112 protein-coding genes, 1 pseudogene and 1 riboswitch (1 of these 114 only partly in view) are annotated in these 110700 nt (G+C 68.0%); of the genes and pseudogenes, 69 read left to right on the forward strand and 44 right to left on the reverse strand.

Annotated elements, in window-relative coordinates; genetic code table 11:
• The 5 genes from AC5LXK_RS23070 to AC5LXK_RS23090 form a co-directional block, all read left to right on the forward strand.
• Positions 1-40, forward strand: the 3' portion of a protein-coding gene (locus AC5LXK_RS23070) for a periplasmic heavy metal sensor (RefSeq protein ID WP_175839765.1). 464 nt of this gene lie to the left of the window's left edge; only the last 40 of its 504 coding nucleotides appear in the window; the start codon falls outside the window, past its left edge; the stop codon is at positions 38-40.
• A 240-nt stretch (positions 41-280) separates the two neighbouring features.
• Complete coding sequence (locus AC5LXK_RS23075) at positions 281-1675, forward strand: DUF1800 domain-containing protein (RefSeq protein ID WP_493393792.1); 1395 nt, start codon at positions 281-283, stop codon at positions 1673-1675.
• 2 nt (positions 1676-1677) lie between these two features.
• Positions 1678-2835: a DUF1501 domain-containing protein gene (locus AC5LXK_RS23080; protein WP_493393793.1), complete on the forward strand. Its 1158-nt coding sequence runs from the start codon at positions 1678-1680 to the stop codon at positions 2833-2835.
• A 56-nt stretch (positions 2836-2891) separates the two neighbouring features.
• Entirely contained in the window at positions 2892-3110 is a 219-nt protein-coding gene (locus AC5LXK_RS23085; protein WP_493393794.1) for a YXWGXW repeat-containing protein, read from the forward strand.
• A gap of 127 nt (positions 3111-3237) precedes the next feature.
• The gene (locus tag AC5LXK_RS23090; RefSeq protein WP_493393795.1) at positions 3238-3636 is read left to right on the forward strand and encodes a lysozyme inhibitor LprI family protein; all 399 of its coding nucleotides are present in this window, start codon (positions 3238-3240) and stop codon (positions 3634-3636) included.
• Between the two features lie 15 nt (positions 3637-3651).
• Here the strand turns inward: AC5LXK_RS23090 and AC5LXK_RS23095 are convergent, their stop codons facing one another.
• The 4 genes from AC5LXK_RS23095 to AC5LXK_RS23110 all read right to left on the reverse strand — a co-directional run bounded on the left by AC5LXK_RS23095 (position 3652) and on the right by AC5LXK_RS23110 (position 7602).
• A complete protein-coding gene (locus AC5LXK_RS23095; RefSeq protein ID WP_493393796.1) occupies positions 3652-4848 on the reverse strand; it encodes a tyrosine-type recombinase/integrase in 1197 nt (398 codons plus the stop codon).
• A 94-nt stretch (positions 4849-4942) separates the two neighbouring features.
• On the reverse strand, positions 4943-5698 hold the full coding sequence (locus AC5LXK_RS23100) for an SDR family NAD(P)-dependent oxidoreductase (RefSeq protein ID WP_493393797.1): 756 nt from the start codon (positions 5696-5698) through the stop codon (positions 4943-4945).
• A gap of 101 nt (positions 5699-5799) precedes the next feature.
• A complete protein-coding gene (locus AC5LXK_RS23105) occupies positions 5800-6324 on the reverse strand; it encodes a hypothetical protein (protein WP_493393798.1) in 525 nt (174 codons plus the stop codon).
• A 102-nt stretch (positions 6325-6426) separates the two neighbouring features.
• Positions 6427-7602: a helix-turn-helix transcriptional regulator gene (locus AC5LXK_RS23110; protein ID WP_493393799.1), complete on the reverse strand. Its 1176-nt coding sequence runs from the start codon at positions 7600-7602 to the stop codon at positions 6427-6429.
• 224 nt (positions 7603-7826) lie between these two features.
• On the opposite strand from AC5LXK_RS23110, the gene AC5LXK_RS23115 reads away from it, so the two are divergent.
• Positions 7827-8207 carry a DUF4377 domain-containing protein gene (locus AC5LXK_RS23115; protein WP_493393800.1) on the forward strand — a complete coding sequence of 127 codons (381 nt, stop codon included), beginning with the start codon at positions 7827-7829 and terminating at the stop codon, positions 8205-8207.
• A gap of 9 nt (positions 8208-8216) precedes the next feature.
• Here AC5LXK_RS23115 and AC5LXK_RS23120 read toward each other — a convergent pair whose 3' ends face one another.
• Positions 8217-9605 (reverse strand): DHA2 family efflux MFS transporter permease subunit, encoded by a 1389-nt coding sequence (locus tag AC5LXK_RS23120; RefSeq protein ID WP_493393801.1) that lies wholly within the window; start codon positions 9603-9605, stop codon positions 8217-8219.
• A gap of 159 nt (positions 9606-9764) precedes the next feature.
• Here AC5LXK_RS23120 and AC5LXK_RS23125 point away from each other — a divergent pair, with 159 nt between their 5' ends.
• Positions 9765-10625: a LysR family transcriptional regulator gene (locus tag AC5LXK_RS23125; protein ID WP_493393802.1), complete on the forward strand. Its 861-nt coding sequence runs from the start codon at positions 9765-9767 to the stop codon at positions 10623-10625.
• 47 nt (positions 10626-10672) lie between these two features.
• Here AC5LXK_RS23125 and AC5LXK_RS23130 read toward each other — a convergent pair whose 3' ends face one another.
• A complete protein-coding gene (locus AC5LXK_RS23130) occupies positions 10673-11023 on the reverse strand; it encodes a VOC family protein (protein ID WP_493393803.1) in 351 nt (116 codons plus the stop codon).
• A gap of 259 nt (positions 11024-11282) precedes the next feature.
• On the opposite strand from AC5LXK_RS23130, the gene AC5LXK_RS23135 reads away from it, so the two are divergent.
• From AC5LXK_RS23135 to AC5LXK_RS23180, 10 genes are all read left to right on the forward strand, one after another.
• Positions 11283-12422, forward strand: a complete 1140-nt coding sequence (locus AC5LXK_RS23135; RefSeq protein ID WP_493393804.1) for an LLM class flavin-dependent oxidoreductase — start codon at positions 11283-11285, stop codon at positions 12420-12422.
• A 168-nt stretch (positions 12423-12590) separates the two neighbouring features.
• Positions 12591-13784: an acyl-CoA dehydrogenase family protein gene (locus tag AC5LXK_RS23140; protein WP_493393805.1), complete on the forward strand. Its 1194-nt coding sequence runs from the start codon at positions 12591-12593 to the stop codon at positions 13782-13784.
• A 10-nt stretch (positions 13785-13794) separates the two neighbouring features.
• Positions 13795-15555, forward strand: coding sequence for an FAD-dependent oxidoreductase (locus AC5LXK_RS23145; protein WP_493393806.1), 1761 nt, complete (start codon positions 13795-13797; stop codon positions 15553-15555).
• Positions 15552-16070 (forward strand): flavin reductase family protein, encoded by a 519-nt coding sequence (locus AC5LXK_RS23150; RefSeq protein WP_493393807.1) that lies wholly within the window; start codon positions 15552-15554, stop codon positions 16068-16070. Before AC5LXK_RS23145 ends, AC5LXK_RS23150 begins: the two co-directional genes overlap by 4 nt.
• A 15-nt stretch (positions 16071-16085) precedes the next feature.
• Complete coding sequence (locus AC5LXK_RS23155) at positions 16086-17135, forward strand: 2Fe-2S iron-sulfur cluster-binding protein (RefSeq protein WP_493393808.1); 1050 nt, start codon at positions 16086-16088, stop codon at positions 17133-17135.
• Positions 17136-17174: 39 nt separating this feature from the next.
• Complete coding sequence (locus AC5LXK_RS23160; RefSeq protein WP_493393809.1) at positions 17175-18761, forward strand: FadD3 family acyl-CoA ligase; 1587 nt, start codon at positions 17175-17177, stop codon at positions 18759-18761.
• Between the two features lie 32 nt (positions 18762-18793).
• Positions 18794-19567 carry an SDR family NAD(P)-dependent oxidoreductase gene (locus tag AC5LXK_RS23165; protein ID WP_205816610.1) on the forward strand — a complete coding sequence of 258 codons (774 nt, stop codon included), beginning with the start codon at positions 18794-18796 and terminating at the stop codon, positions 19565-19567.
• Positions 19568-19621: 54 nt separating this feature from the next.
• Positions 19622-20365 carry a GntR family transcriptional regulator gene (locus AC5LXK_RS23170; protein ID WP_493393810.1) on the forward strand — a complete coding sequence of 248 codons (744 nt, stop codon included), beginning with the start codon at positions 19622-19624 and terminating at the stop codon, positions 20363-20365.
• A 14-nt stretch (positions 20366-20379) separates the two neighbouring features.
• On the forward strand, positions 20380-21231 hold the full coding sequence (locus tag AC5LXK_RS23175) for a sulfite exporter TauE/SafE family protein (protein WP_493393811.1): 852 nt from the start codon (positions 20380-20382) through the stop codon (positions 21229-21231).
• The gene (locus AC5LXK_RS23180) at positions 21228-21536 is read left to right on the forward strand and encodes a DUF1634 domain-containing protein (RefSeq protein WP_493393812.1); all 309 of its coding nucleotides are present in this window, start codon (positions 21228-21230) and stop codon (positions 21534-21536) included. The genes AC5LXK_RS23175 and AC5LXK_RS23180 overlap by 4 nt, the downstream gene beginning before the upstream one ends.
• 203 nt (positions 21537-21739) lie before the next feature.
• On the opposite strand, the gene AC5LXK_RS23185 is transcribed toward AC5LXK_RS23180, so the two are convergent.
• From AC5LXK_RS23185 to AC5LXK_RS23195, 3 genes are all read right to left on the reverse strand, one after another.
• Positions 21740-22936: an acyltransferase family protein gene (locus tag AC5LXK_RS23185; protein WP_493393813.1), complete on the reverse strand. Its 1197-nt coding sequence runs from the start codon at positions 22934-22936 to the stop codon at positions 21740-21742.
• 11 nt (positions 22937-22947) lie between these two features.
• The gene (locus AC5LXK_RS23190; protein ID WP_493393814.1) at positions 22948-23613 is read right to left on the reverse strand and encodes a class I SAM-dependent methyltransferase; all 666 of its coding nucleotides are present in this window, start codon (positions 23611-23613) and stop codon (positions 22948-22950) included.
• A 228-nt stretch (positions 23614-23841) separates the two neighbouring features.
• Positions 23842-24255, reverse strand: a complete 414-nt coding sequence (locus AC5LXK_RS23195; protein WP_493393815.1) for a hypothetical protein — start codon at positions 24253-24255, stop codon at positions 23842-23844.
• A gap of 121 nt (positions 24256-24376) precedes the next feature.
• Here AC5LXK_RS23195 and AC5LXK_RS23200 point away from each other — a divergent pair, with 121 nt between their 5' ends.
• Positions 24377-25054, forward strand: a complete 678-nt coding sequence (locus tag AC5LXK_RS23200) for a hypothetical protein (protein ID WP_493393816.1) — start codon at positions 24377-24379, stop codon at positions 25052-25054.
• 12 nt (positions 25055-25066) lie between these two features.
• Here AC5LXK_RS23200 and AC5LXK_RS23205 read toward each other — a convergent pair whose 3' ends face one another.
• The gene (locus tag AC5LXK_RS23205; protein WP_493393817.1) at positions 25067-26293 is read right to left on the reverse strand and encodes an acyltransferase family protein; all 1227 of its coding nucleotides are present in this window, start codon (positions 26291-26293) and stop codon (positions 25067-25069) included.
• Positions 26294-26784: 491 nt separating this feature from the next.
• On the opposite strand from AC5LXK_RS23205, the gene AC5LXK_RS23210 reads away from it, so the two are divergent.
• From AC5LXK_RS23210 to infA, 22 genes are all read left to right on the forward strand, one after another.
• The gene (locus tag AC5LXK_RS23210) at positions 26785-27021 is read left to right on the forward strand and encodes a FitA-like ribbon-helix-helix domain-containing protein (RefSeq protein ID WP_493393818.1); all 237 of its coding nucleotides are present in this window, start codon (positions 26785-26787) and stop codon (positions 27019-27021) included.
• Entirely contained in the window at positions 27008-27424 is a 417-nt protein-coding gene (locus AC5LXK_RS23215; protein ID WP_493394037.1) for a type II toxin-antitoxin system VapC family toxin, read from the forward strand. Before AC5LXK_RS23210 ends, AC5LXK_RS23215 begins: the two co-directional genes overlap by 14 nt.
• A 280-nt stretch (positions 27425-27704) precedes the next feature.
• Positions 27705-28601 carry a VOC family protein gene (locus AC5LXK_RS23220; protein ID WP_493393819.1) on the forward strand — a complete coding sequence of 299 codons (897 nt, stop codon included), beginning with the start codon at positions 27705-27707 and terminating at the stop codon, positions 28599-28601.
• Between the two features lie 9 nt (positions 28602-28610).
• A complete protein-coding gene (locus AC5LXK_RS23225; RefSeq protein ID WP_493393820.1) occupies positions 28611-29504 on the forward strand; it encodes a CoA transferase subunit A in 894 nt (297 codons plus the stop codon).
• 10 nt (positions 29505-29514) lie between these two features.
• A complete protein-coding gene (locus tag AC5LXK_RS23230) occupies positions 29515-30312 on the forward strand; it encodes a CoA-transferase subunit beta (RefSeq protein WP_493393821.1) in 798 nt (265 codons plus the stop codon).
• Between the two features lie 8 nt (positions 30313-30320).
• Positions 30321-31241 (forward strand): enoyl-CoA hydratase, encoded by a 921-nt coding sequence (locus tag AC5LXK_RS23235; RefSeq protein ID WP_493393822.1) that lies wholly within the window; start codon positions 30321-30323, stop codon positions 31239-31241.
• Positions 31238-32338 carry an NAD(P)H-dependent flavin oxidoreductase gene (locus tag AC5LXK_RS23240; RefSeq protein WP_493393823.1) on the forward strand — a complete coding sequence of 367 codons (1101 nt, stop codon included), beginning with the start codon at positions 31238-31240 and terminating at the stop codon, positions 32336-32338. The genes AC5LXK_RS23235 and AC5LXK_RS23240 overlap by 4 nt, the downstream gene beginning before the upstream one ends.
• A 19-nt stretch (positions 32339-32357) precedes the next feature.
• Complete coding sequence (locus AC5LXK_RS23245) at positions 32358-33173, forward strand: enoyl-CoA hydratase family protein (RefSeq protein WP_493393824.1); 816 nt, start codon at positions 32358-32360, stop codon at positions 33171-33173.
• On the forward strand, positions 33170-34339 hold the full coding sequence (locus AC5LXK_RS23250) for an acyl-CoA dehydrogenase family protein (RefSeq protein ID WP_493393825.1): 1170 nt from the start codon (positions 33170-33172) through the stop codon (positions 34337-34339). Before AC5LXK_RS23245 ends, AC5LXK_RS23250 begins: the two co-directional genes overlap by 4 nt.
• 35 nt (positions 34340-34374) lie before the next feature.
• Positions 34375-35442, forward strand: a complete 1068-nt coding sequence (locus AC5LXK_RS23255; RefSeq protein ID WP_493393826.1) for an acyl-CoA dehydrogenase family protein — start codon at positions 34375-34377, stop codon at positions 35440-35442.
• A complete protein-coding gene (locus tag AC5LXK_RS23260; RefSeq protein WP_493393827.1) occupies positions 35442-36593 on the forward strand; it encodes an acetyl-CoA C-acetyltransferase in 1152 nt (383 codons plus the stop codon). The genes AC5LXK_RS23255 and AC5LXK_RS23260 overlap by 1 nt, the downstream gene beginning before the upstream one ends.
• Positions 36594-36634: 41 nt before the next feature.
• On the forward strand, positions 36635-37513 hold the full coding sequence (locus AC5LXK_RS23265) for an SDR family oxidoreductase (RefSeq protein ID WP_493393828.1): 879 nt from the start codon (positions 36635-36637) through the stop codon (positions 37511-37513).
• Positions 37514-37516: 3 nt separating this feature from the next.
• Positions 37517-38749, forward strand: coding sequence for an acyl-CoA dehydrogenase family protein (locus AC5LXK_RS23270; RefSeq protein WP_493393829.1), 1233 nt, complete (start codon positions 37517-37519; stop codon positions 38747-38749).
• Positions 38746-39942 (forward strand): acyl-CoA dehydrogenase family protein, encoded by a 1197-nt coding sequence (locus AC5LXK_RS23275; protein ID WP_493393830.1) that lies wholly within the window; start codon positions 38746-38748, stop codon positions 39940-39942. Before AC5LXK_RS23270 ends, AC5LXK_RS23275 begins: the two co-directional genes overlap by 4 nt.
• The gene (locus AC5LXK_RS23280) at positions 39939-40739 is read left to right on the forward strand and encodes an SDR family oxidoreductase (RefSeq protein ID WP_493393831.1); all 801 of its coding nucleotides are present in this window, start codon (positions 39939-39941) and stop codon (positions 40737-40739) included. The genes AC5LXK_RS23275 and AC5LXK_RS23280 overlap by 4 nt, the downstream gene beginning before the upstream one ends.
• Positions 40739-41224, forward strand: a complete 486-nt coding sequence (locus tag AC5LXK_RS23285; protein ID WP_493394038.1) for a MaoC family dehydratase — start codon at positions 40739-40741, stop codon at positions 41222-41224. Before AC5LXK_RS23280 ends, AC5LXK_RS23285 begins: the two co-directional genes overlap by 1 nt.
• A 17-nt stretch (positions 41225-41241) precedes the next feature.
• A complete protein-coding gene (locus AC5LXK_RS23290; RefSeq protein ID WP_493393832.1) occupies positions 41242-42447 on the forward strand; it encodes an acetyl-CoA C-acyltransferase in 1206 nt (401 codons plus the stop codon).
• Between the two features lie 149 nt (positions 42448-42596).
• Entirely contained in the window at positions 42597-43559 is a 963-nt protein-coding gene (locus AC5LXK_RS23295) for a WD40/YVTN/BNR-like repeat-containing protein (RefSeq protein ID WP_493393833.1), read from the forward strand.
• A gap of 94 nt (positions 43560-43653) precedes the next feature.
• A complete protein-coding gene (locus AC5LXK_RS23300; protein WP_493393834.1) occupies positions 43654-46116 on the forward strand; it encodes an efflux RND transporter permease subunit in 2463 nt (820 codons plus the stop codon).
• A gap of 68 nt (positions 46117-46184) precedes the next feature.
• Positions 46185-47264, forward strand: a complete 1080-nt coding sequence (locus AC5LXK_RS23305) for a 3-ketosteroid-9-alpha-monooxygenase, oxygenase component (RefSeq protein ID WP_493393835.1) — start codon at positions 46185-46187, stop codon at positions 47262-47264.
• Positions 47265-47546: 282 nt separating this feature from the next.
• Positions 47547-47750: a cold-shock protein gene (locus tag AC5LXK_RS23310; protein WP_006483056.1), complete on the forward strand. Its 204-nt coding sequence runs from the start codon at positions 47547-47549 to the stop codon at positions 47748-47750.
• Positions 47751-48218: 468 nt separating this feature from the next.
• Entirely contained in the window at positions 48219-48482 is a 264-nt protein-coding gene (gene infA, locus AC5LXK_RS23315; protein WP_027780754.1) for a translation initiation factor IF-1, read from the forward strand.
• A gap of 167 nt (positions 48483-48649) precedes the next feature.
• Here infA and AC5LXK_RS23320 read toward each other — a convergent pair whose 3' ends face one another.
• Together AC5LXK_RS23320 and AC5LXK_RS23325 are read right to left on the reverse strand one after the other, a co-directional pair.
• Positions 48650-49456: an alpha/beta fold hydrolase gene (locus tag AC5LXK_RS23320; RefSeq protein WP_493393836.1), complete on the reverse strand. Its 807-nt coding sequence runs from the start codon at positions 49454-49456 to the stop codon at positions 48650-48652.
• A 116-nt stretch (positions 49457-49572) separates the two neighbouring features.
• Positions 49573-50010, reverse strand: a pseudogene (locus AC5LXK_RS23325) (SDR family oxidoreductase); the annotation flags it as partial.
• Positions 50011-50100: 90 nt separating this feature from the next.
• Here AC5LXK_RS23325 and AC5LXK_RS23330 point away from each other — a divergent pair.
• The 3 genes from AC5LXK_RS23330 to AC5LXK_RS23340 all read left to right on the forward strand — a co-directional run bounded on the left by AC5LXK_RS23330 (position 50101) and on the right by AC5LXK_RS23340 (position 52007).
• The gene (locus AC5LXK_RS23330; protein ID WP_493394039.1) at positions 50101-50349 is read left to right on the forward strand and encodes a helix-turn-helix domain-containing protein; all 249 of its coding nucleotides are present in this window, start codon (positions 50101-50103) and stop codon (positions 50347-50349) included.
• A gap of 171 nt (positions 50350-50520) precedes the next feature.
• Positions 50521-51768, forward strand: a complete 1248-nt coding sequence (locus tag AC5LXK_RS23335; RefSeq protein ID WP_493393837.1) for an alkaline phosphatase family protein — start codon at positions 50521-50523, stop codon at positions 51766-51768.
• Positions 51765-52007 carry a hypothetical protein gene (locus AC5LXK_RS23340; protein WP_493393838.1) on the forward strand — a complete coding sequence of 81 codons (243 nt, stop codon included), beginning with the start codon at positions 51765-51767 and terminating at the stop codon, positions 52005-52007. Before AC5LXK_RS23335 ends, AC5LXK_RS23340 begins: the two co-directional genes overlap by 4 nt.
• Positions 52008-52046: 39 nt before the next feature.
• Here AC5LXK_RS23340 and AC5LXK_RS23345 read toward each other — a convergent pair whose 3' ends face one another.
• The gene (locus tag AC5LXK_RS23345) at positions 52047-53426 is read right to left on the reverse strand and encodes an MFS transporter (RefSeq protein WP_493393839.1); all 1380 of its coding nucleotides are present in this window, start codon (positions 53424-53426) and stop codon (positions 52047-52049) included.
• A gap of 389 nt (positions 53427-53815) precedes the next feature.
• Positions 53816-54892, reverse strand: a complete 1077-nt coding sequence (locus tag AC5LXK_RS23350; protein WP_493393840.1) for a porin — start codon at positions 54890-54892, stop codon at positions 53816-53818.
• 646 nt (positions 54893-55538) lie between these two features.
• On the opposite strand from AC5LXK_RS23350, the gene AC5LXK_RS23355 reads away from it, so the two are divergent.
• On the forward strand, positions 55539-55823 hold the full coding sequence (locus tag AC5LXK_RS23355; RefSeq protein WP_493393841.1) for an HU family DNA-binding protein: 285 nt from the start codon (positions 55539-55541) through the stop codon (positions 55821-55823).
• A gap of 146 nt (positions 55824-55969) precedes the next feature.
• On the opposite strand, the gene dmpG is transcribed toward AC5LXK_RS23355, so the two are convergent.
• From dmpG to AC5LXK_RS23385, 6 genes are all read right to left on the reverse strand, one after another.
• The gene (gene dmpG / locus AC5LXK_RS23360) at positions 55970-57001 is read right to left on the reverse strand and encodes a 4-hydroxy-2-oxovalerate aldolase (protein ID WP_446901625.1); all 1032 of its coding nucleotides are present in this window, start codon (positions 56999-57001) and stop codon (positions 55970-55972) included.
• Between the two features lie 16 nt (positions 57002-57017).
• Positions 57018-57917 (reverse strand): acetaldehyde dehydrogenase (acetylating), encoded by a 900-nt coding sequence (locus AC5LXK_RS23365; RefSeq protein ID WP_493393842.1) that lies wholly within the window; start codon positions 57915-57917, stop codon positions 57018-57020.
• A 13-nt stretch (positions 57918-57930) separates the two neighbouring features.
• Positions 57931-58713: a 2-oxopent-4-enoate hydratase gene (dmpE, locus tag AC5LXK_RS23370; protein ID WP_493393843.1), complete on the reverse strand. Its 783-nt coding sequence runs from the start codon at positions 58711-58713 to the stop codon at positions 57931-57933.
• A gap of 103 nt (positions 58714-58816) precedes the next feature.
• The gene (locus AC5LXK_RS23375; RefSeq protein WP_493393844.1) at positions 58817-60199 is read right to left on the reverse strand and encodes a DUF1329 domain-containing protein; all 1383 of its coding nucleotides are present in this window, start codon (positions 60197-60199) and stop codon (positions 58817-58819) included.
• 38 nt (positions 60200-60237) lie between these two features.
• Positions 60238-61803: a DUF1302 domain-containing protein gene (locus AC5LXK_RS23380; protein ID WP_493393845.1), complete on the reverse strand. Its 1566-nt coding sequence runs from the start codon at positions 61801-61803 to the stop codon at positions 60238-60240.
• 155 nt (positions 61804-61958) lie between these two features.
• Positions 61959-62738 (reverse strand): SDR family oxidoreductase, encoded by a 780-nt coding sequence (locus AC5LXK_RS23385; RefSeq protein ID WP_493393846.1) that lies wholly within the window; start codon positions 62736-62738, stop codon positions 61959-61961.
• A gap of 137 nt (positions 62739-62875) precedes the next feature.
• Here AC5LXK_RS23385 and AC5LXK_RS23390 point away from each other — a divergent pair, with 137 nt between their 5' ends.
• The 5 genes from AC5LXK_RS23390 (at position 62876) to AC5LXK_RS23410 (ending at position 66840) form a co-directional block, all read left to right on the forward strand.
• A complete protein-coding gene (locus AC5LXK_RS23390) occupies positions 62876-63712 on the forward strand; it encodes an alpha/beta fold hydrolase (RefSeq protein ID WP_493393847.1) in 837 nt (278 codons plus the stop codon).
• Between the two features lie 61 nt (positions 63713-63773).
• Positions 63774-64562 (forward strand): SDR family NAD(P)-dependent oxidoreductase, encoded by a 789-nt coding sequence (locus AC5LXK_RS23395; protein ID WP_309289741.1) that lies wholly within the window; start codon positions 63774-63776, stop codon positions 64560-64562.
• Positions 64563-64599: 37 nt separating this feature from the next.
• Positions 64600-65349, forward strand: a complete 750-nt coding sequence (locus tag AC5LXK_RS23400; protein WP_493393848.1) for an electron transfer flavoprotein subunit beta/FixA family protein — start codon at positions 64600-64602, stop codon at positions 65347-65349.
• Positions 65350-65365: 16 nt separating this feature from the next.
• Complete coding sequence (locus AC5LXK_RS23405; RefSeq protein ID WP_493393849.1) at positions 65366-66310, forward strand: electron transfer flavoprotein subunit alpha/FixB family protein; 945 nt, start codon at positions 65366-65368, stop codon at positions 66308-66310.
• Between the two features lie 2 nt (positions 66311-66312).
• Positions 66313-66840, forward strand: coding sequence for an acyltransferase (locus AC5LXK_RS23410; RefSeq protein WP_493393850.1), 528 nt, complete (start codon positions 66313-66315; stop codon positions 66838-66840).
• Between the two features lie 28 nt (positions 66841-66868).
• Here the strand turns inward: AC5LXK_RS23410 and AC5LXK_RS23415 are convergent, their stop codons facing one another.
• Complete coding sequence (locus AC5LXK_RS23415) at positions 66869-67282, reverse strand: hypothetical protein (RefSeq protein ID WP_493393851.1); 414 nt, start codon at positions 67280-67282, stop codon at positions 66869-66871.
• Positions 67283-67411: 129 nt separating this feature from the next.
• Between AC5LXK_RS23415 and AC5LXK_RS23420 the strand changes: the two genes are divergently transcribed.
• Positions 67412-67660 carry a hypothetical protein gene (locus AC5LXK_RS23420; RefSeq protein WP_493393852.1) on the forward strand — a complete coding sequence of 83 codons (249 nt, stop codon included), beginning with the start codon at positions 67412-67414 and terminating at the stop codon, positions 67658-67660.
• A gap of 102 nt (positions 67661-67762) precedes the next feature.
• On the opposite strand, the gene AC5LXK_RS23425 is transcribed toward AC5LXK_RS23420, so the two are convergent.
• The 3 genes from AC5LXK_RS23425 to AC5LXK_RS23435 form a co-directional block, all read right to left on the reverse strand.
• Positions 67763-68845, reverse strand: coding sequence for a porin (locus AC5LXK_RS23425; RefSeq protein WP_493393853.1), 1083 nt, complete (start codon positions 68843-68845; stop codon positions 67763-67765).
• 151 nt (positions 68846-68996) lie between these two features.
• Complete coding sequence (locus AC5LXK_RS23430) at positions 68997-69707, reverse strand: YczE/YyaS/YitT family protein (protein WP_493393854.1); 711 nt, start codon at positions 69705-69707, stop codon at positions 68997-68999.
• Between the two features lie 182 nt (positions 69708-69889).
• Positions 69890-71659: an adenine deaminase C-terminal domain-containing protein gene (locus AC5LXK_RS23435; protein ID WP_493393855.1), complete on the reverse strand. Its 1770-nt coding sequence runs from the start codon at positions 71657-71659 to the stop codon at positions 69890-69892.
• Between the two features lie 216 nt (positions 71660-71875).
• On the opposite strand from AC5LXK_RS23435, the gene AC5LXK_RS23440 reads away from it, so the two are divergent.
• Positions 71876-72778 (forward strand): LysR family transcriptional regulator, encoded by a 903-nt coding sequence (locus AC5LXK_RS23440; protein ID WP_493393856.1) that lies wholly within the window; start codon positions 71876-71878, stop codon positions 72776-72778.
• Positions 72779-72885: 107 nt separating this feature from the next.
• Positions 72886-73185, forward strand: coding sequence for a hypothetical protein (locus AC5LXK_RS23445; protein ID WP_493393857.1), 300 nt, complete (start codon positions 72886-72888; stop codon positions 73183-73185).
• A gap of 73 nt (positions 73186-73258) precedes the next feature.
• On the opposite strand, the gene AC5LXK_RS23450 is transcribed toward AC5LXK_RS23445, so the two are convergent.
• Entirely contained in the window at positions 73259-73714 is a 456-nt protein-coding gene (locus AC5LXK_RS23450; protein ID WP_493393858.1) for a cupin domain-containing protein, read from the reverse strand.
• A gap of 332 nt (positions 73715-74046) precedes the next feature.
• Between AC5LXK_RS23450 and AC5LXK_RS23455 the strand changes: the two genes are divergently transcribed.
• Positions 74047-75399, forward strand: coding sequence for a collagen-like triple helix repeat-containing protein (locus AC5LXK_RS23455; RefSeq protein WP_493393859.1), 1353 nt, complete (start codon positions 74047-74049; stop codon positions 75397-75399).
• A 99-nt stretch (positions 75400-75498) separates the two neighbouring features.
• Here AC5LXK_RS23455 and AC5LXK_RS23460 read toward each other — a convergent pair whose 3' ends face one another.
• Positions 75499-75960 carry an Lrp/AsnC family transcriptional regulator gene (locus tag AC5LXK_RS23460; RefSeq protein WP_493393860.1) on the reverse strand — a complete coding sequence of 154 codons (462 nt, stop codon included), beginning with the start codon at positions 75958-75960 and terminating at the stop codon, positions 75499-75501.
• Between the two features lie 115 nt (positions 75961-76075).
• On the opposite strand from AC5LXK_RS23460, the gene AC5LXK_RS23465 reads away from it, so the two are divergent.
• Positions 76076-76708, forward strand: coding sequence for a LysE family translocator (locus AC5LXK_RS23465; protein WP_493393861.1), 633 nt, complete (start codon positions 76076-76078; stop codon positions 76706-76708).
• Here the strand turns inward: AC5LXK_RS23465 and AC5LXK_RS23470 are convergent.
• The 5 genes from AC5LXK_RS23470 to AC5LXK_RS23490 all read right to left on the reverse strand — a co-directional run bounded on the left by AC5LXK_RS23470 (position 76705) and on the right by AC5LXK_RS23490 (position 82452).
• Positions 76705-77124, reverse strand: coding sequence for a DUF6331 family protein (locus AC5LXK_RS23470; RefSeq protein WP_493393862.1), 420 nt, complete (start codon positions 77122-77124; stop codon positions 76705-76707). The two genes, AC5LXK_RS23465 and AC5LXK_RS23470, sit on opposite strands and share 4 nt — an antisense overlap.
• 7 nt (positions 77125-77131) lie before the next feature.
• Positions 77132-78127 (reverse strand): alpha/beta hydrolase, encoded by a 996-nt coding sequence (locus AC5LXK_RS23475; RefSeq protein WP_493393863.1) that lies wholly within the window; start codon positions 78125-78127, stop codon positions 77132-77134.
• A gap of 22 nt (positions 78128-78149) precedes the next feature.
• Positions 78150-78722: a TetR/AcrR family transcriptional regulator gene (locus AC5LXK_RS23480; protein WP_493393864.1), complete on the reverse strand. Its 573-nt coding sequence runs from the start codon at positions 78720-78722 to the stop codon at positions 78150-78152.
• Positions 78723-78851: 129 nt separating this feature from the next.
• A complete protein-coding gene (locus tag AC5LXK_RS23485) occupies positions 78852-80780 on the reverse strand; it encodes a TonB-dependent receptor domain-containing protein (protein ID WP_493393865.1) in 1929 nt (642 codons plus the stop codon).
• A 331-nt stretch (positions 80781-81111) separates the two neighbouring features.
• Positions 81112-81304: riboswitch (cobalamin riboswitch) on the reverse strand.
• An 89-nt stretch (positions 81305-81393) separates the two neighbouring features.
• Positions 81394-82452 carry an AraC family transcriptional regulator gene (locus AC5LXK_RS23490; RefSeq protein ID WP_493393866.1) on the reverse strand — a complete coding sequence of 353 codons (1059 nt, stop codon included), beginning with the start codon at positions 82450-82452 and terminating at the stop codon, positions 81394-81396.
• Between the two features lie 166 nt (positions 82453-82618).
• Between AC5LXK_RS23490 and AC5LXK_RS23495 the strand changes: the two genes are divergently transcribed.
• The 5 genes from AC5LXK_RS23495 to AC5LXK_RS23515 are packed head-to-tail and all read left to right on the forward strand — an operon-like array spanning position 82619 to position 86360.
• Positions 82619-82963 (forward strand): hypothetical protein, encoded by a 345-nt coding sequence (locus AC5LXK_RS23495; protein WP_493393867.1) that lies wholly within the window; start codon positions 82619-82621, stop codon positions 82961-82963.
• Positions 82953-83585, forward strand: coding sequence for a Dabb family protein (locus AC5LXK_RS23500; protein WP_493393868.1), 633 nt, complete (start codon positions 82953-82955; stop codon positions 83583-83585). Before AC5LXK_RS23495 ends, AC5LXK_RS23500 begins: the two co-directional genes overlap by 11 nt.
• A gap of 46 nt (positions 83586-83631) precedes the next feature.
• A complete protein-coding gene (locus AC5LXK_RS23505; RefSeq protein WP_493393869.1) occupies positions 83632-84624 on the forward strand; it encodes an NADP-dependent oxidoreductase in 993 nt (330 codons plus the stop codon).
• 30 nt (positions 84625-84654) lie between these two features.
• Positions 84655-85530 carry an SDR family NAD(P)-dependent oxidoreductase gene (locus AC5LXK_RS23510; RefSeq protein ID WP_493393870.1) on the forward strand — a complete coding sequence of 292 codons (876 nt, stop codon included), beginning with the start codon at positions 84655-84657 and terminating at the stop codon, positions 85528-85530.
• A 5-nt stretch (positions 85531-85535) separates the two neighbouring features.
• On the forward strand, positions 85536-86360 hold the full coding sequence (locus AC5LXK_RS23515) for an SDR family NAD(P)-dependent oxidoreductase (RefSeq protein WP_493393871.1): 825 nt from the start codon (positions 85536-85538) through the stop codon (positions 86358-86360).
• Positions 86361-86402: 42 nt separating this feature from the next.
• On the opposite strand, the gene AC5LXK_RS23520 is transcribed toward AC5LXK_RS23515, so the two are convergent.
• The 4 genes from AC5LXK_RS23520 to AC5LXK_RS23535 form a co-directional block, all read right to left on the reverse strand.
• Entirely contained in the window at positions 86403-86651 is a 249-nt protein-coding gene (locus tag AC5LXK_RS23520; RefSeq protein ID WP_493393872.1) for a hypothetical protein, read from the reverse strand.
• 117 nt (positions 86652-86768) lie between these two features.
• Positions 86769-87743, reverse strand: a complete 975-nt coding sequence (locus AC5LXK_RS23525) for a threo-3-hydroxy-L-aspartate ammonia-lyase (RefSeq protein ID WP_493393873.1) — start codon at positions 87741-87743, stop codon at positions 86769-86771.
• Between the two features lie 51 nt (positions 87744-87794).
• Positions 87795-88433 carry a helix-turn-helix transcriptional regulator gene (locus AC5LXK_RS23530; protein ID WP_493393874.1) on the reverse strand — a complete coding sequence of 213 codons (639 nt, stop codon included), beginning with the start codon at positions 88431-88433 and terminating at the stop codon, positions 87795-87797.
• Positions 88430-88939 carry a YbaK/prolyl-tRNA synthetase associated domain-containing protein gene (locus AC5LXK_RS23535; protein ID WP_493393875.1) on the reverse strand — a complete coding sequence of 170 codons (510 nt, stop codon included), beginning with the start codon at positions 88937-88939 and terminating at the stop codon, positions 88430-88432. Before AC5LXK_RS23535 ends, AC5LXK_RS23530 begins: the two co-directional genes overlap by 4 nt.
• A 400-nt stretch (positions 88940-89339) precedes the next feature.
• On the opposite strand from AC5LXK_RS23535, the gene AC5LXK_RS23540 reads away from it, so the two are divergent.
• The gene (locus AC5LXK_RS23540) at positions 89340-90923 is read left to right on the forward strand and encodes an isocitrate lyase (protein ID WP_493393876.1); all 1584 of its coding nucleotides are present in this window, start codon (positions 89340-89342) and stop codon (positions 90921-90923) included.
• A gap of 73 nt (positions 90924-90996) precedes the next feature.
• Here AC5LXK_RS23540 and AC5LXK_RS23545 read toward each other — a convergent pair whose 3' ends face one another.
• Together AC5LXK_RS23545 and AC5LXK_RS23550 are read right to left on the reverse strand one after the other, a co-directional pair.
• Positions 90997-91713, reverse strand: a complete 717-nt coding sequence (locus tag AC5LXK_RS23545; RefSeq protein WP_493393877.1) for an EthD domain-containing protein — start codon at positions 91711-91713, stop codon at positions 90997-90999.
• A 51-nt stretch (positions 91714-91764) separates the two neighbouring features.
• Entirely contained in the window at positions 91765-92277 is a 513-nt protein-coding gene (locus tag AC5LXK_RS23550; RefSeq protein WP_493393878.1) for a nuclear transport factor 2 family protein, read from the reverse strand.
• 200 nt (positions 92278-92477) lie between these two features.
• On the opposite strand from AC5LXK_RS23550, the gene AC5LXK_RS23555 reads away from it, so the two are divergent.
• From AC5LXK_RS23555 to AC5LXK_RS23575, 5 genes are all read left to right on the forward strand, one after another.
• A complete protein-coding gene (locus tag AC5LXK_RS23555; protein WP_493393879.1) occupies positions 92478-92978 on the forward strand; it encodes a nuclear transport factor 2 family protein in 501 nt (166 codons plus the stop codon).
• Between the two features lie 50 nt (positions 92979-93028).
• A complete protein-coding gene (locus AC5LXK_RS23560) occupies positions 93029-93895 on the forward strand; it encodes an SDR family NAD(P)-dependent oxidoreductase (RefSeq protein WP_493393880.1) in 867 nt (288 codons plus the stop codon).
• Positions 93896-93904: 9 nt separating this feature from the next.
• Positions 93905-94660, forward strand: coding sequence for an SDR family NAD(P)-dependent oxidoreductase (locus AC5LXK_RS23565; RefSeq protein WP_493393881.1), 756 nt, complete (start codon positions 93905-93907; stop codon positions 94658-94660).
• Between the two features lie 97 nt (positions 94661-94757).
• The gene (locus tag AC5LXK_RS23570; RefSeq protein WP_493393882.1) at positions 94758-95534 is read left to right on the forward strand and encodes a glucose 1-dehydrogenase; all 777 of its coding nucleotides are present in this window, start codon (positions 94758-94760) and stop codon (positions 95532-95534) included.
• Between the two features lie 523 nt (positions 95535-96057).
• A complete protein-coding gene (locus AC5LXK_RS23575) occupies positions 96058-97923 on the forward strand; it encodes a phosphoenolpyruvate carboxykinase (GTP) (RefSeq protein WP_493393883.1) in 1866 nt (621 codons plus the stop codon).
• 93 nt (positions 97924-98016) lie between these two features.
• Here AC5LXK_RS23575 and AC5LXK_RS23580 read toward each other — a convergent pair whose 3' ends face one another.
• The 5 genes from AC5LXK_RS23580 to AC5LXK_RS23600 form a co-directional block, all read right to left on the reverse strand.
• Complete coding sequence (locus AC5LXK_RS23580) at positions 98017-98925, reverse strand: NAD-dependent epimerase/dehydratase family protein (protein ID WP_493393884.1); 909 nt, start codon at positions 98923-98925, stop codon at positions 98017-98019.
• Between the two features lie 74 nt (positions 98926-98999).
• Entirely contained in the window at positions 99000-99836 is an 837-nt protein-coding gene (locus AC5LXK_RS23585; RefSeq protein ID WP_493393885.1) for an SDR family NAD(P)-dependent oxidoreductase, read from the reverse strand.
• Positions 99837-99873: 37 nt separating this feature from the next.
• Entirely contained in the window at positions 99874-100632 is a 759-nt protein-coding gene (locus AC5LXK_RS23590; protein WP_493393886.1) for an SDR family oxidoreductase, read from the reverse strand.
• Between the two features lie 40 nt (positions 100633-100672).
• Positions 100673-101530 carry an SDR family NAD(P)-dependent oxidoreductase gene (locus AC5LXK_RS23595; protein WP_493393887.1) on the reverse strand — a complete coding sequence of 286 codons (858 nt, stop codon included), beginning with the start codon at positions 101528-101530 and terminating at the stop codon, positions 100673-100675.
• A gap of 3 nt (positions 101531-101533) precedes the next feature.
• Positions 101534-101950, reverse strand: coding sequence for a nuclear transport factor 2 family protein (locus tag AC5LXK_RS23600; RefSeq protein ID WP_493393888.1), 417 nt, complete (start codon positions 101948-101950; stop codon positions 101534-101536).
• A gap of 460 nt (positions 101951-102410) precedes the next feature.
• Here AC5LXK_RS23600 and AC5LXK_RS23605 point away from each other — a divergent pair, with 460 nt between their 5' ends.
• Together AC5LXK_RS23605 and AC5LXK_RS23610 are read left to right on the forward strand one after the other, a co-directional pair.
• Positions 102411-102620, forward strand: coding sequence for a hypothetical protein (locus AC5LXK_RS23605; protein WP_006483048.1), 210 nt, complete (start codon positions 102411-102413; stop codon positions 102618-102620).
• 288 nt (positions 102621-102908) lie between these two features.
• A complete protein-coding gene (locus AC5LXK_RS23610) occupies positions 102909-104405 on the forward strand; it encodes an FAD-dependent oxidoreductase (RefSeq protein WP_493393889.1) in 1497 nt (498 codons plus the stop codon).
• Between the two features lie 91 nt (positions 104406-104496).
• Here AC5LXK_RS23610 and AC5LXK_RS23615 read toward each other — a convergent pair whose 3' ends face one another.
• A complete protein-coding gene (locus AC5LXK_RS23615) occupies positions 104497-106161 on the reverse strand; it encodes an acid phosphatase (RefSeq protein WP_493393890.1) in 1665 nt (554 codons plus the stop codon).
• A 456-nt stretch (positions 106162-106617) separates the two neighbouring features.
• Here AC5LXK_RS23615 and ftsH point away from each other — a divergent pair, with 456 nt between their 5' ends.
• Positions 106618-108594: an ATP-dependent zinc metalloprotease FtsH gene (gene ftsH, locus AC5LXK_RS23620; protein ID WP_493393891.1), complete on the forward strand. Its 1977-nt coding sequence runs from the start codon at positions 106618-106620 to the stop codon at positions 108592-108594.
• An 85-nt stretch (positions 108595-108679) separates the two neighbouring features.
• Entirely contained in the window at positions 108680-109147 is a 468-nt protein-coding gene (locus tag AC5LXK_RS23625; protein WP_493393892.1) for an OsmC family protein, read from the forward strand.
• A gap of 15 nt (positions 109148-109162) precedes the next feature.
• On the opposite strand, the gene otsA is transcribed toward AC5LXK_RS23625, so the two are convergent.
• Positions 109163-110566 carry an alpha,alpha-trehalose-phosphate synthase (UDP-forming) gene (gene otsA / locus AC5LXK_RS23630; RefSeq protein WP_493393893.1) on the reverse strand — a complete coding sequence of 468 codons (1404 nt, stop codon included), beginning with the start codon at positions 110564-110566 and terminating at the stop codon, positions 109163-109165.
• Between the last annotated feature and the right edge of the window lie 134 nt (positions 110567-110700).

Here is a 110700-nt window from a genome sequence, read left to right on the forward strand (position 1 = left end):
GAAGCTGCAGAAAAAGCAGGGCGCGCCGGCGAGCCAGTAACCCCTTCGCGCAACGGCGGCACGCGATCGGCGTGCCGCCGTCGTGCGCTTTCGGTCACGTGCAATGCGTGAGCCGGTTCCGGTCGATCGTGCTGCCGTCGTCCGGTGATGATGCGCACTGTCGCACCGCGGGATTTCTGCCCGTCAATTCCCCGGACCACCAAAAATATTTTTCATCCCCGCGACGGATTTCCCGGTGTGCCCGCGTTGAACGTGGGTACGCACCGCAAGAGAGCCCGTCATGGACCACCCGAACGACACCACGCCGGCCGCGATCGCGCTGAACCGCTTCGGTCTCGGCGCGCGGGCCGACGATACGCCGCCCGCCGATCCGAAGGCAGCGCTCGTCGCGCAATTCGACCGTTACGACGCACGGCCCGCCGCGTGGGCCGGCGAGCCCGACGCCGTCGCGCTCGCCACGCGTTTCGCGGATGCACGCAATGCGATGACGGGCGACGACGCGGCCGCGAAGCGCGCGACCGCGCAATCGATCCGGCGCGACGGCTACGACGCGTATCGCAGCGCCGTCGCCGCACGCATGACCAGCGCGCTGAACACGCCTGCGCCGTTCGTCGAGCGTCTCGTGCACTTCTGGGCGAACCATTTCGCGGTATCGGTCGACAAGGGGCAGGTCGCGGCATACGCGGGCGCGTTCGAACGCGACGCGATCCGCCCGCACGTGCTCGGCCGCTTTGAGGACATGCTCGTCGCCGTCGAACAGCATCCCGCGATGCAGGTGTTTCTCGACCAGGCGCGCTCGGTCGGCCCCGACAGCCCGGCCGCGCTACGTGCCGAGGCGCGCAATCCGTCGGCGAAGCGGGGGCTCAACGAAAATCTCGCACGCGAAATCATGGAACTGCACACGCTCGGCGTGCGCACCGGTTACACGCAAGCCGACGTGACGGAATTCGCCCGCGCGCTGACGGGATGGAGCATCGCCGGCGGGCGCGGTCCGCAGCCGGGCGATGCGGCGCCCGGCGCATTCGTGTTTCGCCCGAAGCTGCACGAACCGGGCACGCGCACGGTGATGGGGCGCACCTACGACCAGCCGGGCGAAGTGCAGGCACGTGCGATCCTGCACGACCTTGCCCGCTCGGACGCCACCGGCCGGCACATCGCATTCCAGCTCGCCCGCCATTTCGTCGCCGACAATCCGCCGCCCGCGCTGACCGACCGGCTCGCGCGCGCATTCGACGCGAGCGGCGGCGACCTGCCGACCGTCTATCGCGCGCTGGTCGAGGCGCCCGACGCGTGGTCGCCGGTCAACCGCAAGTTCAAGACGCCATGGGAGTGGGCCGTATCGTCGCTGCGCGGGCTCGGCTGGCGCGATACGGGCGACCTGAAGGCCGCGCCGCTGCTCACGCAACTCGGCCAGCCGGTGTGGCGGCCGGGCTCGCCGGCCGGCTACGACGACGTCGCCGCAAGCTGGGCGGCGCCCGATGCGCTCGTGCGCCGCGTCGAGATCGCGCAGCGCCTCGCCGCGCGCACGGGCGACCGGCTCGACCCGCGCACGCTCGGCAACACGCTGCTCGCCGGTTCGATGAGCGTACCGACCGCGACCGCGCTGTCGCGCGCAGAAAGCGCGACCACGTCGCTCGCGCTGCTGCTCGTGTCGCCCGATTTCCAACGGAGATGACCATGGCACTGTCCCGCCGACACTTCCTGAGCGTTGCCGCCGCCGGCGCGGGCGCGATCCTCGTTGCGCCGCGCATCGTGTTCGCGAACGTCGCGACCGACCGCCGTTTCGTGTTCGTGATCCAGCGCGGCGCGGCCGACGGCCTGAACATCGTCGTCCCGTATGCGGAACCCACGTATGCGTCGCTGCGCGGCCCGCTCGCGATCGACACAGCGGCCGCGACGCGGCTCGACGGCACGTTCGCGCTGCATCCGTCGCTCGCGCAGACCGCGCAGCTGTACCGCGACGGGCAGGCGCTGTTCGTCCATGCGATCGCGTCGCCGTATCGCGACCGCTCGCATTTCGACGGCCAGAACGTGCTCGAAACCGGCGGCCGCGCCCCGTACCAGGTGAAGGACGGCTGGCTGAACCGGCTCGCCGCGCTGCTGCCGGCGACGCGCGACAACGCGATCGCGTTCGCGCCGACCGTGCCGCTCGCGTTGCGCGGCACCGTGCAGGCCGCATCGTATGCGCCGTCCGGTTTGCCGGCCGCGCCGGACGACCTGCTCACGCGCGTGTCGGCCCTCTACGAGGCCGACGCGCAGCTCGGCCCGCTGTGGCAGTCGGCGATGGAGGCGCGCGGTCTCGCCGGCGATGCGCATGCGCGCCAGGATCCGGCCGGGCTCGGCAAGCTCGCCGCGACGTTTCTCGCGCGCGACGACGGCCCGCGGATCGCGATGATCGAGACGGGCGGCTGGGACACGCACAGTGCGCAGAACGCGCGGCTCGCGAACCAGCTGAAGGCGCTCGACACGATGCTCGCCGCGCTGCGCGATGGCCTCGGGCCCGCCTGGCAGCAAACCACGGTGCTGGTCGCGACGGAATTCGGCCGCACGGCCGCGGTGAACGGCACGGGCGGCACCGATCACGGGCAGGCGTCGGTCGCGATGCTTGCCGGCGGCGCGGTCGCCGGCGGCCGCGTGATCGCCGACTGGCCCGGGCTGCGGCCGGGCGACCTGTACGAAGGGCGCGACCTGAAACCGACCGCGTCGCTCGACGCGCTGATCTCGGGTGCAGCAGCCGAAAGCCTGCGGCTCGATCCACGTCGCACCGCATCCGCGCTGTTCGCGGAAAGCGGCGCGACGCGGCCGATGACCGGCCTGATTCGCGGGGCCGCGTGACGCGGTGCGTGCCCGCCCGGGCTGATCAACCGATGACACAACAGGGAGAATTGACGATGAAGATCCGATCCGTTTCGCTGGCCGTGCTGGTGAGCGCGAGTGCCGTGCTGATGTCCGCCTGCGTGGTGGAACCCGTGCGGCCGCCGCAGCCCGCGCCGATCGCCGAGGTGGCGCCGCCGCCGCCCGCGCCGGGCTATCGCTGGGCGAAGGGGCATTACCGGTGGGCCGGCAATCATTGGGCATGGGTGCCCGGGCACTGGGTGGCCGTGTACTGACCGGGGTAACGTACGGCGCGTGGCCGGAAAGCGCGGCCGCGTATTGAATCGCGATGCGCATTGGCCTAAGCTTCCGGATCCCGGCGAGCGGCTATCCGCCCGCCATTGCGTTCCGTACGGCACCCACATGAAGACATGGCTCGTTGCGCTGGCCGTCGCGATCGGCATGACCGACGTGCAGGCAGCGTCGTTCAACTGCGCGAAGGCGTCCACGTTCGTGGAGCACGAAATCTGCGGCAATCCGGCGCTGTCGCGTCTCGACGACGCGCTCAACGCGGATTACCAGCACATGATGTCCGACTTCGCCAACTATCCGGTCGAGGATCCGCCCGAGTATCGCCAGTTCCTGGCGAGCCAGAAAGCATGGCTGAAGGCGCGTAATCGCTGCACGACGACGCAGTGCCTGACCGACAGCTACCGCCAGCGCATCGACGCGCTGTGCGGCCAGATCGACGTACCGGCGGAAAGCGATCGTGCGAAGTGCCGCAGCAACGGCGGCCTCGGCGGGCTCGACCTCGATCACTGAGCGGCGGCGCGCCGGCTAGTCCCACCCGATCCGGTGTTTCTCCTCGGTCTCGCGATGCCGCCAGTCGTCGTCCGCGTGCAGGTACTGGCTCGTCGTCGTGAGCGACACATGGCCGAGGTTGTCCCGCACGAGCCGCAGGTCGACGCGGCCGTCGGCCATGTGCGAGCCGGCGCTGTGGCGCAGCCAGTGCGCGGAAGCCTGTTCGAGCACGCGCGCCGCTTGTTCGCCGGCTTCGCCGTTTGCGCGCAGCCGGTCGGCGGCATGCCGGAACACCTGCTTCACGACCCGGTGCAGCGCCGCGCGCGTGAGCGGCTTGTGCGCCTGGCCGACCGGCAGCACGAGCGGTGTCGGCTCGCCGTCGAACGGCAGCGTGGGCAGCCCGTGCGCACGCCGGTAGCGCGACAGCTCGGCCATCATTTCATCGGTGGCCGGCACGAGCCGCTGCCGGCCGCCTTTACCCGTCACGTCGAGCCACCAGCGGTCGTGCCCGCTCGCGTCGCGCCGGCAGAAGAACCGGCCCATCGTCGTATCGGCCGCTTCGGTGATGCGCAAGCCGCCGAGATACAGCAGCGTGAACAGCCAGCGCGCGCGATCGGCATGGAAGCAGGCGCGCGCATCGTCGCGCGGCATCGCGGCGATCGCGTCCTTGACCGACTGCCACAGCGGCTGCCCGAGATGGCGCGTGACGCGCGGCGCGGGCCGGCGCTGCCGCTGCCGCGACAACGCGAGCGGATTGCCGGCCAGATAGCCGGCCTGCACGAGCCACGAGAACATCACGTTCAGGATCACCAGCGCCTGCCGCTGGCTGGCCGCCGACAGCGGCCCGTAGAACGGCCGCCAGCGCGGATCGTCGCGCGGATGCTTGCGGCCGCCGTTCGCGCACCACAGATCGGCCGGCGCGGGAGCGAGCAGGAACTGCCGGTAGACGACGAGATCCTCGTGCGTGAGCGACGACAACGGCTTGCCGTATGCGATCACGGCCCACAGCAGCAGGCGCTCGGCTTCCTTGCGGTAGTTCTGGAACGTGGTCGGCGTATCGACGAAACGGGCGAGCCACGCGCGCACCGCGTCGAGATCGTTGGTCGCGGCGATCTGCGGATGCGCGCTGCCGGAACGGTTGGTACCCGTGCGTCCGTCGAGCGCGGCCGGTACGGTCAGCGTATCGATCGGCAGCGGGCGCAGCGCGGCGTCGGACGGAACGGGTGAGGGCATGCGAGGGGAGGTGCGCTGCGCACACCGGCCGGGCATGGCCGGGCGGACGAAGGCAGCGCGTCGAAGCGTATCGGGAAGCGCCGATGGTACACGATCACCACACGGTGAAGCCGCCATCGACGGCGATCGCCTGGCCGGTGACGAAGCGCGCGGCCGGCGAGCACAGCCACATCACCGTTTCCGCGATGTCGCGCGGCTCGCCGAGCCGTGCCATCGGCGTGGCCTGCGCCAGCCGCGCCATGTCGTCGCGGTTTTCCGGCCGGTCGGTGATCGCCGTGTTGCCGATGCCGCCCGGGCACACGGCGTTCACGCGGATGCCGCGCCCCGCATAGTCGATCGCCACCGCTTTCGTGAGGCCGACCACGCCGCTCTTCGACGCCGAATACGCGGCGAGCCCGGGGCCGCTGACGAGCCCCATGATCGACGACGTGTTGACGATCGCCCCGCCGCCGGATTGCAGCATGTGCCGGCATTCGTGCTTCAGGCACAGCCACACGCCTTTCAGGTTCACCGCGATCGTGCGGTCCCATTCGTCTTCGTCCAGGTCGGCGGCCGGCATACCGCGCAGTGCGATGCCTGCGTTGTTGAACGCGATGTCGAGGTGTCCGAAGGTTTCGACCGTCGTGTCGATCGCGTGGCGCACGTCGTCGTCGCGCGACACGTCGGTACGCAGCACGATCGCCTTCGCGCCGAGGCGCTCGATTTCGTGTGCGGTGTCTTCCGCGGCGGACACGACGGTGTCCAGCAGCGCGACCTGCGCGCCGGCCTCGGCGAAACACAGTGCGGCCTGGCGTCCGATGCCGGTCGCTGCACCGGTCACGACGGCGACTTTTCCTGCGAAGCTTTCCATTCCTGTCTCCTGAGGCGCTGGGTGGAGAGACAGGTTAGGCCGCATGCAGCGGCGCTTCGACGTTGAAACGGACTAGGCGGATCCGACGGCGGGCGCCGGTTTCAGCGGCTGGTCTGCTTGTCGAGCAACCGGAACCTGCCGTTCTCGAACAGGTAGCGATACTGGCCGCGCGGTTGCCCGTCGGGCTTGCCGTTCACGACGAGCAGCCGGCTGTCGGAGCGGAAATCGGTCGGCGTAGTGTCGTCCGCGATCGTCAGTTCGCGCACGATGGTCGGGAGCCAGTACACATTGCCGGTTTTCGCGTCGAGCGCGAACACGCGCATGCAATTGTCGTTGTGTCCGCAATCGAAGGTCCACAGGATGTAGTGGCTCGCGAAGGTCGTGACGTTGACTGCGGCGCCGTCCTGGATATTCTTCGCGAACGCGCGGTCTTGTGCCGTGCGCAGCTTCGGTTCGGCGATCGGCCCTTCATAGACGGGCCCGGTCAGGTATTTCAGGAACTCGCTGCGCTCGTCGGCCTGTGCACGCCAGCTTGCGGTCAATGCCAGGGCGCAGACGAGCAGGCTCGCCATCGAGGTGAAAAGGCGGCGCCGGTGTTTTGCAATCCCGGATGCGTGATCGGCCATGGTCGAGCGTCCTGTCGTTTCTGTCGTTGTACGTATCGAGATCGTAATGTAACCCGCCGTCGATCTCGCGCAAACCGCGGCCGCTTCACGCATTCGTGCTGCTCACCCCAGCGACAGCACGCTGTTCAGCAGCATCCGCACCAGCGTCGCCTGCCGCGTGACCCCCGTCTTCGAGAAGATCGCACGCAGGTGCGAACGCGCGGTGTTCTTGCTGATCGCGAGCTCGTCGGCCGCTTCCTCGAGCGTCTGCCCGTTGACGAGTGCGAGCGCCAGCGCGGTTTCGGCCGGCGTGAGATCGAACAGCTTGCGCACGATCTCGTGCGACGCCTGCGACTTGCGCTCGGCATCGCGGATGAAGATCGCGCACGCCGGCCGGCGCGGATTGTCCTCCGACCATTCGCTGAGCGGCACCGCGCGGATCAGCACGCCGAGCCGCGGCTTGCCGGACGGGCGCGGCACCGCGATCGCGTGCGCGACCGACGGGGTGTCGCCCGTGCGCTCCGCGAGCACCTGGCGGATCAGTTTCTGCAGCTTGCGGTCCTCCAGCGGATACGACGCTTCGACCGTGCCGGCGCGCACGCGCAGGCCGTCGCATTCGGCGAAGATCTCGTCGGCGACGGAGTTGGTCCGCATGATCGTGCCGCGCTCGTCGAGAATCGCGGTGCCGACGAGCATGCGGTCGATCGTGCTCGCATACAGCGTGCGCTCGGATTCGACCATCCCGAACTTCGCATGCAGTCGCACCGCGCGCTTCAGGTGCGGCAGCAATGCGTTGCAGACGGCCTTGTCGGTCGCCGAGAATGCATGGCCCTGGTGCGAACGGCACACGCGAAAGCGGCACTCGACGCCGTCGTGCGTGCGCAGGTCTGCGCCCATCAGGTAGCCGACGTCGAACGGCTTCAGGAATTCGGCATACATCGCGCTGTTGCGCCAGACGCCGACGCCGAGCAGTTCGTCGACGGTGACGACATGATCGGCCGGCAGGTTCACGAACGGATCGAGTGCGTAGTAGTAGTTGTTGTACGACGCGACGCCCGTCAGCGATGCGCTGTTTTCGGACGCGTTGATCATCAGCCCCGCATGGCCGCTCGCGGGCCAGCGCAGGATCATCGTCACGTAGTTCGCCTGCAGGTGCACGCGGATCTGTTCGAGTGCGCCGCCCCACGGCACGTCTTCGAGCGGGCCTTCGTAGATTTTCGTGAGCAGCGCGTCGAACTGCTCGAGCGTCAGCTTCGATTGGGCAAGGTGCGGCGGCAGGGCCGGGGGCGCCGTGGTCATTCGGGTTGTCTCCTGTTGCGGCCGCCGGGTCGCAGGGCGCCCGGCGTGCACGTTCGGACCGCCGGCGGCGGTGCGCGCGGCGGAACCGGCACACGGTAACGTATCGGTTCGCCCGGGACATCCCATAAATGAGGGTGGTCGAGCGGGTTCTGTAAGGTATTTGTGAACTTTCTCGCCGCACCGATCGTCTAATCGGCCCGCCAACGCTTCCAGAGGAACATCAGATGATTCACACAACCCGAACGCTGCTCGGCGCGGCCGTCATTGCCGGTAGCACGCTCCTCGCCGGATGCCAGACCGACGCGGCCGCCACGGCGCCGAATGCGGCCCGTCCGGCCGACGGCAAGCCCGTGACCAAGACCGTCTATGTCGCGCCGCAGTCCGCGCGCTGCACGGGCGTCGCACCGATGGAATGCCTGCAGGTGCGCAGCAGCCCGAGCGAGCCGTGGAGCCTGTGGTATGCGGGGATCGAAGGGTTTGCGTACCAGCCCGGTTACCTGTACACGCTCGAAGTCGACGAATACCACGTGGCGCAGCCGCCGGCCGACGGTTCGTCGATCCGCTGGGTGCTCAAGCGCGTGGTCGAGCGGCGGCAGGCGAACTGACGGGCGCGTTCATGCAGAGGGCCGCGCCGCCGCACGGGCCGGCGGCGCGACCGTATCGATCCGCCGGAACACGGCGGACGACAGCAGCGTCACGACACCCATGCACGTGAACGACAGCATGAACCCGTGCGCCATCGAGCCCCAATAGGCGGCGAACAGGTTCACGAGTCCGCCGCCGATCGAGACGCCCAGGCCCATCGCGAGCATCTGCATCATCGTGAACAGGCTGTTGCCGCTGCCGGCGTCGGCATGGGACAGCCCCTTGAGCGTCACGCCGTTCATCGCGGCGAACTGCATCGAGTTCGCCGCGCCGAACACGATCAGCAGCACCCCCTCCAGCACCGGTGCGGGCCGCGCCGACACCAGCGCGAACCCTGCGATCGCGCAGCCGACGATCGCCGTATTCACGACCAGGAACGTCGCGTAGCCGAAGCGCTTCACGAGCGGCGCGATCCAGCGTTTCGCGATGACGCCCGCGATCGCGGCCGGCAGCATCATCAGCCCCGACTGCAGCGGCGTATAGCCGAGCTGCACCTGCATCAGCAGCGGCAGCATGAACGGCACCGAACTCGTACCGATCCGGCACAGCAGGTTGCCGAGCAGCCCCGAACCGAAATTCGGCTCGCGGAACAGCCCGAGCCGGAATAGCGGCTGCGCGCGTCGCCGCGCATGCGGCAGGTAGGCGAGCGCGCTCGCCAGCCCGAGCACGGCGAGCCCGGCCGCCCATGCGGCCCGGTGAGAAGGCATCGGCGGGTCGATCGCGAGCGACAGCGCGATCATCGCGACCGACAGCAGCGCACAGCCGGTGAAGTCGAATGGCGGCGGCTGCGTCGCCTGGTCGTGCGGCAGGTAGCGCTGCACCGCGATGAAGCCGACCACGCCGACCGGCACGTTGACGATGAACACCCAGTGCCACGAGATCGCCTGCGTGAGCCAGCCGCCGAGCGTCGGCCCGACGATCGGGCCGAGCTGGCCGGCGATCGACACGAATGCGATCGCCGCCACGTACTGTTCGCCCGGCACGCGGCGCAGCACGGCGAGCCGCCCGATCGGCAGCAGCATCGAGCCGCCGATGCCCTGCACGGCGCGCGCGATGACCAGCTGGCCGAGCGTATGCGACGCCGCGCAGCCGATCGACGCGAGCACGAACACGAGGATCGCGACGGAGAACACGCGGCGTGTGCCGAACCGGTCGGCGAGCCAGCCGGATGCCGGCGTGAGCATCGCCATCGTCAGCGTGTAGACGACCACGACGGGCTGCATCGCGAGCGGCGACGCATGCAGGCTTTGTGCGATCGAGGGCAGCGCGGTGTTGACGATCGTCGTGTCGAGCGACTGCATGAAGAATGCAGCGGCGACGATCCAGAGCAGCGCGGAGTGTGTGGGTTCCCGGGACATGGCGAAATCGGTGGTGCGACAGTCCGGCGCGGGCGGCACCGTCGTGCGGTCGCGCGGCGCCTGCCGGACTTCAAGCGCTCGATGGTACCGATTCCGGTGGTTATCGGGAAGCTGCCTCAAGGCATTGACTGTCATCGGAAATGCCGATGACAATGCGGGATGCTCAATCCCGTCTGGCTCAAGACGTTCGCAACCGTCACGAACTGCCGCAGCTTCACCGAAGCGGGGCGACAGCTCGGGCTCAACCAGTCGAGCGTCAGCGAACACATCCGTCGTCTCGAAGAGAGCGTCGGCCGGCGGCTGTTCGTGCGCGACACGCATTCGATCGCGATGACGGCCGACGGCGAGGCGCTGCTCGTGCACGCGAACGTGATCCTGCAGGCGCTGAACCGCGCGGAGTCCCAGTTCCGCAAGCCGAGGCTGCAGGGGCGCGTGCGGCTCGGCACGTCCGACGACCTCGCGCTCGTCGCGCTGCCGGACGTGCTCGCCGGGTTCCGCGCCGCGCATCCCGACGTCGCGCTGGAAATCACCACCGGCATGACGAGCCGGCTCTACGAACTGATGGATGCGGGTGCGCTCGACCTGATGATCGGCAAGCGGCGGCTCGGCGAGCGGCGCGGCACGCCGCTGCTGCGCGCACGGCTCGAATGGGTCGCGCGGCCCGGCACCGTGGTCGATCTGGAGCGGCCGCTGCCGCTCGTGCTGGTGGCCGAGCCGAGCGTCACGCGTGCGGTGGTGCTGAACGCGCTCGCGGAAAAGGGGATCGGCTGGGAAGTCGTGTGTTCGAGCAGCAGCCAGCCGGGTTGCATCGCGGCCGCGCGTGCGGGCCTCGGGCTGACCGCGACGTCGCAATACCTGTCCGCGCGCGGCCTCGCGCCGCCCGTGAACGGCGACGGGTTGCCGGTGCTGCCGGACGTCGAATTCATCGCGCTGGCCGCGAAGCGGCTCAGCCAGCCGGCCGGCACGCTGCTCGAACTGCTGGAAACCAGCGATCTGCGTGCGTCGGGCGCGGACGTATAGCGCCGGTCAAGCATGTGCCGCATGCGGCGCGCCCGCGCCGCGCATCGTCAGGCTGAGCGCTTCTGCGAAATCACCAGCAGCGCGCCGTTCTTGTCCTCCAGCACCGCGCGGTATTCGTGCGGCCCCGCCTGCACGGGCACGCGCACCGATGCGCCGGCCTTCACGACCCGCGCCATCGCCGCATACAGGTCGTCGTCCTCGTCCACGCGCAGCGTGAGCGCCGCGCGCTCGACGATCTGCTCGTCGCCCGCGACCAGCGCGATCGTCAGCGGGCCGCCGTCGAGCGCGCAATAACGGTCGCCGTCGCGAAACTTCACGCTCAGGCCCAGCCCGTCGACGAACAGCGGCAGCGCCGTGTCGATGTCGTCGACCGGATACAGCAGCATCGATACCTTCATTCCGGTTCTCCCTTGTCTTGATGTGGCGGCGTGCAATGCGCCGCCGGTCGATGCTAGCGCGTCGCTCGCGCGCTCACGCAGTCCGATCGGATGACGGTGAAACCCCTCTGTCCCCGCACGCGTGCAGCTACTCCGAACAGATGATGCCCACGCCAGCCGGCGCGCCGACACTTCCATTCGTGGACCGTCGCTATCCGTCCGTATCGTACGGACGGGCTGCGCGACCCCGACTCGTCCAACAGACATGGAGACGCACGCAATGAAGTTTTCCCTCATCTACGAAGCCCAGACCACCGACGCATCGCGCGAGGGCGACCACCGGGTGTTCAAGGAGACGGTCGAGCAGGCGCTGCTCGCCGAGCAGGTCGGTTTCGACACGATCTGGTGCGTGGAGCACACGTCGCTGACCAACTACGCGCACATGAGCGCGCCGGAAACCTTCCTTGCGTACCTGGCCGGCCGCACGACGCGCATCGGCCTCGGTCACGGCGTGGTGTGCCTGCCGCCGGCGATGAATCACCCGATCAAGGTGGCCGAGCGGGTCGCGTTGCTCGACATCCTGTCGGGCGGCCGCGTGCATTTCGGCGTCGGCAAGGGCGGCAGCCAGCAGGAAGCCGGCGCGTTCGGGTACGACCTCAACGAACTGCAGCCGATGATCGACGAATCGATGTACCTCGTGCCGAAGATGTTCGTGCAGGACGAGATCGAGCACGACGGCAAGTACATCAAGATTCCGAAGCGTCCGATCCACCCGAAGCCGTTCCAGGATCCGCATCCGCCGATGTACCTCGCCTGTACGAACACCGATGCGCTGCTGCGCGCCGGCCAGCGCGGGATGGGCGCGCTGGTGCTCGGCTTCGGCGGCCCCGACGAAGTCGCGAAGAAGAACGCGGTGTATCGCGAGGCATGGGCGAACCGCAAGCCGGAAGACCAGGTCGGCTTCCGCCCGACCCAGCACCTCGCGGCGCTGTGCCCGACGGTCGTGATGGCCGACGGCCAGGCGGCCCGCAAGATCGGCATCCGCGGCCAGCGCTACTTCATGGAATCGCTCGCGTACTGGTACACGGGCGGCGAGCGTCCGGACCCGGCGAAGTGGGGCGACGACCTGGTGCAGGCCGACACCGGCGAGATGGTGATCCGCTCGCGCTTCGCGTCGGAGGAAGTCGTCGTGAACTTCGCCGACCCGGCGCTCGCGATGATGAACCCGAACCACGCGTACGGCACGGTGGACGACTGCATCGGCTATGTCGGCCGCCTGCAGGAAGCCGGCGTCGACGAGGTGCTGTTCCTGTGCCAGATGGGCACGGTGCCGCACGAAGCGCAGCTGGAGACCATCCGCAACATCGGCGAGCACGTGATCCCGTTCTTCAACCGCGAGAAGGAGCGCGCCTGCGCGTGATGCACCGGGCCGCGCCCGTCGTCCCGTCCGGTCGGACGATGCGGCGCGGTCGCGCGAAGCCGACCATCGGTGGTGGCGAGCATCGCCCGCGGCCAGGCCGCGCCGAACAACTTTGAACGAGAGCGGGGCACGCGCCACGGCGCAGCCCCCGTTCCACAGGAGACATTCGTGCATCGCGACAACGATTCGAACGCATTGGCTGCCACGCTGATCGCCCGGGCCGAGGCACTGGCGCCGACGCTGGCCGGCCGCGCCGCGCAGGCGGAAGCACAGGGCCGCCTTCCCGCCGAGACGATCGCCGACATGCAGGCCGCCGGCTTCTTCAAGGTGCTGCAGCCGAAGCGCTACGGCGGCTACGAGCTCGATCCGCAGGCGTTCTTCGACATCCAGATGGCGCTCGCGCGCGGCTGCATGTCGACCGCGTGGGTGTACGGCGTCGTCGGCGTGCACAACTGGCAGCTCGCGCTGTTCGACGAACGCGCGCAGCGGGACGTGTGGGGCGACGACCCGGCGACGCTGATCGCGTCGACCTACATGCCGGTCGGCCGCGTGACGCCGGTCGACGGCGGCTTCCGCCTGTCGGGACACTGGAAGTTCTCGAGCGGCAGCGAACTGTGCGAATGGGTGTTCCTCGGCGCGCTGGTGCCGCCGGCCGAAGCCGGCCAGCCGCCCGAATACCGCACCTTCCTGCTGCCGAAAGCCGACTACCGGATCCAGCAGGACTGGGACGTGCTCGGCCTGCGCGCAACGGGCAGCCACGACATCGTCGTCGACGACGTGTTCGTGCCCGCGTATCGCACGCACAAGGCGATCGACGGAATGATGGGCACGAGCCCGGGCCTCGCGCTCAACGATGCGCCGCTGTTCAGGCTGCCGTTCGCGCAGATCTTCGTGCGCGCGGTGTGCACGTCGTGCATCGGCGCGCTGCAGGGCGCGCTCGACGATTTCACCGGCTATGCGGCGACGCGCGTGTCCGCCAACAGCGGCGCGAAGACGACCGACGATCCGGGCGCGCAGAACGCGTGCGCGAACGCGGCCGTCGCGATCGATGAGATGCAGGTGCTGCTCAAGCGCAATTTCGCGGAACTGATGGCGTCGGTGACGGGCGGCCCGGCCGTGTCGATCGAGCGTCGCGTGCATTTTCGCTACCAGTCCGCGCAGGTCGCCGAGCGCTGCGCGCAGGCCGCGAATACGCTGCTGCGCTACGCGGGCGGCAACGGCATCTATCACCGTAATCCGCTGGTGCGCCGCTTCCTCGACCTGCACGCGGCCCGTGCGCACTACGCGAACAACGTGGACCGCTTCGGCCAGAACCTCGGCGCCGTGATGCTCGGCCGCGAGAACACGGACTTCTTCATCTGACGGGGCCGCGATGAACGACACGCAAGCACAGCAATACACGTTCGACGTGGTCGTCGTCGGTTCGGGGGCGGGCGCGCTGCTCGCCGCGTGCCGCGCGGCCGATCACGGGCTGTCCGTCGTCGTGATCGAGAAGACGGCGCTGTACGGCGGCACGTCGGCCGTATCGGGCGGCGGCATCTGGATCCCGTGCAACCACCATATCGCGGAACTCGGCGCGACCGATTCGCGCGACGCCGCGCGCCGGTATGTCGACGCGTGCGTGGCCGGCGCATCGACGCCCGAGCGGCTCGACGCGTACCTCGACCGCGCGCCGGAGATGCTGCGCTACCTGGAATCGAAGACGCCCGTGCGCTTCCAGGCACTGCCGAAATATGCGGACTATTTCCAGAAGGTGCCGGGCGCGATGCCGGGCTATCGCGCGCTCGATCCGCTGCCGTTCGACGGCGGATTGCTTGGCGACGAATTCGACCGGCTGCGGCCGTCGTCGCCCGGCACGCTGATCTTCGGGCGTCTCGCGGTGACGTCGAAGGAAGCGCATACGCTGTTCTCGCGCGGGCCCGGCTTCATGACGCTCACGATCAGGCAGTTCGGCCGTTACTGGCTCGATCTCGGCATGCGCCGCCGCACGCGGCGCGACCGGCGCCTGACGCTCGGCAACGCGCTGGTCGGCGGGTTGCGCCGCGCGCTGCTCGACCGCAACGTACCCGTGTGGCTCGACACGCCGATGCGCGACCTGCTCGAAGCGGACGGCCGCGTGACCGGCGTGCGCGCGGAGCGCTTCGGGCAGCCGGTGACGATCGCCGCGCGCCGTGGCGTGATCCTCGGTGCGGGCGGTTTCGAGCGCAACCAGCCGATGCGCGAGCGCTACCTGCCGCAGCCGACCCAGGCGCAGTGGAGCGCGACGCCGCCCTCCAACACCGGCGACGCGATCGCCGAAGGCCACCGGCTTGGCGGCGCGCTGGCGCTGATGGAGCACGTGTGGGGCGTGCCGACGGTGCGCGTCGCGGGCGAGGAGAAGCAGCGCGGGCTGTTCGTCGAACGCAACCTGCCGGGCTGCGTGATCGTCAACGGGCAGGGCCGGCGCTTCGTGAACGAAGCCGCGCCGTATTCGGAATTCGTGCCCGCGATGTATCGCGACCATGCGCGCACCGGGGCGAGCGTGCCCGCGTGGATGGTGTTCGACGCGCGCTTTCGCCGCAAGTATCCGTGCGGGCCGGTCATGCCGGCATCGATGATGCCCGACGCACGGATTCCCGACGCGTTTCGCGACGTGCTCGTGAAGGCCGACACGATCGACGCGTTGGCCGCGAAGATCGGCGTCGATGCGGCCGGGCTGCACGACACGCTGCGCGACATGGCGCGCTATGCGGCCACCGGCGTCGACGAAGCGTTCGGCAAGGGCGACAACGCGTTCGACACGTATTACGGCGACCCGCGCAATACGCCGAACCCGTGCCTTGGGCCCGTCGACGAAGCGCCGTTCTACGCGGCGCGGGTCGACGCGGGCGACATCGGCACGAAGGGCGGGCTCGTGACCGACGCGACGGCCCGCGTGCTGCGCGACGACGGTACGCCGATCGACGGTCTTTACGCAATCGGCAACACCAGCGCATCGGTGATGGGCACGAGCTACCCCGGCGCGGGCTCGACGCTCGGTCCGGCGATGACCTTCGGGTATCTCGCCGCGGACCACCTGGCTGCTTGCGCGGCCGACGCCGGCGGCCGGCCAGCCCGGCCATCCACGACAGAACTTGACGGAGTACGACCATGAGCGATCTCACCACCCATCCGCTGCGCACCGACATGCTGCTCGCGATGCGCCGCCTCGCGCGCTCCGTCACGGTCATCAGCAGTGCGCACGACGGCCGGCGCTACTCGATGTCCGCGACGGCGGTCGATTCGCTGTCGACCGATCCGCCTTCGCTGCTGATCTGCATCAACCGTTCCGCGTCGCTGTATCCACCGCTCGATGCGGGCGCGCCGTTCTGCGTGAACGTGCTGTCCGCGCGCCACGAAGGCATCGCGATCGACTGCAGCGGCCGCCTGAAGGGCGAGGCGCGTTTCACGACCGGCGACTGGGATACGTCGCCGCACGGCGTGCCGTATCTGCGTGACTCGCAGGCGAGCCTCGTGTGCGAGCAGGACGGCCGTTTCGAATACGGCACGCATACGGTGTTCATCGGGCGCATCCGTGAGGTACTGATGAGCGGTGACGTCGATCCGCTCGTCTATCTCGACGGCGCCTATACGACGCCCGGCGCGCCGATGGCCCATGCGGCCGCGTGACGCAAGGAACCGGCGATGAGCGATTCACGCTTCCAGCGGCTGACCGTGGCCGAAGTGATTGCCGAAAGCGACGACGCGTGCTCGTTCGTGTTCGACGTACCGGCCGCGTTGCACGATGCCTTCGCGTACCGGCCCGGGCAGTTCCTCACGCTGAACGTGCCGTGCGCGGAAGCGACCGTCGCGCGCTGCTACTCGCTGTCGAGCGCACCCGGCATCGATGCGGCGCCGAAGATCACCGTCAAGCGCGTGCGCGACGGCCGCGCGTCGAACTGGCTGTGCGACCGCGTGAAGGCGGGCGACACGCTCGACGTGCTGCCGCCGGCCGGCGTGTTCACGCCACGCACACTGGACGGCGACCTGCTGCTGTTCGCGGGCGGCAGCGGCATTACTCCCGTGCTGTCGATCCTGAAATCGGCGCTCGTGCACGGACGCGGGATGCTGACGCTGGTCTATGCGAACCGCGACGAGCGCTCGGTGATTTTTCGCGACGAACTGCAGCAGCTCGCGCAACGGCATCCGGGCCGCGTGCGCGTGATTCACTGGCTCGACAGCGTGCAGGGCATTCCGCAACAGCGGCATCTCGAGGAACTCGCGCGGCCGTTCAGCCAGCAGGAAACGTTCATCTGCGGGCCCGCGCTGTTCATGGAGAACGCGCTGGCCGCGATGCTCGGCCTCGGGCGGCCGCGCGCACGCGTGCACGTCGAGAGGTTCGCGTCGCTGCCCGATGCGCCGGCGCCGGCGCCGGCCGGCACGGCGGCATCCGCTGCGGGAACGGCGGCGACCGGCGACGGCGCGGCGATCGAGACGGTGCTCGACGGCGACGCGTTCGCGTTCGACAGCGCGCCCGGCGAGACGCTGCTCGACGCGATGCTGCGCGCAGGCGTCCCCGCACCGAATTCCTGCCGGATGGGGCAATGCGGCGCATGCATGTGCCGGATCGAGCGCGGCGAGGTCGCGCTTGACAGCAACCACGTGCTCGACGAAGACGAGATCGCGGCCGGCTGGACGCTCGCCTGTTGCGCGCGGCCCGCGAGCGACGCGTTGCGCGTGGTGTTTCCCGACTGAGCCGTGGCGCGCCGGCGGCGCGCACGGCAACCCTGACCAATGACGATGGACAATGAAATCCTGACCACGCCCGCGCTGATCGCGCGGGCTGCCGCGCGCCACGGCGCGCATCCGGCGATCGAGTCGGAACACGGCCGGCTGACCTACGCGGAACTCGACGCCGCACGCGTCGACGCGGCCCGTGCGCTGCTGGCGAGCGGCATCGAGGCCGGCGATCGCGTGGCGGTCTGGGCGCCGAACCTGCCGCAATGGATCGTCGCGGCGCTGGCGATCCACACCGTCGGCGCGATCCTCGTGCCGGTCAATACGCGGATGAAGGGGATGGAGGTCGGCGGCATCCTGCACGACGGCGGCGCGCGGCTGCTGTTCTGCTGCGGCACCTTCCTCGGCGAATCCTATCCGGCGATGCTGATGCCGCACCGGCCCGCGACGCTCGAGCGCGTCGTCGTGTTCGACGGCGAACCGCCGTCCGGCGCGCGCGACGAAACCTGGAATGCGTTTCTCGCGCGCGGCGCGGCCGTGCCGCTTGCCGCGGTGCGCGAACGCGAGGCGCAGGTCACGCCCGACACCGTGATGGATCTGATGTTCACGTCCGGCACGACAGGCCGCCCGAAAGGCGTGATGACCGCGCACGGCCAGAACCTGCGCGCCGCGCAGGCATGGGCGGCGATCGCGGGCGTGCGCCGGGACGACCGCTACCTGATCGTCAATCCGTTCTTTCACACGTTCGGCTACAAGGCCGGCTGGCTCGCCGCGCTGTCGAGCGGCGCGACCGTGCTGCCGCATCTCGTGTTCCAGCCGGCCGACGTGCTGCGGCGCGTGGCGGACGACCGCGTGTCGGTGCTGCCCGGCCCGCCGACGCTGTATTACGCGCTGCTCGATGCGCCCGATCGCGCGACACGCGACCTGTCGTCGCTGCGGATCGCGGTGACGGGCGCGGCGGCGATTGCGCCGAGCCTGATCGAGCGGATGCGCGCGGAGCTCGGCTTCGAGACGGTGCTGACCGGCTACGGGCTGACCGAATCGTGCGGCTTCGCGACGCTGTGCCGGCAGGGCGACGATGCGGAGACGGTCGCCTACACGTCGGGCCGGCCGATGCCGGACGTCGAGCTGCGCATCGCGGGGCCGGGCGGCGCGCCGCTCGGGCCGGACGAAACCGGCGAGATCTGGGTGCGCGGCTACAACGTGATGCGCGGCTACTTCAACCAGCCGGACGCGACGCGCGAGACCGTCGATGCCGACGGCTGGCTGCATACGGGCGATCTCGGCTGCGTCGATGCGAACGGCAACCTGAAGATCACCGACCGCATCAAGGACATGTTCATCGTCGGCGGCTTCAACTGCTATCCGGCGGAGATCGAGCGGCTGCTCGCCGCGCATCCGGCGATCGCGCAGGTCGCGCTGATCGGCGTGCCCGATACGCGGCTCGGCGAGGTCGGTCACGCGTATGTCGTACTGCGCCCGGGCGCGCAGGCCGACGCCGATGCGTTGAACGACTGGGCGCGCAGCAACATGGCGAACTACAAGGTGCCGCGATTTTTCACGTTCGTCGAGCAGCTGCCGACGAGCGCGGCGGGGAAGGTGCTGAAGTACCGGCTGCGCGCAGTGACCGAGGCGGCCGCGTGAGCGATGAAGCGACACATGAACGGGATGAACGCATGAACGACAACGGATTTCCGCAGGGCGCGGTACTCGTGTTCGGCGGCAGCGGCGGGATCGGGCAGGGCGTCGCGCTCGAGTTTGCGCGCGCCGGCGTGCCGGTCGCGGTCGGCTACCGCAGCAAGGCCGACGTCGCCGAGCGCGTCGCGCGCGACATTCGCGGCGAAGGCGTCGCGGCCACCACGCACTGCGTGGACGTGACCGATCCCGCGCAGGTCGACGCCGCGCTCGCGGCTGCAATCGACGCGCATGGCCGCGTGCATACGGTCGTCTGGGCTGCCGGCCCGTTCGTGAACCAGCGCCATATCGGCGACATGACGCATGACGACTGGCGCCGCGCGATCGACGTCGAGACGATCGGCTTTTTCGTTGCGGCGAAAGCGGCCCTGCCGCATTTCCGTGCATCGGGCGGCGGGTCGTTCGTCACGCTCGGATCGGCCGGGCATCTGCGCTGGCCAGATCGCGACGGGTTGTCGGTCGCGCCGAAGGCGGCGAACGAGGCGCTGGTCAAGGGGCTGGCGCGCGAGGAGGGGCGCTACGACATTCGCGCGAATTCGATCCTGGTCGGCGTGATCGAGGCCGGGATGTTTCCGGTGCTGCTCGAACAGGGGCAGTTCGACCAGGCATGGATCGACGAGACGCAGAAGATGCTCGCGCTGAAGCGCTGGGGCAAGGCGCACGACGTGGGACGTGCGGCGGTGTTCCTGGCGTCGGACCGGGCGAACTACATCACCGGACAGCAGTTGAACGTGTCTGGCGGTTATGGGCTGTAGCGATTCGGTCACCCGGCATTTGACATCGTGACGTCATGACATCATGATGTCTAGATGAACACCGAATTCGGCAATGCGCCGCTCTACACGAAGGTCGAGGCTGCTCTGGCCCTCGAAATATCGACATCCGCACTGCCGCCGGGCAGCCAGCTTCCGCCAGAGGAGCGCCTGATCGAGCGTTTCGGCGTGAGCCGGACGACCGTGCGCAAGGCGATCGAAAACCTCGTCGCGCGCGGTCTTGTCGAAATCCGGCGTGGCAAGGGCACCTTCGTTGCCGAGCCGAAGATCACGCAGGAACTGACGGAGCTGACCGGCTTCGTCGAGGACATGCACGCGCTCGGGCGCACGCCGACCGCGCGGCTCGTCGACCGGCAGGTCGTCGACGCCGATGCCGATGTCGCGCGGCAGCTCGCATTGCCACCGGGCACCGCGGTCATGCGGATTCGCCGCGTGCGTCTGGCCGACGGCGTAGCCGTCTCGTTCGACGAAACCTATCTGCCTCGCGAACTCGGTGAAAAGGTCGTGGCGCACGACCTGGAGGCCGAGCCGATCTTCTCGTTGCTCGAGGAGCGCTACGCCGTGCCGCTCGTCGATGCCGAATACCGGCTCGAGGCCGTCGCGGCGCCGCCGGACATCGCCCGGGCGCTGGCGATCGCGTCCGGCAGCCCGGTCTACCTGATCGAGCGGACGTCGCATACGCACGCGCAGCGGCCGGTCGATTTCGAGCGGCTTTATTACCGCGGCGATCTCATTCGTTTCGTCACGCGACTGAACCGGCGCACCGGCGAGCGTTCGTGACAGGGCACGCGGGCATGGAAGCACTGTGGCTGTTCGTCGCCGCGTTCGGCGCCAGCGCGCTCGGCGGCGTGCTCGGCATGGCGAGCGGCATTTTCGTCGTGCCGTTGCTCACGCTGCTGTTCGGCGTCGGCATCCAGACGGCGATCGGCGCGAGCATCGTGTCGGTGATCGCGTGTTCGTGCAGCGGCGCGGCGTCGTTCCTGAAGGGGCGGCTGGTCAACGTTCGGCTCGCGATCGTGCTCGAAACGGCGACGACGCTCGGTGCGCTCGCCGGCGTGCTGATGATCGGCCGCGTGCCCGTTGCGTTCCTGTATGCGCTGTTCGCGGCGGTGCTCGTTGTGTCCGCGAAACAGATGCTCGCGCGGCGTCGTGAAACGCTTGCCGACGGTCCGCCCGATGCCGCGACGTGGGCCAGCGCGCTCCGCCTGCATGCGAGTTTTCCCGATCCGGTGTCGGGCCGCGAGATCCGCTACCAGGTCGGGCGCGTGCCGTTCGGCATGGCGCTGATGGTCGGTGCCGGCCTGATTTCCGCGCTGCTCGGCATCGGCTCGGGCGTACTGAAGATTCCCGCGATGGACACGGCGCTGCGGCTGCCGATCAAGGTGTCGTCGGCCACGTCGAATTTCATGATCGGCGTGACGGCAGCCGCGAGCGCGGGTGCGTATTTCGCGCGCGGCGACATCGACATGGGGCTCGCCGGGCCGATCGCGCTCGGCTCGGTGATCGGCGCGATCGTCGGGGCGCGGTTGCTGATTCGCTTGCCGGCCGACAAGCTGCGGATCTTTTTCGTCATCGTGCTGCTGTTGCTCGCGATCGACATGTTCCTGACCGCGCTGGGCGTTCATGCGCCGGGCGGTGCCGCATGACGCACGCAGTCGATGGCGTCGAGCGCCGCGACCGGGCGGTCGCCGCATTGCTCCGGTATGGCACGTGGTGCGCGTGCGGACTGATCGTCGTCGGGATGCTGCTCGGTGCGGGCGGCAGCGCGTTCGCACGGGACGGCCATGCGTTCACGACGGCCGGCGTCGCGCTGTTCATCGTGTTGCCGGTGGCGCGCGTCGCGTTGTTGCTGGGGCTGTTCGTGCGCGAGCGCGACCGGACGTATGCGCTGCTGTCGATGCTCGTGCTGGTGATCATCGCGGCGGGGGTGATCGTCGGAGTGCGCGGGTGATCTGCGCTGCTTCGTCGCCATCCCGTCGGCGACATCGGACGACATGAACCGGCTGGCTCATGCATGGCATGCCGCGCATGACACCGACAAGAAGCATGCGCATGCATCGGTATTCGCCCGGCCGTCGTATGGCCGGATCGGGTAATTTTTGCTGCGTCGCGGCGCAAGCCGGTACGAACGGACCGATGCTGTCCGGTATCGACTTAGCGCGATCTCGATTCGTCCAGCGACAGGAAGCCGGCCGCGCTTCTGCCCAGCGCGATGCCGGGGCGCTCCACGAATCGATGGATGAGGGTGGAGAGCAACAGCGCGCCCGGTAATGTCACGGCCATCAGGACAATCGTCCTGATGTTGCCATGTGCCGTCAGGCGGGGAAGCGCGCCGGACAGTATCAATCCGGTAAACGCGATGAAGAAGCCGTGGAAAAGATACATGCCGTACGAGGCATCGGACAGCGTATGGGCAATCCGGCCGCCGAGGAGATTGGCGACAGGTTGCAGCAGAGACGACACGGGTTTTCGGTTGACCGTCAGTGCGTATAGCGATGTCGAAATGACTGGAAGCATCCACGATTGGGCGGCGTAACTCGACGTTTGAGCGAACGGCAACAGCAACGCCAGCACGCCGATCAGGATCGTGACCATTTTGGCGGTGCCGAACGGAATTTCGGCGATCAGCATGCCGGTCACGAACAGCGAGAGCTTCAGCGGCAGGAAACCCGGCTCCGGAAAGTGGCCGGCGAGCGCGTGGCTGGCCGCTAGTGCGATGGCGGCCAGTACGATCGACGCCGTCAACGGGCCGATCTTTCGCATCAGCAGATAGAGCAGCGGAAACGCGAGATAGAACTGCATCTCGAGGCTGAGGCTCCAGTCGGGCAGCATGGTCGCAAACGTGTATTTCGGCACCGCGCCGAAAACGAACGTGACATGGGCGAGCAGGTTGGCCGTGGTGAACCTGATCGTGTCCGGATCGTAAATGCCGCCGTTTCCCCAGAATCCGGGGTTCATCAATTGCAGTGCCTTGTAGCCGTCGAGAAACGGCGCCGACGCCATGACCGCGAACGCGAGCGACAGGTAATAGGCAGGCGCGATGCGGAAGTATCGGCGGATATAGAACCGGATCCAGGTAGCGGGCTGCGCCATGGGCTCGATCGACTCCCGCCGCCGAGCGTTGTAGGCCATCAGAAAGCCCGATATCGTCATGAACAGGTCGACGGCGATCTTCGGGTCCGGTATTGCGGTGAGCGTCCATCCGCCCCAGATCATGCAATGAGCGATCACGACCCAGGTCGCGGCAATGCCGCGCAAGCCATTCAGATAGGGGACGTCGCTCGGCATCCTGAAGTCATGGGGAAGCGGGGGGCGCGGTTGCGCACCCGTGTTTTTCTGATGGGTCGTCACTGATGTATCGGCTAAAGCTTCTGGATCACGCAACCGATGTAGTCGGAATGATCCGGGGACAGTTCAACGATCTGCGCGATGCCTTCGATCGCCTGCGAGACGCTGAAGGTATCCGTTCGATCCGAAATCTTGAAGTCGCGCCCGTCGACGTGGAAGTTCCATTGATGGAAACCTTCCCAGTTCTCGTTCAGCGCTTCATTTGCGGCATGCTCGGTCGCGATGAAACCACCGGGTTTTGTCACGGCGATCATCTGCCGAAACGCTTCGACCGGATTGTAGCTGTGGTCGAGCGTGTTCTTCGCATAAGTCAGGTCGAACGTGTCTTCCGGAAACATCGTGGTCAGGCATTCGCTTTCGCACTGCCGGGTTTTGATGAGGGGAAGCCCTGGGGGAAAATCCAGGCGTCCGTACAGGTCGCCCAGCGCATCGACGGCGGTGATGTCCAGCGGCATGCCGTTCATCTTCTTGCCCAGCACCGTCATAGGGCCAGCACCTACGTCGAGGATTTTCGGATTCGGGATGCCGGTCAGCAACGCGGCCATCCATTCGTGTACTTCGGTATCCGGGTTGATGCGGAACAGAAAATCTTCCGGCCACGCGCCGCCCTTCGTCTCCAACCACTTCGACCAGAACTCGATTTCGTTATCGATTCCGCTAGACCACTGCATTTTTTGCATTGTGTCCGTCCATGGGGTATGGACGGACGATTCTATCATCCGCTGGCAGGCTGTCATCGGATGAGAGCGCCGCGGGTGTTTGGAGGATCGGTGCGTTGTACTGACCGGTGTGTGGATCGTACGGCACCGCGTTGCGCAGGATCGGTGACCGGTGCGTAACGGTATCCGTATTCACCCTGACTCAACGCGCATGCTCGCGTATCGATCTCGCACGCGTGCCGTGCAAGGTCACATGTTTGCAACGCTTCCTCGATGCGTTTTACCGCGTGCCATCGGCGGCAACGGCGACGTGCGTGCGCTGACGGCCGTCCGGCCTGGGCCGGTACCTGTCGCGATATCGATGCGTGCGCACACAATTGCGTGTACCGGCGTCGCGCGTCGAATATCGATGCGTTCCTGAAACATTTCCTCCGATTTCACCCGTCCTGGCCGCCCTTGTTCGGCCGTGACGCGCGTCCCGTCTGGATTCACGCCGCATGGCACAGCCTTTGCGGTTGAGCAGATGCCGCCGGTGCAGACGAATTTCACCAGAACGACCAGCGCATCGACGGCACGTAACGACATCGAAACAAACGGGGAATCGGATCGGATTGCGCGCATCGCTTGTCGCGGTGCATGCGCCGCGCATGTCGTATCGGTCATGTGCACGGCGCCACGCGTTCCCGGTCCGTCGAACAGCAAGCTTGCTTGCAAGGTGTCGTGCCGGGGTTCGCACCGCGCATCGCGACCAAAGCCGCGTGCGGTGGCGCGTCGCGCCCGGCACATGTCGGGGGAGGCGCCCGTGAAAACGACAGTGAACCAATGGGCTGTGGCTGCGGTGATGTTCGTCGCGAGCGCGCACGCGCAGGAGATCTACCTCCAGGGCGGTACGCAAGGCGTCGGCATCGGGGCAGCCGTGAGCTTCAATTCGATGCTGGGTGCGCATGCTGATTTCAATGCGATCAACCTGACGCACGACTTCACGGTGGCAGGCAATCGCTACCAGGACGACCTGAAGCTGCGTCAGGGCGGTTTGTACGCCGATGTCTTCCCGTGGCGAGGCAGCGGCTTCCGGGCAACGCTCGGGCTGCGTTTCAACGACGACGAGCTGCGCGGCGTATCGGTGCCGACCGACGGTACTTACGTGTTCGACGGCAAGCGCTATCCGGCGCTGCCGGGGATGTACGCGGTCGCGGAGGCGCGGTACCCGACCGTGATGCCGTATGCGGGAATCGGCTATGGGCATCGGCCGGCGTCGAAAGGGCTCGGATTCGTCGCCGACCTGGGTGTCGCGTACGGGATCCCGAAGTGCTCGTACACGCTGTCGCCGGAGCTGGCGGCAGCCGCCGGTCCGCAGAAGAGCCAGATCCTGATCGCCAGCGGCCTTGACGAGCTGAACCGGATGATGTCGCGCTATCGGTGGTACCCGGTCCTGCAGATCGGCATCTCGTACCGCTTCTGAGCCGCACACCCGTCACGGCGTGACCGTGCGACGCTCGCGAACGGGTTCGGCCGTGCGGCGTGCCGGACGCGTGTCGCTGCGCTTCACGATGAACGGATGCTCGACGTAGCGGTAAGTCAGCAGCGCGCAGAACACGGCGACCAGCGCGCATGCAAGTGCGAGCGCCCAGATGCCGGGGGCGCCGACGGAACCGATCGGGAATGCGAACTTGTCGACCGCATGAACGATCGTGTACACGATCACCATGTGAATCATGTAGATGCTGAAACTGGCGGTGCCGAGCAGCGCGAGCGGCCGGGTGCCGAGCACGCCGTAGAACGTGTTTCCGCACGCGACGCACAGGAATACCGGGAGCAGCGGCAGCGCGCCCTCGATCGAGTAGCGTTCGGTCGGCGACGGTGACACGGCGAGGATCAGCAGCGCGACGGTCGCCGCCGATTTCGTGCCGAGCCGCACGCGGATCGCAGGGTGCCGCGATACCTCGTAGGCCACAGCGCCGAGCGCGAACAGCAGCGCCATGCTGCCAGGCTGCCCGAACAGCGCGGCGCAGGCCGTGACGATCGCGAGCGCGAGCAGCTTGCGCCACGCACGCGTGGCAACGAACCACGCGAGAAACGGCACGACCGCGTAGAACCGCCATTCGTATGCGAGGGTCCACCAGACGCCGCTCAGATAGCTGGTCCGTTCCGCTCCGTTGATCGGAAACGCGCCGAACCAGCCGAGCGACACGGCCTTGAACAGGTCCGCCAGCAACTGCGCCGGTGCGCCGACGACGTGGCGGGGAAACCAGTAAAGCGTGCAGGTGACGATGACGGTCGCATAGAACAGGTAGAGCGGCGCAAGGCGCCGTACGCGCCCGACGAAGAAGGTCCGCACGTCGAGCGTGCCTCTGCATGCGCGTTCCCAGAACAGGAGCCCGGTGACCATGAAGAACATCGCGACGGGAATCGTCCCGAGATTGCGCAGGAAGTCCGTGTCGGCGCCCCAGGTGCCGGTCGACAGCAACGCCTGGTTGCACGCGAAGTGATGGAAGACGACGGAGGTGGCCAGGATGCCGCGGAATCCGTCCAGGTTGCGATAGCGCATCGACAGCGACTTGTCGACGGCCGAACGGTAGAACGGCACGTGTCGCGCGACGAGCCACGCGATGATCGCGACGGCCGCGAGGCATGCGGGGAAGTAGAGTTTGTCGGGGGGCGGGGAGAACAGGGTTTCCAGAGCAGGCGTAGCAAAGTCCACTGAAGGGCGTCTCGTGTCTTGGATCGGGATTTCAGGCACGGGTGATCCGCGTCGATGCATGGTCTTCTGCGCGCTTCGTGCGGCGTTCGATCGCCGACTTGATGAGCCGATGGTATCAAACGATTGCGGTGGCCGCGGCCCGATGTGCAACACGATGTTTCGGCGCGAATCGGCACGAGGCCCGTGATCGTAGCGGTTGTCGCCAACAATGCCAGCGTCGCAAATCCTGTTCCTCGCCGGTGGGGCATGCGTCGTTGTCGACGGCACTTGACTGGCCATCCGGCCGTCTTTCGCGTCGTTCAGAACCGGCTTACCTTGAGCGACAGCAGTTCGATGCGTCAGGCCGGCGGCGCAGGGTGGAAGGGGTCATGCCATCTACTGCCGCCGGCCAGCGCCGACTCCGTCGTCCCTCCGGCCGTGTCGATGATAGCAATGCTTGCAATTCATCGTAAGCACGCTATCATTGATAGCAAATCCGGGTGGAGGAACTCATGGCAAATCTTCTGGTGCGTAACGTGGATGACAATATCGTTCAGAGCCTGCGAGAGCAGGCAGCGGCAAATGGCAGGAGTGCCGAGGCCGAACATCGGGTCATCCTGGCCGAAGCGCTTGGCCGGCCGAAGCGGCGGACCTTTGCGCAAGTGCTGATGAGCATGCCCGGTGTCGGCGAAGACGCGGATTTCCAACGTGTTCAGGATTCCGGCGAGGTCAGGCGTGTTTTTGATTGATACGAACGTTCTCAGCGAAATCAGGAAGGGCAAGCGCACCAACCGCGGCGTGCAGGCGTTCTTCCGACAGGCCGCAGCCGACGCGAGCCCGCTTTACCTGTCCGTCGTGACGGTGGCCGAGCTGCGGCGCGGCGTCGACCTGATCCGGCATCGCGGCGATGTCCGCCAGGCGTCGGCGCTCGAAGCCTGGATGGCGACGATCCTGTCCGGCTATGCGCCGAACATCCTGCCGGTCGATATCGAGACCAGCCAGATGTGGGGGCATTTGCGCGTGCCCGATCCGACGCATGAACTCGACAAGCTGATCGCGGCCACCGCGCTGATCAACGATCTCACGGTCGTCACGCGTAACGTCGACGATTTCGCCCGCACCGGCGTCCGGTTGCTGAATCCGTTCGACTAGCTTTGCGGCCGAGGTCGGCCATCGCACGAAACAGATTCGGGTGACGGCAGGCCGTCTGGCCCGGGCACGGCGCTCCACGCCACGCCGGCACCGGCGATCCGGGGCGACGTGACCCGAACATTCCACGCCCCATCGCAGAATCCCCCACCGGCGCACCTTCCACACTGCCGTTCCCGCCTTTTACCGCCCGTCCTCTCGTCCCAACAGACGATGTAACGCCACCCCCGACCGGCCAGAATCCTTACACGAACAACGGATTCTGAACCAGGAGGAGGCCGACATGATCGATGTCCGTGCGCTTGGCTATGTCGTCGTCGAGGCGACGCGCGTCGATGCGTGGCGCCGCTACGCGGAAGACGTGCTGGGCATGCAGGCGCTCGATGCGCCCGACGGCGCGTTGTACCTGAAGATGGACGAGCGCGATTTCCGCTACGTGGTCGTCCCCGGCTCGACCGACCGCTATTTCGCGTCGGGCTGGGAATTGCCCGACGGCGCCGCGTTCGACGCCGCGCTGGCGGCACTGCAGCGGGCGGGCGTCGAGCCGGTGCGCGCGACCCGCGACGAAGCCGCGCTGCGCCGCGTGCAGGCGATGGCGTGGTGCACCGACCCGTCCGGCAACCGCCACGAGCTGTACTGGGGCGCGCGCTGCGACTTCCGCCGCTTCGTGTCGCCGCTGGGCGTCGCGCGCTTCGTCACCGGCGACATGGGGCTCGGCCACGCGGTGCTGCCCGCGCCGCAGTTCGACGCGACCGACGCGTTCGTGCGCGGCGTGCTCGGGTTCGAGCTGTCCGACATCTACCGGGTGAAGTTCACGCCCGATCCGGCCGAACCGGAAAAGCGCATCCATTTCATGCACTGCCGCAACGCGCGCCATCACAGCCTCGCGCTGTTCGAGATGGCCGTGCCGTCGGGCTGCGTACACGTGATGGCCGAAGTCGATTCGATGGACGAAGTGGGCTGCGCGCTGGATCGCGTCGCGGCGCACGACGTGAAGATGTCCGCGACGCTCGGCCGGCACTGCAACGACCAGATGATTTCTTTCTACATGAAGACCCCCGGCGGCTTCGATCTCGAATACGGCTTCGGCGGCCTCACGGTCGACTGGGCGAAGCACGCGGTGTTCGAGGCCACCAAGGTGAGCCAGTGGGGCCACGATTTCAGCATCGGATACCGGTAAGCCAGCACGATGACGATGAAACCTCTCGACAAGACGATGTCCGCGCGCGACGTGGTCGCGCAACTCGCCGACGGCATGACGATCGGCATCGGCGGATGGGGGCCGCGGCGCAAGCCGATGGCGCTGGTGCGCGAGATCGCGCGCTCGAACCTGAAGGACCTGACGATCGTCGCGTACGGCGGCGCCGATGTCGGCCTGCTGTGCGCGGCGGGCAAGGTGCGCAAGGCGGTGTTCGGCTTCGTGTCGCTCGACGTGATCCCGCTCGAGCCGCATTTCCGCCGCGCCCGTGAACAGGGCCGCATCGACGTGCTCGAACTCGACGAAGGGATGCTGCAGCTCGGCCTGCGCGCCGCGGCCGCGCGGCTGCCGTTCCTGCCGACGCGCGCCGGGCTCGGCACCGCGCTGCTCGATCACGCGCCGGCACTGCGCACGGTGCGCTCGCCGTACGACGACGGCGAGACGCTGCTCGCGATGCCCGCGATCGAGCTCGACGTCGCGCTGCTGCACGTGAACGCGGCCGACCGGATGGGCAACACGCGTATCGACGGCCCCGATCCGTACTTCGACGCGTGGATGGCGCGCGCCGCGCAGCGCTGCTACGTGTCGGCGGAAACGGTCGACGCGTCGCTCGCGAGCGAAGACCTCGACGCCGCGCGCCGCAACACGTTCGAGCGCTCGCTCGTCACGGGCGTCGTGCACGCGCCGGGCGGCGCGCATCCGACGTCGTGCGGGCCGGCCTACGGCTGGGACTTGCCGCACCTGCGCGCGTATTGCGCCAGCGCGGAAGACGACGCGAAAACGGCGGCGTACCTGCGCGACGTGGTCGGCCAGGACGAACGCCAGTACCTCGAAGGCGTCGGCGGGCTGTCGCACGTGACGACGCTGCCGTTGCCGATTCTGTAAAGGAGCGCCTGTGAGCGAATCTCTCGACCATTCCCTCGCGGAACTGATGATCGTCGCGTCCGCGCGACTCTGGCGCGACGACGGCGAAGTGCTGGCGACCGGCATCGGCACGGGCCCGCGGCTCGCGGCCGGCCTCGCGCGGCTCGCGTACAACAACGGGCTGATGCTGACCGACGGCGAAGCGTATCTCGTCGAGGAGCCGGTGCCGCTCGGCCCGCGCCCCGACGGCTATCGCGTGAAGGCGAGCGGCTGGATGACCTACGAACGCGTGTTCGACTGCCTGTGGCACGGCCGCCGACATGCGCTCGTGATGCCGACGCAGATCGACCGGTTCGGCCAGGCCAACATCTCGTGGCTCGGCGACGACTACGACCGCCCGAAAACCCAGCTGCTCGGCGCGCGCGGCTTCCCAGGCAACACGACGAACCACGCGAACTCGTTCTTCGTCAGCGGTCACGGCAAGCGCACGTTCGTCGACGGCGAAGTCGACATGGTGTGCACGGTCGGCTACAACCCGGCGCGCCGGCTGCCCGGGATGAAGACCTTCGTCGACCTGCGCAGCATCGTCACCGACCTGTGCGTGATGGATTTCGGCGGCCCCGACCATGCGATCCGCGTGCGTTCGCTGCATCCGGGCGTGAGCTTCGACGAAGTGCAGGACGCGACCGGCTTCCCGCTGATCGCCGCGCCGGACCTCGGCACGACGGCCGCGCCGACCGTGGAAGACCTGCGCATCGTCCGCTCGCTCGATCCGCACAACCTGCGCGCGACGATCGTGCGCAACAATCCGGCGCCGCGCCGGGGATGAGGTTCGACATGGAAGCGACCCAGATGACGTTCGGCGACGGTGTCGTCGGCTACGCGGTCGAGGACGGCATCGCGACGATCACGATGAACCGTCCCGAGTATCACAACGCGCAGAACTCGAAGATGACGTATGCGCTCGACGCCGCGTTCCGGCGCGCGGCGCACGACGACGCGGTGAAGGCGATCGTGCTCGCGGGCGCCGGCAAGCATTTCTCGGCGGGTCACGACATCGGCACGCCGGGCCGCGACATCCACGAGTCGTTCGATCGCGCGTCGCTGTGGTACGACCACGTCGACAAGGAAGGCGGTGAATTCCTGTATGCGCGCGAGCAGGAGGTGTACCTCGGGATGTGCCGGCGCTGGCGCGATTTGCCGAAGCCGACGATCGCGATGGTGCAGGGCGCGTGCATCGCCGGCGGGCTGATGCTCGCGTGGGTGTGCGACCTGATCGTCGCGTCGGAAGACGCGTTCTTTGCCGATCCGGTCGTGCGGATGGGAATCCCGGGCGTCGAGTATTTCGCGCATGCGTACGAGCTGAACCCGCGCATCGCGAAGGAATTCCTGTTCCTCGGCGAGCGGATGCCGGCAGAACGCGCGTACCAGATGGGGATGGTCAACCGCGTGGTGCCGCGCGAGCGGCTGCGCGACGCGACCTACGCGATCGCCGCGAAGATCGCGACGATGCCGCGCCTCGGGCTCACGCTGACCAAGCAGGCGCTGAACCACGTCGAGGAGCTGCAGGGCAAGCGTGCGGCGATGGATGCGGCGTTCGCGTGGCATCACTTTGCCCATGCGCACAACGAGCTCGTCAGTGGCGACCGCCTCGGCGGCTACGACGCACGCAGCATGGCCAGCTCGCAGCGCCAGCCGAACGGCGTGGATCGCGGCGACGCGCCGGCCCCGGTCGCCGTCAACGGAGCCGCCGCATGAGCACGACGTTTCGGAGCCCGTTGCATACGCCGCTGTGCGACCTGCTCGGCTGCCGCTATCCGATCGTGCAGACCGCGATGGGCTGGGTGGCCGACGCGCGGCTCGTCGCGGCGACCGCGAATGCGGGCGGCTTTGGCTTCCTGGCCGGCGCGACGCTCGAACCCGGGCAGGTCGAGGCCGAGATCCTGAAGGTGAAGTCGCTGACCGACAAGCCGTTCGGCATCAACTTCCACATGTTCCAGAAGAACGCCGCGCAGGTGGTCGATCTCGCGATCAGGCACCGGCTGCGCGCGGTCAGCTACGGGCGCGGGCCCGATGCGAAGACGATCCGCCGCTTCAAGGACGCCGGCATCGTCTGCATGCCGACCGTCGGCGCGCCGAAGCATGCGGCGAAAGCGGTCGAGCTCGGCGCCGACGTCGTGACGGTGCAGGGTGCGGAAGGCGGTGGCCACACGGGCTCGGTGCCGACCACGCTGCTGCTGCCGAAGGTGCTCGACGCGGTACGCGTGCCGGTGGTCGCGGCCGGCGGGTTCTTCGACGGGCGCGGGCTGGCGGCCGCGCTCGCGTACGGCGCGGCCGGCATCGCGATGGGCACGCGCTTCCTGATGAGCGCCGAATCGCCGGTGCCGCGCGAAACGCTCGACCAGTACGTCGCGGTCGGCGATCCGGCGCGCATCCGCGTATCGGACGCGCTCGACGGGCTGCCGCAACGCATGATCGACAACCCGTACCTGCTGAAGCTCGAGTGCTTCGGCCCGCTGCGCCGCACATGGTTCGCGCTGAAGACGGCCGAAGCGTGGCGCCGCCAGAACGGGCTGAGCACGGGCGACATGCTCGGGCTCGCGATCAAGGCGCTGCGCTCGCACGACTACACGGCGAGCCAGACGCTGATGGCCGCGAACGCGCCGTTCCTGATCCAGCGCGCGATCGTCGAGGGCCGCCCGGACGAAGGCGTGCTGCCGAGCGGCCAGGCGGCCGCGATGATCGGCGCGATCGAATCGTGCGACGCGCTGATCGCGCGGATCGTCGCGGAAGCCGGCGAGCGGCTCGATGCGCTGGCCGCGCTGCGGGGCACGGCAGCGGTGCAGACCGCATGAACCACATCACAGGGAGGCAATGCAGATGACAGCATCCAATCAACCGGCCGGCGCGATGCCGTTCCGGATCGAGCGCGCAGACGGCATCGCCGAACTGGTGATCGCCCATCCGCCCGTGAATGCGCTCGACGCGCAGGGCTGGCACGCGCTGTCGCACGCACTCGACGCGCTCGGCGAAGACGACGACGTGCGCGTGATCGTCGTGCGCGGCGAAGGCCGCGGCTTCTGCGCGGGCGTCGACATCAAGGAACTGGCCGCGCATCCGGAGCGGATCGTGTCGGTCAACGCGGGCAACTACGAGACGTTCCGTGCGGTGCACCGCAACCCGAAGCCGGTGATCGCGGCCGTGCACGGCTTCGTGCTCGGCGGCGGGATCGGCATCTGCGGCGCGGCGGACATCGTCGTCGCGGCCGATTGCGCGCGCTTCGGCGTGCCCGAGATCGACCGCGGCGCAATGGGCGGCGGCGCGCACCTGCAGCGGCTGTTCGGCGTGCAGAAGGTGCGCGCGATGTACTTCACCGGCGACATGATCGACGCGGCCGAAGCGTACCGGCTCGGCGCGGTCGAGCTAGTTGTCACGCGCGACACGCTGCGCGACGCGGCGCTCGCGATCGCCCGCAAGATCGCCGACAAGAGCCCGGCGATGGTGCGGCTCGCGAAGGAGGCGCTGAACGGCGTCGAGGACGGCGATCTCGAGGACAAGTACCGCTGGGAGCAGGGCTTCACGCTGCAGGCGTACATGACGAACGATTCGACGGAAGCGCGCAGCGCGTTCGTCGAGAAACGCGACGCGCGTTTCGACGCGCAGGCGACGGCCGGGGAGGCACGCGCATGAACCTGACCTATACGCCGCAACAGCAGGCGTTCCGCGCGGAAATCCGCGAATGGCTCGCCGCGCACGTGCCGCGCGAGCGGCTGCCGAGCTTCGACACCGAGGCAGGCTTCGCCGCGCACCGCGAATGGGAGCGCACGCTGCACTCGGGCCGCTGGAGCATGGTCACGTGGCCGCGCGAGCTGGGCGGGCGAGGCTGCGACCTGATCGAGTGGCTGATCTTCGAGGAAGAGTACTGGCGAGCCGACGCACCGATGCGCGTGAACCAGAACGGCATCTTCCTGCTCGGCCCGACGCTGATGGATTTCGGCACCGATGCGCAGAAGGCGCGCTTCCTGCCCGCGATGGCGGCCGGCGAGCACGTGTGGGCGCAGGGCTGGTCGGAGCCGAACGCGGGCTCGGACATGGCCGCGATCCGCACGACGGCCGCCCGTATCGGCGACGAATACGTGCTGAACGGCCAGAAGATCTGGTCGACCCGCGCGGTGTGGGCGGACTGGCTGTTCGGGCTGTTCCGCAGCGATCCCGAATCGACCCGTCACCATGGCCTGACGTTCCTGATGGTGCCGCTGTCCGCGCCGGGCATCACCGTACGGCCGATCCGGCAGCTCAACGGGCAGACCGGGTTCGCGGAAATCTTCTTCGACGACGTGCGCGTGCCGGTCGAGAACCGGCTCGCGGCCGAAGGCGCGGGCTGGCAGGTCGCGATGGCGACGGCCGGCTTCGAGCGCGGGCTGATGCTGCGCTCGCCCGCGCGCTTCCAGCGTACCGCGCAGGCGCTGCGCGACCTGTATCTCGCGCACCGCGACAGCGCGGATCGCGACCCGACGCTGCGCGAACGCGTGGTGCAGGCCTGGATGGATGCGCAGGCCTATGCGCTGTCGACCTACGCGACCGCGAGCCGGCTGCTGAAGGGCGGCCATATCGGCGCGGAGTCGAGCACCAACAAGGTGTTCTGGTCGGAACTCGACCTGCGCATGCACCAGACCGCGCTCGACATTCTCGGCGCGCACGGCGAGGTCGTCCCGCAGACGGCCGCGCAGCACGCGACGCTCGGCCACTGGCTCGACGGTTTCCTGTTCGCGCAGGCCGGCACGATCTACGCGGGCACCAACGAGATCCAGCGCAACATCGTCGCCGAACGGATGCTCGGCATGCCGCGCGCGTAACCGCGCCGGCGCCCCCCTCACTGAACGGACATCCCATGGATTTCGTATTCGATGAAGACCAGGAAGCGCTCGCGGACAGCGTGAAGCGCCTGCTGATGACCGAGATGACGCCCGAGCTGATCCGCGAGCTCTGGGCCACGCCGACCGGGCGCTCGGACGACCTGTGGGCGCTGTTCGCGTCGCAGGGGCTGACCGCCGTATCGGTGCCCGACGCGCATGGCGGCCTCGGCCTGACCGAAACGGAATGGGCGCTGCTCGCGCAGACCTACGGCTATTTCGGCAGCCCCGAGCCGCTGCTCGACACGGCGCTCGTGTCGGCCGGCGTACTGGCGCGGCTGCCCGCGAGCGACTGGCGCGATGCGCTGCTGCGCGACGTCGCCGAAGGCCGCGCGCGCGTCGCGCTCGTGCACCCGGTGAACCCGTATGCGGCCGACGTGCATGTCGCGAACACGCTGCTGTGCGAACACCGCGGCGAACTGCACCGCGTCGACCCCGCGCGGTGCGCATGGCGTGCGGTCGACAGCGTCGACCCGTCGCGGCGCCTGTTCACGCTCGACTGGGAGCCGTCGGCGGCCACCCGCATCGCTTCGGCCGACGATGCCGCGCCGCTGCTGAACCGCGCGCTCGACCACGGCGCGTTCGCGGTCGCCGCGCAGCTGCTCGGCCTCACGCAGCGCGTGCTCGACGTCGCGATCGACTACAGCGCGCAGCGCAAGCAGTTCGGCAAGGCGATCGGCTCGTACCAGGCGCTCAAGCACCTGCTCGCCGATGTCGCGATCCGCTACGAGTTCGCGCGGCCGGTGGTCGCGCGCGCCGCACAGGCGATCGCCGACGATCACCCGCAGCGCGCGGTGTTCGTGTCGCACGCGAAGCTCGCGGCGACGGCGGCCGCGCAACTGGCCGCGCGCCACTCGATGCAGGTGCACGGCGCGATCGGCTACACGTGGGAACTCGACCTGCAGATCTTCATGAAGCGCATCTGGGCGCTGTCCGGAAGCTGGGGCGACAGCGCGTTCCACAAGGCCCGCGTGGCCGACGCGATCCTCGGCGACGCGTTGCCGATCGGCCCCGCGCAGACCTTCGACCTCGAGGAACTGAACTGATGAAACAAGCCTATATCGTCGACGCGCTGCGCACGCCGACCGGGCGCCGCAAGGGCGGGCTCGCGCACGTGCATGCGGCGGACCTCGGCGGCTTCGTGCTGAAGATGCTCGTCGGGCGCAACGCGATTCCCGCCGACGAATACGACGACGTGGTGTTCGGCTGCGTCGACACGATCGGCCCGCTCGCGGGCAACATCGCGCGCACCTGCTGGCTCGCGGCCGGGCTGCCGCTGCAGGTGCCGGGCGTGACGGTCGACCGCCAGTGCGGCTCGTCGCAGCAGGCCGTGCACTTCGCCGCGCAGGCCGTGATGAGCGGCGTGCAGGATGTGGTCGTCGCGGGCGGCGTGCAGACGATGACGCAGATCCCGATCTCGTCCGCGATGACCTGCGCGGCGCCGCTCGGCTTCACCGATCCGTTCTCGGGCAGCACCGGCTGGCGCGCGCGCTTCGGCGATGCGCCGGTGTCGCAGTTCGTCGCCGCGCAGCGGATCGCCGATCACTGGAACCTGTCGCGCGACGCGATGGAGCGTTATGCGCTGGAAAGCCACCGTCGAGCGGTCGCGGCGATCGAGGCCGGCCATTTCAGGCGGGAAATCGTCCCGTTCGAAGGCGTGATGCACGACGAGACGCCGCGCCCCGACACGTCGCTCGACAAGATGGCGACGCTCGAGCCGCTGACGCCCGGCGGCTCGCTCACGGCCGCCGTCGCGAGCCAGACCTGCGATGCGGCCGCCGCGCTGCTGATCGTGTCGGAAGACGCGCTGAAGCGCTACGGCCTCACGCCGCGCGCACGCATTCACCACTTGAGCGTGCTCGGCGACGATCCGCTGTGGATGCTTACCGCGCCGATCCCGGCGACCCAGGCCGCGCTGAAGAAGAGCGGGCTCGACTGGTCGCAGATCGACGTCGTCGAATTGAACGAGGCGTTCGCGTCGGTCGCGCAGGCGTGGCTGGCCGACACGCGCTTCCCGCACGAAAAGACCAACCCGAACGGCGGCGCGATCGCGCTCGGTCACCCGCTCGGCGCGACCGGTGCACGGCTGATGACGACGCTGCTGCACGAGCTGGAACGCACGGGCGGCCGCTACGGGCTGCAGACGATGTGCGAAGGCGGCGGCCTCGCGAACGTCACGATCATCGAGCGCCTGTGAGCGCGTCACTTTCACGATCTCACGATCCAAGAGGCACAAGCATGGGAATCTGTAACGGACGCACCGTCATCATCACCGGCGCGGGCGGCGGGCTCGGGCGCGAGTACGCGCTCGCATTCGCGGCCGAAGGCGCGGCGGTCGTCGTCAACGACATCCGGCACGACGCCGCGCAGGCCGTGTGCGACGAGATCGCCCGGCGCGGCGGCCGCGCCCTCGCGAATTCGGACGACATCACACAGACCGACACAGCACAGCGGATCGTCGATGCGGCGCGCGCAGCGTTCGGCGACGTGCACGTGCTCATCAACAACGCGGGCATCTGCCGCGACAAGATGTTCACGAGCATGACCGAAGCAGACTGGGACGACGTGATGCGCGTGCACCTGCGCGGCCACTTCTGCCTGTCGAGCGTGCTGGCGCGCGTGTGGCGCGATGCGGCGAAGGCCGGCCATGCGGTCGACGCTCGGATCGTCAACACGAGTTCGGGCGCCGGGCTGCAAGGCTCGATCGGCCAATCGAACTACGGCGTGGCGAAGGCCGGGATCGCCGCGCTCACGCTGATGCAGGCGGCCGAACTGCAGCGCTACGGCGTGCGCGTGAACGCGCTCGCGCCGGCCGCGCGCACGTCGATGACCGAAGGCGTGTTCGCCGACATGATGAAGAAGCCCGAGGGCGGCGGTTTCGACTATTTCGATCCGGCCAACGTCGCACCACTCGTCGTATGGCTCGGCAGTGCGCTGTCCGCCGACGTGACGGGCCAGGTGTTCGAGGTCGCGGGCGGGATGATCGCGGTCGCCGAAGGCTGGCGCACGGGCCCGAGCGTCGATCGCGGCGCGCGCTGGGCGGCGGACGAGGTCGGCCCGGCGGTCGCGCGGCTGCTTGCCGACGCGCGACCCGCGCAGCGCGTGTACGGGAGCTGAGCGATGGATCTGGCGCTCACCGACGAACAGGCGATGATCCGCGACGCGGCGGCCGACGTGCTCGCCGAACGCAGCGCGTCGGCCGACGTGCGCCGCGCGCTCGAACAGTCGGCCGGCCGCGACGATGTGCTGTGGGCCACGCTCGCGGGCGAACTCGGCTGGAACGCGCTTGCGTTGCCGGAAGCGGCGGGCGGGCTCGGGCTCGGCGCGGTCGAGCAGACGGTGCTGATGGAGCAGCTCGGCCGGCGCGTCGCGTGCGTGCCGTATTTTTCGACCACGTGTCTGGCCGCTACTGCGCTGGCAGGCTGCACCGATACGGCAGCCGCCACCGGCTGGCTCGCGAAGATCGCCGAAGGCGCGTGCAGTGCGACGCTGGCGCTGTCGTTCGACCTGCCGGCCGGTGCGTGGGCGTTGCCGGTCGTCGCGGAAGAGGCGGCGGGCGGTTATGCGCTGTTCGGCACGATCGAACAGGTGATCGACGGTGCGCGTGCCGACCTGCTGCTGATTCCCGCGCGGATCGCGAACGAAGGGCAGTCGATCGGGTTGTTCGCGATCGACGTTGCATCGGCGTCGGGCCTGACCGTCACGCCGCTCGACACGCTCGACGCGACGCGGCCGATCGCGCGCGTGATGCTGGACGACACGCGCGTGAGCCGCGATGCGCTGGTGGCCGGCCGCCACGCGGTGCAGGTGCTGGAACGCGCCGGATGGTTCGCGGCGCTCGCGCTGGCCGCCGAACAGCTCGGCGGTGCGCAGCAATGCCTCGACCTGACGCTCGACTACACGAGCCAGCGCGTGCAGTTCGGCCGTGCGATCGCATCGTTCCAGGCCGTCAAGCACCGCTGCGCACAGATGATGGTGCTGATCGAATCCGCGCGCTCGGCTGTGCTCGGCGCCGCGCATGCATGGGACGCGGAGGCCGGTGCGACGCCGGCCTTCGCGCTGCGTGCCGACATCGCGGCCGCGAAAGCCGCCGCGAACGACGCATACGCGTTCTGCGCACAGGAAGCGATCCAGCTGCACGGCGGCGTCGGCTTCACGTGGGAATACGACCCGCATCTCTATTTCAAACGCGCACAGGCGTCGGGTGCGCAGTTCGGCAGCACGCCGCAACTGCTCGAATGGATCGCCCGTCATGCCATTGACGGCGACGCATCGCAGCGCGATGCAGCGTTCGAGCCATCGGCGATGGCCGCATCCCGTCCGTCGGCCGCACGCGCAGGAGCCCTGCAATGAACAGCGAAACGCGCGAACAGCAATTGCGGCACGAAGTGGCCGACTGGGTGCAATCGCACCTGACCGGCGAATTCGCGTGCCTGAAATACCGCGGCGGTCCCGGCGACGAGGAAGCGTGGCCGGAGCTGCGCAAGGCATGGGAGCAGGCCCTCGCGAAGGGCGGCTGGACGGGGCTCGGCTGGCCGGCCGGCGCCGGCGGGCGCGGCTTCTCGGTCGCCGAGCAGGTGATCTTCCACGAGGAATACGCCCGCGCGGGCGGCCCCGGCCGGATGGGGCATATCGGCGAAGGGCTGCTCGGGCCGACGCTTGTCGCGTGCGGCACCGACGACCAGCGCGCGCGCTTCCTGCCCGGCATCCTGGCCGGCACGCAGTTCTGGTGCCAGGGCTATTCGGAGCCGGCCGCGGGTTCGGACCTCGCCAACGTGCGCACGCGTGCCGAACAGGATGCGGACGGCACGTGGCGCGTGTATGGGCAGAAGGTGTGGACGTCGCTTGCACACGATTCCGACTGGATCTTCGTGCTCGCCCGCACCGATCCCGAGTCGAAGGGCAACAAGGGGCTGTCGTTCCTGCTGATGCCGCTCGACCAGCCGGGCATCGAGATCCGTCCGATCAAACAGCTCAACGGCGGTGCGGAATTCAACGAAGTGTTCTTCGACGGTGCGTGTGCACAGGCGCGCGACCTCGTCGGCGCACCGGGCGACGGCTGGCGGATCGCGATGACGCTGCTCGGCTTCGAGCGCGGGATGTCGACGCTCGGCCAGCAGATGCAGTTCGTCCGCGAGCTCGAATGGGTGATCGACGCGGCGCGCGAATCGGGCGCCGATCGCGACCCCGTGCTGCGCCAGCGGATCGGCCGCGCATGGGCCGGACTGCGCGTGATGCGCTACAACGCGCTGCGGATGCTGTCCGGCGCGGACGACGCCGACGCCGGCGCGCCGCTGCGCCGCGAGGCGCTGATCTACAAGTACTTCTGGTCGAACTGGCACCGCGACCTCGGTCAGCTTGCGATGGACGCACTCGGCCCGCGCGCGAACGTGATCGATCCGGCCGACGAAAAGCTCACCCATCTGCAGCGCGTGTTCCTGTTCTCCCGTGCGGACACGATCTACGCGGGCACCAACGAAATCCAGCTCAACATCATGGCCGAGCGCGGGCTCGGCATGCCGAGAGAACCACGAGGTAACGCATGACCGAACCCCTGATCCAGAAAGCCCCGGCCTACGTGCCCGGCCACCAGCTGCTCGCCGGCAAATCGGTGCTGATCACGGCCGCCGCGGGCGCCGGCATCGGCTTCGCGGCCGCGCGCCGCAGCGCGGAGGAAGGCTGCCGTGCGCTGTTCATTTCCGACATCCACGAAAAGCGCCTCGAGCAGGCCGTCGAGACGCTGCGCGCCGAAACGGGGCTACAACACATCTACGGCCGCCTGTGCAACGTCGCGGTCGAGGCCGACGTGCAGGCGCTGGTCGCGCAAGCGCAGGACAAGCTCGACGGCGTCGACGTGCTGATCAACAACGCCGGGCTCGGCGGATCGACCCGCATCGTCGATATGGACGATGCCGAATGGTCGCGCGTGATCGACATTAGCCTTACCGGGACGTTCCGGATGACGCGCGCGATGCTGCCGCACATGCAGGCCCGAGGCCGCGGCGCGATCGTCAACAACGCATCGGTGCTCGGCTGGCGCGCGCAGGCGGAACAGGCGCACTACGCGGCGGCGAAGGCGGGCGTGATGGCGCTCACGCGCTGTGCGGCGCTCGAGGCGTCGCCGTACGGCGTGCGCATCAACGCGGTCGCACCGAGCATCGCAATGCACGATTTTCTGAAGAAGTCGGCTCCGGCCGACCTGCTGAATCAACTGGCGTCGCGCGAAGCCTTCGGGCGCGCCGCCGAAGTCTGGGAGGTCGCGAACGTGATGGTATTCCTTGCAAGCGATTACGCGTCGTACATGACGGGCGAAGTGCTGTCGGTCAGCAGCCAGCACGCGTGATGGACACGACCCTCGACCCCGTGCGCGCGACGCCTCGCGTATTCGCGCATCCCGGCGAACTCGCGGCTGCGGTCGGCGACACGCTCGGCGCGAGCGCATGGCTCGCGATCGACCAGCGCCGCATCGACGGCTTCGCCGATGCGACGGGCGATCACCAGTGGGTGCACGTCGATCCGGTGCGCGCAAAGGACGGCCCGTTCGGCGCGTGCATCGCGCACGGCTACCTGACGCTGTCGCTCGTCAACTGCTTCCTGCCGCAGATCGTGCGCATCGACGGCGCGCGGCTCGGCGTCAACTACGGCTGCGACAGGATTCGTTTCCCGGCGCCGGTGAAGGTCGGCGCACGCGTGCGCGGCGTCGGCGAGCTGCTGCGCGTCGAGCCGCTCGACGGCGGCGTGCAGGCATGGATTCGCGTGACCGTCGAGATCGAAGGCGAGGCGAAACCCGGCTGCGTGGCCGACACGATCAGCCGTTACTACTTCTAGAGTCAGAGAGCCAGCACATGGAAGACGCAGTCATCGTTTCCGTCGCACGCACGCCGATCGGCAAGGCGTTTCGCGGCATGTTCAACGACACCGAGGCGCCCGCGCTGGGCGGCCACGTCGTGCGCACCGCGCTCGAACGCGCGGGCGTCGCGCCGGCCGACGTCGACGACGTGCTGATCGGCTGCGCCGCGCAGCAGGGCACGCAGGGCTACAACATCGGCCGCCTGTCGGCGGCGGCGGCCGGGTTGCCGGCGTCGGTGCCCGGGATGGCGATCGACCGCATGTGCTCGTCGGGCCTGATGTCGATCGCGAGCGCCGCGCGCAGCATCGGCGCGGGCGATGCGCGGATCGTCGTCGCCGGCGGCGTCGAGTCGATTTCGCTCACGCAGAACAAGCACAAGAACGCGTATCGCGCGCGTTCGCAGGCCGTGCTCGATCACCAGCCGGCCGCCTACATCGCGATGATGGAAACGGCCGAGATCGTGTCGCGCCGCTACGGGATCCCGCGCGCCGCGCAGGACGAATTCGCGCTGCAGAGCCACCAGCGCACCGCCGACGCCCAGTCGGCCGGCCGCTTCGACGCGGAAATGGCACCGCTCGACGTGCGGCGCGCGCTGTTCGACAGGGAAGGCAACGCGACTGGCCACGAGGATCTGCGTGCGGCCCGCGACGAAGGCGTGCGTGGCGACACGACGGCCGAGCGGCTCGCCGGGCTGAAGCCGTCGTGGAGCGGTGGCAAGGTCGTCGAGCAGGGCGAGTTCGTGACGGCCGGCAATGCGTCGCAGCTGTCGGACGGCGCGGCGGCCGTGGTCGTGATGTCGCGCAGCGAGGCGGTGCGCCGCGGGCTGACGCCGCTCGGCGCGTTCCGCGGCCTCGCGGTGGCCGGCTGCGAGCCGGACGAAATGGGCATCGGCCCGGTGTTCGCGATTCCGAAGCTGCTGGCGCGTTTCGGGATGACCGTGGCCGACGTCGGGCTGTGGGAATTGAACGAAGCATTCGCGTGCCAGGCGCTGTATTGCCGCGACACGCTCGGCATCCCCGACGACCGGCTGAACGTGGACGGCGGCGCGATCGCGCTCGGCCATCCGTTCGGGATGTCGGGCACGCGCATGACGATGCACGCGCTGCTCGAAGGCGCGCGGCGCGGCGTGCGGCATGCGGTCGTGACGATGTGCATCGGCGGCGGGATGGGTGCCGCCGCGCTGTTCGAAGTCGGCGCGTAGCGGCACGCAGGCGGGCCGCGCCGCGCGAGCGGCCATCCATTCAGGACCATTCGAGGCCGCGGCGACGACCGGCGGCCCGGAGACTTGCAGCCGGCTGCGGCTGGCGCTTCGGCGCGAACCGCCGTCGAACGCAGATACAGGAGACACGCATGAAACGTACCTTGCCCGGACTCGCGATGTCGGCGCTCGTGCTCGGCGCCGCGCTGTTCGCGTTTTCGCCGCGCCCGCTGCCGGCGTTCCCGGCCACCGCGATCCACGCCGACCGGCTGCAGATCAACGGGCTCGCCCGCGCGGGCACGACGCGCATCGTCGCGGTCGGCGAACGCGGCGTGATCCTGCTGAGCGACGACGCGGGTGCCCACTGGCGGCCGGCATCGATCGCCGATGACGAGGCGTCGACGCTCACGCAGGTGCGCTTCATCACGCCGACGCTCGGGATCGCGGTCGGTCACGACGGGCGGATCGTCCGCAGCGACGACGCGGGCGTGCACTGGCGCCAGGTGCACATGGACCACGAACACTCGGATCCGCTGCTGTCCGTCTGGGGCACCGCGGGCGGCCCGCTGTTCGCGGCCGGCAGCTTCGGCCAGCTGCTGCGTTCGGACGACGCCGGCCTCAGCTGGCAGACCGTGAAGACACCGGCCGGCGACCGCCACCTGAACGCGATCGTCGGCGACGGCCACGGCAACCTGCTGATCGCGGGCGAAAGCGGCACGCTGCTGCGCTCGACCGACAACGGCGCGACGTGGGACAAGATGGCGTCGCCGTATGCGGGCTCGCTGTTCGGCGCGCTGATGCTCGCGGACGGCGACTGGGTCGCCTACGGGATGCGCGGCAACGTCGTGCGCAGCACCGATCACGGCGCGACCTGGACGCACGTAGACAGCCACGTGCCGGTGTCGTACTTCGGCGCGACCCAGCTCGCCGACGGCGAACTCGTGCTGGTCGGCCAGGGCGGCGCGATCGTCGCGTCGCGCGACGGCGGGCTGACCTTCGACGTGCGCAAGCTCGGCGGCGTGCAGAGCCTCGCGGCCGTGCTCGACATGGGCCACGGCGCGCTGCTGCTCGGCGGCGAGGCCGGCGTCGCGCCGCTCGCCGTGTCACCGTCCTGACGCGCGGCCACGGCGGCCGCGACAGACGCAGCCGCCGGTTTCCGCACGCTTCCGTTCGTTTCGCATCGCCAGTCCGTACCGACACGAGAATTCCATGAACGACCTGTCACGTCCCCCTGAAGCCGTCCCCGCATCGCGCCTCGCCACGTTCGTCGAACGCTGCGCCAACACGATCATCCGCCAGCGCAAGCTGCTGATGCTGCTGTGCGTCGCGGTCACGCTCGCGCTCGGATTGTCCGCGACGCGCCTGAAGCTCGATCCGGGCTTCAACAAGATGATCCCGATGCAGCATCCGTACATGCAGGTGTTCGAGCGCTATGCGGGCGCGTTCCCGGGCGCGAACACGATCCTCGTGAGCCTGCGCTGGAAGGGCGATGGCGACATCTACAACCAGACGTTCATGGACGCGCTGCGCCATGCGACCGACGACGTGTTCTTCATCCCCGGCGTGAACCGCTCGCGGGTGTTCTCGCTGTTCACGCCGAACGTCCATTACACCGAGGTGACCGAAGCCGGATTCCGCGGCGACGTGGTCGTGCCCGGCCAGTTTTCGAGTGCGAACCCGGACGATCTCGCGAAGGTGCGCCGCAACGTCGCGCGTTCCGGGCAGATCGGCCGCCTCGTCGGCAACGACCTGAAGTCGGCGCTGATCCGCGCGGAACTGCGCGAGACCGACCCGGCGACCGGCAAGCGGCTCGACTACAGCGCGGTCGCGCGCCAGCTCGAGGAGATCCGCGCGAAATACGCGAAGCAGGGCATCGACGTGAACATCATCGGCTTCGCGAAGCTGGTCGGCGACGTCGAGAGCGGCATCGCGGGCGTGATGGCGTTCTTCGCGCTCGCGTTCCTCGTGACGGCCGCGCTGCTGTTCGCCTACACGCGCTCGGTGAAGACCACCGTGCTGGCGCTCGTCGTCGCGCTGCTGCCGGTCGTCTGGCTGCTCGGCGCGCTGCCGCTGCTCGGGCTCGGCATCGACCCGATGTCGATCCTCGTGCCGTTCCTGATCTTCTCGATCGGCGTGTCGCACGCGGTGCAGATGACCAACGCGTGGAAGCAGGCGCTGGTGCGCGGCGCGTCGTCGGTCGATGCCGCGCGCGACGCGTTCCGCAAGCTGTTCGTGCCGGGCACCGTCGCGCTGCTGACCAACGCGCTCGGCTTCATGGTGATCATGCGGATCAGGATCGACATCGTGCGCGAGCTCGGCATCACCGCGTGCCTCGGCGTGCTGCTGATGATCGTCACGAACAAGGTGTTCCTGCCGATCCTGCTGTCTTACACGCGCCTCGAACGCGGCACGCTGGCGCGCGCACAGCGCACGGCGGCGGCCGGCGGCAGCCGGATGTGGTCGCGCTTCGCGGTGTTCGCGCGGCCGGGGCCGGCGCTCGGCGTGTTCGCGGTGGCGCTCGCGCTGCTCGCCTACGGCACGCTCGAATCGCGCAAGCTGGAGATCGGCGACATCGGCACCGGTGCGCCGGAGCTGCGCGCGAACTCGCGCTACAACATCGACAACGCGGCGATCACGCACCAGTACAACATCGGCGTGGACGTGCTGTCGGTGATCGTCGAGACGACCGGCTTCGACGACGCGTGCCTGCATTACCCGGTGATGAGCGCGATCGAGAAGTTCGAGATGAACATGCGCGGCGTGGCCGGCGTGCAGTCGGTGACGAGCGTGGCATCGCAGGGCAAGGTGTTCATCGCCGCGTTCAACGAGGGCAACCCGCGCTGGGCCGCGCTGCCGCGCTCCAGCGACGGGCTCACGCAGGGCGCCAACGCGTTCGACCCCGACAACGGGATGAACACCGCGAACTGCAAGGCGATCCAGGTGCTGATCTACACGAAGAACCACGAAGGCACGACCATCGCGCACATCGTCGACGAGATCAAGCGCTTCGCGGCCGAAAACCCGACGCCGAACGTCGCATTCCGGCTCGCGGGCGGCAACGTCGGCGTGATGGCCGCGACCAACGAGGCGGTCGGCGACGCGGAGATCGCGATGCTGCTGTCGATCTTCGGCGCGATCGCGCTGCTCTGCGCGGTGACGTTCCGCTCGTGGCGTGCTGTGCTGTGCATCGTCGTGCCGCTCACGCTCGTGTCGATCCTGTGCAATGCGGTGATGGCGCGGCTCGGGATCGGGCTGAAGGTCGCGACGCTGCCGGTGATCACGCTCGGCGTCGGGGTGGGCGTCGACTACGGGATCTACCTGTACGAGCGCCTTCAGCACGACATCCGCCACGGCGCGGCGCTGCCGGACGCGTTTGCCGACGCGATGCGCCAGCGCGGCACGGCGGCGCTGTTCACGGCCGTCACGATGTTCATCGGTGTCGGCACGTGGGCGTTCTCCGCACTGAAGTTCCAGGTCGACATGGGCGTGCTGCTCGCGTTCATGTTCCTCGTGAACCTGTTCGGCGCGGTGTTCCTGCTGCCCGCGCTCGCCGCGTGGCTCGGCGTCGAGCGTGCCGAGCGCCGCGTGACGCGACAGCAGCAGCCGGCGCCGGCTGCTCCCGTGCCGCTGAAACCGTCGCCCGCGCTCAAATCCGGCAACCCGGTGCGCTGAACGGCGCTCCCATTTCCCCCGCGCGCGGCGGGCCGCCGCGCGTTCTCCCAAGCAAGGAGTCAATCCACATGTCCGCACGCCCCTACAAGATCGAAGCCCAGCCGCTCGCGCAGCGCTATGCGCGCGGCTGGCACTGCCTCGGGCTCGCCCGCGACTACAAGGACGGCAAGCCGCACACGCTGAACGCCTTCGGCCGCAAGCTCGCCGCCTTCGCCGATTCGACCGGCAAGGTCAACATCGTCGACGCATACTGCCCGCACATGGGCGCCGACCTGAGCCTCGGCACGGTCGAAGGCGACAACCTCGTGTGTCCGTTCCACGGCTGGGCATGGAGCGGCGAAGGGCAGTGCGCATCGATTCCGTACTGCAAGCGGATTCCGCCGAAGGCGCGCATCGGCGCGTGGCCGACCTGCGAGGAAAACAACCTGCTGTTCGTGTGGAACGACCCGGAAGGCAATGCGCCGCCGGCCGAGGTCGCGATTCCGCGCCTCGACGTGTGCTTCTCCGACGAATGGTCGGACTGGGTCGTCGACAAGATGGTGATCCAGGCGAACTGCCGGGAGCTGGTCGACAACATCTCGGACGTCGCGCACTTCGCGACCGTGCACCGCGCGCCGATCGACTATTTCGCGAACCTGTTCGAGGACCACAAGGCGACGCAGCTGATGGTCGGCCGCAGCGAGAAGCTCGGCGGCGACGCCCTGACCGCGCTGTCGACCTATTTCGGGCCGGCCGTGCACATCACGCAGATGACGGGGCAGAGCAACGGGCAGCCGATCCACTCGGTGCTGCTGAACTGCCATGTGCCGATCGACATGAACAGCTTCGAGCTGCGTTACGGCGTGATCGTGAAGAAGGTGGCCGGCCTGACCGACGAGCAGAACATGGAGATCGCGAACGCGTACGTGAAGGAGGCGCAGCGCGCGTTCTACGAGGACGTCGACATCTGGCACAGCAAGACGCGGATCGACAACCCGCTGTTGTGCGAAGGCGACGGCCCGCTGTACCAGATGCGCGACTGGTATTCGCAGTTCTACCTGGACGCGGCCGACGTGCGGCCGACGAGCGTTTCGCGCAAGGCGTTCGAGATGCGGATTCGCGAAGGCGCCGCGCCGCCGGCGCTGCATCACGTGTTCGAGGCGCAGTAAAAACGGGCTCGCCGGCCGAAAAAGAGGGGCGCATCGAAATGGCCCCGATCGGCCGGCAACACCCGCCGCACAAGGCGTCCGCGGCGTCTGCCCTTGTGCGTCGCACCAAAATGACTTGACGAAGCGGCCGTTCCCGCGTAGTGTCCGAGACCGAAGTCGTCAAGAAGTTCGATTGCTCATCATTAGCCGTACGTTGTGCGGCAGTCGTTGGTCTCTCCCTCTTTGATTCTTTCTGCGTCCGTCGCGGGCGCATGTTCAATTATTTGTATTAAGGAAGTATTTGTGGATACCGGTACCGTCAAGTGGTTCAACGAAACCAAGGGCTTTGGTTTCATTTCCCCGGACAACGGCGGCGACGATCTGTTCGCCCATTTCTCGGAAATTCGCGGCACGGGTTTCAAGACCCTGGCCGAAGGCCAGAAGGTCAGCTTCGAAGTGAAGCGCGGCCCGAAGGGTCTGCAAGCGTCGAACATCACGCCGCAGTAAGCCGCATCGGCAGCGGTCGCCAGTCGGCGGCCGATGCCGGATGGAGTATCGCGCCGGGCGCCGCATGACGGCGGCCAGCGCGTTCCGATGCGCACGACCGATGCATCGCGTCATTCACGATGCATCGGTCGTGACGCCTCCCTCACCGCATGCGTGACCCGCATGCGACGCAACGCCCTTGTGAAGCGCACGCTGCTTCACGAGCGCATCACCGCTTCAACGCATCAACCCGAGCAGACCGCCGCCATGTCGTAGCCGGCGCGGTCCCGACTTGCGCGGCGCTCGTTACGCCGCCGCCACCGACCGCCCGAACGCCGCAACGCGCCGGGCTCCGATCGCAAGACAGGCCCGTGGCCCGTCTGAACGAACCGATCCCCGGCAGCCTGCCGGCGGCCTTCCCGCTGCGGGATACGGCGCCGGGCAGATCGCCGCGGCCGCGGTCAATCACCTTGTCTGGAGGAATTGGATTTGGCAAAAGAAGAACTGCTGGAACTCGACGGGATCGTCGACGAAGTGCTGCCGGACAGCAAATACCGTGTGACGCTGGAAAACGGCGTCGTGGTGGGCGCGTACGCGTCGGGCCGCATGCGCAAGAACCACATCCGCATTCTCGCGGGTGACCGGGTGACGCTGGAACTGTCGATGTACGACCTGACCAAGGGCCGCATCAACTTCCGTCACAAGGACGCGAATTCCCCGCGTCCGCCGCGAAGCGGCCAGCCGCGTCGTTAAGCGGCGCGATCGGTGCGCGCAGTCGCGCGCCGATCGAAACCCGTCCGGCCGCTCGGCCGGACGAACCGGATGAACGGCACGTGTCGCGCCGTTCATCGGTCGCCGGCGGCGCCATCGCACCGCGGCGGCCAGTTCCGCCTTCACCGGCCGCCCTGCGTGTGCAACGCTCAGGCAGCCGCGTCCCGCAGGAAATCCTCGATCATCATCGCGAAATACGGCGGACATTCCTGCATCGGGTAATGCCCGCAATTCGGTATCGTCACGAGCCGCGCGTTCGGGTGCCATGCGAGAAACGTCGCCTGCATCGCCGCCGTGTCGAGCCCCGGATCCTTGTCGCCGACCATCACCAGAAAGCGCGTGTCGAGCCCGCGGACCTCATCGACGAAGTCCGTGCCGGTCAGCATGTCGAGATACGCGAGCCGGCAACCGGGCGCCACGCGCGTGCGGTTCTGCCGCAGTTTCAGGTCGGCCCAGCGCGCCGACAATCCCCCCGTCACGAACCGCACGAGCCGGCGAAATGCATCGTCGTCGACGGTCGTGCTCGCGAAGAACGCGCGGGCGTCGTCGGGCAGGCGGTTGCCGGCCGCCGACACCGGGCATACGGCGATCGCGCTCTTGATGCGCGACGGCACGTCGGCGGCCAGGCGTTGCGTCGCCATGCCGGTCATCGAATGGCCGATTACGTGAAAGCGCTGCCAGCCGAGACGATCCGCGAGCGCGACGCAATCGGCCGAGATCTCGTCGATCGTGTACGTACCGCTCAGGTGAATGGATGCGCCGTAGCCGCGCAGGTCGACGAACACGTACGTGAACGCCGTTTCGTCGAGATACGGCAGCAGCGCCGCGTAGTTCGTATGGTCGCCGAGCCAGTCGTGCAGCACCATCACGCATTCGGGGCCGGCGCCGTGCCGCAGGTAGCCGAGGCCGGCGGGGTGGCCGTTCGGGCGGGAGGCGAGGGTGTCGATACGGGTCATTTCAAGTCGTTTCCTTTTGGTAGGGGAACCAAAACGAAACGCCCTCCCGGCGGACCGGGAGGGCGTCTTGAAAGTGCATCCATCCTATCGGGCCGATCGGCGAAAGTCAACGCTCGGAGCGCCATCCCGCCCGATACCTCGATGCGCTGCGCATTGACCCAACGGTTGTCGTCCGACGGCAGCGACGCGATCATCGGCCCGATGTCGCCGGGCTCGCCCACGCGGCCGAGCGCGGTCCATTCCGCGACGCGTCGGTTGATCTCCGGATTGTCGCGCACCATCGCGCCGCTGAAATCGGTGGCCACCGCGCCTGGTGCGACGACGTTCACCGCGATGCCGCGCGGGCCGAGTTCCTTAGCCAGACAGCGCGTCAGCACCTCGACCGCGTCCTTCATCGGCCCGTAGGCCGCGCTGCCGGGCACCGCGACGCGCGTGAGGCCCGACGACACGTTCACGATGCGGCCGCCGTCGCGAATCAGCGGCAGCAGCGTCTGCGTGAGGAAGCACACGCCGTTGAAGTGCACGCGATAGGGCGCGTCGAGGTCGGCTTCGGTCATGCACAGCGCGTCGTCGCGGCGATCCATGCGCTACGCGGCCAGGTTGCCGAGGCCATCCGCGTCGAGGAACTCGCGGCCGTCGCGCAGATGAGCCCGTCGGCGTTTCACCGGCAATTCAAGGCGCTGACGTCGATGACGCCGCTGCAGTACCAGAAGCAGTTGCGGCTGCTCGAGGCGCGGCACCTGATGGTGGCGGGCGCGGCGAACGCGGAGACGGCCGCGTATCGCGTCGGCTACGAAAACGCGTCGCGGTTCAGCCGCGAATACGCGAGGATGTTCGGCGCGCCGCCGCGCCGCGATATCGCCGCGCTGAAAACCACGCCGGCCGACGGCTGAACGGACAGGCGGCGACGCGGTTTGCATGACGCTTTACGCGCGGGCCGGCGCGGCCGTACACTCGTCGGCAATTCGCGGCCCGCCCCGCAAGGCTTTCAATCCCTTCAGTCGCTTTCAGCGGGCCGACGATCGTGCCAGCCGGACATTCGTCGCGCGACGCCAGGAGGCGCCATGAGTGCAGACGCAGCCCCCGCATCCCCGTCCGTTCAGGACCGCATCCAGCACGTGTTCGTGCTGATGCTCGAGAACCGTTCCTTCGATCACCTGTTTGCGCTGTCGGGCATCGCCGACATCGTCGCCGCGTCGCCGGGCAACAGCAACGCGTACGGCGGCGCGGTCTATCCGTTCGGCGGCGGCGCGCCCGATCGGATGCCGACCGATCCGTGCCACGAATTTGCCGACGTGCTCGAACAGCTGTGCGGCGCGGGCGTGCCGTTCGTGAAAGGGCAGCCATATCCGCCGGTCGTCAATGCGGGGTTCGTGTCGAACTACGCGACATCGCACTCCGAAGGCACGCCGCCGCAGCCCGCAGACGCGGGCAGGGTCATGCAGGGTGTCGACGTCGCGACGCAGGCGCCGTCGCTGTACGCGCTTGCGAATGCGTTCGTGCTGTGCGATGCGTGGCATGCGTCGATGCCGGGGCCGACCTGGCCGAACCGCTTCTTCCTGCACGGCGCGTCGTCGGCCGGGCTCGACCATTCGCCGACCAAGGAAGAAATGTGCGGATGGGATGCGTTCGACGGCTTTCCCTATCCGAAGGGTTCGATCTTCGGCACGCTCGGCGACGACAACTGGCGCATCTACCAGGACCAGACGGGCGACCCGCTCGGCCATGTGCCGCAGGTCGCGTCGCTGAAGGGCGTCAGCTTCTTCGACGTCGACGATTTCGCGCATTTCGAAGCCGATCTCGCGGCGGGCTACACGGCGCGCTACACGTTCATCGAGCCCGGTTACGGCGACATCGTGCACGGCACCTACCAGAACGGCAGCTCGCAGCACCCGATGGACGGGCTGGCCGGCGGCGACCAGCTCGCCGCGCGCGTGTACGACGCGATCCGCAATTCGCCGGTGTGGAACAGCAGCCTGCTCGTGATCGTCTACGACGAGCATGGCGGTTTCTACGATTCGGTTCCGCCGGGTGCCGCGCCGCCGCCGAACGACGGCGCGGCCGCGACGCTGAACGCGAGCGGCTTCGGCTTCGACGTGTACGGCGTGCGCGTGCCGGCGATCGTGATCTCGCCGTGGGTCGCGGCCGGGCAGGTCGACCACACGCCGTACGATCATGCGTCGGTGGCCGCGACGCTCGAACGGCTGTTCGGCCTCGCGCCGCTGACCGATCGCGATCGCCTTGCCAACGACCTGCTGGCGCTCGTGACGACGACGTGCCGGACGGATTGCCCGCAAAGGATCGGAACATGAGTACGACCCCTGACCCGCGCGATGCGCTGCCCGTGCGCGACGGCACGAGCCTGATCGCATATTTGCACATCCTGAAGAAAGCGCACGCGGCACTGGTCGGCCCGGACAAGGCCCATCAGCGCTTCAGCGAGATCGTCACGCGCGGGCAGGCGCGGCAGTACATCGAGGAACTGATGCCGGCGCTGCTGCAGAAGCGCGCCGAGCACCGCGCGCGCAAGCACGGCGGGAAGCATCGCTGACGGGTTGTGCTGCCGTGTGTGTGGCAGGCACGTGACGTGTCATGCCGCCCGCTGCGCGCTGATTATCGATACCACGGCGCCCGTCAACTGAACCGCCGCACCGGCGAACATCGCCGCGCGCAAGCCGTTTGCGCCGCCATGCGCGGCCGCGAACAACGTGCCGAGCACCGCGATCCCGAGCGTCGCGCCGGTCATCCGCGCGACGTTGACGAGCGCGCTCGCGGTGCCCGAGCGCGCGGCCTCGACCGAACCGACCGCGACGGTCATCAACGGGCCCGTCGCGATCCCCATCCCGAGGCCCGTCAATGCAAGGCCGGTTTCCGCGCCGAGCAGGCCCGGCGCACCGGCCGCCGCGCCGATCACGGCAAGCCCGCACGCGATGATCGCGACGCCGCCGGCCGTCGTTACGCGTGTGCCGATGCGCTCGGACAGCGCCCCCGACCACGGCGACACGACGACGAACACGAGCGCCATCGGCAGCAGCGCGAGGCCCGCGCCGGTCGAATCGAGACGGCCGGTGCTCTGCCACGTCAGCGGCAGCAGGAACAGCACGCCGTACATGCCGAACGTCATGCCGGTGGTCGCGGCGATCGCGCCGCGAAACGCGCTGATCCGGAAGATGTCGAGCGGCACCAGCGCGGCTGCTCCGTGGCGACGCTCGATCGCCATGAACGCGACGAACGACGCGACTGCAACGCAACAGGCAAGCGCGCACGCGGCCGGCGAATCGCGGAACACGATCGCCGCATACGCGAGCGCGCCGAGCGCGAGTGCACCGGTGACTTGTGCCGCACCGTCGACATGCCGGCCGTGCGGATCGGATGACTCGGGGACGGCCGGAACCGCGAGCAGCATCGCGGCGATGCTCAGCGGCACGACGACGAAGAAGATGCTGCGCCAGCCGAAGTGCCGGATCAGCACGCCGCCGAGCGTCGGGCCGATTGCCATCGCGACGCCGTTGCACGCGGCCCAGATGCCGAGTGCGCGGCCGCGCTCGACCGGATCGCGCCACACGACGCGCACGATCGCGAGCGATGCCGGCAGCAGCAGCGCCGCGCCGACGCCGGCCAGTGCGCGTGCGCCGATCAGTACCGACACCGACGGCGCGAGCGCGCATGCCAGCGACGCGACCGTGAACAGCGCCGTGCCGGCGATGAAGATGCGCCGCCGGCCGTGCAGGTCGGCGAGCAGCCCGCCGGTCAGCAGCAGTACCGCGTACGTGAGGTTGTAGCTGTCGACGACCCATTGCAATGCGCCGACGCCCGCATGGAAATAGTCGCCGATCGCGCGTGTCGCGAGATTCACGACGGCCGTGTCGACCTGCGCGACGAGCACGGCGAGGCAGAGGGTCAGGAGGGTGAGGCCGCGCCGTCCGGCGGCGCGCTCGGCCGGTGTGGAGAGTTCTCCGGTGTGGGCCACGGGCGATGCTCCTCGGATGTCGGACTATCGAGCTTATGCGCCGTCAACTGACAGCGTGGTGTCAGCAGGCTGAGCGTAACGGGTGCGCAAGCGCGGGGCGCAAGCACCATGCCCAGGATCACATCGAAAAACGCGGCGGGTGTCCGGTCATGCGTTGCGGCCGGTTTGCCGCACGAACCGTATGCAACGTGCGCATCGGCTGTCGTGCCGGCGCGCCGGGGTCGCGGTTCAAAGGGAAAATCTGCGGGTCCACCGGACGCAGGAAGTGCGGCGGTGTCTGGGATGACAGTGACGCGGCGGGCATGCCACGCATGCGTTAGATGCGTCCGGAACCGGGATGACGAAGCGGATGCGATCCCCGGTTCCGGACGGTAGACATGACGCCGCGATCAGAATTTCGCGCGGATACCGGCACCGAACGTGTTGCCGTTCGACAGGCCGCTGATGCGGTCGTTCATGTACGCCGTGTAGACGTCCGTGCGCTTGGACAGCGGATAGTCGTACCCGACCGCCCAGGTCTGGCGCGTCTGGTCGAGGCCGCCCGCATCGCGCGAATACGCGTACGACGCCATCGCGCTGCCCGCGCCGAGCGGCACCGACACGCCGCCTTGCGCGGTGTTCACGTGCCAGCTGCCCGCGACCTGGTCGTTCTTCGTATACATGTACTGGCCGAACAGCTTCACGACCTTCAGATCATAGGTCGCGCCGACCAGCGCGATACCCTGGCTCTTCATCCCGGCGACCAGTGCGTTCAGGTCCTGCGGGCCGTTGTTGAAGTTCACGTACTGATACGTGGCGGTTGCCGCGAACGGGCCGTTTGCATAGTTGAACTGCGCGCTCCATTTCTTCGAACCGTTGTCCCCGGCCTGGTTGCCGAGCGCGTACATCGCGCCGAAGTTCAGGCCACCGAACGAAGGCGAAGAATACGACACGGCGTTGTTCCAGCCCGAATCGCCGACGGCGCCCTGGTCGCTCGGGTAGGTCGGATACGTGCCGAGGCCGAGGAACACGTGATACACCATCGGCGAGAAGGTGTACGAATCGTAGAACGGGTTGAACAGGATCGTCGACAGGAACAGGTGCGTCGTCAGTCGGCCCGCCGTCACCGTGCCGTACGGCGAGCTGATGCCGACGTACGCATTGCGCGCGAAGAACGTGTCGCCCTGGAAGCGGCCGTACTGGCCGTTCTGCGCGCGGAAGAAGCTTTCCAGCGTGAAGATCGCCTTGTAGCCGCCGCCGAGATCCTCTGCGCCATGCATCCCCCAGTACGACGTCGACATCCCGCCACCGCCCACGTTCCATGCACGGTCGCTGCCGGGGAACTTGGTTGCACCGACCCATTCGTCGACCTGACCGTAGAGCGACACGCTCGACTGCGCATGGGCGGGCACGGCGGCCGCCACGCAGGCGGCCGCGGCGATCAGTGTGACGGACGTGCGCGATGCACGGCGGGCGAATGACTTCATGAGGTCTCCTGTATTGATTGATGACGGGCTGACTGATTTCGAGTAATGCATTGCCCGAGGCTAAGAGCGGGAATCCGATTGTGTGTGGTGCGAGGCGGGATCGAGGTTGAATGACCCGTGTGATTCAGCCGCATCGGAATTGCGTCATGAGAAAGAGGTTGAATCGTAAATTTGTTGTTTCCGATGAGCCATTGGACGAAGGGCATCATGCGTATACGCGAAGCCGTATAAGTCAGGGATATGTGCCGGGATGCATGTCGATATCGGCGTATACGCTCATACAGGGCCATTTATGCGATGGATTTCTTGCGCAGCCGATATTGGCGAAGAATTACCATTTTCCGGATCGGCCGCCTACTTGCAATACCGGGAAGACACGGGTGAAGCGGGCCGGCCGTGTTTTCCGGGTGCCTGACAGGCGGATTGCCATTGTTGCAACATGGTCCGGTTGGACGACGCGCGATGCGCCATTTCGGTGCAGCCTTGCACGGGTACTGATGATGGCAGCCACAGCGTGGCCGGCCAGCGCGGTCCCGAACGGCCGGCCGTTGGCACGGCACACGCTGCGCGAGTCGCAGCAGGACATCGCGGATACAACAAGTCCGGTAATGCGAATACCGGTTTTTCTTTGACGCAGGAGCCAGTGATGAATAAGCAAGGATTGGTTGATGCCGTGGTTTTTTCGACCGGGTTGAACCGGGTCGCGGCCACTGAAGCAGTGGACACGGTAATCAATACGATCGTCGGCGCGGTAGCCGCCGGCGGGGCCGTTCAACTGGTCGGTTTCGGATCGTTCCGGCAAGGGAAGCGAGCGGCCCGCATCGGCAGAAATCCGTCGACGGGAGAGGAGATCCGCATCGCGGCGGTGAAGACCGTCAAGTTCACCGCGGGCACGGCATTCAAGAGTGCGGTGAATACGGTAAAGAAGTAAGCCGCGGCGGCGAGGCGGTGGCCGTACCGGCGATCCACATCGAAAGGCACGGTTCACGCGACAAGCCGTCCGACGCAACAACCATCCCTCCAAAAAAAGACGGGGCATGCGCCCCGTCCCGTCCGACCGGCGATGCGGTCAAGCGATTACGCTGCCACCTCCCGCGCCCGTACCATCGTCAGCGCCGCATCCTCGATCATGTCCTCCTGGCCGCCGACGAGCCGCTGCCGGCCCAGCTCGACGAGGATGTCGCGCGCCGGAATCCCGTACTTGGCCTCCGCCCGCTTCGCGAACAGCAGGAACGACGAGTAGACGCCCGCATAGCCGAGCGTCAACGCATCGCGGTCGAGGCGGATCGGCGCATCCATGATCGGCACGACGAGATCCTCGGCGACGTCCGAGATCGCGAACACGTCGACACCCGTTTCGATTCCCATCCGGTCGCACACCGCGACGAACACTTCCATCGGCGTGTTGCCCGCGCCGGCGCCGAGGCCGGCCGCAGCCGCGTCGATCCGGTTCGCACCGGCGGCAACCGCTGCAACCGAGTTCGCGACGCCCATCGCGAGATTGTGGTGGCCGTGGAAGCCGAGTTCCGTTTCCGGCTTCAGCGCGTCGCGCACCTGGCCGATTCGCGCGGTCACGTCGTCGGGCAGCATGTGGCCGGCCGAATCGGTGATGTAGATGCAGTTCGCGCCGTACGATTCCATCAGCTTCGCCTGCACGACGAGCTGCTCCGGCGGCGACATGTGCGCCATCATCAGGAAGCCGACCGTGTCGAGCCCGAGCGTGCGCGCGAGGCCGATATGCTGCTCCGACACGTCGGCCTCGGTGCAGTGCGTCGCGACGCGGATCGTGCCGACGCCGAGCTCGTGCGCCATGCGCAGGTGCTCGACGGTGCCGATGCCTGGCAGCAGCAGCGCGGACACCTTCGCCTGCTTCAACTCCGGAATCACGGCGCTCAGGTACGCCTCGTCGGTATGTGCGGGGAACCCGTAGTTGACCGAAGCGCCGCCGAGGCCGTCGCCGTGCGTGACCTCGATCAGCGGCACGCCGGCCGCGTCGAGCCCGCGCGCGATGTTGCGCATCTGGTCGAGCGTGATCTGGTGGCGCTTCGGGTGCATCCCGTCGCGCAGCGACATGTCGTGGACGGTGATCTTCTTGCCTGCAAGTGACATCGTGTGACTCCTCGACTCAAGCGGTAGCGGCCGTCGCGGCCAGCATCTGTTCGGCGAAACGCTCGGCCGTGGCGGCCGCGGCGGCGGTCATGATGTCGAGGTTGCCCGCGTACTTCGGCAGGTAGTCGCCCAGCCCTTCGACTTCCATGAACACCGACACGCGATTGCCGTCGAACACCGGGCCGTTCTTCAGCGTATAGCCGGGCACGTAGCGTTGTACTTCCTTGACCATCGCGTGCACGGACGCGGTGATTGCGTCGACGTCGGGCGGCCCGTCGGTCAGGCAGTGGATCGTGTCGCGCATGATCAGCGGCGGCTCGGCCGGGTTGATCACGATGATCGCCTTGCCCTTGCGTGCGCCGCCGACCTGCTCGATCGCGCCGGACGTCGTGCGCGTGAATTCGTCGATGTTCTTGCGCGTGCCGGGGCCGACCGAGCGCGACGACACGGTCGCGACGATCTCGCCGTACGCGACCGGCTGCACGCGCGACACCGCGTACACCATCGGGATCGTCGCCTGGCCGCCGCACGTCACCATGTTCACGTTCATCTGCGCGCTGTCGAGATGCGCGTCGAGGTTGACCGGCGGTACGCAGTACGGGCCGATCGCGGCGGGCGTCAGGTCGATCATCTTCACGCCGAGCGCGGTGAGCTTGTCGGAGTTGTCGCGGTGCACGTACGCCGACGTCGCGTCGAACGCAATGCGGATGTCGTCGTCGGCCACGTGCGGCAGCAGCCCGTCGACGCCCTGGTCGGTGGTCTTCAGGCCGAACTCGCGCGCGCGGGCGAGGCCGTCGGACGCCGGATCGATGCCGACCATCCACACCGGCTCGAGCACCGTCGAGCGGCGCAGCTTGATCAGCAGGTCGGTACCGATGTTGCCGGGCCCGATCAGTGCGCATTTGATTTTCTTCATCAGGATTCTTCCTTTAGATAAAGCGGACGTCGCAGCCGCCGATGCCCGAGATGTGCATCGACAGCGTGTCGCCGGCCATGACCGGAATCAGTTTCGCGAGCGAGCCGGACAGCACGATCTCGCCGGCCAGCAGCGGCACGTCGTACGCGGCGAGCGTGTTCGCGAGCCATGCCACCGCATCGGCGGGGTGACCGAGCGCCGCGTCGCCGCGTCCTTGCGCGACGGGCTCGCCGTTCTTGTCGATCGTCATCTCGCATGCGGCGAGATCGAGCGTGCGCGGATCGACGCGCGCGTCGCCGAGCACGTACACGCCGCACGACGCGTTGTCGGCGACGGTGTCCTCGATGCGGATCGCCCAGTCGCGGATGCGCGAATCGACGATCTCGAAGCAGGGCGCGACGGCGGCCGTCGCGGCGATCACGTCGGTGCGGTCGATGCCGGGGCCGCGCAGGTCGTGCGCGAGGATGAACGCGATTTCGCCTTCGGCACGCGGCGCGATCAGCGAATCGGCGGCAATCGCCTCGCCGGCCGCGTAGTGCATGCCGGACAGCAGGATGCCGAAATCGGGCTGGCGCACGTTCAGCATGTCCTGCACGGCCTGGCTCGTCACGCCGATCTTCTTGCCGACGACCGCTTCGCCGTGTTCGACGCGACGCTCGATGAAGCGCTGCTGGATGCGGTAGGCGTCGTCGAGCGACAGCCGGCGCGGACGGTTCGACAGCGGCGCGACCGGGGCGCGCGCGTGCCACGCGGCGTACAGCTCGTCGCCGAGCGTCGTATGCAGGCGGGAAGACATGAAAGGGCCCTCGAATGGAAAAGGCCGCCGTCGCGGGCGGCGTCGTGCGCCGGAGCGCGGGCTCCGGCGCGGGGTACGCGGGCGTGCCGCGTCGGTCGATACGTCAGTTACCCGAACTGCGGATCGCATCCGGCGAGAAATACGCCTCGTTGAACTGCGGGCTGTTGTCGAGCTTCGGCATCGGGCCTTCGTTCGTCAGACGGTCGGCCATGTACGCGCCGGAGATCAGGTCGTGGTAGAACACGACGCCCGGGTAGAACACCTTCGCGTCATACGCGTACAGCGTCGTCGCGACGTTGGTGCGCCACAGCTGGCCGCGCGCATCGTAGTTGTCGGTGAGCAGCGTCATCCACGAATCCTCGTCGATGTACAGCACGCGCTTCGCGTACTGGTGACGGTAGTTGCTCTTCAGCGTCGCCTGCAGCACCCACACGCGGTGCAGTTCGTAGCGGATGTACGACGGGTTCTCGTGGCCCTTGGTCAGCAGGTCGGCGTACTTCACCGAGCTGTCCATCGCCTTGTAGTTGTCGTACGGCACGTAGACCTCGCGCTTGCCGACGATCTTCCAGTCGTAGCGGTCTCCGGGGCCGTTGTACAGGCGGTCGTCGTCGACGGTGCGGAAGCCGCCCGGGCCTTGCGGCTGGTCGTAGCCGTATTCGGGCGCCTGGCGCACGCGCCGCGTGCCGGGGTTGTACATCCACGTGCGCGACGAGTTGTCCGCGCCGGCCTTGTCCCAGTTCGTGAAGCCGACGATCAACGAGCCGCGGTCGGACAGCGGCAGTTCCGTCGCGTTGCGGTAGTACGTGCGGTTGTTCAGGTCGCTCTTCACGTCGAACTTGCCGGAGTTGCGCGGCGAGTAGATGTCGTAGCGCACCTTGCCCCACGCGATGTTGCCGTCCGAGTACACGACGGCCTGGTCGTAGGTCGCCTGCTCGGCACCGATCGCCGACGAGAAGCGCTGGTTCCACAGCAGTTCGGCGGCCGTTTTCGGGATCGGGTACGGCACCGTCGGCGGCGCGTTCGTGAGGCCGTTCGCATCGGACGTCATCGTCGAATCGGGCGCGTACGAGCGGATGTCCTTGTACACCGAATCCGCGTAGCGGAAGTCGCGATGGCTCGGGTACACGTTGATCTTGAACGTGGCCGGATAGCGCTTGAACATCGCCTTCTGGCCGTCGGTCAGGTGCTCGGCATACTGCGCCATGTTCTCCGCGGTGATCGTCGCGATCGGTTTCTCGTTCGCGTACGGATCGGGGTAGCGGCTGCCGCGCTTGTACTGCACGTCGGGCGGCGTGCCGAGCCATTTGCCTGTCCACTCGGGCACGCTGCTGTCCTTGCTCGCGGCGCGCATCGCGCCCATCGGCGTCAGCGGGCCGTCGAGCGCCTTCAGGTCGTCCGGCGTGACCTTCGAAAACGACGCCGTCGCGACGACCGCGCACGCGGCCATCACCGACGCGCGAAGGAGGGGAAGATGAATGCGTTTCATATCAATCCTCGTTGCTGAATGACGAGCGGCCGGGCCGCTCAGAAGTGGTAGGTCGCCGTGGCCAGCACGTAGTCGCGATCCGCGAGCGGGCGCGTGACCGGGTTCGGCGAGCCGAGGAACTTCGCGTAGACGAGCGACAGCTGCAGGTTGCTCAGGCGCGTGAACGTCACGCCGGCCGTCACGCGGTGGTCGCCCTGGCCCGTCAGCGAGCCGAGCGCGCCGGCGAGCGGCGACGTGCCGGCCAGGTCGTGCGTGTAGGTCAGCGGCACGTCGAGATCCCAGCCGTTGAACACGTTCTTGTAGCTGAGCGTCCACGCGATCTCCATCGCGAGCGCGTTGCGCGAATTCGCCAGCGTGGTCGAGCCGTCGAGCTCGGAGAGACTGCCGGCATGCACGTACGTGAGTTCGCCGATCAGCGACTGCGAATTCGCGAGGAAGCTCGGCCCGATCGAGTAGATGCCGGACAGGTTGGTCTGCACCACGTTCGCGCGGGTCGACTGCGGGCCCGTCGGCGTATTGACGAGCACGGCCGCACCCTGGCGATACGACACTTCGCCCGCGACGTTCACGGGGCCGACCTGCGTCGAGAAGCTCGCGCCGGTCAGCTTGATGTTGCTGAAATAGGTCTGCTGGTACTGGAGCGTCGGGAAGTACGTCGTGACGACGCTCGGGTTCATGTCGTTGTAATGCAGGTAGTACAGGCCGATCTCGGTGTCGCCGAGCACGCGCAGGCGCGCACCGATCCCCCACTGGTTGCTGGCGCTCGGCTTCTCGTCCGGCCCGCGCGGAATGATCATCCCGCCCGGGCCGATGATGTACTGCGCGCCGGGGCCCGTGACGTCGGAGTAGCTCCAGTACGTGCCGGGCGCGGTCAGCCGGTTCTGCTGGAACGAGAACTGGTAGTAGCCGAGCAGGCTGAAGTTCGGCGTGATCTGCCACTGCGTCGAGATCTGCGGCACGGGCAGCAGGATGTCCTTCACCTCGGCGCCGGCCATGTACGACTTGGTTGCATCGGACGGCCCCTGCGCGCCCGCGATGTTCGGGAAGAACAGGCTTTCGCCCCAGGCGACGACCTGGTCGCCGACCTTCACGTTCAGGCTCGTCGGGCCGATGTGGAACGTGTTGTATGCGTACGCGGCGAGCAGCGTCGTGTGGCCGCCCGACCAGTAGCGCGCATCGCTCGTGAAGTTGTTGTACTGGCCCGACTGGTTCACGGTGCCCGGTGCATCGTTGTAGTTCGGGCGGTGATAGGCCTGGTCGTAGAACGTATCCGCGCGGACGAACACACCCCAGTCGTCGTGCTTCAGGTTCACTTCGCCGAGCAGGCTGACCTGGTTCTCGATCAGCTTGTTCTTCGCGAAGTTGCGGTCGCCGTCGTCGCCGTTGATGTTCGCCGGCGTCAGCAGATTGCCGCTCGGCGCGCGGGTGCGCATGCCGAGGCCGTAACTGAGCGTGAACGTGTAGTCCAGCGTCGTGTCGGCGCCAAGATCGATCGTGCTGCCGGCGTGCGCGCTGGGAACGGCGCACGTCAGCAGCGCGGCGGCCAGCGTCGACAGCGTGGCGGTGGCCCGCTTGTCGGTACGGCGCGAAATCCGTTGATGCATGGTGTCTCCTCTGGGGGTATCGACGACGGTCGACTGTGTGTGTTGTCGTGAGAGGCAGAGTAGGGAGATCGCGGTAGCAGGGAATCGTCAAAATGAACTAGATGACTTCCCTAGGACTGGCAACGAATCGTTGCGCGCCGCTTGCCTTGCGTGGTTCAGCGCGCGTCGGCCTGGGCTGCCGACAGGAACGCGGGGCGCTCGCCGCCGCCGTCGAGCCGCAGGTTCGCGCCCGACGTGTACGACGCGTGGGGCGACGCGAGGAACAGGCAGGCGGACGCAACGTCGTCGGGCGTCGCGAGTCGTCCGGCGGGAATCGTCGCGCGGATCGCATCGAGCGCGGCATCGTCGCCGTAGTGGCCTTCGGTGGCCGATTCCGTCTGCACGAGGCTCGGGCTGATCGCACAGACGCGCACGCGCGGCGCCCACTCGACCGCGAGCGACGTGACCGCATTGACGAGGCCCGCTTTCGCGGCGCCGTACGCGGCCGTGCCGGGCGACGGTCGCGATGCGCTGACGCTGCCGATGAACAGCATCACGCCGCCGTCGGGTTGCGGCTGCATGATCGCGTTCACGCGCTGCGCGAGCTGCAGCGGCGCGATCAGGTTCAGCCGCACGATCGACTCGGTGAAGCGCGGCGATGCATCGGCCGCGAGTACGAACGGCGAGCCGCCCGCGTTGTTGACGAGCACGTCGAGGCCGCCGGCCGTGTCGCGGATCGTGTCGAGCATCGCGTCGACCTGCTCGATGTCGCGCAGGTCGGCCGCGACGAACGCCGCCATGCGGCCGCCGGCCGAAGGCGGCGTGTCGGGTGCGCTGCGCCCGCAGACGAACACGCGTGCGCCTGCCGCGAGAAACCCCTCGGCGACGCGCCGCCCGATGCCCTTGGTGCCGCCTGTCACGAGCACCGTCTTGCCGCTGTAGTCGAATCCGTTCATCGTTGCCTCCGTTTCGGTGGGCCGATGATAGGAAGAAGCGCGCGCGGCTTCGTAGTCTGAAAGGATGATGCCGGCCGGCGCTGGCGGCGCAATCATCGTGGCAGGCATCCATCGAACGACGAAGGAGACAACCCGCGATGACGATCCCCATGACGCCGCCGGCCGGCATCTTCACCGACGTACCGGGCGGCATGCGCCTGCACCATTTCGAGGCGGGCGAGGGCCGGCCGGTCGTGTTCATCCACGGCAGCGGCCCGGGCGCCAGCGGTTTCAGCAACTTCAAGCACAACTATCCGGCGTTCGTTGCGGCCGGTTATCGCGCGATCGTCGTCGACCTGCCCGGCTACGGGCAGTCGTCGAAGCCGTCCGACGTCGCCTACACGCTCGATTTCTTCGTCGGCGCGCTGCATGCGCAGCTGGCCGCGCTCGGGATCGGGCCGGCCGTGCTGCTCGGCAACTCGCTGGGCGGGGCGATCGCGCTGAAATACGCGCTGGACTATCCGGACGAAGTGGACGGGCTGATCATGATGGCGCCGGGCGGCGTCGAGGATCGCGACACCTATTTCCGGATGGAAGGGATCCAGCGGATGGTGAAGCTGTTCACCAATCGCCAGATGAATGACGACACGATGCGCGAACTGCTGACGCTGCTCGTGCACGATCCCGCGATCGTCACCGATGCGCTCGTCGCCGAGCGGATGAAGGTGTGCGTCGAGCAGCCGACCGAAGTGCTGTCGACGATGAGCGTGCCGAACCTGACCGGTGCGCTCGGCGACCTGCGCTGCCCGATACTCGGCTTCTGGGGCACGGACGATCGCTTCAACCCGGTCGGCGGCGCGCTGACCTTCCTCGAACGCTGCCGCGATGCGCGTTTCGTGCTGATGAACCGGTGCGGCCACTGGGTGATGGTGGAACACGCCGATTATTTCAATCGGGAATGCCTCGATTTCCTGGCGACGCGGAATACGCGATAACGCCGGATACCCCTCAAGGCCGCCGCGCAGGCGAGCGGCCGCCTGAATACACGGAGACAACATGAAACTCATCGAAGAACTGTTCGACCTGCGCGGCAAGGTAGCCGCGATCACCGGCGGCGCGCGCGGCATCGGCGCGGAGACGGCGCGCACGCTGGCCGCTGCCGGCGCGAGCGTGGCCATTCTCGACGTGCTGTCGCAACCGGCCGAGGCGCTGGTCGAGGAGATTCGCGCGCAGGGCGGCCAGGCCGCATTCTGGTCGCTCGACGTGACGCACGAGGCCGACGTGGCGCGTGTGTTCGGCGAGATCGTCGCGCGTTTCGGTCGCCTCGACGTGCTGGTGAACAACGCCGGCATCGAAGGGCACAACGTGCCGACGCACGAGCTCACGCTCGCGCAGTGGCAGCGCGTGCAGGACGTGAACGTCAACGGCGTGTTCCTGTGTACGCGTGCGGCGATTCCGCATATCGATGCAGCCGGCGGCGGGTCGATCGTGAACCTGTCGTCGATGTACGGGATCGTCGGCGGCCCCGACGTGCCCGCGTATCACGCGTCGAAGGCCGCGGTGCGGATGATGGCGAAGGTCGACGCCATGCTGTATGCGGCGAAGAACATCCGCGCGAACTCGGTGCATCCCGGCTACATCCGCACGCCGATGCTCGAGGATGCGTTCCGCCAGATGGGTCAGGACCCCGATCGTGCGTTCGAGTACATGCAGACGAACGTGCCGATGGCGAAGATCGGCAGCCCGCGCGACATCGCGGCCGGCATCCTGTATCTCGTGTCGCCGGCGGGCCGCTACGTGACGGGTGCGGAGCTCGTGATCGACGGCGGGTATACCGCGCGCTGATACGGTGCGGTCGCGCAACGGAACAGGAGACAGGCAGTTGAAAGTGCTCGTGGCAGTGAAGCGCGTGGTCGACGCGAACGTGAAGGTCGGCGTGAAATCCGACCGGACGGGCGTCGACATCGCGAACGTGAAGATGTCGATGAACCCGTTCGACGAAATCGCGGTGGAAGAAGCCGTGCGGTTGAAGGAAGCCGGGGTCGTGACCGAGGTGGTCGCGGTGTCGGTCGGTGTCGCGCAGGCGCAGGAAACGCTGCGCACGGCGCTGGCGATCGGCGCGGATCGCGCGATCCTCGTCGAATCGGGTGAAGGCGTCGAGCCGCTCGGTGTCGCGAAGGTGCTGAAGGCGCTGGTCGACAAGGAGCTGCCGCAACTGGTGATCCTCGGCAAGCAGGCGATCGACGACGATTCGAACCAGACGGGCCAGATGCTGGCCGCGCTGGCTGGCCTGCCGCAGGCGACGTTTGCATCGAAGGTGGTGATCGCCGACGGTCGCGCGACGGTTGCACGCGAAGTCGATGGCGGCGCGGAAACGCTGTCGCTTCAGTTGCCCGCAGTCGTGACGACCGACCTGCGCCTGAACGAGCCGCGTTATGTGACGCTTCCGAACATCATGAAGGCGAAGAAGAAGCCGCTGGAAATCGTGAAGCCCGGCGATCTTGGCGTGGATGTGGCACCGCGTTTGACGGTGCTCGAGGTGAACGAGCCGCCGAAGCGCGCGGCCGGTGCGAAGGTACCGGACGTGCAGACGCTGGTCGCGAAGCTGAAGACCGAAGCCAGGGTGCTGTAACAGGGAGCGCAACGAAATGACGATTCTGGTAATTGCGGAACACGACAACGCATCGATCAACGCCGCGACATTGAATGCGGTGGCGGCAGCGCAGGCACTCAAGGCAGCGGGCGGCGGTGACGTTCATCTGCTGGTCGCGGGCTACAACGCGCAAGCGGCGGCCGATGCGGCAGCGAAGATCGCGGGTGTGTCGAAGGTGCTGCTGGCCGACGCGCCGCAGTTGGCCGACGGTCTGGCCGAGAACGTCGAAGCGACGGCGCTGAACATCGCGAAGGACTACTCGCATATCGTCGCGCCGGCAACGGCCTACGGCAAGAACATCGCCCCGCGCATTGCCGCGAAGCTCGACGTCGCGCAGATCTCCGAGATCACGGCGGTGGTATCGGCCGATACGTTCGAACGTCCGATCTATGCGGGCAACGCGATCGCGAAGGTGCGGTCGAGCGACCCGATCAAGGTCATCACGGTGCGTGCGACGGGTTTCGATGCGGTTGCAGCGGAAGGCAGCAATGCGTCGGTCGAGAAGATCGACGCGGCGGCAGATGCGGGCACGTCACGGTTCGTGAGCCGCGAAGTGACGAAGCTGGACCGTCCGGAACTCACCAGCGCGAAGATCATCGTGTCGGGCGGTCGCGGCCTCGGCAGCGGCGAGAACTATACGAAGGTGCTCGAGCCGCTGGCGGACAAGCTGCAGGCCGCACTCGGCGCATCGCGCGCGGCAGTCGATGCCGGCTACGTGCCGAATGACTACCAGGTCGGCCAGACCGGCAAGATCGTCGCGCCGCAGCTGTACGTCGCGGTCGGTATCTCGGGTGCGATCCAGCATCTGGCCGGCATGAGGGATTCGAAGGTGATCGTCGCGATCAACAAGGATCCGGAAGCGCCGATTTTCAGCGTGGCCGACTACGGCGTGGTGGGCGACCTGTTCACGCTCGTGCCGGAAGCGGTCGCGGCGCTCTGACGATGCCGCTGTTCGAATTCAACGGGATGCGGCCGCGCGTCGATCCGTCCGCGTATGTCGATCCGAGCGCGGTCGTGATCGGCGACGTGACGATCGGCGCACGCTGCTACATCGGCCCGCATGCGAGCTTGCGCGGCGACTTCGGCGCGATCGTCGTCGAGGACGGCAGCAACGTGCAGGACGGCTGCGTGCTGCATGTCGGGATCGGCGAGACCTGCGGGCTCGGCGTGAACAGCCACGTCGGCCACGGGGCGATCGTGCATGGCGCGACGCTCGAACCGGACACGATGATCGGGATGAATGCGGTCGTGATGGACGGCGCGACGATCGGCGCGACGACGATCGTCGCTGCATGCGCGTTCGTCAAGGCCGGCTACGCGGTGCCGCGCGGCGTGCTGCTCGCGGGGATGCCAGGGCGCGTCGTGCGACGGCTGAGCGACGCGGAGATCGAAGCGAAGGCGAACGGCACGCGGATTTACCAGCAACTGGCGGCGGACTGCCTGCGGACGATCCGGCCGGTCGACGGGTGAGCGGGGCGGCGTTGCGGCCGCCCGTCGTTCATGCGATGTCGTGCCTGACCGCGCGAAAGCCGTCTTCGGTGGGTGCAAAGCTGGACAATCCGAGCGTCGACAGCGCGTGACGGAGCCGCGCGGAGAGTGGCGTGCCGTAAACGGCGAGAATCACATAGCCGCCGCCGCTCGCCGTGTCGTTGTGATGGTCGTCCAGCGTATCCAGGATTCCGGCACACCAGCTTTCGCGATCGTCGCCATGGCGCAGGAACGTGGTCACGCCGCCCTCGGCGGTTTGGCCGGGCTGCGCCCGGCGTGCATCCCGGATCTGCCTGACCACGGCATCGTTCGTGTCGCTCGTCACGATCCATGTATGACGCACGCGCGCAGCGATGTCGCGAATCCGTCCGCCGCTGTCGGGATCGACGATCAGTGCGATCGTGTTTTGCTGCGTCATTCGCATTCCTCGTTGCAGTTGCGAGATTGACTATCATTCGCGCGTGCCGGTCAATCGGTCGATACCCGATCGATTGCGTCACCCGTCGCCGGTGGCTTAAGATCGGCATGAGTCCATCCCACGCTTTCAGCGCCCATGAAGAAGAGCATCAGCCTGCGGGTCGCCGTCATCGCGTCGGCCGTTGCCGTGTACAGCACCTACATGCACGTTCAGCAACTGATCAGCGGCTGCGTATGGGTCCGGGGCCATCAGCGCTGCAGTTTCGAGAACAGTACGAATTTCGAAGGCTGGATGGATCTGGACCTGATGATCACCTGTTGCTGGATCGCCGCTGCGGTGGTCGGCTGGATTGCCGTCGCGCAGGCCGCAAAGAAGCCGGGTTAGTCGCCACGTTTCGATACGAACGCGATCGCTGTCAATCCGTGACAACGATGAACGGCGCCGCGCAACCGCGCGCCGCGCCGGCGGGCCACGCAGCCCGACCCGTCAGAACCGCGTGCGGATGCCCGCGCCGTAGGTGCAACCGGTCGACAGGTTCGACACGTGGTCGTACAGATACCCCGCATACACGTCGGTGCGCTTCGACAGCGGATAGTCGTAGCTGACCGACGCCGTGCTGCGTGCCTGGTCGAGCGCGCTGTTGTCGCGCGAATACGCATACGACGCCAGGATCCGGCCGATACCGACCGGGATCGTCACGCCGCCCTGCAGCATGTTCACGTGAAAGTTGCCGCCCGCCAGCGTGTTGCCGAGATACGTGTATTCGCCGAACAGCTTCACGAAGCGCAGGTCGTACGATGCGCCGAGCTGCGCGGCCGTCTGGCTCCGGAAGCCGTTCAGCAGCTTGCCGAGATCGCCGGGCGCGGAACTGAAGTTCAGGTACTGGTAGACGGCTCCGATCGCGAGCGGCCCGCGCGTGAACTGCGCCTGCGCCGCGAATTTCTTCGCGCCGTTCTCGCCGGGCTGGTTGCCGAGCGCGTACATGGCCGCGCCGCTCAACCCGCTGAAGTCCGGCGTCGAATACTGGACCGCGTTGCTCCATGACGTGCCGCCCGGTACGCCCTGTTCGGTCGGGAAGCCGGGGTAGGTGCCGAGGCTGGAGTAGAGCTGCACGATCGTCGGCGAGAACGTGAACGACGCATAGAACGGGTTGAACTTCGCCGATTGCAGGTAGAGCAGGCTGCTCTGCCGCCCGAGCGCGAGTGCGCCGTACGGCGAACTGATGCCGACGTACGCGTTGCGCGAAAAGGTCGGGTCGCCGTCGAACGAGCCGAACCGGCCGTTCTGCGGGCGGAAGAAGCCTTCGATCGCGAATACGGCTTTGTAGCCGCCGCCGAGATCTTCCTGGCCACCGAATCCCCAGAACGACGTCGACAGCCCGCCGCCGCCCTGTTGCGCGGCGCCCGGGTTGCCGGGCACGCGCTGGTAGCCGGCCCATGCGTCGACGATGCCGTACAACTGCACGGACGATTGCGCGTGGGCGTGGGTCCCGAGCGCCAGCGCGGCGACGGGGGCGGCAAGACGAAACATCCGGTTCAGCGTGGCGAGGCAAATGCGGTTGATCGGCATGATGGGGTCTCTTCACTCTTTTCTGATGGCGAGCGCAAGCCGACGCCGCGCACGAAGCGCCGGTGCCGGAATGCAATGCGGGGGAGTGCGCGGAAGCCGCGCGTGAACCGGTGTGCGGCCGCGCCGCGACACCGGCCGGAGCGAACGCGCGCTAGTTGGGGCGGTGCGCCAGCGCGCGCCGCTGCAGCGATGCCGTCAGGCCTTTGGCCTTCCTGAACAGGAAGAAATAGAGCTTGATGTACTGCCCGACCAGGATCGCGTTCATGAACGTGCCTTCCCGGATGAATTCGGGCTTGCCGAGGAAGGCCAGGCCGATCGCCGCGCTGACGAGCAGCAGCGTGCAGTCGAAGCTCGTCTTGATGTCGCCCCAGCGCCAGCCGGTGCGCTCGAAGATCGCGTTGACGAACATGTCGATCGGCATCAGCACGAGGTTCGCACGGATCATCAGGAACAGGCCGAACGCGAGCAGCGCATCCGCGAACGCGAGCAGGCCCAGTTTCGGCAGGTAGTCCTGGAAGCCGATCGAGCGCGTGAGCATCAGGTTCAGGTCGAGGCAGCTGGCCAGCACGAACGCCGGGATCAGCGACGCCAGGTGCTTCACCCGGAAATCCTTGCGCAGGACCAGGAAGGTGAGGAACAGCATGAACAGCTCGAGCATGAAGTTGTACGTGCCCTGGCTCAGCGGCCGGTAGACGAGCGTCATCGTCCGCGTCAGGCTGCTTTGCGGCGAGATGCCGATACCGGCACGGATCGCGAAACTGATGCCGAGCGTGAGGATGTAGATACCGACGACATAGGTGATCCAGCGCCGGGTGAGGCTGCCGGTATCGATGACTTCCGCTTCCCTTGCATGGTGCGCCATGGTGGTCCCTTGGTTGTCTTCGTGTTGCCGCGCGTGTCGGGCGCCGGGTTGGCGGCGGCGCGATGCGCTGTCGTGGGGGCACGCATGAAGGTAACCGGGCGAAACTGCCGGTGCCATCCGCGCTTCCCATAGCCGGCGGGGCCCGTGGGCGCCCGCCGGTCGTCTCCTCCTGCGGGCCGGCGTCAGGCCATGAAACCGAAGCGGTCGAGCGAGATGAACAGGGTCAGCAGCTTGTTCACCACGGGTTCGCCCTCATTGCGGTTGCCGAGCGTTTCGAGTGCCTGGTCGATCGAACGGGTCGCGCCGAGCAGGTCGGAAAGGTTCATGTTCGCCATCACGCCGTAGATGTCGAGCGGCAGCACGGCCTTCACCGCGCGGTCGTCGGTCACGACGCAGCCGCCCACGTACGAATCGACCTGCCGCAGGCAATGGCACATCTCGTCGCTGTCGTGGCCGACCGCGACGAAGTACGCCTTCGGCGCCGGCCAGAACGTCGCCACCGCGCCGCGTTCGATCGACACGCCCTTGAACAGCCCGTTGACCACGTGGCGCTTGCCGTTCGCATAGCGCTGCACGACCGCGATGCGGTTGAGCGTGACGCCCGCCACCTCCGGCACGACCTTGCCGTCGCGGAACGGCACCCATACTTCCTGGAAGAATTTCTCGTGGCCGCGGCCGTACACGTCGAACAGGTAGACCTTCGCCTGCGTGCCGTCCTCGGACACCTCGAGCGGCACGAGATCCAGTTGCGCGGGCGTCAGGTCGCCGAGGCCGGGCACCGGTTGCTTCACCATGCCCGAGTAGTCGACGTCGGCCTGCTTCAGCAGCTTGCGGTCGCGGGCGACCAGTTCGCCGTCCTTGAACACGTAGCGCGGGTTGATCTTCGACAGGCTGTCGGTCAGCACGATGTCGGCGAAGCGGCCGGGCGTCAGCGAACCGAAGCGGTTGTCCATCCGGAATGCGCGTGCCGTGTAGAGCGTCGCCATCTTGATCGCCTGGATCGGATCGATGCCCATCTCGGCGCACAGCGACACGATCCAGTCCATGTGGCCCTTGGTCAGCAGGCGATCGACCGAGATGTTGTCCGCGCACAGCTGGAAGTTCTCGGACGGCCATTTCCGCTTGACGATCGCGCGCAGCATGATCTTGATCACCTCGGGGCTGCCGACGCCGAACTTGATCTGCGTCTGCAGCCCGTAACGCACGCTCTTCTCGATGTCGTCTTCCTTCCACACGTCGTGGTTCGCGAACGCGCCGATCGCCGGCATGTAGTTCAGCATCATGTCCGACAGCGCGGTCACGCCCCAGTGCGTGTTCATGAAGCCGCCTTTCGCGCGGCCCAGCGCCGATTTGCGGAAGTCGTCGTCGTTGCCGACGCTGTAGGTCAGGTGCGCGAGCTCGCCGAGGCCGATCACCGGGTCCATCTTCAGCAGCGCGTCGGTCACGTCGACCGACGTCTTCTTGCCGGGCGCGAACGCGAACACGCGATACGGCAGGCGTTCGTGATCGCGGAACAGCTGCTCGGTGGCCGGCACGGCCTCGGGGCCGGCCGCGCTGACGAAATCGAGGCATTCGGAGAAGATCGTCGTCGTGCCGCACGGCACGATCGCTTCGGCGAATGCGGCCGGATGCGCGAGCTGCGCATCGAAGTGGATGTGCGCGTCGATCAGCCCGGGAATCGCGTACAGCCCTTCGCCGTCGAACACCTCGCGCACGCGGATCGCGGTTTCGTCCGGGTTCAGCGCGACGATGCGCTTGTCGTACACGAGGATCGAGCCCTGGTAGACCGTCTCGCTGTGCACGTCGAGGATGTTCAGATTCTTAAGCAGGAGATCGGCTTCCTTCTTCCCGTTGAGAATGTCGAAAATCGCACGCACCTGGTCGTAGTGGGTGGCAACCTGGTCACGCTGTCCGGCGGTGCCGGCCGTTCTCTCGCTGACTGCTTGGTACATGACTTGTCTCGCTTTCATCGGTTGGTTTGAACCTGCTTTTTGCGCCGCACCAAACGCGGTCGCCGCAGCGTGCGCGTACCGGCCGGGCAGTGCCGTCGGCCCACGAACGCGACAGGAGTAATGAAAACCGAAGTCACCGTTTCTAAAAAGCAGCGTTTTCTGCGCGGAGCGTGCGCTTTTCGAGTACGCTTTGCCGACTCCAGGAGACCGGCGACCATGCTCCATTCACGATTGCTGCGCTATATCGACGAGGTCGCCCGGTGCGGCTCGATCCGCGCGGCCGGCGAGAAGCTTCACGTCGCGCCGTCCGCGATCAACAAGCACGTGCTGCTGCTCGAGGAGGAGATCGGCGAGCCGCTGTTCGAGCGCCTGCCGCGCGGGCTGCGGCTGACGCCGGCCGGCGAGATCCTGCTGGCCCACGTGCGCAGGACGATGTCGGAGTACCGGCAGGTCGAGGCCGAGATCCGCAACCTCAACACGCTGCAGAAGGGCGAGGTGATCATCGCGACGGTCACCGGCCTCGCTAGCGGCATCGCGTCGACGGCGGCCGTGAATTTCTGCGCACAGCATCCGCACGTCAAGATTTCGATTCGCGTGATGTCGGTGCGCGAAATTGCCGATGCGCTCGCCAGCGGCGAGGCCGACCTCGGCCTCGGCTTCAACCTGCCGCCGTCGCCGCAGCTCGAAAGCCTGTGGGAAATGGATACGAGCCTCGGCGCGGTGATCTCGCCGACGCATGCGCTCGCGCGGATGGAGTCGATTCCGCTCGCGTATTGCGCGTCGTATCCGCTGATCTTTGCCGATCGCGCGATGCTGATGCACGGGATCGTCGCCGATACGTTCGAGGAAGCGGGGATCGACGTCGAGCCCGCGTTCCGCACCAATTCGATCGAGACGATGAAGCGGCTCGCCGCGGCCAGCGAAAGCATCGCGTTCCTGAGCAAGTTCGACATCGCGGAGGAATACCGCCAGGAGAGCCTGACTTACCGGCCGATCCGCGATCGCGCATTCAGCCGCAACGTACTTGCACTCGTGCGCCGCGAAAAGCACGGCCGGGGGCTCGCGAGCCTGCTGCTGGCAGAGGAGATCATGACGATCCTCGGCGAGATGAGCGGTTGAGCGACGCATGTGCGACGGGTTCGCGCACGTCGACTGTCGTTGTGTTTTGCCCGTCCGTGCCGGGATAATGATCCGGCATCGCGCGTGCCGCGCGACGGGAGGCTCCCATGCAATTTCCGACGGGATCGGTGGTCGCGCTCAGCTCGGCCGCCGCGACGATGTTTTCGATGGGGATGCTGTTTCTCGGCTACTGGGGCCTGCACGAAGCGCTGCCCTGGCGCTTCGGCGATTACGTCGTGATCCTGCCCGCGCTCACCGGTTTCGCGTGCCTCGCCAGTGTGCCGTTTCTCGCGACATCGCCGATGAAAACGCCCGATGACGAGTCGCGGATGTTCGTCGCGCGGCGCGTGTTTCTGTGCGGGGCGGGTGCGGTGTGGTGCGCGATCGTCGCGTCGCTGTTCGCGTGAGAGGTTGAGGCCGCCCCGACACGCGCGACGCGGCGCAACCCGACGATTTTTCCGGCGATTGCGCCGCGGACGGTTACGCGTCGTGATCCACGAAGACCTTGTTGGCGCCTGCCTTGTACAGCCGCTTGCCGAGCCTCGGGTAGTCGCACACGTCGTGTTCCGGGCGATCGCCGGCGACGATATACACCAGCGGCAGCGTGCCCGTATTCACCATCGTATGCGCGGGGCCGCCGCGCGGGAATCCCATGAAATCTCCCGGGCCGACCGGGCAGGTATGGCCGTCGATGGTGGCCTCGCCGATTCCGGACAGCACGTAGACGCATTCTTCCCCGTACAGATGCCGGTGATATTCGGTCGATTCGTGCCCGGGCATCAATGTCATCAGATGGAAGCCCAGTTGTGTCAACCCGGTCGCGTCACCCAGGGATCGCTTCAGGCGCGCGGCATTCGCGTTCAACGGATGGACGGAATGCTCCGGCGCCATTGCCGTGATCTCGGCGGCGGTCAGGATTTCTCGCGGATTGTTCATCGTCTGTCTGGTCCGGGGGGCGGGGCGCCGGTGGTGCCGATGGCGGGGTTGTCGGGGAGGTATCGACGATAGCACCGTTGGGTGCGCTCGAAGGAGGGCGACGACGTGCCCGGCTATTTGCCGCGCGATGCTACGTAACGCCGGATTCGTGTTACGCGTGAATTACAGGAACGTAAGGTGTGCGTGCACCGATCGAGCGGGCGACGGTGCCGGGCGTCGCTCGCAGGGACGGCGCGAGCCGGTGCGATGGCCGGATCGTCAGCGGTCCTGATGGCGATGGCACGGTAGATGCTTGTTGGAATGATCGAGCTAAAAAACGGACGGGGACTTCCATGCACAATCATTTCATCAACGCGAATGTCGCGCTCGCGGCCATCGCTGCGGCGTGCGCGCTGGCGGCATGCGGCGGCGGCGACATGACGGCGCCGACGCTGCCGGGTAACAACATCGGGACGAGCACGAGCGGGACCAGTGGCACGAGCGGTAGCAGTGGCACGAGCAGCAGTGGCACGAGCGGTAGCAGTGGCACAAGCAGCAGTGGCACAAGCAGCAGCGGCACGAGCAGCAGCGGCACGAGCAGCAGCGGCACAAGCAGCAGCGGCACGAGCAGCAGCGGCACAAGCAGCAGTGGCACGAGCAGCAGCGGCACAAGCAGCAGTGGCACGAGCAGCAGCGGCACAAGCAGCAGCGGCACGAGCAGCAGTGGCACAAGCAGCAGCGGCACGAGCAGCAGCGGCACGAGCAGCAGTGGCACGAGCAGCAGCGGCACGAGCAGCAGCGGCACAAGCAGCAGCGGCACGAGCAGCAGCGGTTCGAGCAGCGGCACGCCGGGTACGAACGGCATCATCAGTTCCGTCGGTGGCGTCGTCATGGCGGCGGGCACGACGATCACCGGCGTGACGCCCCCCGTCGGCAAGGACGTGACGGCCGGGCTCGGCAACACGGTCATCGGCGCCGGCACGATGATTCGCGATACCTCCAACGCGGTGAGCAACGGTATCGGCCAGATCGGCTTTGCGACGAACCCGGTCGGCACGACGGTATCGGGCCTCGGCACGATCGTCAGTTCGACCAGCAACCCGGTCAACGGCCTCAGCGAAACGGTGAAGGCGCTCGGCTCCGGCCCGCTGTCGCCGCTCGCGCCGATCACGGCCCCGGTCGGCGGCCTGCTCGACACGGTGGCCGGCGGCCTGAATTCGGGCGGCGCGATGCTCGGCTCGGCCCTGTCGTCGGGTCCGGTCCAGCAGGCGACGCAGGCGATCAGCACGGCGATCACGCCGCTCGTGACGACGGCCGGCCAGCTCACGCAACAGGTCGGCACCGCAACGGGCCTTGGGCAGCCGGTCGCGGGCCTGCTCGGACAGGTTGGCGGGGCGATCACGTCGGCCGGATGGAAAGTGACGTCCGCCTCGCCGCAGCCGCTCGTCGGCGCGGTCGGCACGCTCGTCCGTGCGGTCGGCAACACGGTGACCAATGCGGGCGGCCTCGTGAATCCGGGCGGCGCGAACGGCGCGGTGCCGATCGCCGGCCTGGTGACGAGCGTGGTCGGCGGCATTCCGGCGACCGTGCACGACGGCTCCGCGACCGGTACGGGCGGCGGCTCGCCGCTGGGCAGTCTCGCGAATCCGCTCGCGCCGGTGACGTCGCTGGTGGGCGGCCTGCTCGGTGGTGCGGTCGGCAAATAGCCGATCGATACCGATCGTACACAGGCAACGGGCCGAACGGCCGGTGACGGAGGATCGACACCGGCCGTCGCCGTCAGACGGCGATGAAATCCCGGCGCGCTACCGGCGCGGGTCGTCGAGCTTCGACGGCGGCCGCGCCAGCCCGCGCGCCGGCAGCGGCGTCGACATCACGATCGACGTGCGTGTTTCGCCATACAGGTTGATGCGTTCGATCAGCTGTTCGAGATGGATCATGCTGACGGCGACGAACCGCATCACGTACGAATCCGCGCCCGTCACGTGATGGCATTCGACGACTTCGGGGATCGTCTCCAGCAGCTTGAGGAACTTCGCTTTCGCAGGTTGCGGCACCGTGATGCCGATCAGCGCGCTCACCGGATAGCCGGCCGCGGCCGGATTGATCCGCGCCGTATAGCCTTCGACGACGCCGGCCGCTTCGAGGCGCTTCACGCGCTCCGTCACCGCCGGCACCGACAGGTGAACCTGGCGCGCGAGCTCCGTATAGCTGACGCGGCCGTTGGCCTGCAGCAGCGACACTACCTTCCAGTCCAGATCGTCCATCGCGGCGGGAGTTTTTAAGGTGGAGTCACCATTTTTCCTTAAAAACCGCATTCAGCGGTGACGGGACTTTCCCTACGATGCCTGTTCAACCCGTGGATGTCTCGAGGAGCAGGCGATGCTGTTCATCAAGTCCGTCGTGATGGGGCTGTCGATCGCGGTGCCGGTCGGCCCGATCGGCATGCTGTGCATTCAGCGCAGCCTGAGCCGCGGCTTTCGGGCGGGGTTCGCGACGGGCATCGGCGCCGCGTGCGCCGATGCGATCTACGGGCTGCTCGGTGCGCTCGGCATCGCGGGTATCGTCACCGCATTCCCGATGCTGACCGTCGGCCTCAAAATCGGCGGCGGCGCGTTCCTGGTGTGGCTCGCGTGGACCATTGCACGTCAGGCGCCGGCCGCGTCGGCGGTGCAACGCGACTTGCCGCGCACGACCGTGCTGCGCGATTTCCTGACGACGTTCGGGCTCACGCTGTCGAACCCGATGACGATCGTGTCGTTCGTCGGGATCTTCGCGGCGCTCGGCCCGCTGTCGGGTGCGCGGGACGGGGCGATGTGGCCGGCCGTGGCGTGGATGGTCGCCGGCGTGTTCATCGGTTCGGCTACGTGGTGGCTGTGTCTGAGCAGCGCGACCGCCGCGCTGCGCACGAAACTGTCGCTCGCGTTCATGCACGGGCTGTCGCGCGTGTCGGCGGCTGTCGTCGCGATATTCGGCGCGATCCAGCTGGTCGCGGGCGTGCGCGGGCTGATCTAGCCGCGTGGTGCGGCGCGTGTCGACCGGATCGTGTCGACCGTCGTCCGGAGATGGATGAGCAGCTCGACCATCACCGTTTTTCGAAAGTACTGGTTCAGTCGCGTGCTGACGACGATATCGGACGGCAATGCCTCGATCGCACGCCGGACCGACAGCAGATCGTCGGTGAGCCGTGTCAGCGCATCGGGATGCCGTGTGTCGAGCGCCACGGCGATTTCGTCCGGCCAGAGGCCGAACGCGTCGATGCCGCAGCATCCGGCGACGCAGCGGGTCTCCAGCACGTCGATCAACGGCATGACGGCTGCCAGATGCGGGTCGACATCGGCCGCACGCGCCAGGTCGCCGGTTAACGTGCCACATGCGATCCAGCGATCCTGACCGATGCCGATATCGTTCTCGTGCGCGTTTCCGTTCATCGCCGGCTCAGTTCAATGCCGGCAGATGCGCATGCACGAAGCGCGCGATTTCCTGGCTCAGCTCGATATCCTCCGGGGCCCCCATGAACCCGCCATGCGGCATTCCTTCGAACACGTGCAGCTCGGTCGGCACCTGCGCGCGCCGCAACGCGCGATGCAGGCGGACGGCGTTCGACAGGAACAGGTCGCGCGTGCCGCTCTGGATGAACGTCGGCGGGAAGCCGGCGGTGAAATCGCCGAACAGCGGCGACAGGTAAGGATGCGCGAGATCGGCGCCGTTCGCGTACAGCAGGTTGTTCTGCATCAGCGGCGCGGGCAGCACGACATCGACGAGCCGGTTGGTCTCGAAACTGTCGCCGGATTCCGTCAGGTCGGCTTCCGGCGACAGCAGCACGAGCGCGGCCGGCAGCGGCAGGCCTTCGTCGCGGGCGCGCAGCACCATCGCGGCGGCGAGGTTGCCGCCGGCCGAGCGGCCGCCGATGACGACGTTTTCCGGCGCGTGACGCGCCAGCACGTACGCATAGGCGGCGATGCAATCGTCGAGCGCGGCCGGATACGGGTGTTCGGGCGGCATCCGGTAGTCGATGCCGTAGCAGCGGACGCCGAGCCGGTCGGCCTGCATCTGCGCGCCGGCGCGGCATGCGGCGCCGCCGCCGACGACCAGCGCGCCGCCGTGCAGGTCGATGTACGCGGATTCGCCGGAAACCGCTGCTTCGGGCGTGGCGACATGCACGTCGGCATGGCCCACGCGGATCGTCTCGACGCGCGAGCGCAGATGGCCGGCGAGCTGCTCGACCGCGGCCGCGTAATGCGCATCGGCAGCGGCCTTCACGCGCATCCACGCGTCGACGTCGTCGGGGGCCGGCATCACGTGCAATGCGTTCAGCGGCACGCCGTCGGCGCCGGTCAGGCGCTGCAGCGCGGCTCGCGCCTCGTCGCTGATCGAGGTCGGGAAGGGCACGACACGGCTCGGCAGGGCGACGCCGTCGGGTTGGTCTTTCATCGCTTGAATTCCGTTCGGCGCGTCATGCAGGCGACGGCCAGTGGCGCAGCATCACGTCGAGCGCATCGAGGCTGCGCGCCCACGACGCGTCGGAATCCGGCGCGCTGTGCGAGAAGCCGCCGGCGCCTTCGAGCGTCACGTAGCCCATGAAGAAGCCGCCGAGCAGGCGGATCGCGTGTGCCTGTTCGGCGTCGGGCAGGTCGTAGCCGCGCAGCACGGCGGCGGTCATCCTGACGAGCTGCCCGCCCGCGCTCCCGGCGGCGCGCTCGGCGCTCACCGGATGGCGCGCGGCCGCAAAGCGGCCGGGGTGCACGCGCGCATAGTCGCGATACACGTTCGCGAGCGCGGCGAGCGCGTCCTTGCCGGTGCGGCCGGCCAGCGCGTCGGCGGCGCGATCGGCCAGCTCCTGCAGCGCGAACAGCGCGATCCGGCTTTTGAGATCGTCGAAATTCGGGATATGGGAGTACAGGCTGGCCAGCCTGACGCCGAAGTGCCGCGCGAGCGCGGCGCCGGTGAGCTGCTCGAAGCCGGTTTCATCGGCGAGCTGCGCGCCGGCTTCGACAAGCCTGTCCACGGTAATGCCGGCACGTGCCATGACGGATGCTATGCGGGTTAGTCAAAAAACTAATTCTATTAGTTTTTGCCGCGATGTCAATTTCCCGCACGTGCCGGCCAGGTCGGCCGGTGTCGGCGCCCGCGACGCAGGCGCCGGTGTTCCGGATCGTCAGAACGTGTAGCTGACCTTGCCGAACGCGGTGCGACCGAGCGTGTTGTAGCCGTACGCGGTCATGTACTGGCGATCGAACAGGTTCGACAGCGTGGCCGATACCGTCAGGTGCGAATTGATCCGGTATGACGCGCGCAGGTTCACGGTCAGGTACGACGGCAGGTACGTCGTGTTGGCCGGATCGTCGAACGTCGTGCCGCCGTAGTTCAGCGACGCGCCCGTGCTCAGCGCGTGCAGGTGCAGCTCGTCCCACGTGTGGTCGACGTTCAGGCTGACCGTCTGGCGCGGCCGGCGGTTGAGCCAGCTGTCGTTGGTCTCGTCCTGCGGATCGAGGAGGCCGATCGCGACGCTGACCGGCGTGTACTGGCCGATCGTCCCCTTGTACGACAGGTCGACGCCGCGAATATGCGCACGGCCGATGTTCATCGGCGAGAACGTTGCCGGGTTGTACGCGATCAGGTTGGAGACGCGCGTGTCGTAGATCGCGGCCGTGAACGTGCCGTACGACGTGTTCGCATCGAGCGCGGCCTCGACCGTGTTGCTGCGTTCCGGGCTGAGGTTCGGGTTGCCGTAGCCGGGGTAGTACAGGTCGTTGAAGGTCGGCAACCGGAACGCATTGCCGTACGACACGCGCGCCGTGTAGACCGGCGTGATCGCCCACGACAGCGCCGCGTTGCCGGTATTCACCGACTGTCCGGCGATGATTTCGTGACGGCCCGCGAGGAACATCGTCACGCTGCCGAGCGTGGCCGACTGATGCAGCGAGAACGCGGAATCGTTGCGCGTCGGCACGCCGCTCGGAATGTCGACCGGCAGGAAGGCCTGTTCGCGCGTGAAGTCGTACGCGAGCTTCGTTTCGCCGGACAGCGGCAGGCCGAACAGGTGGAACCCGTGTTCCTGGTGCGTCAGCGACGTCGACGTCGTGATGCGCTGCGAGTTGATCTGGTCGGTCGGGATGGTCGGATTGCTCGCATACAGGAACGCCCGATCGTTCGCATAACCGAACGACTGGTCGAACTGCGTATCCGGCGTGATGTCGAGATGGAACGCGATGCCGGTCGTCAACTGGTGATCGAGTTGACGATCCGCGCCGCCGAGGTTGTCGTAGGACAGGTCGGAGCGGTGATACAGCGCGAACGTCGAGACCGACCAGTTGTCGCGTGCGTAGCCGAGGCGCGCATCGAGATCCTGCGCGTGATACGGATTGCGGCCGTCTTCATGGCCGTACGCGTACGGTCGCGTCGCATCGATGCCGGCCGTGTTGTACGAGTGCAGGCCGAGCGAGTAGGTGAGGCCGCCGAGCGCCGCTAGCGGGCCGGTCGACGGCACGGTGCCCGACGTGCGCAGTTGCGTGTCGAACGTCTTGTTCGAGCCGCCGCCGAACGACACGGTGGTCTGGTTCGGCTGGCTGGAGGCGCGGCGCGTGAAGAGCTGCACGACGCCGCCCATCGCATTCGCGCCGAACGATGCGGCGGCTGGCCCGGAGATCACTTCGACGCGTTCGAACGCCTCGGTCGGCAGGTCGGCCCACGGCGCGATGCCGGTGGTCGACGAGCCGATCCGGATGCCGTCGATGAACACGGCGACCTGGCTGGCCGACGAGCCGCGAATGCTGACCGACGCGGACGTGCCGGGGCCGCCGTTCTGCGAGATGGTCACGCCGGGCAGCGTCGCGAGCGCCTGCGTGATGCTCGGGTCGCTCGGCGACAGCCGGTCGAGGTCGGTTCGGGTGAGGACCTGGGTCGTCGCATAGCGACCGTCGAACGATTCGGGCAGCCGACGCGTGTCGGTCACGGTGATCGTCGGCAGGTCGGCGCCGTCGGTTGCCTGCGACGGCGGTGCAGGCGCGGCGTCGCCGGCGGCGTGGGCGAGGGGCGCGAAAAGTGCGGTCGCGGCGGACGTGGCAAGGAGGTGTCGAATCTTCATGAGGCTGTCGTTGTTATCGGTCTGCGCGTGCGGCAATCGTGAGCAGGCAGTGCCGGTATCGTCATCGGTGGTCTATCGTGCGGCCGGGCCCGGCGGGCAGTCGCCGCGGGCGTCGCTGCGGCGCATGCCGGCAGACGCGATCGGTTCGGCGTGGCATGGGCGCGCGGGCGGGCCGTGCATGCCGGCGGCGTGCCGGCGCAACTCTTCCGGTGCGGAAGCGGATTCGGTAACGATGAACATCGGGCGGATCCTGAGGTCGGGCCGTCCATGCAACGGGCGACCGCCAACGGCGGTGCCGGGCGCATCGGGACACCCCGCCCGGTGCGGCTGCTTGGACCTCGGGTCGATGGCAGGTCTCCTGGCTCGCGGGTCGCCATCCGTGCGGGCCTTCCCGGTTTCCCAGTGGCATGCAGTGGCACGGATTCGCCGCTCACAGTTGCGGGGGCAGCCGCAGATTCGAGGCGTTGCCTCTCCTGCGTTCCCTTTTGATCCCGTCTCCGGGAACCATCAGCGCGCAAGGGTAATGGCGTGCGCTCGGGCGCGTCAATCGCCCGGTTGCGCGAGGATGCGAAAAAACGTCATTGGCGGGCAATCGCTTTCGAAATTCTGTCTTTTATGCGCCCGGGCCGCATTTCACGTCTGACGAAACCGGCTGGCCGGATGTCGCGCCAGTGCGCCGGAACCGGCTCGGCGCGATGCCCGTCCAGCGCACGAACGCGCGCCGGAATGCCTCTTCGCCGCCGAAGCCGAGATACGCGGCCACGCGTGTAATCGGCCAGTCCGTCTCGTGCAGGCAGTGTCGCGCCGAGTCGGCCAGGCACTGCTCGCGCAGCACGTGATAGCCGCTGCCTTCCGCCGCCAGCCGCCGCCGCAGCGTCGCCTCGCTGACGCCGAGCCACGCGGCCAGCTCCGCGAGTGCCGGCAGCGCCTGTTCGCGCGCAAGCGCCGCATCGAGAAAGCCGCGCACCTGCTGCGCCCAGGACACGACGGCCGGCGCCGCATCGATCAGACGAAACGGGAAATCGACGAGGAATGCGTCGAGTTCGCCCGGCTGGCGGATCACGCGGCAATCGAGCAGCGCCGCATCGAACGCGAAGCCGTAGGTCGAGCGGCCGACGTCGACCGGTGCGTTGAACAACCCGAGCAGCGGCATCGCGTCGTCACGGCGTGGATGGCCGAGCCACACGTCGGTCGGCCGCAGCGGCTGCCCGATCAGCCAGCCGAACAGCTGCAGATAGCAGAACAGCCCGGTCAGGTCGACGAGGCACGCAGCCGGGCTGCGCGTGCGGCGCAGCGAATCCATCCGGAACGTCGCGCGTCCTTCGCGCACCGCGAGCGACAGCCCGCCGGCGCGCGGCGTCAGCATCTCGCAGAAGTCGCGCGCGCAGCGGATCGCGTCGGCGAGCGTCGCGCAGCTCAGCAGGCAGCGGCACATCAGGTCGACTTCCTGCTTGCGCATCGGCGGATGGCCGTTGCCGCGCGCGACCTGCGCCTCGAGCCGCTCGATCGCGTCGCGGTACAGCGCGACGAAGCCGCCCGGCGCCGTCTCCGCTTGCGGTGGTTGTGCCGCGCGCTCGGCCGGCGGCGCGCCGCTGCGCGTGAGTTCGCTCAGCAGGCGTGCGCCGAGACCCGGCAGCACGCGTCCGCTCGCCGGCAATACACGCTGTTTCATGAGTCTCCCGATCTGATCGCTGCGACAGGGGCCGGTGAGCGGGCCGGTAGGGGTTCGTGAGCCGCGTCCACGCAAGAATGCTATCCACGCCGGCCGCCTTCGGCCTCGCCGGAACGGCGTAGGCCGGCCACCCATCCCGACCCGAACGACCACGGACGACACGCGAATGATCCAGATCGTAGACGAAATCACGCTCGCGCCCGAGCGCATTCCCGACGTGCTCGCGCTGCTGCGCGACCGCTACCTGCCGGGCCATGCGGCGCGCGGATTGACGGCGGCCGGCCGCCGGGTGTCGCCGCCCGTCGCGGTGCCGGGGCAGCCCAGCACGCTGTGGCTGACGTGGCAGGTCGACGATGCGCATGCCTATTACCGGATGCGCGCGTTGACCGACGGCGACGTGGTTGCGTTCTGGATGGCGGTCGACGGGCTCTGCGACGCGCGCCGCCGCCATGTGATGGCGGACGCCGATGCGCCGCTGCCCGCACTGACGGAGGTCGACCATGCGGCATGACACGGCCCAGGTATTCGCGTCGGCGGATCGCGACGCAGAGGCGGTCGAGCACGCATTGCGCGAGGCGGCGCAGGCGCTGCCGGGCGCGAAACGCGTGACGCTCGCGCGCAATCTGGAAGGCTGCTGGGGCGCGGGCGACTACACGCTCGACGTGCTGCGCGATGAACGGTCGCGCGATTCCCCAGTCGATTTCGCCGGTTTGGCGCATCTGCCGGGCATCGCCCGCATCGACGGTGCCGCATGCCGTGCGATCGGCGGCGGCCTGCGCGAGCCCGCGTTGCGCGACGGCATCTGGCGCACGCTGATGTTGCGCGTCCGTCCGCAGGCAAGCGCGGCACAGGTCGCCTCGCTCGAGCACGAACTGCTGCGCATGCCCGCGTTCATGCCGGGCATCCGCAACTGGCGCCTGAACCGGATCGACACGCCCGGCGCATGGACGCACGTGTGGCAACAGGAATTCGCGCAGGTCGGCGATCTGCTCGGCGAATACCTGCTGCATCCGTATCACTGGGGCTGGGTCGATCGCCGGTTCGACGCCGAGAGCCCCGACTGGACGGTCGACGCGATCTCGCATGCGTTCTGTCCGCTCGCCTCGAGCCTGCTGGCCGATACGGCGGCGTGACGCGCCGCACGCAACACCCCACCGACAACATCCTGGAGACACGAAGATGCGAGCGCTTCTGATCGACCGCGTCGGTCATTCCGACGCCTTGCGGCTGGCCGACGTGCCGGCCCCGCAGCCGGGCCCCGGCGACGTGCTGATCCGCGTCGCGTACGCGGGCGTCAATCCCGCCGACTGGAAATGCCGCGAAGGCTACCTCGGCGCGTTCATGCAGTACACGTTTCCGTTCGTGATCGGCTTCGACGCCGCAGGTGTCGTCGAAGCGGTCGGCGACGGGGTCGACGGGTTCGAACCGGGCATGCGCGTGTTCGCGCAGACCGACGTCGGCGCGGGGCGCTGGGGCGCGTATGCCGAATACGTCGCGGTACGCCACGACTCGATCGTGCGGCTTCCCGACGCGGTGGGCTTCGCGGAAGCGGCTGCAACGCCGACGCCCGCGCTGGCCGCGTGGGCCGGCCTGTTCGACGACGGCGGGCTGCGTGCCGGGCAAACCGTGCTGGTGCACGGCGGCGCGGGCGCGGTCGGCACGTTCGCGATCCAGCTGGCGGCGCAGGCCGGCGCGCGCGTCGCGGCGACCTGTTCGGCGCGCAACCGCGACGCGGTCGAAGCGCTGGGCGCGGAGATCGCCATCGACTATCGCGCCGGGAACATCGCCGCGGCCGCAAGCGCATGGGTGCCCGGCGGCGTCGACCTCGTGCTCGACGCGGTCGGCGGCGACTCGCTGCCCGGTGCGCTCGACCTGCTCGCGCCGGGCGGCACGCTCGTGAACATCATGACGCTCGCGGCCGGCGATGCCGAACGGCTGGCCGCGACCGGCGCCGAGGCCGCGCGTCGCGGGCTGCGGGTCGCGCTGACCTACAGCCGGATGCCGAGCGGCAACACGCTCGCGTCGATCGCCGAACGGCTCGGCCGGCGCGCGCTGCGCGTGCCGCGCTTCGACAGTTTCCCGCTCGTACAGGCGGCCCGCGCACTCGATCTCGTTCAAACGGGCGAGGCGAAAACCAAGCTCGTGCTGCATGTTGCGGATATCGCGGGCTGAACGACACGCATCGAAATGACTGGAGACATCATGACCGACACCCGAACCCGGATCCTGGCCGGCAAGTGCGCGCTGGTGACGGGCGCGAGCCGAGGCATCGGCCGCGCGATCGCGCAACGCCTTGCATCCGAAGGCGCGACCGTCGTCGTGACGGCGCGCAGCCTTACGCAATCGGCGACCACCGCCGGCACGCTTGCCGAAACGGTCGCGCTGATCGAGCAGGCCGGCGGCCGCGCGATCGCACTGGCGGCCGACCTGTCGAACGCGGCCGAGCGCGACGCGCTCGTCGGACGCGCGGCGCAGGCCGCGGGCGGCCTCGACATCCTCGTGAACAACGCGGGCGTGGCCGACTACGCGTGCGTCGACGCGATGCCGATGACGATGTTCGACACGACGATCGAACACTATCTGCGCATCCCGTTCGCGCTCGCGCAGGCCGCGATCCCGCTGATGCGCGCACGCGGCGCCGGCTGGATCGTCAACGTCGGCTCGGTGACGGCGCTGCCGCCGCTGCGGCCGTTCGACGATTTCTCGCGCGCGGGCGGCGCGACCGTCTATGCGGCGGTGAAGGCCGCGCTGTCGCGCTTCACGCAGGGGCTCGCCGCGGAGCTCGAAGCCGACGGCATCGCGGTGAATCTCGTCGCGCCGAGCACCGCGATTCGCACGCCGGGCGCGGCGCGCTACATCCCCGAAGGCTATCCGACGGAGGACGTCGCCTATCTCGCCGAAACCGCGCTCGCGCTGTGCAGCCTGCCGGCGCGCGAGCGCACCGGCCTCGTCACGCACAGCCTGCATTTTCCGCTCGCGCAGCAGCTCGCGGTGCGCTCGCTCGACGGCAGCACATCGTTGCCGCCGCCGGTGATTCCCGCTTACGCGCATCCCTGCATCGACCCGACAGGACACTGACAGACATGACGAATCCGATTCGCTTCGACGGCGGCACCGCCGTGATCACCGGCGCGGCCAGCGGCATCGGCAGCGGGCTCGCCCGCCATGCCGCCGCGCTCGGCATGCGCGTCGTGCTGGCCGATCTCGATCCGGCGAAACTCGATGCGTTCGCCACGACGCTCGATACCGACGTGCTGTGCGTGCCGACCGACGTCAGCCGGCCGGAAGCCGTCGACGCGCTGGCCGAGGCCGCATGGCGGCGCTTCGGTGGCGTCGACCTGCTGTTCAACAACGCGGGCGTGATGGCGACCGGTTTCAGCTGGGAAATCACGCCGGAACGCTTCGAGCGCAGCTTCGCGATCAACGTGCACGGCGTGCTGAACGGCATCCGCAGCTTCGTGCCGCGGATGCTCGAGCGCAACGTGCCGGCGCGGGTCGTGAACACCGCGTCGGTCGGCGGCTTCCTGCCGAGCCCGCTGATGTCGCCGTATTCGGCGACGAAATTCGCGGTGGTCGCGCTGACGGAATCGCTGTACGGCGAACTGAAGATGCTCGGCGCGCCGGTCGGCGTGTCGCTGCTTGCGCCGGGCCCCGTGCAGTCGGGCATCTTCAACGATCCGTTCGGCGCCGCGCACGACCGGCCCGAGGTACAGGGTTTCGTCGACACGATGCGCTCGATGCTGAACGCGCACGGGCTCACGCCCGACGCGTTCGCGGAGCGGGTGTTCGACGGCATCCGCGCGGGGCGCTACTGGCTGATTCCGCAGCCGGAGACGATCGACGGCGCGCTGCAGCGGCGCACCGACGACATCCTCGCCGCGCGCGATCCGTCGCTGCCGTCGTTCTGAACGCCGGCGGCCGGGTGCGGCGGCAGCGCCCGGCGCGCGCCGTCACATGTGCGTGCCGGCGTGCGTGCGGCCGCTCGGTTCGCTGTCGCGATCAGGCGGCGTATTGTTCTGATCGATCTTCGCGAGCACGAAGCCGGCGGGCGGCAATGCGCCCGGCGAACGGTGGGTGACCTGCGCGACGGCGTCGTGCGGCGAGGCGGCGGGGAAACCGGACGACGTCACGCCCGGTTGAGCGAACGCCGAAAGGGAAGCGGCCGCCAGGGCGGCGGCGACGATCGCGTGCGTATTCATGGTGGCTCCTTCACGACTGACTGCGGGACAACTCAATCAGTCTAGGTCGCGAAACTTAATGCGGCGTGAAGGAGCGAGGGCGCGCAGATGACAGGATATTCATGCGCGCCGCGCCGATCATGCCGGCGCCGACACCAGCGCGCAGAAGTTCTCGAGATCGACGTTGCCGCCGCTGATCACCACGCCGACGCGCTTGCCCTGCAGCGTGTCCTTCATCCGGCGCACGGCGGCGAACGACAGGCAGCCGGTCGGCTCGACGACAATCTTCATACGAGTAGCGAAGAAGCGCATGCAGTCGACCAGCTCCGCATCGGTCGCGGTCAGGATGTCGTCGACGTCGCGGCGGATGATCGGGAACGTCAGGTTGCCGAGGTACTGCGTCTGCGCGCCGTCGGCGATCGTGCGCGGCGTGTCGATCCGGACGATCGCGCCGGAGCGGAACGATTGCTGGCCGTCGTTGCCGGCTTCCGGTTCGACGCCGTACAGCGTCGCATGCGGCGATAGCGCGCGCGTGGCGAGCGCGGTGCCCGACAGCAGCCCGCCGCCGCCGAGCGGCGCGAACACCGCGTCGAGCGGGCCGATTTCGTCGAACAGCTCCTTGGCCGCCGTGCCCTGGCCGGCGATCACGTCCGCGTGGTCGTAGGGCGGGATCAGCGTGAGCCCGTGCTTTTCCGCGAGATCGCGCCCGATCTGCTCGCGATCCTCCGTATAGCGGTCGTAGGTCACGACGTTGCCGCCGTAGCCGCGCGTCGCGGCCATCTTCGCGGCCGGCGCGTCCTGTGGCATCACGATCGTCGCGGGAATGCCGAGGATGCGTGCCGACAGCGCGATTGCCTGCGCGTGGTTGCCGGACGAGAACGCGACGACGCCGTGGCGGCGCTGTTCCGCGTTGAAGCGCGACAGCGCGTTGAACGCGCCGCGGAACTTGAATGCGCCCATGCGCTGCAGGTTCTCGCACTTGAAGAACACCTGTGCGCCGAGTGCGGCGTCGACCGTTCGCGACGTCATCACCGGCGTGCGGTGCGCATGGCCTTCGAGCCGGGCCGCAGCGGCGGCGACGTCGTCGTACGTGGGGAGAGTCGGAGAGTTCATGGTTGCTCGAGGATCGGAAAGGTCAGTCAACTGGAAAGCCGCACGGCGGCATCACTTCGCATCGTTGTAGACGGTCGCGCGCGAGACGCCGAGATGCTGCGACACGATTTCCATCGCGCGGCGCACCTCGAGAAAGCCGTCGGCCTTCAGCGTCTGCATCAGCTCGCGGCGCTGGTCGGTCTTCAGCTCGCGCGGCGTCGTCGCGAGGCGTGTGGCGAACGCGTCGATGCGCTGCCGGATCGCGTCCGCGCCGGCCGGGTCGAGCGTGTCGACGACGGTCTCGCCGTCCGTGCGGCAGAACTGGTTCAGCATGCCCTGGAAGCCGCGGAACAGCGTGACGTCGGCATTCAGGCACAGCGCGGCCACGTAGCGCCCGGTCGAATCCTTGATGCCGATCGACGTGCTTTTCGCGGTGCGGCCGTCGGCGAAGCGGTTCGGGTAGTTCGCGAGCACCTGCGGGAAATCGTCGTCGGCGATGCGCGCGAGGCCGAGCTCGGTCGCGGGATCGCCGACCGCGCGCCCGGACAGGTTGTTGTGGATCGCGAGGATCGCGTGCTCCGGCGTGCGCAGGTCGTGCACCACGACCTCGGTGAACGGCGCGAACATCTCGCCGAGCCCTTCGGCGATGTGCTGCACCTGTTCGATCAGCGATGCCTGCTCCGACAGCAGCGGTTTGCGGTTCGCGCTCATGCGTTGTCCTGGTCCGTCGTGTCCGGCCGCGTGATGTCGGCCAGCAACGGGCGCGCGATCCGCACGTAGTCGGCCGAGTCGAGCACGACCGAGCGGTCGAGACGGCCCGCGTTGAACGCGATCTCGGCGTTGCGCTCGACCAGTGCGGGATCGACGACGAGCGTCACGTTTTCGTCGAACACGAACGGCGGCACGGCGCCCATCACGCAGCGCGTGACGGCGGCCGCGACGTCCGGCGACGCGAGCGTCGCCTTGCGGCGGCCGACGGCATCGGCGACCTTGCGGAAGTCGATCTTCAGGTGGCCCGGGATCACGGCGAGCGCAGTGGTGCCGCCGCCGTCCCTGAACGTGCAGAGCATCGCCTTCGCCCCTTGTTCGGGGCGCGTGCCGCGGATCGCGGCGATCACGTCGGATTTGCCTTCGGCCGGATGTTCCAGCACGCGAAAGCGCGCACCGGACGTATTCAGCAGATCGCACAGCGTGTCGAAAACGGGGGTGTCGTTCATGACGCTCCAGGCAGGAGGGGCGCATCGCGGCGCACGTGACGCGAGCATGCCGGCTCGCTGTCGATGGATTGTCCAAGTATAGACGTTTTGTCATGCGATGGGGCAGGTCGAGGCGCCGCCCCCGGCTGTCTCCAACTGCGAAAGGCCTTTCCACATTGCGAAATGCGTGCGGAATTCCCGCCGTGCGACCTTCCCGCCGCTTGAAAACTTGTTTTGCATCGCAAAATCGCTTTGCTATCTCATTGAAAAACAAGGAAAATTTATATCTTATGTCTTATATAAGACTTGACCGAAAGCGCGCCGGACAGGATTAATATTGAGTCCATGCAGTTCGCTTCGTCACACGAGGCGGGCAGGCTGAACCCTTTACTCAAATGCGCTTCGTTCCCAGGAGATAGACATGTCCCAATATCAAGACGACATCAAGGCAGTGGCTGGCTTGAAGGAAAACCACGGCAGCGCGTGGAATGCCATCAGCCCCGAGTACGCCGCTCGCATGCGTGCCCAGAACAAGTTCAAGACCGGCCTGGACATCGCGAAGTACACCGCGAAGATCATGCGCGCCGACATGGCCGCGTACGATGCCGATCCGGCCAAGTACACGCAGTCGCTGGGTTGCTGGCACGGTTTCATCGGCCAGCAGAAGATGATCTCCATCAAGAAGCACTTCAACAGCACCGAACGCCGCTACCTGTACCTGTCGGGCTGGATGGTCGCCGCGCTGCGCTCGGAGTTCGGCCCGCTGCCGGATCAGTCGATGCACGAAAAGACGTCCGTCAGCGCGCTGATCCGCGAGCTGTACACGTTCCTGCGCCAGGCCGACGCCCGTGAGCTGGGCGGCCTGTTCCGCCAGCTGGATGCCGCGCAGGACGCCGCTGCCAAGGCCGCGATCCAGGACAAGATCGACAACCACGTGACGCACGTCGTGCCGATCATCGCCGACATCGACGCCGGGTTCGGCAACGCGGAAGCGACGTACCTGCTGGCCAAGCAGTTCATCGAAGCGGGCGCCTGCTGCATCCAGATCGAAAACCAGGTGTCGGACGAGAAGCAGTGCGGCCACCAGGACGGCAAGGTCACCGTGCCGCACGAGGATTTCCTCGCGAAGATCCGCGCGATCCGCTACGCGTTCCTGGAGCTGGGCGTGGACGACGGCGTCATCGTCGCCCGTACCGACTCGCTGGGTGCCGGCCTGACCAAGCAGATCGCCGTGACGGCCAAGCCGGGCGACCTGGGCGACCAGTACAACGCGTTCCTCGATTGCGAAGAACTGTCGGCCGACCAGCTGGGCAACGGTGACGTCGTCATCAAGCGCGACGGCAAGCTGCTGCGTCCGAAGCGCCTGCCGAGCAACCTGTTCCAGTTCCGCGCCGGCACGGGCGAAGCGCGTTGCGTGCTCGACTGCATCACGTCGCTGCAGAACGGTGCCGACCTGCTGTGGATCGAAACCGAAAAACCGCATATCGCGCAGATCGGCGGCATGGTCAGCGAGATCCGCAAGGTGATCCCGAACGCGAAGCTGGTGTACAACAACAGCCCGTCGTTCAACTGGACGCTGAACTTCCGTCAGCAGGCGTACGACGCGATGAAGGCGGAAGGCAAGGACGTGTCGGCCTACGACCGCGCACAGCTGATGAGCGTCGAGTACGACCAGACGGAGCTGGCCGCGCAGGCGGACGAAAAGATCCGCACGTTCCAGGCCGATGCAGCGCGTGAAGCAGGGATCTTCCACCACCTGATCACGCTGCCGACGTACCACACGGCTGCGCTGTCGACCGACAACCTGGCCAAGGAATACTTCGGCGACCAGGGCATGCTGGGCTACGTGGCCGGCGTGCAGCGCAAGGAAATCCGCCAGGGCATCGCCTGCGTGAAGCACCAGAACATGTCCGGTTCGGACATCGGCGACGACCACAAGGAATACTTCAGCGGCGACGCAGCGCTGAAGGCGGCGGGCAAGGACAACACGATGAACCAGTTCTGATCATCGTCGGACCCGAAGCACAACGCCAGCCCCTCGGGGCTGGCGTTTTTTTTATCCGCTCGCTCCTGGCGCGTTACCCGCGCACGGCCTTCACGACGTACTGACTCGTCGGCACCACGTCGATCTTGTCGAAATCGATGAAGCGCCCGCAACTATCCATCATCTCCGCCAGGTTGCGCTGGAATTTCCCGTCGTCGCCGAGCGCATCGAAGAACGCGTGCGGATCGGTCATCGCGGCAGCCGGGAAGCATTCCTCGACGATCGCGTCGTAGCCGGGCGCCGCATGCGTGAGCGCACGCACGACGACGTTCTGCACGTACAGGAAGTTGTCCTGCGTATCGATCGCGACGCGCGTGTGGTGGCCGTGCCACACGTCGAGCCACGCTTCGTACGTGAGACGCGGCGGCCGCTTCAGGAACGCGAGCTGCGAGAAGCCGGTCGTGCGTTCGCCGGGCCGCGCCGGGAAGCGCGTATTCGGGATCGGCTGCGATTCGGTGACGAGATACGCGGCCATGTGCGGGACCGCCGCGCGCACCGCCTCGTCGAACGGCTGGCGGAACATCGTGTTCGCGCTGTCCATCCATACCGCGACGATCCCGTCGATGCCCGGGTGCGTGTTGGTCTGCTTCAGGCCGGCGGCCGGCGCGACGTCCGCATCGACGACGTTCACCTGCACGCCGTGTGCGCCGAGCGACAGCAGCCTGTCGGCGAGCTGCGCACGCACCGCGCGGTTCCACTGATCGGGTGCGGCCTGCGCGTCGCGCCACAGCACGTAAATGACTTTCTCCATTGTTCCGGCTCCAGAGGGGAATGACGGGATCGGCGGCATGGCCGCCGGGGTTCAGGAAGCGGTTTCGGTCGATCCGGCCGCCTGGTGTGCGCCCGGCGCGAACCGGTTCGCGGTCAGCGTGAACGACGGCGGGATCGGCGACGTGACGGTTTCGAACAGCCGTTCGTGACGCGTCGCGTGAATGCGCCACACGCCGTCGCGCTTCACGTACTGATCGTCGTAGAACGCGGTGCCGTGCAGCAGGTAGTTGTCCTCGAGATTGATCGCGTGATCCTCGAGAAACCACACGCCGCACGCGTGATCGGCGGACACCAGCGTGAGCTCCGGGTGATGGCCGTGATGCATCGTCAGGAAAGTCGGCTTGCCGATCAGCTCGCGCAGGCTCGACACGAACGCGTCACGGCCGTCGTACGCATAGCGGCCGCCATACAGCCGCGCCTCGCAATCCTCGGTCAGGCAATCCGCGAGCAGCGCCCAGTCGTGCGTGTCGACCGCGCGGAAATACCGGTACTTCAACTGTCTGATCTGCTCGTACTCGTGGAGCGTGCGGGTCGTGTCGTCCATCGCCGTATCTCGTGGTGGTGTCGCTCGATGGTAGGAACGAAGCCCCCCGCATCACATCGTCTGTTCGGACGAAAACCCCGTACACCCCCGCACATGAACCGCCGGCTTAATCCGAACGGGTGATGGCCGATGCATTGCGCGGCGGTAACGTGGCATCGACGCGGCCATCGAACCGCGCCTGCACCGAACAAGGAGACGGGATGACCCTCATCGAATCGCTGGAAACGCGCGTGCGCCGGCTCGAGGACGCCGACGCGATCCGCCGGCTGAAGGCGCGTTATTTCACGTGTTGCGATCGCAAGGATCCGCAAGGGATGCGCGACTGCTTCGTGGCCGGCCCCGTGCAGATCGACTACGGCCTGATCGGCACGTTCGACACGCGCGACGCGCTCGTCGACGTGTTCGAGCGGCTCGGCTGCCATCCGCATATCGTCGAGATGCATCACGGCGTGAATCCCGACATCGCCGTGCTCGACGACACGCATGCACGCGGCACGTGGGGCCTGCACTACCAGGTGATCGACACGAACGCGCGCACGCTCACGCAGCTCGGCGCGTATTACGACGACGCGTACCGGAAGGTCGACGGCGAATGGCGGATCGCGGCCACGCGCTGCGTCGTCACGTCGACGCTGTCGGCCCGTTACGAAGGCGACGCGCCGGGCGTGCTGTTCGCCGGTGCGCAGCCGCCGGCTGCCTGACGCACGCGATCGCCACGTGCGTGGCGGACATTTCACAGGAGACATCGAACATGACACAGAACCACGATGCGCCGGTCGCCGTCGTGACGGGCGCATCGCGCGGCGCGGGCAAGGGCATCGCGCGCGCGCTCGGCGCGGCCGGCATGACCGTCTACGTGACGGGCCGCTCGCAGCACGAAGGCGATGCGCCGCTGCCCGGCACGATCCACGAGACCGCGCGCGAAATCGATGCGCTCGGCGGTCGCGGGATCGCGGTGGCGTGCGATCACGCGGACGACGCGCAGGTGGGGGCGCTGTTCGGGCGCGTCGAACGCGAATGCGGGCGGCTCGACATCCTCGTCAACAACGCGACCTACCTGCATGACCAGCTGATCCTGCCGGGCCCGTTCTGGGAGAAGTCGCTCGACCTCGTGAACATCCTCGACGTCGGGCTGCGCTCGGCGTACGTCGCGAGCTGGCATGCGGCGCCGCTGATGGCGAAGCGCCGCAGCGGGCTGATCGCATTCACGTCGTCGTTCGGCGCGAGCTGCTACATGCACGGCGCCGCGTACGGCGCGCAGAAGTCCGGCGTCGACAAGTTCGCGAAGGACATGGCCGTCGACCTGAAGCCGTTCGACGTCGCGGCCGTGTCGATCTGGATGGGCCCGCTGCGCACCGAACGCACGACGCGCGTGTGGGAAGAACACCCGGATCTGTACAAGGAGTTCTCGCTCGTCGCCGAAAGCCCGGAGTTCACGGGGCGCGTGATTCACGCGATCCACGGCGATCCGCAGCGCATGGCGCTGTCGGGGCAGGTGCTCGTCGGCGCGGAAGCCGCGTTGCAGTACGGCATTGCCGATCTCGACGGCAAGCAGCCGCCGTCGTACCGCGAACTGCTCGGCGGGCCCGTGCAGGCGCATCCGGCAATCGTCGCCTGAGGAGCACGCATGGGCATCCTGAAGGGCAAGGTCGCGCTCGTGACGGGCGCGGGGCAGGGCGTCGGCCAGGGCGTCGCGCATGCGCTCGCGGCCGAAGGCGCGCACGTCGCGGTGGTCGGACGCACGCGCGACAAGCTGCTCGCGACCTGCGAGGCGATTCGCGCGCGCGGCGGCGTGGCCGAGCCGTTCGTCTGCGACGTGATGGACGCCGGGCAGATCGCGCAGTGCGTCGATGCCGTCGCCGAACGGTTCGGCGGCGTGCAGATCCTGATCAACAACGCGCAGGTCGTGCCGCTCGGCCGCCTGCTCGACGTGACCGACGCGGATTTTATGGCGGGTCTCGAATCGGGGCCGATCGCGACGCTGCGGATGATGCGCGCGTGCCATCCGCATCTGACGGGCGACGGCGTGATCGTCAACTTCGCGTCATCGGCCGCGGTGCGCTGGGATGCGTCGGGGTACGGCGCGTATGCGGCGACCAAGGAAGCGATTCGTGCGCTGACGCGCGCGGCCGCATGCGAATGGGGCGCGGACGGCATCCGCGTGAACGCGGTCGCACCGCATGCGTTGTCGCCGGGCCTGAAATGCTGGATCGATGCGAATCCGCAGGAAGCCGCTGCGTTCTTCCGCACGATTCCGCTGGGTCGCGTCGGCGACTGCGAGCAGGACATCGGGCGCGCGATCGTGTTTCTCGCGAGCCGCGACGCCGCGTACCTGACGGGCGCGACGTTGCCGCTCGACGGTGGGCAGGCGTACTGGGGCTGACGGCGCGCGGCGTGCGCCGAATCATGAATTCGGCCGCCGCACGCGCGTGGATACGCATGCGCGGCGGCCGGCAAACCGGAATCGAACGGAGGACGACATGGGTCGACTGGCAGGAAAGGTAGCGATCGTCACGGGCGGCGCGCGCGGCATGGGCGCGGCGACGTGCAGGCTGTTCGTCGAAGAGGGCGCGCGCGTCGTGATCGGCGACGTGCTCGACTCGGAAGGCGAAGCGCTCGCGCGCGAGCTTGGCGACGCGGCACGTTTCATGTGCCTCGATGTGGCCGACGAAGCGAGCTGGGTGCGCGTGACGGAGGCGACCGTCGAGCAGTTCGGCCGCATCGACGTGCTCGTCAACAACGCGGCCGTGCTGACGTTCGGCGGGATCACCGAGCTGTCGAAACGCGATTTCGAACGCGCGGTGTCGATCAATCTCGTTGGCACGTTCGTCGGCATCCGGACGATCGCGCCGCGCATGATCGCGCAGAAGAGCGGGTCGATCGTCAACATCTCGTCGGTGGACGGGCTGCGCGGCGTGAATGCGCTGGCCGCGTACGTGTCGAGCAAGTGGGGCGTGCGCGGGCTGACGAAGGTTGCGGCACTCGAACTCGGGCACCAGGGCGTGCGCGTGAATTCGATCCATCCGGGCGGCGTGAACACCGCGATGTCGAACCCGACCGGTGCACCGCTCGAGGAGATCAACAAGCACTATGCGAACGTGCCGCAGCAGCGCGTCGGTTTGCCGGAAGAGATCGCGCGTGCGACGCTGTTCCTCGCGAGCGACGACGCATCGTATTGCAACGGTGCCGAACTGGCCGTCGACGGCGGAATGGCGGCGGGCGCGTATTACCCCGGATTGCCGGGCGCACCGTTTTGAGCAGGGGCGTACAGCGGCATTCAATCAGGATGTTTGTGTACGCAACCTAATTCAGGGTTTGCCTGAGTAGCGAAAACGCGAATTCGCGCGGTGCGTGTTCGTGTTTTCGTCGCGCGCGAGTGCACGCCCAATTTGCTGCGCGCGCGAAACCCTTGCCGGGCGGCCATCGCGGCCGTTTCGTCCCTAAAGCGCACGCCGCGACGCTGTAAAAAGGACGCGTCTGCAACCCGCATGCCGGCGCGCCGTCACAGTTGTTTCTTGTTGCAACGCAACGCCCGCTTGATATCGGCGATGGTATGCTGGCCGGAATGGAGTTGTATGGCAGGTTGCTTGCATGGCGAAACTCGCGTTCGCATCTTCTAACGAGATTTCATCTTCTCTCGCACGCATCGCGGCATCGACGCGCGCTCCGCTCGCGCGTCCCGTCCTGCGCGCCGCTCCCTCCTGCGCTCCGTACGCATTCCTCATCTCGCGGGCTCGCCCCGCATCCCCCATCCCCGCCCAATAATCTGGAGACATCCCCATGTCGCAAAACACTTTGGCCGAAGCAACACACGGCCCGCTGATCGCTCCGCCGGCTTTCGTCAAGAATCGCAAGCTGATCGACTGGGTATCGCGCATCGCGGCACTGACGGAGCCCGAGCGCGTCGTGTGGTGTGACGGCTCGCAGGAAGAAAACGACGCGCTGTGCCAGGCGATGGTCGACCAGGGCACGCTCACGCGCCTGAACCCGGCGAAGCGTCCGAATTCGTATCTCGCGCAATCCGATCCGTCGGACGTCGCGCGCGTCGAGGATCGCACGTTCATCTGCTCGGCTTCGCGCGACGACGTCGGCCCGACCAACAACTGGATCGAGCCCGCCGAAATGCGCGAGACGCTCAACGGGCTGTTCCGCGGCTCGATGCGCGGCCGCACGCTGTACGTCGTGCCGTTCTCGATGGGCCCGCTCGGCTCGCCGATCGCGCACGTCGGCGTCGAGCTGTCCGACAGCCCGTACGTGGCGGTGAACATGCGGATCATGACGCGCATGGGCCGCGACGTGTACGACGTGCTCGGCGAGGACGGCGATTTCGTACCGTGCGTGCACAGCGTCGGCCATCCGCTCGAAGCGGGCCAGCAGGATGTGCCGTGGCCGTGCAACCCGGTCAAGTACATCGTGCATTTCCCTGAATCGCGGGAGATCTGGAGCTTCGGTTCCGGCTACGGCGGCAACGCGCTGCTCGGCAAGAAGTGCTTCGCACTGCGCATCGCGTCGACGATGGGCCGCGACCAGGGCTGGCTTGCCGAACACATGCTGATCCTCGGCGTGACGTCGCCGGCCGGCAAGAAGTATCACGTCGCGGCCGCGTTCCCGTCCGCGTGCGGCAAGACCAACTTCGCGATGCTGATCCCGCCGCAAGGCTTCAACGGCTGGAAGGTCACGACGATCGGCGACGACATCGCCTGGCTGAAGCCGGGCCGCGACGGCCGCCTGTATGCGATCAACCCGGAAGCCGGCTTCTTCGGCGTCGCGCCGGGCACCGGTGTGAAGACGAACCCGAACGCGATCTCGACGCTGACGGAGAACGTGATCTTCACGAACGTCGCGCTGACGGAAGACGGCGACGTGTGGTGGGAAGGGCTGACCGACACGCCGCCCGCGAAGCTGACCGACTGGCAGGGCAACCCGTGGACGCCGGAGATCGGCAAGGAGACGGGCCGCAAGGCCGCGCATCCGAACTCGCGCTTCACGGCGCCGGCCGCGCAGTGCCCGTCGATCGACGGCGACTGGGAAAACCCGGCGGGCGTGCCGATCGACGCGTTCATCTTCGGCGGCCGACGCTCGACCACGGTGCCGCTCGTGACCGAGGCGCGCGACTGGACGGAAGGCGTGTACATGGCCGCGACGATGGGCTCGGAGACGACCGCCGCCGCAGTCGGCCAGCAGGGCATCGTGCGGCGCGACCCGTTCGCGATGCTGCCGTTCTGCGGCTACAACGTCAGCGATTATTTCGCGCACTGGCTCAAACTCGGCAAGCAGCTCGAAGCCACGGGCGCCGCGCTGCCGAAGATCTACTGCGTGAACTGGTTCCGCAAGGACGCGAACGGCAAGTTCGTGTGGCCGGGCTTCGGCGAGAACATGCGCGTGCTGAAATGGATGCTCGATCGTCTCGAAGGCACGGGCGGCGGCGGCGAGCATGCGTTCGGCGTGTCGCCCGCGTATGAGGACCTGCACTGGGACGGCCTCGATTTCACGCGCGACCAGTTCGATGCGGTGACGTCGATGAATGCCGACGAATGGCGCGAGGAGCTGAAACTGCATGCGGCGTTGTTCGATACGCTGAAGCTGCGTCTGCCGGCTGAAATGACCGACACGATGAAGAGGATCGAGCAGCGCATCGGCGCCTGACGATCCCGACGCATTGCCCCTGACGCCCCGCCGCCGGCATCCATCGCCGGCGGCGGGGCGTTTCTGCATCCGCGTCGCGCGAAGGCGGCCCGGTTACTGCGCACTGCAATGTGCGACGACTTCGTCGACCGCGCGCTGCACGTCGCCGCGCCGGTAGCGCAGCAGCGCGATGTCCGCCGGATCGGGCTCGTACGACACGACGTTGCCGCGCCCGGTGTAGATCGCGATGTCGGGCAGCAGCGGATGCTCCTGGTCGAGCGACGGCACGTCCTGCGGATTGCCGGCCGCGCGGAAGAATGCGGCGAAGTAGTCGGCGAAGCTCAGGTTCTCGTCGCCGACGAGGTACGCTTTGCCCGCCTCGCCGCGCTGCAGCGCGCCCCAGATCGCTTCCGACAGCGATTGCGTCGAGATGAAGTTGCTGCCGCCGGCCGGCCCGAACACCGGCAGCCCGGTGAATTGCCCGTGCGCGTAACCTGTGTACGCGGCGAACATCTCGTTGCGCAATCCGGGTACCGACCCGACGACGAACGGCGCATTGACGCTGCACGCCGCGAACGACGGCGTCGCGAGCGCGCGCACGCGTTCGTCGGCGAGATGGCGCGAGCGCACGTACGGAACCGTGTCGACGAGCGCCGGCGCGACCTGCGGGTAGAAGCTGCCGACCAGCACCGCGCGTTTCACGCCTGCGTCGCGCGCAAGTGCGAAGAAACGCGGCACCGCATCGACGTTCGCGCGCTCCCAGTGCGCGGCTTCGTCGGTGCCGGGCGGCAGGTGGCGGATGTCGTTGCCGGCGGCGAACACGACCGCGTCGAACGGCGCGAGATCGTCGCGCGTGAAGTTGCCGGGCACGTAGTCGCGCTGCAGCAGGTCGAACTGCGCGAGCGCGCTGCCGGGCGCGGGCGGCTTGCGTGCGGCGAGCGTGACGTGGTTGCCCTGCGCGTGCAGGTGCAGCGCGGCGTGGCCGCCGATGAGGCCGGTGCCGCCGACGATCAGGATCTTCATGGAGTCTCCGATGGCGGCGCAGGCGCGCCGCGTGAAATGAATGGATGACGCGGCGCGTGCGTGCGCTGCGTTGTTCAGAAATTGAAGCCGTTGCCCGTGACGACGGGCATGTTGGTCCAGAAGCCGTTCGGGTCGCGATACCAGCCGGCCGCCGCGAGCGCGCCGCCGTCGACGTGCAGCGTCGTGCCGGTGACCCACGCGGCGAGCGGGCTCGCGAGGAACAGCGCGGCGCCCGCGATATCGCCGGCCGCGCCGAAGCGTCCAAGCGGAATCCAGCGCGGGATGTGGTCGTGATGCTCGGCCGCGACCATCGCGCTGACGGGCACCTGCGGCGTCTCGGTGGTTTCGGGCGCGATCTGGTTCACGCGGATGCCGGCCGGCCCGAGTTCGAGCGCAAGGCTCTTGGTGAAGCCGGTCAGCGCGGCCTTGAACGACGCATACACGGTGCAGTTCGGAATCGCGCGGAAGCCTTCGATCGACGACACGCCGACGATGCTGCTGCCCGCGCCGCGCTTGCGCAGCAACGGCAGCATCGCGCGCGTGACGGTGAACACCTGGCGCAGGTTCACGTCGAACAGCCGTGCGATGTCGTCGTCGGTGCAGTCGTCGAACGGTTTCGCGATCTGCAGGAAATCGCCGACGTTGTTGACGAGCACGTCGAGACCGCCGAAACGCGCGTCGATCGTCCGGGCGAACGCGTCGACCTCGTCGCGATGCGTGACGTCCACGGTGCCGACGAGCGCGTCGACGCCGGCCGCTTCGAGCGCCGCGCGCACGTCCTGCGCGCGCGCCGCGTCGATCTCGGCTACCGCCACGCGCGCGCCGGCCGCGCCGAACGCTTCCGCACAGGCGCGGCCGATGCCCGCGCCGCCGCCGGTGACCAGCACGGTCTTGCCGGTGAATGAAATCATTTGAGGACTCCTCCGAAGGGAAATGCGCCGGGCCGCGTCACAGCGACGACACCAGTTGCGCGTTGTCGATCCGCAGTTCCGCGCCGTTCACGAAACGCGATTCGTCGGACGCAAGGAACAGCACGAGATTCGCGACGTCCTGCGGGTCGCACATGCGCGCCATCGGGTCGCTGCCGATGCCGAGCGAGACGGGGTCGAGATCGGGCATCAGCGCCTGCGTCATCGGCGTCCAGATCCCGTCCGGATGGATCGAGTTGCAGCGGATCCGGTAGCCGCTGCGCTTGCAGTGCACGGCGACGCTGCGCGCGAGCGCCGTCACCGCGCCTTTCGACCCGGTGTACGCGCACATCATCGGCAGCCCGCCGAGCGCGGCGACCGACGACATCATCACGATCGAACCCGGCGTGTCGTTGCCCTTCATCGCGCCGATCGCGTACTTGCAGCCGAGGAAATAACCGTCGGCATTGGTGCGCATCACGCGGCGCCAGGTGTCGAGGCTCGTCTCCTCGATCGAGCCGACCGGGCAGATCGCCGCGTTGTTGACGAGCACGTCTAGGCGGCCGAAGCGGTCGAGCGTGGCCGCGATCGCATGCCGCCAGCCTTCTTCGTCGGCGATGTCGTGGCGCACGAACAGCGCCGCGTCGCCGATCTCGCGCGCGAGCGCACGGCCAGCATCCTCGTCGATGTCGGTCAGCACCACGTGTGCGCCTTCGGCGGCGAGCAGCAGCGCATCCGCGCGGCCGACGCCGCTTGCCGCGCCGGTGACCAGCACGACCTTGTTTGCGACTCGATTCATGGTCGGTCGGTGTCCTTTGTGTATGAGGGAAGGCGGACGCTCATGCGGCGCCCGGTGCGTGGCCGGCCTTGATCGCGTCGAGCGCGGCCGTGCCGTAGATCTGCGCGATCGTGTCGTCGACGCGCGGGTTGGTGCGCAGCTCGTGGCCGCCGTCGACCGCGAAGCTCTGGCCGGTCACCCAGCCCGACTCGGGGCCCGCGAGATAGCGCACCGCATGCGCGATGGCCTCCGGTTCGCCGAGCGTGCCGAGCGGGATCTGTTCGAGAAAGCTGTCGACGAGTGCCGCGTTGTCGAACATCGGCGCGGTGGCTTCGGAGCGCGTGAGGCCCGGGCGCACCGCGTTCACGCGGATCTTCGCGCCGGCCAGTTCCTCGGCCGCGCCGCGTACGAGCGCTTCGAGCGCGGCTTTGGCGGTGCAGTACGCGGACAGCCAGCGGAAAGTGATCTGCGCGGCCGTCGACGAGATGCAGACGATCGCGCCGCCGCCGCTGTCGGCGAGCCGCGGTGCCGCATGACGGATCGCGGCGAACGCGCTGTGCAGGTTGAGGTCGATTTCCGCGCGGAAGCTGTCGGCATCGTGCAGCAGCAGCGGCCGGAAGCCGGCGCCGCCGACGGTCGGCACGACGATGTCGAGACGGTTGTCCAGCGCCCATGCGCAGTCGAGCGCGGCCTGCAGGTCGCCTTCGTCGCATGCGTCGCCGGCGTGGATCGCGACGCGGCTGCCGGGCACCGCATCGGTCAGTTGCCGTTGTGCGCGTTCGAGCGCATCGCGGCGGCGGCCCATCAGCACGACGGCCGCGCCGTCGGCGACGAGCGCGTGCGCGCAGGCTGCGCCGATGCCGCCCGCACCACCGGTGACGAGCGCAGTGCGGCCGATGAGGGGAAGGGGCGTGCGCATCCTTCAGCCCTCCAGCGGCAGGTCTTGCGACCAGTCGACATGCAGCGTACGCGCGGCGAAGCGCCAGGTGCCGCCGTCGAACACGCAGCGGTCGCGGTAGCGCAGCCCCCAGTCGAGCTTGCGCTTCACGCCGTCGCGCACGTACACGTGACACGCGATGCCGTAGGTCTCGACGTCGGCCTCGCCGCCGTCGAGCGTGACGAGCTGGTTGTGCACGTGATGCTGGGTCGCGTCGTAGCGCTCGATCACGCGCATGCCCGCGACGATCGCATCGCGGTCGTCGAAGCGAAAGCCGGGGCCGGCCAGCGTGGCTTCGGCGGTGAAGAGGGACGTGAGGCGCGGCCAGTCGCGCCGGTCGACGGCCTGCGCGTAGCGGCACGCGAGGTCGTACAGCGCGTGGCGGGGATTCGAATCGGTCATGCAGTGCTCCCGTGGGAAAACGGAACGAGTCGGCCGCGCCGCGAGTGCGGACGCGGCGGCATTGCGACGTCGATGCGCAGGTTCGCATCGGACCGGCCGGGACTCATCATCCATACGGAGCAGGGCGAGGGTCGGGGAAAACACCGGGGTGAATTGCGCAGTGCCGTGCGTTCGCGTGCCGCTGCTGCGGCGCAGCGGCCGACGCGCCGCATGCGTCTGACGATTGGTGTGGCCTGTCGCGAAAGGCATGCAACGTGCGGCGTTTCCTTTACGCCGGCAATCCCGACGACGGCGATGGTGCGCCGCGACATGCGGAGCGCCATCCGCTCAGCGTTTGCCCCTAGTCGAAATGGACGATGGCCGGCGGCCGGGCGCTGGCTACCGTGCAGTCATCCGGCGTTGCAAGCGATGCGCACCGGAGACGAACCGCACCAGCGGCCAACCGGAGGGGACGACGATCATGAGACTGACGACTCGCAAGCTGTGCGTACTGGCGATGGGCACGTTCGCGGCCATGGCGATGGCGCGATACGGTGCCGACGAGGTCCCGTCGCCGCCATATGCGGCCGGTATCCTGCAATGCCGCTCGGTCGATCCGAACGGCTTGCCGACCGGGTGCGTGCCGATCGATCCGTCGCACTTCGGTTTCGCCGCGCTGCGCGGGATGTGACGCCGGCGCGGCCGGGCGCCGCGCCGGCAAGGCGCCGTCGCGGCGCGACGGCCTGCCGACGCAGCGACGCGCGCGACGCGTGTCGTGCCGGATCGCGCTGCCGGTGCGGCTTCACGCCGTTCGACGGGCGATCGATCTCCATCGCGCAAGACGACGCACGTGGCCTGCGCTCGCAGGGTCACGTGCCCGTATCGACGTGCTGTTCCGCGTCGAGCCCGGGCCCTGGCAGGCCGGCGCCGGGACCGCAGCATCCCGCAGATTCCCTTCACGCTGACTGACTCATTCCTCATGTCATCCGACTATTCCCTGACCCATCCCCTGAACCTTCGCGACGTGCCCCGCTGGGACGCCGAGCACGACGTCGTGATCGTCGGCTTCGGTGCGGCCGGCGCGTGCGCGGCGATCGAGGCCGCGAGCGCCGGCGCCGACACGCTGATCGTCGAGCGCGCGTCGAGCTACGGCGGCACGAGCGCGCTGTCGGGCGGCGAGATCTACCTCGGCGGCAGCGGCGGCACGCCCGCGCAGCGGCAGGCCGGCTTCACCGACGACACCGAGGACCTGTACCGCTACCTGATGCTCGCGGGCGGCCGCGATGCAGACGAGGCGAAGGTGCGCGTCTACGCGAACGAGAGCCTCGCACACCACGACTGGCTCGTTGAGCAGGGCCTGACCTACAAGAACACGTTCATCGCCGAGCGGATCGTCGAACCGGAAACCGACGACTGCCTGATCTGGTCGGGCAGCGAGGAAGCCTGGCCGTTCAGCGAGGCCGCGAAGCCGTGCCCGCGCGGCCACACGCCGCAATGGCCGGGCTGGGGCGGCGGGCAGATGCTGATGCGCGTGCTGGCCGAGCGCGTGGCGGCGCTCGGCGTTGCCACGCGCTACGACACGCGCGCGGTCGCGCTGATCGTCGACGACGGCGGTGCGGTGTGCGGCGTCGTGCTGCGCGCGTATGGCGAGACGGCATTCGTGCGTGCGCGCCGTGCGGTGATCCTGTGCGCGGGCGGTTTCGCGATGAACCGCGACATGGTGCGCCGGCATGCGCCGCAGTTCCTGCGTTCGGACGAACCGATCGGCAGCCCCGGCGACGACGGCTCGGGCATCCTGCTCGGCCAGAGCGCGGGCGGCGCGGCGATCCACATGGACCAGGGCTTCGTCAGCCTGCCGTTCTATGCGCCCGAGACGCTGATCAAGGGGATTTTCGTGAACGCGCGCGGGCAGCGCTTCATCAACGAGGACGGCTATCACGGCCGCACGGGCCATCACGCGTTCCATCAGGCCGACGATCGGATCTACCTGCTCGTCGATCAGGCGACCTACCGGGAGCCGCCCGCGATCGCGCGGATCGGCATCGCGGCGGCCGGGGAAACGTGGGAGGAAATCGAGCGTGACCTGCAGATGCCGGCCGGCACGCTGACGGCAACCGTCGAGGTCTACAACCGCCATGCGGCCGAAGGCGCCGATCCGCTGTTCCACAAGGCGAAGCAATGGCTGCAGCCGCTGGTCGAGCCGCCGTTCGTCGCGCTCGATTGCCGGATCGACTACGCGTTCTATCCGCACTTCACGCTCGGCGGGCTCGATACGCTGCCGACCGGGCAGGTGCTCGATGCGGCGCGTGCGCCGGTGCCGGGGCTCTATGCGGCCGGCCGGACGACGTGCGGGCTGCCGCGCTGGGGCGCCGGGTACAGCTCGGGGCTGTCGCTGGCCGACTCGACCTTCTTCGGCCGGCAGGCGGGCCGTCATGCCGCGCAGGCCGGCCGCGACGCATTGCGCAGCGCCGCGTAGCGCGGCGGGTCCGGAACGAACGACGCCCCGGGCCATCCATCGGTTGGCCCGGGGCGTCGTCGTTTCAGGCGGTCAGGCGATCGACCGGTCGTCAGCCCAGATCGAGCGCATTCGTCAGGTCGCCCGGCGGCGTCGCGCCGCGTGCGGCGAACGCCTTGTTGCGCACGACCACGCCGTCGAGCGGCGCGAGCCCGTGCACGCGGCTGATGAAGCGCAGGATCGAGTTCGTGTCGTACAGCGTGTGGTCGACGAAGCCCTTTTTCGCGAACGGCGAGATCACGATCGCCGGAATCCGCGAGCCGGGGCCCCAGCGGTCGCCGACCGGCGGCGCGACGTGATCCCACCAGCCGCCGTTCTCGTCGTGCGTCATCACGATCACGGTGTTTTCCCATTGCGGACTGCGCCGGATATGGTCGATCACCGTCGCGATGTGACGGTCGCCCGATTCGATGTCCGCGTAGCCCGCGTGCATGTTCAGGTTGCCTTGCGGCTTGTAGAACGTGACGGCCGGCAGGCGGCCCGCATCGATGTCGGCGATGAAGCGGTTGGTCGACGGCTCGTCGCCGAGCCCTGCGTCGCGCAGGTGCTGGCGGCGGGCCTCCGTGCCCGGCGCGAAGTTCACGAAGTAGTTGAACGGCTGGTGGTGGTACTGGAAATCGGGCACGGTGCCCGTGTCGCGATGCTCGAGCGCGTACTGCCACGCGCCGCTGTACCACGCCCAGTCGACGTTCTTCTCCGACAGGCGGTCGCCGATCGTGGCGTAACCCTGCGGCGGCATCACGCGATGGTCGGCCGGATCCGCATAGGCGGCATTGCCCGGATCGGGCGGCGGCACGTAGCTTGGCTGGTACGGCGGCGCCATCGTGTTCACGCCGTAGCCGTCCGGCGTCAGCGGGCCGTCGACCGCGAACTTCGGCGGGCCGTCGAGCGCGGACGCGGGCGAATCGTCGGCGAGCTTCAGGCGCGTGCCGGCCGGATCGTCGCCTTCGACCTTCGACAGCAGTTTCGCCGCATGCGGATGCTTGTGCGCGTCCGGATACAGCGGCGGCTGCGCGGAGATCAGGAACATGTGGTTCATCCACGAACCGCCGAAGGCCGCCATGAAGAAGTTGTCGCACAGCGTGTATTGGCGCGCGAGATTCCACAGCCGCAGCGAATCGGCCGAATTGCGGTAATGGCCCATCACGAGGCCGCCCGAGTCGGCCCACGCGACGAACTGGTTGTTGCGGCCGGCCGCGATCTGCATCTGGTTCTGGTAGAAGCGGTGCCACAGGTCGCGCGTGATCACGCCGTTCGGCAGCGGCTTGCCCTGCGCGTCCGCGATCCGGAACGGCGCGTTCGGCAGCTTGTCGATGTCGCGCTCGGTGATCGCGTAGCGCTTGCCGTCCACTTCCTGCGCCTGCGGCACGAGCCCGCCCCAGATCTTCGGCAGCACGGGCAGCGGCGTCTTGCCGTCGCGATCGAGCTGCTGCGCGTGGTCGGGCCGCACCTCGGCAAGCGGATGCTGCACGCCGGGGAAATCGCCGTACAGGTTCGAGAAGCTGCGGTTTTCCGCATAGATCACGACGATGTGACGCACGCGCTGGCGCAACGCTTCGTCGATGCGCAGGTCGGCGGCCGAACGCGGCGCGCTGCCGGCGGTGGTTTCGCAGCCGGTGAGCGCGACACCGGCGCCGAGCGCGGCGAGGCCGCCGAGCACACGGCGGCGGTCGGGATCGGCGGGAAGGTCGTCGGGGCGATCGGGGGTGTCGTTCACGTCGTGTGCTCCTCGAAGGGCGGGTGGGGGTTGTCGTTCGATGCGTGGCGGTGCTGCTCAGGCTGCCGCGACGCGGGACGGAATGCAACGGACGGTGTTGCGCACCGGCGGCGCGACGCGACTGTCACAAAAATGTCATGAGCGCGACTATAACGCGTCAAGGGGGGCAGATGAAAGCCGTTCGTCGGACGATTCGACTTGCGTGCCGGGCGATGCGCGACGCCGTTGCGCGAGCTAGACTGGATTCAGGGGCGGCGCGCCGCGGCGTGCCGCCCGGGCGAGGATCGCCCGGCGGCGCCGGCCGACGGTGTTGCCGAGGCGTCATGGATGCAACGAACGAGGCGACGATGGCGCGGATGAAGATCGCTTCCGCATGGCCGCCGAGGTCGCGCGCCGCTCGTGCGCGCGTGCCTGCGTGAGCGTACGCCGCGCAGCGCAGCCGGCCGGCCCGATGCCATGGACAGGAAATTCGACTACCCGGGATTGCTGATCGCGGCGGGCTTCTTCGTGCTGTTCGCCGCGCAGTTGCTGATGCTGCACCCGTCGTCGGCATCGATCGCGTACAGCGATTTCCACCGGCTTGTCGTCGCGCGGCTCGTCGACGATCTCGAGGTCGGCCCCGCGTCGATCTCGGGCACGCTGAAGATGCCGCAGGCCGGCACGATGCTGCCGGCATCCGAAGCCGCGGTCGTGCAGCAGGCCGGCGCGCCGTGGCGTTTCACGACCAACCGCGTGACCGACGAGCACCTGACCGATACGCTGACCGCCGCCGGCATCCGCTATCACGGCGCGCCCGACACGGGCTGGATCGCGTCGCTCGCGTCGTGGCTGCTGCCGCTCGTGCTGTTCGTGTTCGTGTGGAACATGATGCTGCGCAAGCGCGGCGGGCTGCAGGACTTCACCGGGATGGGCAAGAGTCGCGCACGCGTGTACGTGCAGCAGGAAACCGGCATTACGTTCGACGACATCGCGGGCATCGACGAGGCGAAGGCCGAGCTGCAGCAGCTCGTCGCGTTCCTGCGCAATCCCGACCGCTACCAGCGGCTCGGCGGCAAGATCCCGAAGGGCGTGCTCGTCGTCGGTGCGCCGGGCACGGGCAAGACGCTGCTCGCGCGCGCGGTGGCCGGCGAAGCAGCCGTGCCGTTCTTCTCGATCAGCGGCTCGGCGTTCGTCGAGATGTTCGTCGGCGTGGGCGCGGCGCGCGTTCGCGACCTGTTCGAGCAGGCCCAGCAGAAGGCGCCGTGCATCGTGTTCGTCGACGAGCTCGATGCGCTCGGCAAGGTGCGCGGTGTCGGCCCGATGTCGGGCAACGACGAGCGCGAACAGACGCTCAACCAGCTGCTCGTCGAGATGGACGGCTTCCAGGCCGGCTCCGGCGTGATCATCATGGCCGCGACGAACCGGCCGGAGATCCTCGATCCCGCGCTGCTGCGGCCGGGCCGCTTCGATCGTCACATCGCGATCGACCGGCCCGACGTGAACGGCCGCCGGCAGATCCTCGGCGTGCACGTGAAGCGCGTGAAGCTCGCGGCCGACGTGGATCTCGGCGAGCTCGCGTCGCGTACGCCGGGCTTCGTCGGCGCCGATCTCGCGAACGTCGTGAACGAGGCCGCGCTGCATGCGGCCGAACTCGGCAAGCCGGCGATCGGCATGGCCGATTTCGATGAAGCGATCGACCGCGCGCTGACGGGCCTCGAACGCAAGAGCCGCGTGATGAACGAGCAGGAGAAGCTGACCATCGCGTATCACGAGGCCGGCCATGCGCTCGTCGCGGAAAGCCGCGCGCATTGCGACCCGGTGAAGAAGGTGTCGATCATTCCGCGCGGCGTGGCTGCGCTCGGCTACACGCAGCAGGTGCCGACCGAGGATCGCTACGTGTTGCGCCGGAGCGAACTGCTCGACCGGATCGACGCACTGCTCGGCGGGCGCGTGGCGGAAGAGCTCGTGTTCGGCGACGTATCGACCGGCGCGCAGAACGATCTCGAACGCGCGACCGCGATGGCGCGCCACATGGTCATGCAGTACGGGATGAGCGAGAAGATCGGGCTCGCGACGTTCGACGACGGCGATGCGCGACAGGGCATGCCCGGTGCGTGGCATGCGGGCGACGGTCGCTGCAGCGAACATACCGCACGGATGATCGACGACGAGGTGCGCACGCTGCTGACCGATGCGCATGCGCGGGTGGCCGCGACGCTCGGCGAACGCCGCGATGCGCTCGAAAGGATCGCGCGACGGCTGCTGCAATGCGAGGTGCTCGAACGCGACGTACTGCTGGCGCTGATCGACGGGCGCGCCGAAGCGCCGCCCGCCACGTCGGCGACACCCGGTGACGACGCAGGTGCACGCGGCGGCGCCATCGAAACGGAGCAGGCCTCCGCGGTCGAGCGCGAATTCGTCGCGTACGGACGGCCGCGCGAACCCGATCGCTGAACGCGCGGCACCGACCGGCGACCGGCGCGCGTCGACAGGTCGACGCGCCGCATTTCCTTTCCCACTTTCCAGTCACGGAGTCGCCATGAGCGACGCGCACGTATCGGTGGATGTCGCGCAGCAGGCGCGCTTCCGCTTCGAAGTCACGTTTGCCGGCACGACGCTGTCGCCGGTGCTGATCGACGAGCCGCCGCCGCTTGGCGAAGGACGCGGGCCGAACCCGATCCGGCTGCTGGCCGCGGCCGTCGCGAGCTGCCTGTCGGCGAGCCTGCTGTTCGCGCTGGACAAGCAGCACGTCGATCCGCAGCCGGTCGCCGCGCATATCGACGTCGACATGGTGCAGAACGAAGCGGGCAGGGTGCGTGTGGGCGCGATGTCCGTACGCCTGTCGATCGGCAGGACATGGGCCGACCTCGCGGCGGCGACGCGCGCGCTTGACCGGTTCGATGCGTATTGCGTGGTGACCGAGAGCATGCGAGCGGGCATCCCGATTTCGGTCGACGTGTGCGACGTGAACGGCGCGACGCTCGAAATCGTCGCGACGGATGCGTGAGTGCGCGTCAGCGCGTCAGGATTCGGTCGCGGCCGCGACTTCGGCTGCTTCGGCGAGCGCGTCGAGAAAACGCGTGCGCCACCAGTGCACGTCGGTCTTGCGCACGATCGCCATCAACGCCGTATGACGCTGGCGCCGCTCTTCAAGCGGCATCGTGAGCGCGCGCTGGATCGCCTGCGCGGTGCCTTGCGTATCGTACGGATTCACGAGCAGTGCCGACTTCAACTGTTCGGCCGCGCCGGCGAAGCGCGACAGCACGAGCACGCCCGGATCGGCTGCGTCCTGCGCGGCGAGGAATTCCTTCGCGACGAGGTTCATCCCGTCGCGCAACGGCGTGACGAGCGCGACGCGGCTCGCGCGATAGAGGCCCGGCAGGCGCTTGCGCGCGACGGTGCGGTGAATGTAGCGCATCGGCATCCATTCGAGCTCGCCGTAGTCGCCGTTGATCGCGCCGCACAGGCTGTCCATCTCGCGCCGCAGGTCGTCGTATGCGCCGAGATCCTCGCGGCTCGGCGCGGCGATCTGGATCAGCGTCGCGCGGTCGCGGTTCTCCGGATACTGTTCGAGCAACTGACGGAACGCATGCACGCGTTGCGGCAGGCCTTTCGTGTAATCGAGCCGGTCGACGCCGACGAGCAGCTGGCGGCGCGAATATTCGTCGCGCATGCGCTCGAACATGTCGAGGCCGTCGCGATCGCGTGCGAGCGATTCGAATTCGTCGACGTTGATGCCGATAGGAAATGCGCCGGCCGACAGTGTGCGGCCGAATGCGCGCAGGCGGCCGTCCTGCAGCCGTGCCGCGCCGGCTTCCGCTTCGACGTAATGCTCGAAGTGGAGCAGGTCCGATTCGGTCTGGAAGCCGACGAGGTCGTAGGCGAACAGCGAGCGCATCAGCCATTCGTGTTCCGGGATCGCGGCCATGATCGGCGGCGGCGGCATCGGAATGTGCAGGAAGAAGCCGATCGGATTCGTGCAGCCCATCGCGCGCAGTTCGGCAGCGAGCGGAATCAGCTGGTAGTCGTGCACCCAGATGGTGTCGTCGGGCCGCAGCAGCGTGCGCAGCTTGCGCGCGAACAACTGGTTCACGCGCCGGTAGCCGTCGGCGAAGCGCCGGTCGAACTGCGCGAGATCGAGCCGGTAGTGAAACACCGGCCACAGCACGTTGTTCGAATAGCCGAGGTAGTACGCGTCGTAATCCTGCGGATCGAGGTCGATCGTCGCGAGCTGGATGCCGCCGACGTTCTGGATCTGCACGTCGTCGCCATGCGAGGGTTGATCGTCGCCGCGTAGCCTGCCGCTCCAGCCGAACCATACGCCGCCGGTTTCCTGCAGGCTGTCCTTCACGGCGACGGCGAGGCCGCCTGCCGCGGCTTTACGGGGATCTGCGATGCGATTGGATACGACGACGAGTCGGCTCACCAGCTCTCCTGACGATTGTTGGGGGAAAGGTTCGTGCGGCCAAGGCGCGAGAAGCAGACGCCGCCATCGACGCGCGGTGCGCGATGCGAGGGGGCCGCAAGGCGATCGGACGGGAGTCAGGGCACGCGATTCGC

Source organism: Burkholderia pulmonis (assembly GCF_984667975.1).

Bases quoted from the DNA above. Each gene is read 5' to 3' on its own strand.
- AC5LXK_RS23075 (WP_493393792.1), top strand. From the start codon at position 281: ATGGACCACCCGAACGACACCACGCCGGCCGCGATCGCGCTGAACCGC.
- AC5LXK_RS23080 (WP_493393793.1), top strand. From the start codon at position 1,678: ATGGCACTGTCCCGCCGACACTTCCTGAGCGTTGCCGCCGCCGGCGCG.
- AC5LXK_RS23085 (WP_493393794.1), top strand. From the start codon at position 2,892: ATGAAGATCCGATCCGTTTCGCTGGCCGTGCTGGTGAGCGCGAGTGCC.
- AC5LXK_RS23090 (WP_493393795.1), top strand. From the start codon at position 3,238: ATGAAGACATGGCTCGTTGCGCTGGCCGTCGCGATCGGCATGACCGAC.
- AC5LXK_RS23095 (WP_493393796.1), bottom strand. From the start codon at position 4,848: ATGCCCTCACCCGTTCCGTCCGACGCCGCGCTGCGCCCGCTGCCGATC.
- AC5LXK_RS23100 (WP_493393797.1), bottom strand. From the start codon at position 5,698: ATGGAAAGCTTCGCAGGAAAAGTCGCCGTCGTGACCGGTGCAGCGACC.
- AC5LXK_RS23105 (WP_493393798.1), bottom strand. From the start codon at position 6,324: ATGGCCGATCACGCATCCGGGATTGCAAAACACCGGCGCCGCCTTTTC.
- AC5LXK_RS23110 (WP_493393799.1), bottom strand. From the start codon at position 7,602: ATGACCACGGCGCCCCCGGCCCTGCCGCCGCACCTTGCCCAATCGAAG.
- AC5LXK_RS23115 (WP_493393800.1), top strand. From the start codon at position 7,827: ATGATTCACACAACCCGAACGCTGCTCGGCGCGGCCGTCATTGCCGGT.
- AC5LXK_RS23120 (WP_493393801.1), bottom strand. From the start codon at position 9,605: ATGTCCCGGGAACCCACACACTCCGCGCTGCTCTGGATCGTCGCCGCT.
- AC5LXK_RS23125 (WP_493393802.1), top strand. From the start codon at position 9,765: ATGCTCAATCCCGTCTGGCTCAAGACGTTCGCAACCGTCACGAACTGC.
- AC5LXK_RS23130 (WP_493393803.1), bottom strand. From the start codon at position 11,023: ATGAAGGTATCGATGCTGCTGTATCCGGTCGACGACATCGACACGGCG.
- AC5LXK_RS23135 (WP_493393804.1), top strand. From the start codon at position 11,283: ATGAAGTTTTCCCTCATCTACGAAGCCCAGACCACCGACGCATCGCGC.
- AC5LXK_RS23145 (WP_493393806.1), top strand. From the start codon at position 13,795: ATGAACGACACGCAAGCACAGCAATACACGTTCGACGTGGTCGTCGTC.
- AC5LXK_RS23150 (WP_493393807.1), top strand. From the start codon at position 15,552: ATGAGCGATCTCACCACCCATCCGCTGCGCACCGACATGCTGCTCGCG.
- AC5LXK_RS23155 (WP_493393808.1), top strand. From the start codon at position 16,086: ATGAGCGATTCACGCTTCCAGCGGCTGACCGTGGCCGAAGTGATTGCC.
- AC5LXK_RS23160 (WP_493393809.1), top strand. From the start codon at position 17,175: ATGACGATGGACAATGAAATCCTGACCACGCCCGCGCTGATCGCGCGG.
- AC5LXK_RS23165 (WP_205816610.1), top strand. From the start codon at position 18,794: ATGAACGACAACGGATTTCCGCAGGGCGCGGTACTCGTGTTCGGCGGC.
- AC5LXK_RS23170 (WP_493393810.1), top strand. From the start codon at position 19,622: ATGAACACCGAATTCGGCAATGCGCCGCTCTACACGAAGGTCGAGGCT.
- AC5LXK_RS23175 (WP_493393811.1), top strand. From the start codon at position 20,380: ATGGAAGCACTGTGGCTGTTCGTCGCCGCGTTCGGCGCCAGCGCGCTC.
- AC5LXK_RS23180 (WP_493393812.1), top strand. From the start codon at position 21,228: ATGACGCACGCAGTCGATGGCGTCGAGCGCCGCGACCGGGCGGTCGCC.
- AC5LXK_RS23190 (WP_493393814.1), bottom strand. From the start codon at position 23,613: ATGCAAAAAATGCAGTGGTCTAGCGGAATCGATAACGAAATCGAGTTC.
- AC5LXK_RS23195 (WP_493393815.1), bottom strand. From the start codon at position 24,255: ATGACCGATACGACATGCGCGGCGCATGCACCGCGACAAGCGATGCGC.
- AC5LXK_RS23200 (WP_493393816.1), top strand. From the start codon at position 24,377: ATGTCGGGGGAGGCGCCCGTGAAAACGACAGTGAACCAATGGGCTGTG.
- AC5LXK_RS23210 (WP_493393818.1), top strand. From the start codon at position 26,785: ATGGCAAATCTTCTGGTGCGTAACGTGGATGACAATATCGTTCAGAGC.
- AC5LXK_RS23220 (WP_493393819.1), top strand. From the start codon at position 27,705: ATGATCGATGTCCGTGCGCTTGGCTATGTCGTCGTCGAGGCGACGCGC.
- AC5LXK_RS23225 (WP_493393820.1), top strand. From the start codon at position 28,611: ATGACGATGAAACCTCTCGACAAGACGATGTCCGCGCGCGACGTGGTC.
- AC5LXK_RS23235 (WP_493393822.1), top strand. From the start codon at position 30,321: ATGGAAGCGACCCAGATGACGTTCGGCGACGGTGTCGTCGGCTACGCG.
- AC5LXK_RS23240 (WP_493393823.1), top strand. From the start codon at position 31,238: ATGAGCACGACGTTTCGGAGCCCGTTGCATACGCCGCTGTGCGACCTG.
- AC5LXK_RS23245 (WP_493393824.1), top strand. From the start codon at position 32,358: ATGCAGATGACAGCATCCAATCAACCGGCCGGCGCGATGCCGTTCCGG.
- AC5LXK_RS23250 (WP_493393825.1), top strand. From the start codon at position 33,170: ATGAACCTGACCTATACGCCGCAACAGCAGGCGTTCCGCGCGGAAATC.
- AC5LXK_RS23255 (WP_493393826.1), top strand. From the start codon at position 34,375: ATGGATTTCGTATTCGATGAAGACCAGGAAGCGCTCGCGGACAGCGTG.
- AC5LXK_RS23260 (WP_493393827.1), top strand. From the start codon at position 35,442: ATGAAACAAGCCTATATCGTCGACGCGCTGCGCACGCCGACCGGGCGC.
- AC5LXK_RS23265 (WP_493393828.1), top strand. From the start codon at position 36,635: ATGGGAATCTGTAACGGACGCACCGTCATCATCACCGGCGCGGGCGGC.
- AC5LXK_RS23270 (WP_493393829.1), top strand. From the start codon at position 37,517: ATGGATCTGGCGCTCACCGACGAACAGGCGATGATCCGCGACGCGGCG.
- AC5LXK_RS23275 (WP_493393830.1), top strand. From the start codon at position 38,746: ATGAACAGCGAAACGCGCGAACAGCAATTGCGGCACGAAGTGGCCGAC.
- AC5LXK_RS23280 (WP_493393831.1), top strand. From the start codon at position 39,939: ATGACCGAACCCCTGATCCAGAAAGCCCCGGCCTACGTGCCCGGCCAC.
- AC5LXK_RS23285 (WP_493394038.1), top strand. From the start codon at position 40,739: ATGGACACGACCCTCGACCCCGTGCGCGCGACGCCTCGCGTATTCGCG.
- AC5LXK_RS23290 (WP_493393832.1), top strand. From the start codon at position 41,242: ATGGAAGACGCAGTCATCGTTTCCGTCGCACGCACGCCGATCGGCAAG.
- AC5LXK_RS23295 (WP_493393833.1), top strand. From the start codon at position 42,597: ATGAAACGTACCTTGCCCGGACTCGCGATGTCGGCGCTCGTGCTCGGC.
- AC5LXK_RS23300 (WP_493393834.1), top strand. From the start codon at position 43,654: ATGAACGACCTGTCACGTCCCCCTGAAGCCGTCCCCGCATCGCGCCTC.
- AC5LXK_RS23305 (WP_493393835.1), top strand. From the start codon at position 46,185: ATGTCCGCACGCCCCTACAAGATCGAAGCCCAGCCGCTCGCGCAGCGC.
- AC5LXK_RS23320 (WP_493393836.1), bottom strand. From the start codon at position 49,456: ATGACCCGTATCGACACCCTCGCCTCCCGCCCGAACGGCCACCCCGCC.
- AC5LXK_RS23330 (WP_493394039.1), top strand. From the start codon at position 50,101: ATGAGCCCGTCGGCGTTTCACCGGCAATTCAAGGCGCTGACGTCGATG.
- AC5LXK_RS23335 (WP_493393837.1), top strand. From the start codon at position 50,521: ATGAGTGCAGACGCAGCCCCCGCATCCCCGTCCGTTCAGGACCGCATC.
- AC5LXK_RS23340 (WP_493393838.1), top strand. From the start codon at position 51,765: ATGAGTACGACCCCTGACCCGCGCGATGCGCTGCCCGTGCGCGACGGC.
- AC5LXK_RS23350 (WP_493393840.1), bottom strand. From the start codon at position 54,892: ATGAAGTCATTCGCCCGCCGTGCATCGCGCACGTCCGTCACACTGATC.
- AC5LXK_RS23355 (WP_493393841.1), top strand. From the start codon at position 55,539: ATGAATAAGCAAGGATTGGTTGATGCCGTGGTTTTTTCGACCGGGTTG.
- dmpG (WP_446901625.1), bottom strand. From the start codon at position 57,001: ATGTCACTTGCAGGCAAGAAGATCACCGTCCACGACATGTCGCTGCGC.
- AC5LXK_RS23365 (WP_493393842.1), bottom strand. From the start codon at position 57,917: ATGAAGAAAATCAAATGCGCACTGATCGGGCCCGGCAACATCGGTACC.
- dmpE (WP_493393843.1), bottom strand. From the start codon at position 58,713: ATGTCTTCCCGCCTGCATACGACGCTCGGCGACGAGCTGTACGCCGCG.
- AC5LXK_RS23375 (WP_493393844.1), bottom strand. From the start codon at position 60,199: ATGAAACGCATTCATCTTCCCCTCCTTCGCGCGTCGGTGATGGCCGCG.
- AC5LXK_RS23380 (WP_493393845.1), bottom strand. From the start codon at position 61,803: ATGCATCAACGGATTTCGCGCCGTACCGACAAGCGGGCCACCGCCACG.
- AC5LXK_RS23385 (WP_493393846.1), bottom strand. From the start codon at position 62,738: ATGAACGGATTCGACTACAGCGGCAAGACGGTGCTCGTGACAGGCGGC.
- AC5LXK_RS23390 (WP_493393847.1), top strand. From the start codon at position 62,876: ATGACGATCCCCATGACGCCGCCGGCCGGCATCTTCACCGACGTACCG.
- AC5LXK_RS23395 (WP_309289741.1), top strand. From the start codon at position 63,774: ATGAAACTCATCGAAGAACTGTTCGACCTGCGCGGCAAGGTAGCCGCG.
- AC5LXK_RS23405 (WP_493393849.1), top strand. From the start codon at position 65,366: ATGACGATTCTGGTAATTGCGGAACACGACAACGCATCGATCAACGCC.
- AC5LXK_RS23410 (WP_493393850.1), top strand. From the start codon at position 66,313: ATGCCGCTGTTCGAATTCAACGGGATGCGGCCGCGCGTCGATCCGTCC.
- AC5LXK_RS23415 (WP_493393851.1), bottom strand. From the start codon at position 67,282: ATGCGAATGACGCAGCAAAACACGATCGCACTGATCGTCGATCCCGAC.
- AC5LXK_RS23420 (WP_493393852.1), top strand. From the start codon at position 67,412: ATGAAGAAGAGCATCAGCCTGCGGGTCGCCGTCATCGCGTCGGCCGTT.
- AC5LXK_RS23425 (WP_493393853.1), bottom strand. From the start codon at position 68,845: ATGCCGATCAACCGCATTTGCCTCGCCACGCTGAACCGGATGTTTCGT.
- AC5LXK_RS23430 (WP_493393854.1), bottom strand. From the start codon at position 69,707: ATGGCGCACCATGCAAGGGAAGCGGAAGTCATCGATACCGGCAGCCTC.
- AC5LXK_RS23435 (WP_493393855.1), bottom strand. From the start codon at position 71,659: ATGTACCAAGCAGTCAGCGAGAGAACGGCCGGCACCGCCGGACAGCGT.
- AC5LXK_RS23440 (WP_493393856.1), top strand. From the start codon at position 71,876: ATGCTCCATTCACGATTGCTGCGCTATATCGACGAGGTCGCCCGGTGC.
- AC5LXK_RS23445 (WP_493393857.1), top strand. From the start codon at position 72,886: ATGCAATTTCCGACGGGATCGGTGGTCGCGCTCAGCTCGGCCGCCGCG.
- AC5LXK_RS23450 (WP_493393858.1), bottom strand. From the start codon at position 73,714: ATGAACAATCCGCGAGAAATCCTGACCGCCGCCGAGATCACGGCAATG.
- AC5LXK_RS23455 (WP_493393859.1), top strand. From the start codon at position 74,047: ATGCACAATCATTTCATCAACGCGAATGTCGCGCTCGCGGCCATCGCT.
- AC5LXK_RS23460 (WP_493393860.1), bottom strand. From the start codon at position 75,960: ATGGACGATCTGGACTGGAAGGTAGTGTCGCTGCTGCAGGCCAACGGC.
- AC5LXK_RS23465 (WP_493393861.1), top strand. From the start codon at position 76,076: ATGCTGTTCATCAAGTCCGTCGTGATGGGGCTGTCGATCGCGGTGCCG.
- AC5LXK_RS23470 (WP_493393862.1), bottom strand. From the start codon at position 77,124: ATGAACGGAAACGCGCACGAGAACGATATCGGCATCGGTCAGGATCGC.
- AC5LXK_RS23475 (WP_493393863.1), bottom strand. From the start codon at position 78,127: ATGAAAGACCAACCCGACGGCGTCGCCCTGCCGAGCCGTGTCGTGCCC.
- AC5LXK_RS23480 (WP_493393864.1), bottom strand. From the start codon at position 78,722: ATGGCACGTGCCGGCATTACCGTGGACAGGCTTGTCGAAGCCGGCGCG.
- AC5LXK_RS23485 (WP_493393865.1), bottom strand. From the start codon at position 80,780: ATGAAGATTCGACACCTCCTTGCCACGTCCGCCGCGACCGCACTTTTC.
- AC5LXK_RS23490 (WP_493393866.1), bottom strand. From the start codon at position 82,452: ATGAAACAGCGTGTATTGCCGGCGAGCGGACGCGTGCTGCCGGGTCTC.
- AC5LXK_RS23495 (WP_493393867.1), top strand. From the start codon at position 82,619: ATGATCCAGATCGTAGACGAAATCACGCTCGCGCCCGAGCGCATTCCC.
- AC5LXK_RS23500 (WP_493393868.1), top strand. From the start codon at position 82,953: ATGCGGCATGACACGGCCCAGGTATTCGCGTCGGCGGATCGCGACGCA.
- AC5LXK_RS23505 (WP_493393869.1), top strand. From the start codon at position 83,632: ATGCGAGCGCTTCTGATCGACCGCGTCGGTCATTCCGACGCCTTGCGG.
- AC5LXK_RS23510 (WP_493393870.1), top strand. From the start codon at position 84,655: ATGACCGACACCCGAACCCGGATCCTGGCCGGCAAGTGCGCGCTGGTG.
- AC5LXK_RS23515 (WP_493393871.1), top strand. From the start codon at position 85,536: ATGACGAATCCGATTCGCTTCGACGGCGGCACCGCCGTGATCACCGGC.
- AC5LXK_RS23520 (WP_493393872.1), bottom strand. From the start codon at position 86,651: ATGAATACGCACGCGATCGTCGCCGCCGCCCTGGCGGCCGCTTCCCTT.
- AC5LXK_RS23525 (WP_493393873.1), bottom strand. From the start codon at position 87,743: ATGAACTCTCCGACTCTCCCCACGTACGACGACGTCGCCGCCGCTGCG.
- AC5LXK_RS23530 (WP_493393874.1), bottom strand. From the start codon at position 88,433: ATGAGCGCGAACCGCAAACCGCTGCTGTCGGAGCAGGCATCGCTGATC.
- AC5LXK_RS23535 (WP_493393875.1), bottom strand. From the start codon at position 88,939: ATGAACGACACCCCCGTTTTCGACACGCTGTGCGATCTGCTGAATACG.
- AC5LXK_RS23540 (WP_493393876.1), top strand. From the start codon at position 89,340: ATGTCCCAATATCAAGACGACATCAAGGCAGTGGCTGGCTTGAAGGAA.
- AC5LXK_RS23545 (WP_493393877.1), bottom strand. From the start codon at position 91,713: ATGGAGAAAGTCATTTACGTGCTGTGGCGCGACGCGCAGGCCGCACCC.
- AC5LXK_RS23550 (WP_493393878.1), bottom strand. From the start codon at position 92,277: ATGGACGACACGACCCGCACGCTCCACGAGTACGAGCAGATCAGACAG.
- AC5LXK_RS23555 (WP_493393879.1), top strand. From the start codon at position 92,478: ATGACCCTCATCGAATCGCTGGAAACGCGCGTGCGCCGGCTCGAGGAC.
- AC5LXK_RS23560 (WP_493393880.1), top strand. From the start codon at position 93,029: ATGACACAGAACCACGATGCGCCGGTCGCCGTCGTGACGGGCGCATCG.
- AC5LXK_RS23565 (WP_493393881.1), top strand. From the start codon at position 93,905: ATGGGCATCCTGAAGGGCAAGGTCGCGCTCGTGACGGGCGCGGGGCAG.
- AC5LXK_RS23570 (WP_493393882.1), top strand. From the start codon at position 94,758: ATGGGTCGACTGGCAGGAAAGGTAGCGATCGTCACGGGCGGCGCGCGC.
- AC5LXK_RS23575 (WP_493393883.1), top strand. From the start codon at position 96,058: ATGTCGCAAAACACTTTGGCCGAAGCAACACACGGCCCGCTGATCGCT.
- AC5LXK_RS23580 (WP_493393884.1), bottom strand. From the start codon at position 98,925: ATGAAGATCCTGATCGTCGGCGGCACCGGCCTCATCGGCGGCCACGCC.
- AC5LXK_RS23585 (WP_493393885.1), bottom strand. From the start codon at position 99,836: ATGATTTCATTCACCGGCAAGACCGTGCTGGTCACCGGCGGCGGCGCG.
- AC5LXK_RS23590 (WP_493393886.1), bottom strand. From the start codon at position 100,632: ATGAATCGAGTCGCAAACAAGGTCGTGCTGGTCACCGGCGCGGCAAGC.
- AC5LXK_RS23595 (WP_493393887.1), bottom strand. From the start codon at position 101,530: ATGCGCACGCCCCTTCCCCTCATCGGCCGCACTGCGCTCGTCACCGGT.
- AC5LXK_RS23600 (WP_493393888.1), bottom strand. From the start codon at position 101,950: ATGACCGATTCGAATCCCCGCCACGCGCTGTACGACCTCGCGTGCCGC.
- AC5LXK_RS23605 (WP_006483048.1), top strand. From the start codon at position 102,411: ATGAGACTGACGACTCGCAAGCTGTGCGTACTGGCGATGGGCACGTTC.
- AC5LXK_RS23610 (WP_493393889.1), top strand. From the start codon at position 102,909: ATGTCATCCGACTATTCCCTGACCCATCCCCTGAACCTTCGCGACGTG.
- ftsH (WP_493393891.1), top strand. From the start codon at position 106,618: ATGGACAGGAAATTCGACTACCCGGGATTGCTGATCGCGGCGGGCTTC.
- AC5LXK_RS23625 (WP_493393892.1), top strand. From the start codon at position 108,680: ATGAGCGACGCGCACGTATCGGTGGATGTCGCGCAGCAGGCGCGCTTC.